Origin of the sequence: Enterobacter sp. PTB, assembly GCF_051130085.1 — a bacterium.
GTDB lineage: Bacteria > Pseudomonadota > Gammaproteobacteria > Enterobacterales > Enterobacteriaceae > Enterobacter > Enterobacter ludwigii.
The window spans coordinates 1-115,343 of record NZ_JBDKEE010000004.1 but is presented as its reverse complement, the minus strand read 5'-3'; the positions used below and the strand labels follow the sequence as shown (position 1 = coordinate 115,343).

Sequence of the window (115,343 nt, the reverse complement as noted above, 5' to 3'; positions counted from 1 at the left end):
AGCAGCGCGACGCCTGCCGTGTCCACCCGTGAAATGCCGCTCAGATCGATAACCGTCACGCCCTGCATCGCTTCAAAACGTTTGTCCCAGAGCGGGTTCAGCAGATCCTGGTCGAGTTCACCCGTCAGCTTCAACGTCTCACCCTCACGCGACCAGCTCAGTTGATCCGACATTACTTCTTCTCGTCCAGAGAGATTTTCTGACGCGAGATAGACTGCAGCTGTGCGGTCAGGCCATCAATGCCTTTGGTGCGCAGCAGGTCACTCCACTCGTTCTGTTTAGTGGTGATCATGCTCACCCCTTCCGCAATCATGTCATAGGCCTGCCAGTGACCGGTCTGGCTGTTTTTACGCCACTGGAAGTCCAGGCGTACTGGCGGACGGCCATTAGGATCGATAATCGTGACGCGGATAGGAATGATAGTCGCGTCGCCCAGCGGCTGCTCTGGCGCAATCTGATAGGTCTGACCGTGATACATCGCCAGTGCCTGACCGTAAGCCTGTTTCAGGTATTCACGGAACGCGGCAAAATAGGCGTCGCGCTGCGCCGGGGTCGCGTCTTTGTAATAACGGCCCAGAACCAGCGCACCCGCATATTTGATCTGCACGTACGGCAGCAGCTCTTGATCAACCACGTCGCGCAGATAATCAGGATTGGAACGAATTTTCGGCTGTTCGTTTTTAAGCCGGTCGAAGGTCTTCTTCGCAGCCTCATCCATCAGTTTGTACGGGTTACTCTGATCCGCAGCATGCGCCGCGGTGAGAGGGGCAATGACCAGCATGGCAACCATTAACAGTCGTTTAAACATGAATGACTTCTCCTGAAATTAATTCGTCGTGCCTGGTGTCGGTGCGACACTGGCAGGATCTTCGCTCTGCGCAGGGGCAGCGTCGGACTTCTTATCATCTCCTTTACTGTTATAAAGGAACTGACCAATCATATCCTCCAGTACCATCGCGGACTTCGTATCCTGGATTACGCTACCGTCTTTAAGGATAGTCGTTCCCAGCTCCGGGTCTTCAAAACCGACGTTAAGCGCCAGATATTGCTCACCCAGGAGGCCGGACGTGCGGATAGAAAGCGAGCTGGTGTCCGGGATATGGTTATAACGCTCTTCAATATCCATCGACACGCGCGGCAGATAGGTTTTCTCATCAAGCGTAATGTCAGAGACGCGCCCGATGACCACCCCGCCTATACGTACCGGCGAGCGCGCCTTCAGCCCGCCGATGTTATCAAAGGTCGCATAAATGCGATAAGTCGGCTCGGTGCGCACAGACGTGATATCCGCCGCTCTCAGGCAGATAAACAGCGCGGCCAGCAACGCCAGTAACAGGAACACACCGACCCAAATTTCATTTTTTCTCGTTTGCATGAACTCAATTCCCAAACATCAGTGCGGTGAGCACAAAATCCAGACCCAGTACGGCCAGCGACGAATGTACGACAGTACGTGTAGTTGCACGGCTGATGCCCGCCGAAGTCGGGATCGCATCATAGCCATTGAACAAGGCGATCCAGGTGACCGTAATGGCAAATACCACGCTTTTAATCAGACAGTTAACCAGATCCATTCGCAGATCGATGGCATCCTGCATGGCCGACCAGAAGAAGCCTGCATCGATGCCCTTCCAGTGAACGCCAACCAGCGAGCCGCCCCAGATACCCACGGCGACAAAGAGAATTGTCAGGAGCGGTAAGGAAATCACCCCCGCCCAGAAGCGTGGCGAGATCACACGACGCAGCGGGTCGACCGCCATCATCTCCATGCTGGAAAGCTGCTCGGTCGCACGCATCAGGCCAATTTCAGCGGTCAATGCTGACCCTGCACGCCCGGCGAACAACAGCGCCGCCACCACCGGCCCCAGTTCACGCAGCAGCGACAGCGCCACCAGCATGCCGAGGCTGGTTTCGGCGCTGTAGGTCGTCAGAACGAGGTAGCCCTGCAGCCCCAGCACCATGCCGATAAACAGACCGGAGACAATGATGATGAGCATCGACAGCACGCCGACATTATAGAGCTGCCGCACCAGTAGCGGTGCATGCTTACGAAATTCCGGCTTGCCGACCAGCGCGTTGAACAACATCAATCCGGCACGCCCGAACGTCCTGATGGTTTTTATGCCACGGTGTCCAAGAGCGGCCAATGCATTTAACAGCATCAGTGGCTTAACTCCCTATTCCCAGTAAATCGTCACGATAGTCGCCCGCCGGGTAGCGGAACGGCACAGGCCCATCCGCAATGCCGTCGAGGAACTGCCGTACACGCGGATCGCAGTTTTCCTGCAACGCCTGAGCGCTGCCATGCGCGACGATCCTTTTGTCTGCCACAATGTAGGCATAGTCGGCGATGCTCAACACTTCCGGTACATCGTGAGAAACCACAATGCAGGTTACGCCGAGCGCGCTGTTCAGTTCAGAGATGAGCTTCACCAGCACGCCCATCGTGATAGGGTCCTGCCCGACGAACGGTTCGTCGAACATGATTAAATCGGGTTCTAAGGCGATGGCGCGTGCCAGCGCGGCGCGGCGTGCCATACCGCCGGACAGCTCTGAGGGCATCAGTTTTGCAGCCCCTCGCAGCCCCACGGCTTCAAGCTTCATCATCACCGTACTTTTCAGCAGCTCTGGCGGCAGACTGGTGTGTTCGCGCAGCGGATAAGCCACGTTATCAAAGACGTTCATGTCAGTGAACAACGCTCCCGACTGGAAAAGCATACTCATGCGTTTACGAACAGTATACAGGCGCGATCGTGACATCTCGGGGATGTTTTCGCCGTCAAAGAGGATTTCACCGCTATCGGGTGGGATCTGGCCACCAATAAGGCGCAGCAGGGTCGTTTTACCGATCCCGGACGGCCCCATGATGGCAGTGATCTTGCCACGCGGTACGGTCAACGAAATATCATCGAATATCAATCTGTTGGCGCGAGAAAAACTCACACCCCGGACATCAACTAAATTCGCCATAGTTTGGCTCATTTATGGTTCCTTTCTTACCCTGCTCACGTTAAGCATGCAGACTGAATCAGCCCTAAACTCAGCATTTTTACAGAATATTAGCCGTTGAGGTTAGCGAAAGCTGGCATTTGTTTTACTTTTCCGGCGCATAAAGTCAAAATTAGGAATTCGTTACGCCTCAGACTGTATACAGTCCTGCCATTCCATTCCTGCGCGATGGACCGACGAGTATACCTGAAGAAAGGACTTTTGATGCTTTTAGCAACAGCACTGTTAATAATTGGTTTACTTTTGGTGGTCTACAGTGCTGACCGTTTGGTATTTGCTGCATCTATCCTGTGCCGCCTGACTGGCGTACCGCCTGTCGTCATCGGGATGACCGTGGTCAGCGTCGGAACCTCGCTTCCTGAAATCATCGTCTCTGTCACGGCATCACTGCATGGTCAGTTAGACCTTGCCGTCGGCACCGCGATTGGTTCCAACATCGTCAATATCTTGCTGATCCTTGGCCTGGCGGCCCTGCTCCATCCATTTCGCGTGCATTCTGATGTTCTGCGCCGTGAATTGCCGCTAATGTTAATCGTAAGCCTGCTGGCAGGGTGCGTATTTTATGATGGCGTACTGAGCTACGGTGACGGCATTTTCTTGCTGGCGCTGGCCGTTATCTGGCTATTGTATAGTGTTAAAATCGCCCGTCTGGCAGAAAAACAGGGCCAGGACAGCCTGACGCGAGAACAGGTCGCCGAACTCCCGCGTGAAGGCACGCTGCCTGTGGCGCTGCTGTGGCTCGGCGTCGCGCTGATCATCATGCCGATGGCCACGCGCATGGTCGTCGATAACGCCACGGTGCTGGCGAACTATTTCGCCATGAGTGAGCTCACCATTGGCCTGACGGTCATTGCCATTGGCACCAGTCTGCCAGAACTTGCCACCGCTATCGCAGGGGCACGTAAAGGTGAAGATGACATTGCCATAGGCAATATTATCGGTTCAAACATTTTTAATATCGCCATCGTGATGGGCCTGCCGGCCCTGATAACGCCCGGGCCTTTTAACCCCCTGGCATTCTCACGCGATTACGGGGTGATGTTGCTGGTCAGCGTCATTTTTGCCCTGCTCTGCTGGCGGCGGCAACGACAGATCGGCAAAGGCGCAGGGGCGCTGCTGACGGGTGGATTTATCGTATGGATGGCGATGCTGTACTGGCTTTCGCCTCTTCTCTCTGGGTAAACGGAAACGCATTATGTCGCAAATAGAATTGCAGCCGGGTTTTGACTTTCAGAAAGCAGGCAAAGAGGTTCTGGAGATTGAACGTGAAGGTCTGGCGCAGTTAGATCAGTACATTAATCAGGATTTTAGTCTGGCATGTGAGAAGATGTTCTACTGTGCCGGTAAAGTCGTGGTGATGGGCATGGGCAAGTCCGGTCACATTGGGCGCAAAATGGCGGCAACGTTTGCCAGCACCGGAACCTCTTCCTTCTTTGTACACCCGGGGGAAGCCGCGCACGGCGATCTGGGCATGGTAACGCCGCAGGATATCGTCATCGCGCTATCGAACTCCGGTGAGTCTAATGAGATCCTGGCGCTGATCCCCGTGCTGAAGCGGCTGCGGGTTCCGCTTATTTGCATGACCAGCCGCCCGGAAAGTAGCATGGCGCGCGCGGCGGATATTCACCTGTGCGTGAAAGTGCCTAAAGAAGCCTGCCCGCTGGGTCTTGCTCCAACGTCCAGCACGACCGCTGCGCTGGTCATGGGCGATGCGCTTGCCGTTGCGTTGCTGGAAGCCCGCGGTTTTACCCCGGAAGATTTCGCGCTTTCCCACCCAGGTGGCGCGCTCGGGCGTAAGCTTCTGCTTCGGGTTAACGATATTATGCACACTGGCGATGAGATCCCTCACGTCAGTAAAGAGGCCTCCCTGCGCGATGCGCTGCTGGAGATCACCCGCAAGAATCTGGGTATGACGGTTGTGTGCGACGACCTGATGAAGATCCAGGGGATCTTCACCGATGGCGACCTGCGCCGCGTGTTCGACATGGGTGTTGATGTTCGCACGCTGGGCATCGCTGATGTGATGACGTCCGGCGGTATCCGTGTTCGTCCGGGTACGCTGGCGGTGGATGTGCTGAACCTGATGCAGTCCCGTCATATCACCTCAGTGATGGTTGCCGATGGCGACCAGTTGCTGGGTGTGGTACATATGCATGATCTGCTGCGCGCAGGCGTAGTGTAATGAAGGATAAGACAATGAGTAATGCGGGTGCATCCCTTGCAACCTGTTATGGTCCGGTCAGTACCCATATGATGGCAAAGGCGGAAAACATTCGCCTGCTCATCCTGGATGTGGATGGGGTACTCTCTGATGGCCTGATTTACATGGGCAATAATGGTGAAGAGCTGAAAGCGTTTAACGTTCGCGATGGCTACGGTATTCGTTGTGCGCTCACATCAGGCATCGACGTTGCCATCATCACCGGTCGGAAAGCTAAACTGGTAGAAGACCGTTGTGAAACGTTAGGCATTACCCATCTGTATCAGGGTCAGTCCGATAAGATGGCGGCGTTCAACGATTTACTGGGTAAACTGGCTGTCGCGCCGGAAAACGTGGCCTATGTCGGGGACGATCTGATTGACTGGCCGGTGATGGCTGAAGTCGGTCTGAGTATCGCCGTGGCCGATGCGCATCCGCTGCTGATCCCGCGTGCTGACTATGTCACCCATATTAACGGTGGCCGTGGTGCCGTACGTGAAGTCTGCGATCTGCTTTTGCTGGCGCAGGGTAAGCTTGATGAGGCCAAAGGGCAATCGATATGAGTAAAACCAGACGTTGGGTTATCATTCTGCTTTCGCTTGTCGCACTGGTATTGATTGGCGTGAACCTTGCCGATCGCGACGATACGCAGACGGAAGTGGTCAATACGAGCGAGCCAACCTATAAAAGCGATCACAGTGACACCGTGGTCTACAGCCCGGAAGGTGCGCTGAACTATCGCCTGATTGCCCAGCATGTTGAATATTTTTCAGATGACGGTATTTCATGGTTTACCCAGCCTGTCATGACCACGTTTGATAAAGACAAAGTGCCGACGTGGTCGATTAAATCTGACCGGGCAAAACTGACGAATGACCGTATGCTTTATCTGTATGGCCACGTTGAAGTCAACGCCCTGACCGCTGACTCACAACTGCGCAAAATCACGACGGATAATGCACAGATCAATCTCGTGACCCAGGACGTGACGTCGCAGGATCTGGTCACACTGTATGGCACAACATTTAATTCCAGCGGTTTAAGAATGCGCGGGAACTTACGCAGCAAAAACGCCGAGCTGATTGAAAAGGTTAGAACCTCCTATGAAATTCAAAACAAACAAACTCAGCCTTAAAGTAATTATCGCCAGTGCGATGCTGGCGACCAGTCTTCCCGCGCTTGCTGTAACGGGCGATACTGACCAGCCTATCCATATCGAGTCCGACACGCAGTCGCTTGATATGCAAGGCAATGTCGTTACCTTTACCGGTAACGTCGTCATGACCCAGGGCACCATCAAAATCAACGCCGACAAAGTGGTCGTTACCCGTCCCGGTGGCGAGCAAGGCAAAGAGATCATTGATGGCTATGGCAACCCGGCAACCTTCTACCAGATGCAGGATAACGGCAAACCCGTGAAAGGTCGCGCCACGCATATGCACTATGAGCTGGCGAAGGACCTGGTCATCCTGACCGGTAACGCTTATCTGGAACAGCTGGACAGCAACATCACCGGCGACCAGATCACCTATCTGGTGAAAGAGCAAAAAATGCAGGCCTCCAGCGAGAAAGGCAAACGCGTAACCACCGTGCTGGTTCCGTCGCAGCTGCAGGACAAAGGTAAGGGTCAGGCCCCGGCACAGAAGAAGAGTAACTAATTCGTTATGGCAACATTAACTGCAAAAAATCTCGCGAAGGCCTATAAGGGCCGCCGTGTCGTAGAAGATGTCAGTCTGACCGTCAACTCCGGCGAAATTGTAGGCCTGCTTGGCCCTAACGGTGCGGGCAAAACCACAACTTTCTACATGGTCGTTGGCATTGTGTCGCGCGATGCGGGCAACATCGTCATTGATGATGAAGATATCAGTCTTCTGCCGCTGCATGCGCGTGCGCGTCGCGGTATCGGCTATCTGCCGCAGGAAGCCTCCATTTTCCGCCGCCTGAGCGTCTTTGATAACCTGATGGCCGTCCTGCAAATTCGTGACGATCTGACCAGTGAACAGCGTCAGGACCGGGCTAACGAGCTGATGGAAGAGTTCCATATCGAACATCTGCGCGACAGCCTCGGTCAGGCGCTGTCCGGCGGTGAACGCCGTCGCGTTGAGATTGCGCGTGCGCTGGCTGCAAACCCGAAATTTATCCTTCTGGATGAACCGTTTGCAGGCGTTGACCCCATCTCCGTTATCGACATTAAACGTATCATTGAGCATCTGCGCGACAGCGGGCTTGGCGTACTGATCACTGACCATAACGTCCGTGAAACGCTGGCCGTGTGCGAACGCGCATACATCGTGAGCCAGGGCAATCTGATCGCCCACGGTACGCCGCAGCAGATCCTCGAAGATGATCATGTTAAGCGTGTCTACCTTGGGGAAGACTTCAGACTCTGATAGGGTAGAGGTAATGTAACGCCGAACCGGAGAAAAATGCTCTGAACATGAAGCAAGGTTTGCAATTACGGCTCAGCCAACAACTGGCGATGACGCCGCAGCTACAGCAGGCGATTCGCCTGTTGCAACTGTCCACCTTAGAACTCCAGCAGGAGCTCCAGCAAGCGCTGGATAGCAATCCGTTGCTGGAGCAAGCCGATCTTCATGAAGAGGTAGATACCCAGCAGTCGCAGGATACTGAAGCACTCGACACCGCCGATGCGCTCGAACAAAAAGAGATGCCGGACGAGCTTCCGCTGGATGCCAGCTGGGATGAAATCTACACCGCCGGAACCCCTTCCGGTACGCGTGCAGACTACCAGGACGATGAGCTACCGGTTTATCAGGGTGAAACTACCCAGTCACTGCAGGATTACCTGATGTGGCAGGTGGAACTTACCCCCTTCTCCGATACCGACCGCGCGATCGCGACATCCATTGTCGATGCCGTGGATGACACCGGTTATCTGACCGTCACGCTGGACGAAATTCTGGAAAGCATGGGTGACGAAGAGATTGAACTCGAGGAGATAGAAGCCGTTCTGAAGCGCATTCAGCGTTTCGATCCGGTTGGGGTGGCCGCAAAAGATCTGCGCGACTGCCTGCTTATCCAACTTTCTCAGTTCAGCAAAGAGACGCCATGGCTTGATGAAGCCCGCTTGATCATCAGCGACCATCTGGATCTTCTGGCCAATCACGATTTCCGCAGCCTGATGCGCGTCACGCGCCTGAAAGAAGAGGTGCTGAAAGAGGCGGTCAATCTGATTCAGTCCCTCGATCCGCGCCCCGGTCAGTCCATTCAGACCAGCGAACCCGAGTACGTCATCCCGGATGTGCTGGTCAGAAAACACAATGACCGCTGGGTCGTTGAACTGAACTCAGATAGCATCCCTCGCCTGCAAATCAACCAGCAGTATGCCTCCATGTGCACCAGCGTGCGTAACGACTCCGATAATCAATACATTCGTAGCAATTTGCAGGAAGCGCGATGGTTGATCAAAAGTCTGGAGAGCCGAAATGATACGCTGCTCCGCGTAAGCCGCTGTATTGTCGAACAGCAGCAGGCGTTCTTTGAGCAGGGCGAAGAGTATATGAAACCGATGGTGCTGGCGGATATCGCCCAGGCCGTCGAGATGCATGAATCAACCATTTCCCGCGTGACCACGCAGAAGTATCTGCACAGCCCACGCGGTATTTTTGAGCTTAAGTATTTCTTCTCCAGCCATGTGAATACCGAGGGCGGCGGTGAAGCGTCGTCGACGGCCATTCGCGCCCTGGTGAAGAAGTTGATCGCCGCGGAGAACCCCGCGAAGCCACTGAGCGACAGTAAGTTAACCACCATACTGTCCGACCAGGGTATTATGGTGGCACGCCGAACTGTTGCGAAGTATCGAGAGTCTTTATCCATTCCGCCGTCTAACCAGCGTAAACAGCTGGTCTGACACAACCGATAAGGAAGACACTATGCAGCTCAATATCACAGGACATAACGTCGAGATTACTGAGGCTTTACGTGATTTTGTGAATGCTAAATTCGCGAAGCTCGAGCAGTATTTCGAAAGGATCAACCAGGTCTATGTTGTATTGAAAGTGGAGAAAGTGACTCATATCTCGGATGCGACCCTGCATGTCAACGGGGGTGAGCTCCATGCCAGTGCGGAAGGGCAAGACATGTACGCTGCTATCGACGGCTTGATTGATAAGCTTGCACGACAGCTCAATAAACATAAAGACAAACTGAAACAACACTAATTGTCCGGGCAGTTAACGGGTGCAGGAAGGCCTGTTGTGAAACACAACAGGCCGTTTGTACAGTTAGCGCTTAGGTGAAATTATGATGAACAACGATTCCGCTCTTCAACTGAGCAATGTCCTTAACCAGGAATGTACGCGCAGTGCTGTTCACTGCCAGAGCAAAAAACGTGCGCTGGAGATCATCAGTGAACTGGCCGCAAAACAGCTGGGCCTGCCGCCGCAGGTCGTGTTCGAAGCGATCCTGACCCGTGAAAAAATGGGCAGTACCGGCATCGGCAACGGCATCGCGATCCCGCACGGCAAACTGGAAGAGGACACCCTGCGTGCCGTCGGTGTGTTTGTGCAGCTGGAGACGCCTATCGCCTTCGATGCCATCGATAATCAGCCCGTCGATCTCCTCTTCGCGCTGCTGGTGCCTGCCGACCAGACGAAAACCCATTTGCATACGCTTTCGCTGGTCGCAAAACGCCTGGCCGATAAAACCATTTGCCGTCGACTGCGCGCAGCCCAAAGTGATGAAGAGCTATATCAAATTATCACTGAAGCAGAAGGCAATCAGGATGATGCATAACCAGGAGATGGCCTTCACATCTGTTGTCCTGAGGAGAAACGGAACATGGTGCTGATGATTGTCAGTGGCCGTTCAGGGTCCGGGAAATCCGTGGCCCTGCGCGCGCTGGAAGACATGGGGTTTTACTGCGTAGATAACCTGCCGGTCGTTCTGTTGCCCGACCTGGCACGCACGCTTGCGGAGAGGCAAATCTCTGCCGCCGTCAGTATCGACGTTCGTAACATGCCTGAATCGCCAGAAATTTTTGAACAGGCAATGAGCAACCTGCCTGATTCATTCTCGCCTCAGCTGCTGTTCCTCGATGCAGACCGCAATACTCTGATCCGTCGCTACAGCGATACCCGTCGTTTGCACCCGCTTTCCAGCAAGAACCTCTCGCTGGAAAGTGCTATCGACGAAGAGAGCGATCTGCTGGAACCGCTGCGTTCCCGTGCTGACCTGATTGTCGATACATCCGAAATGTCCGTGCATGAGCTGGCGGAAATGCTGCGTACCCGTTTACTGGGCAAACGCGAGCGTGAGCTGACGATGGTGTTCGAGTCATTCGGCTTTAAGCACGGTATTCCTATCGATGCGGATTATGTTTTCGACGTGCGCTTCCTGCCGAACCCGCACTGGGATCCGAAGCTGCGTCCAATGACCGGTCTCGATAAGCCCGTCGCGGCCTTCCTCGACAGACACACAGAAGTTCACAATTTTATCTACCAGACGCGAAGCTACCTTGAGCTATGGTTACCTATGCTGGAGACAAACAATCGTAGCTACCTGACCGTAGCGATTGGCTGTACCGGCGGTAAACATCGTTCGGTCTATATCGCCGAACAGCTGGCCGACTATTTCCGCTCACGTGGGAAGAACGTTCAGTCCCGTCATCGCACGCTGGAAAAACGTAAAACATGACCGTAAAACAAACCGTTGAGATCACCAATAAGCTGGGCATGCATGCACGTCCGGCGATGAAACTGTTTGAGCTGATGCAGGGTTTCGATGCAGAAGTTCTGCTGCGTAACGATGAAGGTACCGAGGCGGAAGCGAACAGCGTAATTGCGCTACTGATGCTGGACTCCGCCAAAGGCCGCCAGATTGAAGTAGAAGCTACCGGTCCACAGGAAGAGGAAGCGCTGGCGGCGGTGATTGCGCTGTTTAACGCCGGGTTTGACGAAGACTAACGCCTCTTTCATGGCGGGTAGCGCTACGCTTACCCGCCTTACATCAATTTATTTCTCGCCATAAACCCTTCTCCTCCCAGCTGCCGCATCTGGCGCATGATCCACGCCTGTCGGTTTCGCACATAGCCTGAGGGGGCATCAGCCTTAAAGCGAATTGGGTTAGGCAAGACCGCGGCCAACAGCGCAGCTTCAGAGAGGCTCAGCCGGCTGGCAGGTTTATTGAAATATCGCTTCGACGCGGCTTCGACACCAAACACGCCATCACCAAACTCGGCAATGTTCAGATAGACCGTCAGAATACGTTTCTTGCTCCAGACCGTTTCCATCCCCAGCGTCAATCCGGCTTCCAGCCCTTTTCGCACCCAGCTGCGGCCATCCCACAAAAACAGGTTTTTGGCCGTCTGTTGTGACAGCGTCGATGCGCCGCGCACGCGGTTTTCATGGCGTTCATTATGGGCGAGCGCTTTCTCGATTGCCGCCACGTCAAACCCCCAGTGCTCCGGGAATTTCTGATCCTCCGCCGCTATCACCGCCAGCCCCATCCACGGGGAGATTTCATCTGTGCTCACCCAGTCAGAGTGGGCAACATAGCTGAAGTCACCGGTGAACCACGCGCTCAGCTGACGCTCAACCATCACGGCAGAAAACGGAACCGGCAGAATGCTGAATAATGCCAGTCCGCCGCCCCAGAACACCGCCAGCACCAGCACGGCACGCCAAAGAATACGTTTTACCCAGGCGCCTGCGGCGAATTGACGCCTCATTCAGTCAGCACCAGCACTCTGGCCACCAGCTTTTCAATGCCTGAAGCGGCTTCCGCGATAGTCTGCGCCAGCATATACGCAGGTGTGGTGACGATTTTATTGTCTTCATCCACCACAATGTCATCCACCGGACAAGGGATGTGCTCGCCTCCCATCTCCTCGATGATTTCCGCTGTATCAATATCGGTCCCGATGGTCAGGCGCAGCGGGAAATCAAAAATTGTCGGAAGCATGGCCGGAGCGATACAGATAAAGCCCTGCGGTTTACCCGCCGCATGCATGGCCTGTGATAATGCTTTTAAATGCGGATCAACCTGACACCCGGCGCCTTGCGTGGCAAACGTGCTGAGGTTTTTAGCCGCCCCAAACCCGCCCGGCACAATTAACGCATCAAGCTCTGCCGCGTCCGCCTGAATCAGAGGATGAATTTCGCCACGCGCAATACGCGCGGCTTCAATCAGGACGTTACGGGTTTCCGCCATCGGCTCCCCGGTCAGATGATTAATGACATCAGCCTGATTTTTGTCTGGCGCGAAGCAAATGACTTCAGCCCCCTCTCTTGCCAGGGCCAGCAATGTGATGACGGCTTCGTGTATCTCAGAACCATCGTAAACGCCACATCCGCTCAGTACGACACCAATCTTTTTCATCATGACGATCCTTCTCTGCAACTCGCTGAAGCACATAATTAATTTTGATTAAAACGCTATGCTTCACACATTTCACTGATTCCTGTAACAAACCATTTAAGATTTGCTATCTTATTTGCGTGCGGCCTAAATTTTCAGGCGGCGTCCATACGAAAACAACACAAAAAACAGGCGCAGCCACAATTTCCCTGGTGTTGGCGCAGTATTCGCGCACCCCGGTTAAGCCGGGGTCATTTTTTTCTGGCGTCCACCCAGGCTTTAAGCACCGCCACATCGTTCTGCCACTCTTGTTTCATCTCTTCAACCCAATCACCTACGTTATCTTCCCAGGCAGGTAAATCAGGTGACTGAATCTGTTGTCCCAGCTGTTGCAGGTGACGTAAGCCGACCGAGCCGGCCGCACCTTTGATTTTATGCCCTTCTTCCACAATGCCTTTCTGATCCCGCGCTGTCAGATTTGACTCCAGCACGCTCAGATAGCCCGGCATCATTTTTTCAAATACCGCCAGACCGTCGGTAATCAGTTTTGGACCAACCAGATCGATGTACTGCTCCAGCATCGCGGTATCGAGTATCGTTTGGGCTTTCGCACTATCCACAGACGTCATGGTGTTCTCCTCTTCATCATGGGTATCCCAGAACTTCTTGATCATGGCGGTCAGGGCAGGCACCGCCAGCGGCTTGCTAAGTACATCATCCATACCGGCATCGAGGTACTCTTTTTTATCTTTCAGCACGTTCGCCGTCAACGCCACCAGCGGCGGCAGTTCGTCGGCAGCGTACTGGCTCGTCAGTTCACGGGAAATATCCAGCCCGGTCATGTCCGGCAACTGAATATCCAGCAGAACGAGATCATATTCACCCGGCTTAAACATCTCCAGCGCGGCTTTACCGGTCATCGCCACATCCACGCTGTTGCCCAGTTTTTCCAGGACAGAGCGTGCGACAATTACGTTAAGCTCAATATCTTCCACCAGCAGGACATGCAGCGCAGGCAGCGGCATATCGTCGTTTTCGAAGGTATCTTCCACCTCTTCCGCCACCGCCGGCGCGTGCACCGTCAGCGTGAAGGTTGAGCCTTTGCCCGGATGGCTGGCGACGGTAATATCACCGCCCATGCTCTTCGCAAGGCGTTTAGACACCGCCAGACCAATTCCTGTGCCGGTAGCGGGCTTGCCGCCGTTGCTGTCCTTCACCTGATAGTACATCGCAAAGATTTTGTCCTGCTCTTCCTGCGGAATCCCAATGCCGGAGTCTTCCACCTCAAAGTGCAGCATGTCGCCCTGGTCATAGCGAATACGTACCGAGACCTGCCCCTTCTGGGTAAATTTGACCGCATTGCTGATAAGGTTCCACAGGATCTGGCGCAGACGCGTGCCGTCGGTAACCACCTTGTGCGGCAGCGGCAGCGTGGGATCCATGACAAAGCTCAGCCCCTTCTGCTGCGCCTGCAAACCCGACAGGTTTTCCAGATCGGCAAGGAAACCGGTGAAATCAACCGGCTGGTTATCAAGCTGCACTTTGCGGCGTTCCATCTTATCCATATCGATAATATCGTTGAAGATATTCCCCAGCGTGACCGCTGAGACATGGATGGTTTTGAGGTATTTTTCCTGTTCTGCGGTGAGATCGGTGTCCAGCAGAATGCGGCTCAGGCCGACAATTCCGTTAAGCGGCGTACGCAGTTCATGGCTGATGGTGGAGATGAAGGTGGTTTTATCGCGGCTGGCACGTTCAAGGGCATCCTGATAGCGCTTACGTTCGGTGATATCACGGCCAAACCCCATCAGACCGTGGCGTTTCCCCACGCGGTCGTAGTACGGCACCTTACGGATCTCAAAGCAGGCTTTGCGCCCGTCGGGGTAATCCAGCCACTGTTCATAGGTCAGTGAGACGTTATGACGGAACACTTTTTCGTCCGTCTCCATCACTTTGGCGGCCGCCTCTTCGGAGTATACGTCCTGCGGCTTCAGGTGAATCAGCTGCTTCTCGCTCTTCCCGGTCAGCAGTTCCATCGCCCGGTTACAGCCGGAAAACTCTTTATCTTCATTACGGTAGAAAACCAGATCCGGCGATGCATCTAGGAACGAGCGCAGGAAAGAGGATTGCTGCTCAAGCTGGATCTGCGTCACCTCGCGCTCTTTCATTTCGATTTTCAGCTGCTCCAGCGTCGCCTGGCGCTCAGCCTCCGCCTTCTCACGATCCGAAATCTCCTGGTTCAGTTGGGCGATATTATCCTTTAGCTGAACGTTGAGCTTCAGATCGCGATCGCGCATCTCTTCCAGTTTATCGACCAGTTTTGACAGGCGCTGACGGGACTCCTCCAGTTGTTCAACCACCACGGAGAGGAAATAGACCGCCCAGGGTGTAATCAGCAAGCCAAAGAAGATAGAGCGGATCACGTCGATACTCTCGACCTGACCGTGCAGAACCATGGTTACGGCCATCTGCACGACAATGGCCAGAACGACCAGCGCCAGTGCCAGCAGCATGGAGAAACGCACCAGCCCAAGCTTCATCATCAGATCGACGTAGTACTGGGCCAGCATTCGAATTTGCTTCATAGAGGATCCCTTCACGACTTTATCGCTCAATAATACTCAAATTCGCGGCGGGGCGTTGAAGGTTGTGAGAAAAAGTGCGGGGTGAAACAGGAGATTAGCCTCGCTTCCGGTTCTCCGGAAGCGAGGAGAGGTCTGTCAGGAGCGTTTCAGCATCAGCCAGAGGCTGATCAGGAAGAAGCTGGCGCTCGGCAGCAGCGCGCCGATAACAGGCGGAATGCCATAAACCAGCGTCAGCGGGCCGAAGATCTGATCGAGAACGTAGAATACAAAGCCGAAGCTGATCCCGGTCACCACGCGCACGCCCATCGGCACGCTACGCAATGGGCCAAAGATAAACGACAGGGCCATCAGCATCATCACCGCCACGGACAACGGCTGGAAGATTTTGCTCCACATGTTGAGCTGATAACGTCCGGCGTCCTGTCCGCTCGACTTCAGGTATTTCACGTAGTTGTGCAAACCACTGATGGAGAGAGCGTCAGGATCCAGCGCCACCACGCCGAGTTTGTCCGGCGTGAGTTTGGTTTTCCACATGCCCGACACCGTCTGAGAGCCGGAGATCTGTTTTGGATCGGTCAGGTCTGACTCATCCACCTGCGACAACCGCCACTGCTTATGCTCGGCGTCAAACTTGGCCGAAGAGGCGTGACGCACGGAGAGCAAACGACGATCGTCATTGAAGGTGTAAATACTCACGCCTCCCAGTTCGTCATCGCCCTTCACACGTTCGATATAGACGAAGCTGTCACCATCTTTTGCCCACAACCCTTGCTGCGTTGAGAGCAATGAGCCACCGTACATCGCCTGCGCACGATAGTTACGCGCCATCTGCTCACCCTGCGGTGCCACCCACTCGCCAATTGCCATGGTCAACAGCACCAGCGGGATCGCGGTTTTCATCACCGACAGCGCAACCTGCATACGGGTGAAGCCCGAAGCCTGCATAACAACCAGTTCACTGCGCTGTGCCAGCATCCCTAAGCCCAACAGCGCACCCAGCAGGGCTGCCATCGGGAAGAAGATCTGCACATCTTTTGGCACGCTGAGCAGGGTATACATGCCCGCACCCAGCGCGTCATAGCTCCCCTGCCCGGCTTTTTTCAACTGATCGACAAATTTGATAATGCCGGAGAGCGACACCAGCATGAACAACGTCATCATGATGGTGGAAAAAATAGTTTTACCGATATAGCGGTCAAGAACGCCAAACGCCTGCATTAGAGGGCTCCTTTACGCGAGAAGCGGGCACGAATGCGGCGCACAGGCACCGTATCCCACAGGTTGAGTCCCACCGCCAGCAGCAGATACAGACCATTGACCACCCAGGTCCAGACGAACGGGTCAATTTTACCCTTACCACCGTTAGACTTAATTGAGGTCTGCAACAGGAAGAACACCAGGTACAGCAGCATGGCTGGCAACATTGACAGCACGCGTCCCTGACGTGGGTTAACCACACTCAGCGGAACGACCATCAGAGCCATCATAAATACGGCGAATACTAGCGTGATACGCCAGTGCAGTTCGGCACGCGCACGGTTGTTGTCCGTATTGAACAGGGTACGCATATCCATTTGCTCGGTATCACTTGGATCGAGCGCCACGGTCTGGTGACCAATAATGGCCTGGTAGTTCTGGAAATCGGTGATGCGGAAATCGCGCAGCATCGCAGTGCCTTCGAAGCGCGTGCCTTTATTCAGCGTCACTACCTGAGAGCCATCTTTACGCTGTGACAGTTGACCCGAATCGGCCACCACGACGGAAGGACGGGCATTCCCTTTGGTGCGGAGCTGCGCAAGGAACACATCGTTAAAGCGGCTGCCATCCACGCTTTCGATAAAGAGAACAGAATTCCCGTCAGTCGCCTGCTGGAACTGGCCCTGCGCCAGTGCGGCCATACCCGGGTTTGCTTTTGCTTCTGCCAGCACTTCATCCTGGTGACGGGAAGACGTTGGGCCCGCCCACATCACATTCACCGCCGCAACAATACCTGTGAAAAGCGCCAGAACCATAGCGGCTTTCACCAGTACGGCTTTACTCAAGCCGCAGGCGTGCATCACGGTGATTTCACTCTCGGTATAAAGCTTGCCGAGCGTCATGAGCAGACCGAGGAAAAGACTTAGCGGCAGGATAAGCTGCGCCATTTCCGGGATCCCTAAACCAAGCAGGGAAAGCACCAGATTCGTAGGAATTTCGCCGTCAACGGCCGCACCGAGGATCCTGACCAGCTTCTGACAGAAAAAAATCAGCAGCAGGATGAAGAGGATCGCCAGCTGGCTTTTGAGCGTCTCCCGCACCAGATATCTTATGATTATCACTTTAAATACGCCCGTAAAAACCCGTCTCTTTGCTGGAAAATCGCTTGTTTCATGGCTTAAACGTCATTTATTCTCTTGAGTCGTCGAAATCATCGCTAAGATTAAAACATCCGGCGGATTCACGCTTCAGGACTTTTTCTGACGTGTCGAAACCGTAGTAACGTAAGATTAACACGAAGTCACCACAACAGCGGACATGAGTTACGAAAGGTTTCAATTCTATCTGTAGCAGCCGCTGTTGTCTTTAAGATTCAGGAGCGTAGTGCATGGAGTTCAGTGTAAAAAGCGGTAGCCCGGAGAAACAGCGGAGTGCCTGCATCGTTGTGGGCGTCTTTGAACCACGCCGACTCTCCCCGATCGCCGAGCAACTCGATAAGATCAGTGATGGCTACATCAGCGCCCTGCTGCGCCGTGGCGAACTGGAAGGCAAACCTGGGCAGACGCTGTTACTGCACCATGTTCCAAACGTACTGTCTGAACGTATTCTGCTGATTGGCTGTGGTAAAGAGCGCGAGCTGGATGAACGTCAGTATAAGCAGGTTATTCAGAAAACGATTAATACGCTGAATGATACCGGCTCAATGGAAGCCGTTTGCTTCCTGACCGAGCTGCACGTCAAAGGCCGTAACACCTACTGGAAAGTGCGTCAGGCGGTCGAAACGGCAAAAGAGAGCCTGTACAGCTTCGACCAGCTGAAAACCAACAAAAGCGAGCCACGTCGTCCGCTGCGTAAAATGGTCTTTAACGTACCGACCCGTCGCGAGCTGACCAGCGGTGAACGTGCTATCCAGCACGGTCTGGCAATTGCTGCCGGGATTAAAGCCGCAAAAGATCTGGGCAATATGCCGCCTAACATCTGTAACGCAGCGTATCTGGCCTCTCAGGCACGTCAGCTGGCTGACGCCTACAGTAAGAATGTCATCACCCGCGTCATCGGCGAACAGCAGATGAAAGAGCTGGGAATGCACTCCTATCTGGCAGTCGGCAACGGCTCCCAGAATGAGTCGCTGATGTCGGTTATCGAGTACAAAGGTAACCCGTCTGAAGATGCGCGTCCGATTGTGCTGGTTGGTAAGGGTCTGACCTTCGATTCCGGCGGTATCTCCATCAAGCCTGCCGAAGGCATGGACGAGATGAAGTACGACATGTGTGGCGCAGCAGCAGTGTATGGCGTGATGCGTATGGTGGCGGAACTTCAGCTGCCGATTAACGTCATTGGCGTGCTGGCGGGCTGTGAAAACATGCCTGGCGGTCGTGCGTACCGTCCGGGTGACGTTCTGACGACCATGTCCGGCCAGACCGTTGAAGTGCTGAACACCGACGCCGAAGGCCGTCTGGTGCTGTGCGACGTGCTGACCTACGTTGAGCGCTTCGAGCCTGAAGCGGTCATTGACGTGGCCACGCTGACCGGTGCCTGTGTGATTGCGCTGGGCCATCACATCACCGGGCTGATGTCGAACCACAATCCTCTGGCGCACGAGCTGATTGGCGCGTCCGAACAGGCCGGCGACCGCGCATGGCGTCTGCCGCTGGGTGACGAGTACCAGGAACAGCTGGAGTCTAATTTCGCCGATATGGCGAACATCGGCGGTCGTCCTGGCGGGGCAATTACTGCGGGCTGCTTCCTGGCGCGCTTTACCCGTAAGTACAACTGGGCGCATCTGGACATCGCAGGTACCGCCTGGCGTTCCGGTAAGGCCAAAGGCGCAACCGGTCGTCCGGTCGCGTTACTGTCGCAGTTCCTGCTCAATCGTGCGGGTTTTAACGGCGAAGAGTAATTGCCGTCAGATGCCCGGTAGCGCTACGCTTACCGGGCCTACGGAAAGATGCCGTTTGTAGGCCGGGTCAGCCCGGCCTTGCATTTAAATCCATAACAAGAAGCCCCATATATGAAGAATGCAACGTTCTACCTTCTGGACAACGACACCCATCAGGACGGCCTCAGCGCAGTTGAACAGCTGGTGTGTGAAATTGCCGCAGAACGTTGGCGCGCAGGTAAACGCGTTCTGATTGCCTGCGAAGATGAGCAGCAGGCCATCCGCCTTGACGAAGCACTCTGGGCGCGCCCGCCGGAGAGTTTTGTTCCGCATAATCTGTCTGGCGAAGGCCCTCGTGGCGGCGCACCGGTAGAGATTGCCTGGCCGCAAAAGCGCAACAGCAGCGCGCGCGATATTCTGATTAGCCTGCGGATAGATTTTGCAGATTTTGCCACCGCTTTCACAGAAGTGGTAGACTTTGTCCCTTACGAAGAATCTTTGAAACAACTGGCGCGCGAACGCTATAAAGCGTACCGCCTGGCTGGTTTTAACCTGAATACGGCAACCTGGAAATAATGGAAAAGACATATAACCCACGCGATATCGAACAGCCGCTTTACGAGCACTGGGAACAGCAGGGCTATTTCAAGCCTAACGGCGATGAAAGCAAAGAGTCCTTCTGCATCATGATCCCACCGCCGAACGTCACCGGCAGTTTGCATATGGGTCATGCCTTCCAGCAGACCATCATGGATACCATGATCCGCTACCAGCGCATGCAGGGCAAAAACACCCTGTGGCAGGCGGGGACTGACCACGCGGGTATCGCGACCCAGATGGTGGTTGAGCGTAAAATTGCCGCTGAAGAAGGTAAAACCCGCCACGACTACGGTCGCGACGCGTTCATCGATAAAATCTGGCAGTGGAAAGCAGAATCCGGCGGTACCATCACCCGTCAGATGCGCCGTCTTGGCAACTCCGTGGACTGGGAGCGCGAGCGCTTCACCATGGACGAAGGCCTTTCCAACGCCGTTAAAGAAGTGTTTGTCCGTCTGTACAAAGAAGACCTGATTTACCGTGGCAAGCGCCTGGTAAACTGGGACCCTAAACTGCGCACCGCTATCTCCGACCTGGAAGTGGAAAACCGTGAGTCTAAAGGCTCCATGTGGCATATCCGCTATCCGCTGGCCGACGGCGCTAAAACGGCAGACGGTAAAGATTACCTGGTGGTAGCGACCACCCGTCCGGAAACCCTGCTGGGCGATACCGGCGTGGCCGTTAACCCGGAAGATCCGCGTTATAAAGATCTGATTGGCAAATTCGTGGTGCTGCCACTGGTTAACCGCCGCATTCCCGTTGTGGGCGATGAACACGCCGACATGGAAAAAGGCACCGGCTGTGTGAAAATCACCCCGGCACACGACTTCAACGACTACGAAGTGGGTCGTCGTCACGCCCTGCCAATGATCAATATTCTGACGTTCGACGGTGATATCCGTGAAAGCGCGGAAGTGTATGACACCAAAGGTAACGAATCCGACGTTTACTCCAGCGACATTCCGGCTGAATTCCAGAAAATGGAACGTTTTGCCGCGCGTAAAGCGATTGTCGCTGCAGTGGATGCACTCGGCCTGCTGGAAGAGATCAAACCTCACGATCTGACCGTGCCGTACGGTGACCGTGGGGGTGTTGTTATCGAGCCAATGCTGACCGACCAGTGGTACGTGCGCGCCGACGTGCTGGCGAAACCGGCTGTTGAAGCGGTTGAGAACGGCGACATCCAGTTCGTGCCGAAGCAGTATGAAAACATGTACTTCTCCTGGATGCGTGATATTCAGGACTGGTGTATCTCCCGTCAGCTGTGGTGGGGCCACCGTATCCCGGCCTGGTACGACAGCGAAGGCAACGTCTATGTTGGCCGCAGCGAAGATGAAGTTCGTCAGGAAAACAACCTGAGTGCCGATGTCGCCCTGCGTCAGGACGAAGACGTACTGGACACCTGGTTCTCCTCCGCACTGTGGACCTTCTCCACGCTGGGCTGGCCGGAGAACACCGACGCGCTGCGTCAGTTCCACCCAACCAGCGTGATGGTGTCCGGCTTCGACATCATCTTCTTCTGGATCGCCCGCATGATCATGATGACCATGCACTTCATCAAAGATGAAAACGGCAAGCCACAGGTTCCGTTCCATACCGTCTACATGACCGGTCTGATTCGTGACGACGAAGGCCAGAAGATGTCCAAGTCCAAGGGTAACGTTATCGACCCGCTGGACATGGTTGACGGTATCTCCCTCGAAGAGCTGCTGGAAAAACGTACCGGCAACATGATGCAACCGCAGCTGGCAGAGAAGATCCGCAAGCGTACTGAGAAACAGTTCCCGAATGGGATCGAACCTCACGGTACTGATGCCCTGCGTTTCACTCTGGCGGCACTGGCTTCAACCGGTCGTGACATCAACTGGGACATGAAGCGTCTGGAAGGTTACCGTAACTTCTGTAACAAGCTGTGGAACGCCAGCCGCTTCGTGCTGATGAACACCGAAGATCAGGATTGCGGCTTCAACGGCGGCGAGATGACCCTGTCTCTGGCCGATCGCTGGATCCTGGCAGAGTTCAACCAGACGGTGAAAGCCTTCCGCGAAGCGCTGGACAGCTACCGCTTCGATATCGCGGCGGGCATTCTGTATGAATTCACCTGGAACCAGTTCTGTGACTGGTACCTTGAGCTGGCAAAACCGGTAATGAACGGCGGTTCTGAAGCGGAACTGCGCGGTACGCGCAACACGCTGATTACCGTTCTGGAAGGTCTGCTGCGTCTGGCACACCCGATTATTCCATTCATCACCGAAACCATCTGGCAGCGTGTGAAAGTGATTGCCGGCATCAACGCCGACACCATCATGCTGCAGCCGTTCCCGGAATTCGATGCAGCGAAGGTCGATGAAGCGGCGTCAGCCGATACCGAATGGCTGAAACAGGCGATCGTGGCGGTACGTAATATCCGTGCCGAAATGAACATCGCCCCGGGTAAACCTCTGGAGCTGCTGCTGCGCGGTTGCAGTGAGGCTGCTGTTCGCCGTGTCACCGAGAACAACACCTTCCTGAAAACCATGGCGCGTCTGGAAAGCATCACCGTGCTGCCTGCGGATGACAAAGGTCCGGTATCCGTGACCAAAATCATCGACGGCGCCGAGCTGCTGATCCCGATGGCAGGTCTTATCGACAAAGACGCTGAGTTGGCTCGTCTGGCAAAAGAAGTGGCTAAGGTCGATGTGGAAATTGGCAAAATCGAAAGCAAACTGGCGAACGAAGGCTTTGTTGCCCGCGCGCCGGAAGCGGTTATCGCGAAAGAGCGTGAGCGTCTGGTTGCCTTCGCCGATGCTAAGACCAAACTGATCGAGCAGCAGGCGGTTATTGCAGCCCTGTAATGCTTTTACCCCTTACGCTTCAGGGCGTAAGGGGTATCCTTCCTGAAAACTCCTCGCTTGCGCTCCCTTTACTGCGGTGCTATTAACAGCAGTTGTGTGTCAATTTTTGTAATGAGTAAGACTATGAGCGTGATTACCCCCGTCGCGACGACGATGCGTCGGATCACTGAGCAGGACAACCCGGCTATTGCCGCCGTTATCCGAACGGTTTCCGCTGAGTATGGCCTGACCGCCGACAAAGGCTATACCGTTGCCGACCCGAATCTGGATGAGCTGTTTCAGCTGTACAGCCAGCCGGGCTACGCCTATTGGGTTATTGAGCAGAACGGCCAGGTGGTGGGCGGCGGTGGCGTGGCGCCTTTAAGCTGCAGCGAGCCGGATATCTGCGAACTGCAAAAAATGTATTTTCTGCCGTCGGTACGCGGGCAAGGGCTGGCGAAAAAGCTGGCGCTTATCGCCCTTGAACATGCGCGTACTCAGGGTTTTAAACGCTGTTACCTGGAAACAACCGCCTTCCTCAAAGAGGCCATTGGCCTGTATGAACATCTGGGCTTTACGCATATTGATGCGCCGCTGGGCTGTACCGGCCACGTCGATTGCGAAGTCAGGATGCTGAAAACTCTGTAAAGGGCATTCCTGCCCTCTTCTGTTAAGCGACTGTAAACTGAATGCTCTACACTCTCAGTTCACACCATAACGGGGGAAACACGATGTCGAAGATAAAAAGCTACGCCGCACCGCAGGCGGGTGCAGAACTTGAGCTGTACGAATACGATGCGGGCGACCTAAAAGCAGAAGACGTCGAAGTGCAGGTTGATTACTGCGGGATCTGCCACTCCGATCTCTCCATGATCGACAATGAATGGGGCTTCTCACAGTATCCACTGATTGCTGGCCACGAAGTCATTGGCCGCGTTGTGGCGCTCGGTAGCGCCGCACAGGACAAAGGGCTGAAGATCGGCCAGCGCGTGGGGATTGGCTGGACGGCGCGCAGCTGTGGTCACTGCGATGCCTGTATCAGCGGTAACCAAATCAACTGCCTCGAAGGCGCAGTCCCTACCATTCTGAACAAAGGCGGTTTCGCCGATAAACTGCGTGCCGACTGGCAATGGGTTATTCCCCTGCCGGACAGCATTGATATCGAATCTGCCGGTCCGCTGCTGTGCGGCGGTATCACCGTATTCAAACCGCTGCTGATGCATCATGTCACCGCCACCAGCCGTGTGGGTGTCATCGGGATTGGTGGTCTGGGCCATATCGCAATCAAACTGCTGCACGCGATGGGCTGTGAAGTCACGGCGTTTAGCTCGAACCCGGCCAAAGAGAAAGAAGTGCTGGCGATGGGGGCGGATAAGGTAGTCAACAGCCGCGATCCGCAAGCGCTCAAATCGCTGGCAGGTCAGTTTGATCTGATCATTAATACCGTTAACGTCGATCTCGACTGGCAACCGTACTTTGAAGCGCTGGCCCACGGCGGTAACTTCCACACCGTCGGTGCAGTGATGAAACCGCTGCCGGTGCCTGCGTTTACGCTGATCGGGGGGGATCGCAGCGTCTCCGGTTCAGCAACCGGTACGCCGTTCGAATTGCGCAAACTGATGAAGTTTGCCGGGCGCACTAAAGTGGCGCCCACCACCGAACTGTATCCGATGTCTAAGATCAACGAAGCTATCCAGCATGTGCGTGACGGTAAAGCCCGTTATCGCGTGGTGTTGAAAGCGGATTTTTGATGTGAACGCGCGGGGTGCGTGCGCCCTGATTGCACGCATCGCCACCCTCTCCCGTCGGGAGAGGGTGTAATACTCAAAACGCTACCTTTTTGCTGCGGTCATTGCCTTGAACACCTCTGCCACCGCCACGGCCCCCGGGTCGGTCACACCCTCCAGGTTCTCTTTGTTGACATACGACGAACGTCCGGCACCCGCTTTCACCATATTCGCTGTCGCCTCAGCGCCCGCGTTCGCAGCCTGCGCAGCAGCCTGAAGGTCGCCTTTCTGCAATGCCTCCAGCGCCGGTTGCAGGGCATCGATCAAGGTGCGATCGCCAAGATCTGCCCCACCATACTGCTTCATCTGCGCCAGCCCGCTGAAGAGCGCTTCCGGCAACGGCTGACCGTCGTGCAACGTCTGCCCGGCAGCGGTAAAGAAGATCGACATCAGCACACCGCTTGAGCCCCCCATAACCGTTGCCAGCCGCTCGCCAACCAGCAGCAACAACGTCGACACATCATTTAGCGGAAGCTGTTTCTTCTCCAGACGCTGCGCAATATCCCGCGCCCCTTGCGCAAAGGTAGAGCCCGTATCGCCATCACCCACTTTGGCATCCAGCGCATTGAGGCGGTTTTCCAGCTGGATCAGCGTCTGCGTGACCGTGGAGACGATCTCTGCGACCCGTGGATTGTCCGAGGCGGTATATTCCACGCGGTCATGGATCGCGCTATGTTCCTGCACGCGCAGCGGCGCAAACGCCACCGGCTTCTGCCAGCCCAACGTCTCCACCTCTTCATGGAGAGCTTTTTCGAACAGATCGTTAAGCTTCAGCAACGTCAGCGAAAAGCCTTTCATATCCAGGGCACTCACCAGCGGTGCCGGACCAATCAGATAAGCGATATTCTCTTTCAGCGCCGAGTGGGCCAGCTCTTTGGTGAGCAACGCCATCTCCAGCGCCGACACGCCGCCGAGGTTATTGATAAGCACCGCAAAACGCCCGTTACCGGCCTGCGCTTTGAGCGGCTCGACCAGCGTGTCGATGATGGCTTTGCTGTTTTGCGTATCGACAACCGAGGCACCAGGCTCGCCGTGGATCCCGAGCCCCAACTCCACGTGCCCCTGCTTGATCCGCCCCTCTTCATCATCACTGCCCGGCAGGTTACAGGTTTGCATTGCCACGCCCAGGCTCCAGAGATTATCGCAAGCCTGTTGCGCGATATGGCGCACCTCGGTCAGTGATTTGCCGTGCTCTGCCGCATAGCCCGCAATTTTATGAACCAGTGCCGTACCGGCGATACCGCGCGGCTGCTTGTTATCCGGCAGGGCAATATCATCGGCGACAATGACCATCTCGACCTTCAGGCCATAACGCTTGGCTTTTTCTGCCGCCAGGCCGAAATTAAGCCGGTCGCCGGTGTAATTTTTCACGATCAGCAGACAACCCCGATCGCCCGTTACCGCCACAATGGCGTTCAGCACCGCATCAACGCTCGGCGAAGCAAAAAGATCTCCGCACACCGCTGCCGTGAGCATCCCTTTGCCGACAAACCCGGCGTGTGCAGGTTCGTGACCAGAGCCACCGCCTGAAATAACCGCCACCCGGCTTTTATCCCAGTCGCTGCGCGCCACCACCCGAATGGCCGGATCGATATCAAGTTTGACGAGATTAGCGTGTGGTGCCGAAATCAGTATGCCTTCGATGGCGTCGTTGACCAGCTGTTTGCGATCGTTAAAGAAGAATCTGGACATAGTTTTCCAAAATTTTGTGAACCGTATGCAAAAGCATAGTCCGCGCTGGATAATGCGCCGCAAAGTCAGCAATTTACTCAGCCATTTTGCCGTCAGGTTGCCTATACTCGACCGAGGACTAAGAGAGGAAGCGCATTATGAGTACACCATTGTTAATTGCCCGCACGCTGGACAAAGAGCTGTTTTTACTGCCCGCGATGGCCAACCGCCACGGTCTCATCACCGGGGCCACCGGGACGGGGAAAACCGTGACCCTGCAGAAGCTGGCAGAGTCGCTTTCAGAGATTGGCGTACCGGTCTTTATGGCCGATGTAAAAGGCGATTTAACCGGTGTGGCTCAGGAAGGCACTCCCTCCGAAAAACTGCTCGATCGACTCAAAAATATCGGCATCACGGACTGGACACCGCACAACAATCCGGTCGTGTTATGGGATATCTTTGGTGAGAAAGGTCACCCGGTACGTGCAACCGTCTCCGATCTTGGTCCGCTGCTGCTGGCTCGTCTGCTCAACCTCAACGATGTGCAGTCCGGTGTGCTGAACATCATCTTCCGTATTGCCGACGACCAGGGTCTGCTGTTACTTGATTTCAAAGATCTGCGGGCCATTACCCAGTACATCGGTGATAACGCCAAATCGTTCCAAAACCAGTACGGTAATATCAGCAGCGCCTCAGTCGGGGCCATCCAGCGCGGGTTACTGACCCTGGAGCAACAGGGTGCCGAACATTTCTTTGGCGAGCCGATGCTGGATATCAAGGACTGGATGCGCACCGACAGCAACGGGAAAGGCATCATCAATATTCTGAGCTCAGAGAAGCTCTACCAGATGCCGAAGCTCTACGCCGCCAGCTTGCTGTGGCTGCTCTCTGAACTGTACGAGCAGTTACCCGAAGCCGGCGATCTCGACAAACCCAAGCTGGTCTTCTTCTTCGACGAAGCGCACCTGCTGTTTAACGATGCGCCTCAGGTTCTGCTGGATAAGATTGAACAGGTGATCCGCCTGATCCGCTCTAAAGGCGTCGGCGTCTGGTTTGTTTCGCAAAACCCGTCCGATATTCCTGACAACGTGCTGGGACAGCTTGGCAACCGCGTACAGCATGCCCTGCGCGCCTTTACGCCGAAAGATCAGAAGGCCGTCAAAGCCGCCGCGCAAACCATGCGAGCGAACCCGGCATTTGATACCGAAGCGGCCATCCAGGCGTTGGGCACCGGTGAAGCGCTTATCTCTTTCCTGGATGCAAAAGGCAGCCCGTCCGTTGTGGAACGCGCAATGGTGATTGCCCCTTGCTCCCGGATGGGGCCCGTGACGGACGATGAACGCAACGGCCTGATTAACCGCTCCCCGCTGTATGGTAAGTATGAGGACGACGTGGATCGCGAGTCGGCATTCGAGATGCTGCAAAAAGGGGTTCAGGCCACCACCGAATCCCAGGACGCACCTGCCTCCAAAGGCCAGTCTGTTGCCGTGGACGACGGCATCCTGGGCGGACTTAAGGATATCCTGTTTGGTACGACCGGACCACGCGGCGGCAAACGCGATGGCGTCGTGCAGACCATGGCGAAAAGTGCAGCGCGTCAGGTCACGAATCAGATTGTACGCGGCATGCTGGGGAGCCTGTTAGGCGGTCGTCGCCGGTAAGCGGGGAACCCAGGGGCGACCAAGCGCCGATCCCTGTACGCCGTGCTCTTGCAGATAACGGTCGATTTCCACCATCCCCGTCCAGCGGTTCTCACACCAGAGCGGTGCAAGAAGCGTTGGACGGCGGGCGCTGGCGGAGATGCGGTGGTAGACAATCTCCGGCGGGGTGTGCCGAATCATCTCCCCCGCCGTCATCGTATACGCATCAAGCTCAATACCGGTTAAGCGCCCGGCTTCCCAGGCTTTGGCCATGATACTGCCCTTCACGATGTGCAGTGGATGCAGCTTAATTCCGTCCACACCGGTCTCGACCACCTTTTCCAGTGTCTCAAGACCGTGCTGCTGCCCTTCGCCTGGCAGGCCGACAATCAGGTGTGAGCACACCTTCAGCCCACGCTCACGCGCGAGACGTGTGGTGCGCTGGTAACAGGCGAAATCATGTCCACGGTTGATGCGGTGCAGAGTTTTGTCGTGCGCACTTTGCAGGCCCAGCTCCAGCCAGATCTCATACCCTTGTTCCTTGTACTCGCTGAGCAGGTCCAGTACCGCTTCCGGCACGCAGTCCGGGCGGGTGCCCACACACAGCCCTACGATACTGGCCTGACTTACCGCCTGCTGATACATGGAGCGCAAGACCTGTACTTCCGCCCATGTGCTGGTGTAGGCCTGGAAATAGGCCAGATACTGTTTCGCACGGTTGACCAGACTCGCCTGATGGGACAGCTGTTCGACGATGGAATGATGCTGCTGCGCTTCGTCAGCAAAAGACGCCACATTACAGAAAGTACAGCCCCCGCGCCCGATCGTCCCGTCACGGTTCGGGCAGCTAAAACCGCCATGCAGCGTCAGCTTGTGAACCTTTTGCCCGTAACGCTGCAAAAGATCCCCACCAAACATATTGACTAATTTCTGTAACTGCATAATCTGGTAGACCGTCCCAAAGAAAGGGGACAAGCCTGCCATTTTTAGCCTCTGTCGGCGATGACCTGGATCAATCGCCCTGGACGGCCTTTATCTCTATGAATAAATACTCAGGATTACTGCAATTTCATTCACGCCAGTTGTGATTACTTTTCCTTATGTTCTGATTGTTTTTTTCACTTATAGCGTCAGCACTGAAAAACAGTGACTTTATGCGGGTTTGCATTTCATCGTAGAGAATTATTCTGCTAAAAAACGGCTATTCAGCACGCTACATCGATAATACCGCTTTCATATAGTGAGTCAGATCACACTCCGCTGCGTCTCACCACAGCTTACAAACGTTGTAAATAGAGTTGAATTTCTTTTATATACAAATAGTTAATAGCTCTTTAGCACATTTTTGTATAAATAAGATTGCCATTTGACCTGTGTACCAATTCCCGATAAGTTGGAAATCCGCTGGAAGCTTTCTGGATGAGCAGCCTGCTCATCATATTTATGCAGTAATTGAGATTCCCTCTGAAGCAAGTCCTCAAACTTGTTTACCTGCGCGAAAGGATGAAAAAGAGGGCGAATGCGAGGTACGCGTATGAAACGCAAACCCCGTCGCCATGCTCTTTCTGTGCCTGTGCGCCACGGTTCAGTGGGAAGCCCGACGAGCCTGGGGAGGTTCACTGATATGTTGTACGATAAATCCCTTGAGAAGGATAACTGTGGTTTCGGCCTGATCGCCCACATAGAAGGCGAACCTAGCCACAAGGTAGTGCGTACTGCTATTCACGCACTGGCCCGCATGCAGCACCGTGGTGCCATCCTTGCTGATGGTAAAACCGGCGACGGTTGCGGTCTGCTGCTGCAAAAACCGGATCGTTTCTTCCGTATCGTTGCGGAAGAGCGCGGCTGGCGTTTAGCCAAAAACTACGCTGTCGGTATGCTGTTCCTGAATCAGGATCCTGAAAAAGCTGCCGCCTCACGCCGCATCGTCGAAGAAGAACTTCAACGTGAAACCCTGTCTATTGTTGGCTGGCGCGATGTGCCAACCAACGAAGGGGTACTCGGTGAAATCGCCCTCTCCTCGCTGCCTCGAATTGAACAGATTTTTGTTAATGCCCCTGCGGGCTGGCGTCCGCGTGATATGGAACGCCGTCTGTTTATCGCCCGTCGTCGCATTGAAAAACGTCTCCAGGACGACAAAGAGTTCTACGTCTGTAGCCTCTCTAACCTGGTGAACATCTATAAAGGTCTGTGTATGCCGGCTGACCTGCCGCGCTTCTACCTGGACCTGGCGGACCTGCGTCTGGAATCGGCCATCTGCCTCTTCCACCAGCGCTTCTCCACCAACACCGTCCCTCGCTGGCCGCTGGCACAGCCGTTCCGCTACCTGGCGCACAACGGCGAGATCAATACCATTACCGGTAACCGCCAGTGGGCGCGTGCTCGTACCTATAAGTTCCAGACGCCACTGATCCCTGACCTGCACGATGCCGCGCCGTTCGTTAACGAAACCGGCTCTGACTCCAGCTCCATGGATAACATGCTGGAGCTGCTGCTGGCAGGCGGTATGGATATCGTGCGCGCCATGCGTCTGCTCGTGCCACCGGCATGGCAGAACAACCCTGATATGGATCCAGAGCTGCGCGCGTTCTTCGACTTTAACTCCATGCACATGGAGCCGTGGGATGGCCCGGCGGGCATCGTTATGTCCGACGGTCGCTTTGCTGCCTGTAACCTGGACCGTAACGGTCTGCGTCCGGCACGCTACGTCATCACCAAAGATAAGCTCATCACCTGCGCCTCTGAAGTCGGTATCTGGGATTACCAGCCTGACGAAGTGGTTGAGAAAGGCCGCGTTGGCCCGGGCGAGCTGATGGTTATCGACACCCGCGGTGGGCGCATTCTGCACTCTGCTGAAACCGATAACGATCTGAAGAGCCGCCATCCGTACAAAGAGTGGATGGAGAAAAACGTTCGTCGCCTGGTGCCATTCGAAGATCTGCCGGATGTAGAAGTGGGCAGTCGTGAGCTGGACGACGATACGCTCGCCAGCTTCCAGAAACAGTTTAACTACAGCGCCGAAGAGCTGGATTCCGTGATCCGCGTACTCGGTGAAAATGGCCAGGAAGCGGTCGGCTCCATGGGTGACGATACCCCGTTTGCCGTGCTCTCCAGCCAGCCACGCATCATTTATGATTACTTCCGTCAGCAGTTTGCGCAGGTGACCAACCCGCCAATCGATCCGCTGCGTGAAGCACACGTGATGTCACTGGCCACCAGCATCGGTCGCGAGATGAACGTCTTCTGCGAAGCTGAAGGCCAGGCGCACCGCCTGACCTTTAAATCGCCGATCCTGCTGTACTCTGATTTCAAACAGCTCACCACCCTGAAAGAGGATCACTACCGCGCCGACACGCTCGATATCACTTTCGACGTGACCGAAGCGACCCTCGAAGAGACGGTGAATGCGCTGTGTGACAAAGCGGAACAGATGGTGCGTAACGGTACCGTTCTGCTGGTGCTCTCTGACCGCAATATTGCGAAAAACCGTCTGCCGGTACCGGCCCCAATGGCGGTAGGTGCTATCCAGACGCGTCTGGTCGATAAGAGCCTGCGCTGCGACGCCAACATCATTGTTGAAACCGCCAGCGCCCGCGATCCGCACCACTTTGCCGTGCTGTTAGGCTTTGGTGCGACGGCTATTTACCCGTACCTGGCCTACGAAACGCTGGCGCGTCTCGTGGATACCCGTGCTATCGACAAAGATTACCGCACGGTGATGCTGAACTACCGTAACGGCATCAACAAAGGCCTGTACAAAATCATGTCCAAAATGGGCATCTCGACCATCGCCTCCTACCGCTGCTCGAAGCTGTTTGAAGCGGTCGGTCTGCATGACGACGTGGCGACACTTTGCTTCCAGGGTGTTATCAGCCGTATCGGCGGTGCCGGATTCGCTGACTTCCAGCAGGATCTGATGAACCTGTCGAAACGCGCCTGGCTGGCACGTAAGCCGCTGGATCAAGGTGGCCTGCTGAAGTATGTCCACGGCGGTGAATATCACGCTTATAACCCGGACGTGGTGCGTACGCTGCAACAGGCCGTTCAGAGCGGCGAGTACAGCGATTACCAGCAGTATGCTGAACTGGTGAACAGCCGTCCGGTGGCGACGCTGCGCGACCTGCTGGCGCTGAACCCGGGTGATGAAGCCGTCAGCATTGACGACGTTGAGCCTGCCACTGAACTGTTTAAACGCTTTGATACCGCGGCAATGTCAATCGGTGCGCTCAGCCCGGAAGCTCACGAAGCGCTGGCTGAAGCGATGAACAGCATCGGCGGCAATTCAAACTCCGGTGAAGGTGGTGAAGACCCTGCCCGGTATGGCACCAACAAAGTCTCACGTATCAAGCAGGTTGCATCCGGCCGCTTTGGCGTCACGCCAGCGTATCTGGTTAACGCCGACGTGATTCAGATTAAAGTCGCTCAGGGTGCAAAACCGGGCGAAGGCGGCCAGTTACCGGGTGATAAAGTCACGCCGTATATCGCCAAATTACGCTACTCCGTACCGGGTGTGACGCTGATTTCTCCGCCACCGCATCACGATATTTACTCTATCGAGGATCTGGCGCAGCTGATTTTCGACCTGAAACAGGTCAACCCGAAAGCGATGATCTCCGTTAAGCTGGTTTCCGAACCGGGCGTTGGCACCATCGCGACCGGTGTGGCAAAAGCCTATGCGGACCTGATCACCATCGCCGGTTATGACGGTGGTACCGGGGCAAGCCCACTCTCCTCCGTGAAATACGCGGGCTGTCCGTGGGAGCTTGGCCTGGTGGAAACCCAGCAGGCGCTGGTGGCTAACGGTCTGCGTCATAAGATCCGTCTGCAGGTGGATGGCGGCCTGAAAACCGGCCTCGACATTATCAAGGCGGCGATTCTGGGTGCGGAAAGCTTTGGTTTCGGCACGGGCCCTATGGTCGCGCTCGGCTGTAAATACCTGCGTATTTGCCACCTGAACAACTGTGCAACCGGTGTTGCAACCCAGGACGAGAAGCTGCGTAAGAACCATTACCACGGCCTACCGTTCAAAGTGACGAACTACTTTGATTTCATCGCCCGCGAAACCCGTGAGCTGATGGCACAGCTGGGCGTGAAACGCCTGGTGGATCTGATTGGCCGTACCGACCTGCTCAAAGAGCTGGAAGGTTTCACAGCCAAACAGCAGAAGCTGGAGCTGTCTAAGTTGCTGGAAACTGCCGAGCCACATCCTGGCAAAGCGGTCTACTGCACCGAGAACAACCCGCCGTTCGACAATGGCGTGCTGAACGCGCAGCTGCTGCAGCAAGCGAAGCCGTATGTGGATGACAAGCAGAGCAAAACGTTCTGGTTTGATATTCGCAACACTGACCGTTCTGTCGGTGCATCGCTTTCCGGTTACATCGCGCAAACGCACGGTGACCAGGGCCTGGCGGCCGACCCGATTACCGCGCACTTCAGCGGTACCGCGGGTCAGAGCTTCGGCGTGTGGAACGCCGGCGGCGTTGAACTGTATCTGACCGGTGATGCCAACGACTATGTCGGTAAAGGCATGGCGGGTGGTCTGCTGGCGGTGCGTCCGCCGGTCGGTTCAGCCTTCCGTAGCTGCGATGCCAGCATCATCGGTAACACCTGTCTGTACGGCGCGACCGGCGGTCGTCTGTTTGCAGCAGGTCGTGCAGGTGAACGTTTTGCCGTACGTAACTCCGGTGCCATCACCGTGGTTGAAGGTATCGGTGATAACGGTTGTGAATACATGACGGGCGGGATTGTGTGCGTCCTGGGTAAAACCGGCGTGAACTTTGGCGCAGGCATGACGGGCGGTTTTGCTTACGTCCTGGATGAAGACGGTGAGTTCCGCAAACGCGTGAACCCTGAACTGGTGGAAGTGCTGGACGTTGAAACGCTGGCTATCCACGAAGAACACCTGCGCGGTTTGATTACCGAACACGTGCAGCATACCGGTTCTTCGCGCGGCGAAGAGATCCTGGCCAACTGGCCGGCGTTCTCTGCGAAATTCGCGCTGGTTAAACCGAAGTCCAGCGATGTTAAAGCCCTGTTGGGTCACCGTAGTCGTAGCGCAGCAGAGCTGCGTGTGCAGGCGCAGTAAGGAATTCAGATGAGCCAGAACGTATACCAGTTTATCGACCTGCAGCGTGTTGATCCGCCAAAGAAACCGCTGAAGATCCGTAAAATTGAATTTGTAGAAATCTATGAGCCGTTTTCAGAAGGCCAGGCCAAAGCACAGGCAGACCGCTGCCTGTCCTGCGGTAACCCTTACTGCGAATGGAAATGTCCGGTCCATAACTACATCCCGAACTGGCTGAAACTGGCCAACGAAGGACGTATTTTTGAAGCTGCCGAGCTGTCTCACCAGACAAACACCCTGCCGGAAGTGTGCGGCCGCGTGTGTCCTCAGGACCGTCTGTGTGAAGGTTCCTGTACGCTGAACGACGAATTTGGCGCGGTGACCATCGGTAATATCGAACGCTATATCAACGATAAAGCCTTCGAAATGGGCTGGCGTCCGGATATGACCGGCGTGAAGCAAACCGACAAGCGTGTGGCGATCATCGGTGCGGGCCCGGCGGGCCTGGCCTGTGCGGACGTACTGACCCGTAACGGCGTGAAGGCCGTGGTCTTTGACCGCCATCCGGAAATCGGCGGTCTGCTGACCTTCGGTATTCCGGCCTTTAAGCTGGAAAAAGAGGTCATGACCCGCCGCCGTGAAATCTTCACCGGTATGGGCATTGAGTTCAAACTGAACGTGGAAGTCGGTCGCGACGTGCAGCTCGACGACCTGCTGAAGGATTACGACGCCGTCTTCCTGGGCGTGGGAACCTATCAGTCCATGCGCGGTGGTCTGGAAAACGAAGAGGCGCCGGGCGTATTCGACGCACTGCCGTTCCTGATTGCCAATACCAAACAGATCATGGGCTATGGCGAAACCGCCGATGAGCCGTATGTCAGCATGGAAGGCAAACGCGTGGTGGTGCTGGGCGGGGGTGATACCGCGATGGACTGCGTGCGTACCTCCATTCGCCAGAATGCGGCACACGTGATCTGCGCCTATCGCCGTGACGAAGAGAACATGCCGGGCTCTAAACGCGAAGTGAAAAACGCGCGTGAAGAGGGCGTGGAATTCCAGTTCAACATCCAGCCTCTGGGTATTGAAGTGAATGCCAACGGCAAAGTGAGCGGCGTGAAAATGGCGCGCACTGAGATGGGTGCGCCGGATGCGAAAGGTCGTCGTCGCGCAGAGATCGTGGCAGGTTCCGAGCATGTGATCCCGGCCGATGCCGTAGTAATGGCGTTCGGTTTCCGTCCTCACAGCATGGAGTGGCTGGCGAAGCACAGCGTAGAGCTGGACTCTCAGGGTCGTGTTATTGCGCCGGAAGGCAACGAAAACGCGTTCCAGACCAGCAACCCGAAAATCTTTGCTGGCGGTGATATCGTTCGCGGTTCCGATCTGGTCGTTACCGCGATTGCCGAAGGCCGTAAAGCCGCTGACGGTATTCTGAACTACCTGGAAGTGTAAGAAATAAGCCGGATGGCAAATACCATCCGGCTTTTTTTATGCGGTTAACCACCGTTGATTTTCCCCCTGCAGCTCCGCTTTTCTGTGGTGCCGCAAAAAGAAGGGTTACTTCGTCAATAAGCTCCAGGTCAAATCACTTTCCAGCGTGGTTTGATCTGTCAGATGGCTGAACGCGCTTTCATTGAGAACCGGTGAGAGCGTTACGTTGAAACTCATCTGCTGGCCGGAAGGGACCTGGTTATTCTCAAGCGCAATCACCGCCTCGTTATTACGCAGATAGAACGGCGTCGGTGTACCGTTTTCAGGCGTAAAATTCAGCTGATCGACCGTTTTACCCACGATGTAACTTTTGCCATCGACGGTCATGTTGTCAATTTTGACTGCGACACCGCCGGACTGCCCAAAAAGAAACCGCCCCTTATCTCCCGCTGTACCGCGCAGTATCACCGCCATCTGCTGAGACTGAGGGCAAAAAACGTTTACCGTGATGTCACGATCGGCCATTTTATGCCAGTCCTGCTGCGTCGTTTCGACCGTATCCCGGCGCATCTCATGATAATCCACCACCGGCTGTGAGAGGCTGAGCTGGCACTCCTCAGCATGGGTTATTCCTGTCACGCCGAGCATCAGCAAGGCCACTAAGCCCGATAAGTGTCGACTGTTCATCGGCAGACTCCGTTCACTTCTTCATAGAAGGCATTTTCGTCACGCTTATCAGCCAGGGTGTAATCAATCTTACACAGTCGGTTATTGTCACCGTCTAGCGCGTAGAGCGCGCTCAGCTGATCGGCATCGTTAATAAAGACGTGGCCATCATCAACCGTGGTCACGATATAGTTACCTTTCTCATCAACAATCGAGATCCCTTTACTCAGGGGCTGACCGTCAGCCTGCTTAACGCTTAGCATGACGCGGCGGCTGTTGAGTACTTTGAAATCAATCTCGCTGACCGAGGCATGGCCTGCGGCAATATATTTCGTGCCGTTAGCCAGCGTCATACTCTGCGGCAGCTTATTAGCATCAATTTCTATGCGGGAGTTATGCCATTCGTTGAGTGAAGGTACCACGGCCTGGCCCCATGGATCGGTCCAGACGGTACCTTGCGGAGTGGAGATTTCAACACCGCTCTTCTTCTCGCTCAGTCTGGCAATCGCGAAGGTGTCCTGAATCGTATACGGCGAGAAAGTCACACCCTCTTTATGCATGGCCACGCCACCCGACAATGTCGCATTGTAGTTCCGCTGATTATCCCCACTGGTTCCGCCCCCCACGCTCAGTTGCGTATAGCGCAGGTTAGTGTTGATGTTGCCGTTGAAGCTGTTGTCTTTCGAATCCTGATCGCGATCGGCTGAGATGTAATAGTTCGTGTTGTCTCCCAGCGAGCCGCTGTTAGACGCGCCATAGGAGGTGCTATCACCCTGTTTACGCATATAGGTACTGATGGACTGACTGCCGCCGAGCGGGATGCTCACGTTGACGTAGAACATCTCATTGTCCTGATCGTCATCGACATTACCGACCGCACTTTGCCAGTTCATGGATACTGACGCGTACGTAAAGGTCTTGCCCCATGACAGCAAGAGGTAACGTGAATCTTCACCGTCACCGCTGGTCTGGTTGTAGTTGAACCCTGCGCTAAACACCCCCGCCAGAGGGGAGGAGAAGCGAACGTTGCCGGAATAGGTGTTGTCATATCCCTGATAATCATCGTCCATCGCATCAGCCAGTTCGCGATACTCTCCGCTGTAATGCGTCGCACTGCCTGAAAAACCGACGTACTCGTTCAGGATGTAATCACTTTGCAGCTCGGTTTTTACCCCGCTGCTGCTGTCACCAAAGCTCGCATTGCTGACTGCCGCACCCGTTGAAAGGGTCCAGTCATCGCTTATCAGGAACTCTGTCCTGCCGCCTGCCGCCTGATAGTTTTCCGCAGCGGCACCTGAAGCCAGGAGATTCATCCACGGAGAGACACGCCAGCCGTCAGAGATGTTCATCACCAGCGGATCGTTATAGTCGCTGTCGATGCTGCGCACCTGACCTACAGAAAGGGTTAGACCCTGCGGGCGTGAAAGGTTGCGCGCCCTTACCTGAGACGCCGGGACGATGAAACGGTTAGTCGCGCCGTCGGATTCCACCACCGAGACGTCCAGATCTACATTGTTGCGAACCACGGGCACGTCATCCAGCGTGAAGGGGCCGGCTGGCACAAGGGTACTGAAGACCAGTTGACCGTTCTGGCGGATTTCGACACGTGCCTGGGAAGACTGGGCAATACCGGAAACGCTCACGCCAGAGCTTGCTCTCGCCAGACCGCTGGTCGGCATAAACTGAACGCCGGTAATCGGCACCCCGCTCAACACGTTGGACATGGCGTTGATTTCACCCACCTGCATCGTCATTTTTTGCGCGGTAAAGACATGCTCTGCATAGGTGTAAATGCTTTCGGCATTTCGGCTACCGTCGTCATCCGTCAGGATATAACGACTGCGCAGCGCCCAGTCCATCGTGTTGAATCCGGCTTCCAGGCTGGCCTGAGAGTAGCGGCTGCTGTCATTGTCACCATAGTCGTTATGGGTGCTGAACAATGAATAGTTCAGCAGCGCCGCCGTTCCGCCATGCTGAAAGTTTTTGATATCCGACGACAGACTGTTCACCGCTTCAGCTGGTAGATAGAGTTCAACGGCCTCCTGGTTAGGCAAGGCGTTGATGACGGCTTTAGGATAGTTATCCCGAATATCATGACACTCCTCACCGGACTTTATTGACACAGGCATCAGCCCAGCAAACTCCATAAGATCGTTATCAAAGCAAAGCATGCCGTCTTTGTTGAAACGAACTGCAGCCATTCCCCGCTCTTTCCCGTTAACCTTCACCGAAACGGAGTGGGTTCCGGGTAAAAAGCGCGGTGCTTCTGCGAAGTAATGGTTGAGATCTTTATTCAACCCCAGCGTTTGCATTATCCCCGTGTCGAAGGTGACCTCCCTCGCCAGAACGGATGTTGAATCAAGTAACACCAGAGGTAATGTGCCGCAAAGAATGGCGCGGACACAAAGTGCAAGGCGGCTTTGTTTACTCACCGTCATATCCCTATTTTATTTATTTAATTCCGACGTAAAGCTCGGGACCTCAACGCCATAGCGGCTGGCCGGGAAAAACTTAACGCTGCTGTCACCACTGACTTTCTTACTCATATCAGCCGTTAGCGTTTCGCCAGGAAGAATGTAGGTTTTGGACAGAGAGGCACTCACCCCTGAAGGCAGCAGCATCACGTTCTGCCCAAGACGGACCACATATTTGCTGGGATTGTTTACGGTGACGGATGTGCCGTTTGAGGACCACTTCAGGAACTTCCAGGCATCAGTGACCACACCCAGGGATGCCGGACGAATAAGCACGGGGATATCCTGGCGAATGTTAATGCCAATCTTTATTTTTTTATCATCGTTTTTAGGCGGAATACCGTCGAATGTGACGCGTTTATAATGCTCTACATCCAATGGCTGTTTGTTCTGAAGAATAAAGCGCAGCTGCTGCGTCTGACCTGGCTCAAGACGTACCACCGGCTGCGTTGCAATAAGCTTAAGACCGATATCGTCCGGCAGGTCAACGACATTTGTATATAAAAGTGAAGGATGCGAATCGGTATTCTTGACGTTAATCGTTCCACTGTGCGTCGCTTCATCAATGATTAATAGACTGGTTTCAGGCACCATGCCTTCTGCATGTACAGCAACACTGGCAGATAATAACGCGGCAGTAATCAGCGTGTTAAATAAAGTAGATTTTAAACAATGCATAATAATATCTCCTTGAAAGCAACAACAGAACAGTCCATGTTTATCGCGCCGTTAAAAAGAGAGTAAATGCAGCGCATTTACTCTCCGGTTAATTAAATTACGTTTACTCGATTAAAAGTCTTACAGATAACGCAGGCTGATAGTCACCTGACCATCAAGCTGGGTGTCATCAGTGATCGCCAGCGTGGTGGTATCCTGGATCGCCAGAGAGGTCACCAGTGGGAAGGTTGCGGTCTGGAACGCCAGTGGAGCCAGGGTGCCAACAGTTGCAACGGTGAAATCACGATAGTTATCGCCCTGAGTTGTACCGTTGGTGCTCTTCGACCAGTTACCCGTAGCATTCTGCTGGTAAATTGGGTCAACTTTAGCGCCGTCAGCCATTACGCTGTCAGTTTTAACGAACAGCGAGTAAGTTCCGATGTTCACTGGTGTGGCACCTGTTGTTTTACCTACACCGTAAGTCTGGCTTTCAGACGAATTAGAACCACCACCAAACATGCCATTCTCAACGGTGAGTTTCGCGTTAGAATCAGCGCGATCGTCAATCATATTCCAGGACACTTTTGTTGCTGCGGTGCAGGTAATAGTCAGATCGATGTCTTTCTGGCCCAGCTGGTTAACTGCCGTTGAGCTTAAACCACCCAAACTAACTGTGCCGTAGTCAACCGTTCCGCCGTTGCTTAACTGAGGCGTACAGGCTGAATTAGTCAGCGTACCTTTAACTTTCAGAACGGCAGTCGGGTTAGCCGCAAAAGCGGATGTCACACACAGAGAGAGCGCAGTAGCGAGTAAAACCTTTTTCACTTGTTATTCCTTAACATATGAGTAATTGCAATATTAAATACAGCAGGGATAAATAAATTTACCCCATACTGTTTATCGTCATGCTTGAGAGCATGCGTAGATAATATAATCTTTATAAATACAAGCAATTTAGAAAAATTAATTTATGGATTTAGAATAACGTTATCAATAAGTGATATTTATTTATAAGAGTGCATATAGCTTTAAAACGACATATTATATTCAGCGGAGATATAGCTTGAAATTATCCGAACGGTGGGGGCAGGCAAAAAAGAAGGGATGTATATAATTTACTTTATTAAACGTTTTGACATAAAAAGACATAAAAAAATCCAGCTAGTCTGAATAACTAACTGGATAGTCGATAAAAATGCTTTTACTACTTCACAACGCGCAGTGCCGGACGGCCTCCGCGCGGCGGCGGATCGTCATCAGGATCGTCATTGTGATCGGGCTTGTCCCCCTCAATGACCGACATCAGCGTTTCGCTTTCGTTTTCCGAAGCGCCGTTTTCGTCATTCAGGCCGACAACATCCTCGTCATAAGCCGCTTCCGGCTCAAACATGGTGCCTGCACCGTTTTCACGCGCATAAATCGCCAGCACCGCAGCCAGCGGTACAGAAACCTGACGCGGCACACCGCCGAAACGCGCGTTAAAGCGCACTTCGTCGTTGGCCAGTTCAAGGTTACCCACCGCGCGCGGCGCGATGTTCAGTACGATCTGCCCGTCACGTGCATATTCCATAGGAACCTGCACGCCCGGCAACGTCACATCCACAACCAGGTGCGGCGTGAGCTGGTTATCCAGCAGCCATTCATAGAAGGCGCGCAGCAGATACGGACGGCGTGGGGTAAGTTGTGACATTTCCACAGTCATTAGCCTCGGCCGAGACGCATTTCACGTTCCGGTTCAGTTAAAGATGCCAGGAAAGAATCGCGTTCAAATACGCGAGTCATGTAGCCCTTCAGCTCTTTCGCGCCCGGACCGCTGAACTCTACGCCCAGGGTTGGCAGACGCCACAGCAACGGCGCCAGGTAGCAATCTACCAGGCTGAACTCATCGCTCAGGAAGAATGGTTTCTGACCAAACACAGGGGCGATCGCCAGCAGCTCTTCACGCAGTTGCTTACGTGCAGCGTCTGCTTCAGCAGAGGAACCGTTGACGATAACGTTCATCAGCGTGTACCAGTCTTTTTCGATACGCTGCATGTACAGGCGGCTTTCACCACGTGCAACAGGGTAAACAGGCATCAGTGGTGGATGCGGGAAACGCTCATCCAGATATTCCATAATGATACGGGATTCCCACAGGGTCAGCTCGCGATCCACCAGCGTCGGTACGCTTTGGCTCGGGTTGAGATCGATCAGATCCTGAGGCGGGTTATCCTTTTCCACATGCTCGATCTCAAAACTGACACCCTTCTCGGCCAGCACGATACGAACCTGATGGCTATAAATGTCAGTAGGACCAGAAAACAGCGTCATTACCGAACGTTTGTTGGCAGCGACAGCCATGAAAACCTCCAGGTATATTCAGAATTTTTACTGCTACCAGCCCAAACAGGGCCAGCCAGATGTTGTATCGCCCATCCCAGAGAAAACACATTGTTCAAGAATCGAACAAAAAACGAGTATTCACCGATATTTGGGCAGAAAATTGGATGATAGTTTACCAGATTTTGATGGCTTTGTGGTGAGGGGATTCTGGAAATGTGGAAAAAGAGAAGATATATGCAGTGATGCTGTGGATAACCTGCACATTATCCATAAAAAAAAACCCGCCGAAGCGGGTTTTTCGCCAATCGTTTCTGCGTAAACAGAAAAGGATTAACGTTTGGAGAACTGTGGACGACGACGTGCTTTACGCAGACCCACTTTCTTACGTTCAACCTGACGAGCGTCACGAGTAACGAAGCCAGCTTTACGCAGTTCAGAACGCAGGGATTCGTCGTACTCCATCAGAGCGCGGGTGATACCGTGACGGATCGCACCTGCCTGACCGGAGATACCACCACCTTTAACGGTGATGTACAGATCCAGTTTTTCTACCATATCAACCAGTTCCAGCGGCTGGCGAACTACCATGCGGGCAGTTTCACGACCGAAGTACTGTTCCAGAGAACGTTGGTTGATTACGATTTTACCACTGCCCGGTTTGATGAACACGCGAGCTGCGGAACTTTTGCGGCGACCAGTGCCGTAGTATTGATTTTCAGCCATTGCCTATAATCCCGATTAGATGTCAAGAACTTGCGGTTGCTGTGCCGCGTGGTTGTGCTCGTTACCTGCGTAAACTTTCAGTTTACGGAACATAGCACGACCCAGCGGGCCTTTTGGCAGCATGCCTTTAACCGCGATTTCAATCACACGCTCAGGACGGCGAGCAATCATCTCTTCAAAGGTCGCTTCTTTGATACCACCGATGTGGCCAGTGTGATGGTAGTACATTTTGTCTGTACGCTTGTTGCCGGTTACAGCAACTTTATCTGCGTTCAGAACGATGATGTAATCACCCGTATCAACGTGCGGAGTGTATTCCGCTTTATGCTTACCGCGCAGGCGACGAGCCAGTTCAGTAGCCAGACGGCCCAGAGTTTTACCGGTCGCGTCAACAACATACCAGTCGCGCTGTACGGTTTCTGGTTTAGCTGTAAAAGTTTTCATTAAAAGCTTACCCAAATAATAAGTTACACGTTGGTGAACACCCAAACGTTTAGTCAGTTGAGGTTCACACGACAAAGTCCGGCAAACCTACCCCTTCGAATAGCTAATGCCGACACATAGAAAGTTTCGGGAAAAAAACCTTCTCGTAACGTGGGGTCGCAAGATTATAGAGAAGTTGAGGTCAAAGATCGACCCTTAAATGTGATTCGAGGCGGGTTTTTCGGGGGTAAGGTTTTTGCGGTCTGCCGCCCTCACCCCCAGCCCCTCTCCCACAGGGAGAAGGTCGCATTTATGGCATATGCTGAAGCTTAAGATACTCCTCGCTTTGCATCTCCTGCAGGCGCGACAGACAGCGCTGGAACTCAAACTTCAGCCGCTCGCCTTTATACACCTCATATAAAGGTACCTCGGCGCTGACCACAAGCTTCACGTGACGCTCATAGAACTCATCGACCAGCGCAATGAAGCGGCGCGCTTCGCTTTCCATCAGCGGCGTCATGACCGGCACGTTGAGCAGCATCACGGTATGGAACAAACGCGAGAGCGCGATGTAGTCATGCTGACTGCGGGCATCCACACAGAGCGTTGCAAATGAGACGGCCAGGGTTTGATTTTCGACACCCAGGGTTTGCAGCGGGCGATGGTTAATCTCGAGCTCAGGGGCATGAGCCCGTTTTGCCCCCGCCAGCGCCAGCCACAGTTTATCCATCTGCTGCGTGGTCTCATCGTTTAAGGGAGAGAGCCACAGATGCGCCTGAGTTAAGGTACGCAGGCGGTAATCCACCCCGGCATCAACATTCATGATGTCGCAGTGCTGTTTGATGGCATCAATAGCGGGCAGGAAACGCGCGCGCTGCAGGCCATTGCGGTATAGCTCATCCGGCGGGATATTCGAGGTCGCCACCAGCGTTATCCCACGTGCGAACAGCGCTTTCATCAGACCACCCAGCAGCATGGCGTCGGTAATATCGGAGACAAAAAACTCGTCAAAACAGAGTATGTCCGTTTCCGCCTTGAACCTGTCGGCCACAATCTCCAGCGGATCGCTTTTGCCCTGCAGTGCCGTCAGCTCTTCGTGAACCCGCAGCATAAAGCGGTGGAAATGCAGACGCTGCTTACGGGTACCCGGCAGGCTCAGATAAAAGAGGTCCATCAACCAGGTTTTCCCGCGCCCGACGCCGCCCCACATATACAAACCGCGCACCGGCGCATGAGTCTGTGGCTCTTTTTTTCCGAGCAACCGCCCCAGAGCCGCCTTCAGCCCACCGCTCTGTTCACTCTCTGCAGGTTTTGCCGTGAGCTCCTGATAAATCGTATCCAGACGATTCACCGCTTCACGCTGAACGTCATCCGGCTGATGTGTACCCTCATTAAGGGCAAGTTGGTATCGCGATGCAGGGGACAGGTTTTGCATAAACGTATTGTTATTCCTTCAAATAATACTCACCAGCAGACGTGACTGATGAAAAAAAGGCCGTTCTACACTACGCGATGATACGTCAGGATTCCACTTCTGCGGAAATAGCGGTTATAGTGGCAATATCAGGCACAGGCAGGAGCCGAGCCAACACCCTACGGAACAACAAGACAACGGGAGAAGTTCATGACCTGGGAATATGCGCTAATCGGTTTAGTCGTCGGCATCGTCATTGGTGCTGTGGCCATGCGTTTCGGTAATCGCAAATTGCGTCAGCAGCAGTCACTGCAGTACGAACTGGAAAAGAACAAAGCCGAACTGGAAGAGTATCGTGAAGAGCTGGTCAGCCACTTTGCCCGTAGCGCCGAGCTGCTGGACAACATGGCGACCGACTATCGTCAGCTCTATCAACATATGGCAAAAAGCTCCAGCAGCCTGCTGCCAGAAATGACCGCGGAATCCAATCCATTCCGTAACCGTCTGGCCGACTCTGAAGCCGGTAACGATCAGGCCCCTGTTCAGATGCCACGCGACTATTCAGATGGCGCGTCCGGCCTGCTGCGCGGCGGTGCAAAACGCGATTAATCGCACAACCTGAATTTATTTTACGGGCGCTGCTATTGCGCCCGTCCTTTCTTCATGACCCCAGCTATTATTGAGTAAGCACTTCATTGTTCAGCGGTTTAAAATTCAATAACATCAACGTGTTTTAGGGCCGTTTTTCCTTTATTCCAGGTTACGAGAGTCAGCATCGATGAAGAAAAAAAACCAGCTGTTGAGCGCTATAGCGTTAAGTGTCGGGTTATCTCTCTCGGCGTCCTTCCCTGCATCTGCCGCCCTGCCTTCACAGGTACCCGGCCAGGCGGCAATTCCAAGTCTTGCGCCAATGCTGGAAAAAGTTCTGCCTGCGGTAGTGAGCGTGCAGGTAGAAGGCACGGCATTACAAAATCAACGCGTACCTGAAGAACTGAAAAAATATTTTGGCGATGAGTCGCCCGACCAGCAGGCGCAGCCTTTTGAAGGTCTGGGTTCTGGCGTCATTATTGATGCGGCCAAAGGTTATATTCTGACCAACAATCATGTTATCAGTCAGGCCGATAAAATCAGCGTACAGCTCAACGATGGGCGTGAGTTTGAGGCCAAACTGATTGGCGGCGATGACCAGAGTGACATCGCGCTGCTGCAGGTGCAAAACCCGAGCAATCTGACTCAGATTGCCATTGCGGACTCCGATAAACTGCGTGTTGGTGATTTTGCTGTCGCCGTGGGAAATCCGTTTGGTTTAGGGCAAACCGCCACCTCCGGGATAATCTCGGCGCTGGGTCGCAGCGGTCTGAATCTGGAAGGTCTGGAAAACTTTATCCAGACCGATGCCTCAATCAACCGCGGGAACTCCGGCGGGGCCTTACTCAACCTCAACGGCGAGCTGATTGGGATTAACACCGCTATCCTGGCGCCGGGCGGCGGCAGTATCGGCATCGGTTTTGCTATCCCCAGCAATATGGCCAAAACGCTGGCGCAGCAGCTCATTCAGTTCGGTGAGGTCAAACGCGGGCTGTTGGGCATCAAAGGGATGGAGATGAGCGCTGACATCGCGAAAGCGTTCAACATCAATGTGCAGCGCGGTGCGTTTGTCAGTGAAGTGCTGCCAAACTCCGGCTCGGCAAAAGCTGGCGTGAAGTCGGGCGATGTGATTGTCAGCCTGAACGATAAACCGCTGAGCAGCTTTGCGGAACTGCGCTCGCGTATTGCCACCACCGAACCGGGTGCCAAAGTGAAGTTAGGCCTGATTCGTGATGGTAAGCCGCTGGATGTCGAAGTGACGCTTGATAAGAGCACCTCATCCTCTGCCAGCGCGGAGCTTATCGCCCCGGCGCTGCAAGGGGCAACGCTGAGCGATGGGCAGCTGAAAGACGGGACGAAAGGGATTAGCGTCGATACCGTCGAGAAGAGCAGCCCTGCCGCGCAGGCCGGATTGCATCAGGATGATGTGATCATCGGCGTGAACCGCAATCGCGTGCAATCCATCGCAGAACTGCGCAAGGTGCTGGAAAGCAAACCGGCGGTTATTGCCCTGCAGGTTATGCGCGGCAACGAGTCTATCTATATTCTGTTGCGCTAAGCATTTGCGATTCCGGACATCACCGCTGCGTGTGATGTCCGGATAACTCATGTTATGCTGCAAATCGTTCCTTTATTAACGACACGCGCATCATGCTTTTAAAGCTCTTTCGTTCAATTGTCATCGGTTTGATTGTTGCCGGCCTGCTGCTGGTCGTCATGCCGTCTTTACGCCAGTTCAATAAGCTGTCGGCGCCTCAGTTCGACAGTGCGGATGAAACGCCTGCGACCTACAACCAGGCCGTTCGCCGTGCCGCGCCTGCCGTGGTTAACGTTTATAACCGTGGCCTCAATAGCTCAGCCCATAACCAGCTGGAGATCCGCACTCTCGGCTCTGGGGTAATTATGGACGAGCGCGGCTACATCATTACCAACAAACACGTGATTAACGATGCCGACCAGATCATCGTTGCCCTGCAGGATGGCCGCGTGTTTGAGGCCCTGCTGGTGGGCTCGGATAGCCTGACTGACCTGGCTGTTTTGAAGATCAACGCCACGGGCGGTTTACCGGTTATTCCTATTAACCGTAAACGAACCCCTCATATTGGCGACGTCGTGCTGGCTATCGGTAACCCTTATAACCTGGGTCAGACGATCACGCAGGGGATTATCAGCGCCACTGGTCGCATTGGCCTCAACCCGTCGGGACGGCAGAACTTCCTGCAAACCGATGCGTCCATCAACCACGGTAACTCCGGCGGTGCGCTGGTCAACTCGCTGGGCGAACTGATGGGTATCAATACCCTCTCGTTCGATAAGAGCAATGACGGTGAGACGCCGGAAGGGATTGGGTTCGCCATTCCATTCCAGCTGGCGACCAAGATCATGGATAAGCTGATCCGCGATGGCCGTGTGATCCGCGGTTATATTGGTATTGGCGGTCGTGAAATTGCGCCTATGCATTCGCAGGGCGGTGGCATCGATCAGATTCAGGGCATCGTGGTCAACGAAGTGTCGCCTGGCGGCCCGGCGGCTAACGCGGGAATTCAGGTTAATGATGTCATCGTGTCGGTCAACGGCACACCAGCGGTATCGGCGCTGGAGACCATGGATCAGGTTGCGGAGATCCGTCCTGGCTCTATCATCCCGGTTGAAGTCATGCGTAACGATAAGAAGCTGACGCTGCAGGTGACGATTCAGGAATACCCGGCCACCAACTGACAGGCATAAAAAAACGGAGCGCATTGCTCCGTTTTTTTTTGCCGGGCGGCATGACGGCTTACCCGGCCTGTGGGGACATCCGTTTTACTTGTTAACGAACTCTTCGCCCAGAGTGATATCTTTCTTCAGCGTATCCAGCATGCCTTCCATCGCGTTCTGTTCAAACGCGCTCAGCTTGCCAATCGGCTGATGTTCTTCGATACCGTTTTTACCCAGCAGCAGCGGCTGAGAGAAGAAACGAGCGTGTTCGCCGTCGCCTTCAACATACGCGCATTCAACAACGCCTTTCTCGCCCTGCAGTGCACGAACCAGTGACAGTCCAAAACGTGCCGCCGCCTGGCCCATAGACAGGGTTGCAGAACCGCCACCCGCCTTCGCTTCCACCACTTCGGTGCCCGCGTTCTGGATGCGTTTGGTCAGGTCAGCCACTTCCTGCTCGGTGAAGCTAACACCATGGATCTGCGACAGCAGAGGCAGAATGGTGACACCAGAGTGACCGCCGATAACCGGCACTTCAACTTCTGAAGGCTGTTTGCCTTTCAGTTCAGCCACAAAGGTGTTGGAACGGATGATGTCCAGCGTGGTTACGCCGAACAGTTTGTTCTTATCGTAAACACCGGCTTTTTTCAGCACTTCTGCCGCGATAGCGACCGTGGTGTTCACCGGGTTAGTGATGATACCAATGCACGCTTTCGGGCAGGTTTCAGCAATCTGCTGCACCAGGTTTTTCACAATACCCGCGTTGACGTTGAACAGGTCTGAACGATCCATGCCTGGCTTACGCGCCACGCCAGCGGAGATCAGCACCACGTCCGCGCCCTGCAGGGCAGGACGAGCATCTTCACCGGAGAAGCCTTTGATTTTCACAGCTGTCGGGATGTGGCTCAGGTCAACCGCCACACCTGGGGTTACCGGAGCAATATCGTACAGGGAGAGTTCTGAGCCTGAAGGCAGTTGGGTTTTCAGTAGTAGGGCAAGCGCCTGGCCGATACCACCAGCAGCGCCGAGGACTGCGACTTTCATCCTAAACTCCTTATTATGGTTAACTTAAGTATCTGTAACTCCGTTGCGGCGACCATAATTCAGCAGGTAATTAATTACAATTTTCGTCACTAAATAATTTGAGGTCGCGCGACTTTATCTCTCACCAGAAGACTATCTGACGACAGACGACAACGAATTAAGAGGGGGTTACAATACACCCTGCCACGCCACCAAAACAACATCATTTTGATAACATTTAATTTACTTTTAAGCTTATTTGCTTGCCGTGACCCAGGCATGTTTTCTGATAACGAAATCTGATAAAATCACTCCCTTTCATAACATTATTTCAGCCTAACCGCTGGCAGATAATTTGCATAAAAATTCATCCACATGCATAATAATGTTGTTTCTTTCGTCATATTCCGGGTGACTTATGCGAAGCTCGTCTAAGCAAGAAGATTTAGTGAAGGCGTTTAAAGCGCTACTCAAAGAAGAGATATTCAGTTCTCAGGGAGAAATTGTTCAGGCTTTACAGGAACAAGGCTTCGATAACATCAACCAGTCGAAAGTCTCCCGCATGTTAACCAAATTTGGTGCGGTACGTACGCGTAACGCCAAAATGGAGATGGTCTACTGCCTGCCTGCAGAACTTGGCGTGCCAACCACCTCCAGCCCGTTGAAGAATCTGGTTCTCGATATCGATTACAACGATGCCGTTGTTGTGATCCATACCAGCCCGGGTGCTGCACAGTTGATTGCACGTATGCTGGACTCGCTGGGTAAGCCTAAAGGCATCCTTGGGACGATTGCGGGTGACGATACCATCTTCACTACCCCCGCCAATGGCTTCTCAGTGAAAGATCTCTACGAAGCGATTCTGGATCTGTTCGAGCAGGAACTCTGATTACCCTCCCCGTGGCGTCCTGCTACGGGGATCATTCTGCTTCTGCCGCATTTCCCCCTGTTTTATCCCGCCCTTTACTTTAACAAATAGTGCTTTTACCGCTCATTAACATTCACTTGGTGAATGATAAATCAAAAAATCGCACAAAAAATCAAAAGCTGATATCCATATGATTTTCTTAGATATACAGCCACACATTGAACAGTAAATGTACAATTTTATGCCATTAGGTTATAAAAAACAGGCTAGTTAATACGTAATAACAACAGAAACAATTAGTCTGGTATTAATTTTTACCGTTATTAGTGTATACTTGATTTTGTGATGAGGGTCACGAAACAAAGACCCCACTAAAAATTCGACGAGGTAAAGAATCATGAAAATCAAAACTACTGTAGCGGCGCTCAGCGTCCTGTCTGTCCTGTCATTCGGTGCTTTCGCCGCTGACGCTATCAATGCCGAGCAGGCACAATCCCGCCAGGCAATCGGTACGGTTTCCGTCGGCGCAATCGGCACGTCTCCAATGGACATGCATGAGATGCTGAACAAAAAAGCGGAAGAACAAGGTGCGTCATCTTATCGCATCATTGAAGCGCGTTCAGGTGACCACTGGCACGCAACCGCTGAGCTGTACAAATAAGTTTTAGTAATAACTGAAGACCAAAATCTCTACTCAACGGCACCAGGCATAAAAATAGCAGTTCAACCCTTCTCGCCGTTGAGCAAAAACCCTATTCAGGAGCAAAAACTATGAAAACCAAATTCATCATCGCAACCCTCGGTCTGGCATCCGTTCTCTCTTTCGGCGCAAGTGCCGCCGTACAGCAAGTGAACGCTGACCAGGCGCAGAATCTGCAGTCTATGGGGAGTGTGTCTGTGACGTCCGTTACCGGCTCTCCAATGGATATCCGTCAGGCACTGGCCGCTAAAGCTGAAAAAGCAGGCGCCAGCAGCTATCGCGTCACCGAGCTGAACCAGGGTGACCACTGGCATGCAACGGCTCAACTGTATAAATAAACCCTCGTCGTATCTCATCATACGACTTGCCCCTGGCCTTCTGGTCAGGGGCTTTTTTATGGCTTGATCAATGGCGCGCGTTGAAACGTAGCTGCCCTTCCAGCTCTTCTTCCGCTTCATCAAACAGCAAAATGAGTGCGCCAAACCGTCTGCGCAACTTTTCAGGCAGATGGATAAACTCAATTTCCAGCGGTAACGGCAGCAGGCTGCCGGTCACCACGTCCCACAGCGTGTCCAGATTGGTGACGCTTTCCCGTTCAAGATCAAACACCCGGATAAATTCACGATAGAAGTCATCCTGACTGTCGATCTCGTCAAAATCAAAGGTATAGGTTTTCATTGCCAGTCACCCAGTCCAGGCGAGCGGCCTGCGCCGCCCTGATTATTATAATCCCCCAATATGCAGGGTTTTGACTTCCAGATACTCTTCCAGCCCCAGCACGGACCCTTCACGCCCAAGGCCAGACTCTTTTACCCCACCAAACGGCCCCAGCTCTGTGGAGACGGCACATTCGTTAATTCCTATCATCCCGCTTTCGATGGCCTGCGACACGCGGAAGACACGTGCCAGATTTTGGGTATAGAAGTAAGCCGCCAGGCCATATGGCGTGTTGTTGGCACGCTGGATAACCTCATCTTCCGAGGTAAAACGGAAGCAGGCCGCAACCGGCCCAAACGTCTCTTCTTCAGCCAGTTTCATGCCTTCATGGCAATCGCCCAGGACAGTTGGCATCCAGAAATTGCCGCCAAGCGAATGGGGTTTACCGCCCGCCAGAACGGTCGCACCCCGGGCCACGGCATCTTCAACGTGTTCACGCACCTTATCGACGGCGGAGGATTCGATCAGCGGCCCCACGATGACGCCCTCTTCCAGACCATTCCCGACCTTCAGGGCATTCACCGCATCGGCAAGCTTATTCACAAATTTGTCGTAGACGGTTTCCTGAATATAGAAACGGTTAACGCTGACGCAGACCTGGCCGGCATTGCGGAATTTATTGGCGATAGCCCCTTTAACGGCAGCCTCGATATCCGCATCTTCAAAGACGATATACGGCGCATTGCCCCCCAGCTCCATCGACACTTTCTTCATGGTTTCTGCGGCGTTACGCACCAGCGTTTTGCCGACGGAAGTCGAGCCGGTAAAGGAGATTTTCCGCACCTCATGGCTCGCCATAATCGCGTCACTGATTTCATGCGTATTCCCGGCTACGGCGTTGAGTACCCCATCCGGTACGCCGGCCTGTTTTGCCAGCGTAAGCAGCGCGAAGGCGCTGAGAGGTGTGTTATTTGCCGGTTTGATTACCCCGGTACACCCTGCCGCCAGCGCCGGACCCAATTTACGGGTGAGCATGGCCATCGGGAAGTTCCACGGCGTAATCGCCGCAACCACGCCGATGGGCTCGCGGGTCGCCAGGATGCGGGAGCCCGGTTTGATCGGTGGAATAATTTCGCCGTTCGCGCGCTTGGCCTCTTCGGCGAACCACTGGATAAAACTCGCGGCGTATTCCACCTCGCCTTCCGCTTCTTTCAGGGGCTTGCCCTGTTCGGTGGTCATTAAACGCCCGAGCCAGCTTTTGTTCTCAATGATCAGTTCGTACCAGCGGTAGAGAATTGCCGAACGCGCTTTCGCGGTTTTGGCGCGCCATGCCGGGAAAGCTTTGGCCGCCGCGGCAATGGCGTCTTCGGTTTCTGCTTTGCCGGCTTTGGCTACTCTGGCGATGACCTCACCGGTAGCCGGGTTCAGCACATCAAACGTCGTGTCCAGCGTTTTCCATATGCCGTTGACCAGATAACCGGTCTGAAAAAGGTGATTATCCTGAAGCGCCTGGGTTGTCATGTGTCCTCCCTTCCTGAATGTAAGAGCATGCTGGAATAAGTATAGCCACAAAAAAACCGACGCTTTTGGCGTCGGCTTTTTTACTTCAGTCAGTTATCCGTAAGGGCGTTCTGATAGCGATGCAGCATAAACACCAGCCGTCCTACCGGCTCTGTCACCTGAGGCGGTGCTTCCCAGACTTTCAGCTTCTCCTGGTAGATATCCAGCTCTTCAAGCAGTTGCTTAAAGTAACGACGTCGTTTGTCATCGCTGGAGGCGGAAAGCACGTGGTCGGCCGTCCGACGCAGCTGGCGGTGGAAAGCCGACAGATCGTCATTGATGGGCACGGGGGCATTACGCAAACGCTGGTGCGCGATAATCATGGTCAACGCCAGACGGAATTTGGCGATGTCACCCGGGAACTTGTTCAGCAGTAAAAACAGCTGCTGATAGAGCGCCGGCAGGTGGTTCTCTTTGCGACGCGCGGTATTGGTGGTCATGGACGACACGGCAGCCGAGACAAACTGATTCAACAGCACGCGGCCCGTCCGTGCCTGAGAGTTATCCCGCACCAGCAGAATGACCATCATCGCCAGGAAACAACCCACCAGCTGACCTAAGGCGCTGTCTAAGAACTGGCTGAAATGGAAGGTCATCGGGTTATCCAGCACAATGATGTTAATCGTACTGGCCAGGGCACCCAATGAACCCAGCCGGCGCTTTTGCACTTCGATTCCGATAAAGAATGCCATCACCGCGAGGCTAATACAGAGCAGTAACATGCTCTGCTGGGTTGAGGGAATGATCACCAGAAAATAGAACGCGCCAATCGGCAGTGCAGCAATTGTGCCGAACAGGAAATCAATGGCCACCATGCGCGGATTCGGAAGACGCATCGCCAACGCGGTAACGACGGCGATCATCACCATCGCGCCGCTGCCGGAGGTCCAGCCGGTCCACAGCCAGAACAGCGTGCCGAGCATACAGGCAAGCGTTGTACGCCAGAAGTTAACCATTGCGTGATGGCGTTCGGCGGATTCTGCCTTGATCACCACTTCACCCTGCAGCACCTCTTCTTCTACCGCGCTGATTTTGGTGTTACTGATCACACCGCGTTTCAGCAACAGGTAGCGCGTCGCGGCCCCGACCCAGGTATAGATCGTCACTGGCGTATCACGATCCCCGGTCCAGGCAATGACCCGGCGCATGCGTTTAAGCTGTTTGTGTACGTCCTGCACGGTTTCCACCGGCTCAGCAAACAGCTCGCGGAAGGTATCGGTTACCGCGTCCGGGCGGGTGTTTTGGATCAGATAGGTTTCACACGCCTGGGTAATCAGCGTTAAGGAGACGGTGTTGATGGCTTTAAGGCGGCGGTTGGCACGGGCCCAGCGCGAAGACTCCATGTTCAGGTTGCTGCGCATCCCTTCCAGCGCCGTGGTGCGGCGCACCAGCGCGCTCCAGGCTTTATCCACCTCTTCGCTGTCACCATGCTTAATACAGAGCTGCATCAACTGATACTGGGCAACAATCAGCGCATCCAGTTCACGATCCACTTCCTGCTTAATGGAGCGAGGAGAGAAAAGCAGGTCAGCGACAATGGCACTGACAATACCGATGACAATCTCACTGCAGCGCTCTACGGCAAACTGTGGGGCAAGCAGCGGTTCGCTCTGAATGGTGATGATAATAATCAGCGCGGTATAACCGGCCAGCCCCCAGGCGTAGGAGTTCTCCACCTTCACCAGTGACGAGAGCCAGGTGCAGAAGCCCGCCCAGATACAGCACACCATCAGCATCAGCAGCGGCGTGCGGATCATCAATATGATGATGGTCAGTGCGGCGAAACAACCGATAAATGTCCCAATGATGCGCAGCATCCCACGGTAGCGGATCGCCCCGGAGTAAGGTTCCCCGCCCGCAGCAAAGGCAGGCCCTGCTGCGACAATCGCTGCCGTCAGTACGGCCCAGCGGGGGGTTTCCAGCTGAAAGTGGAAGCCGACAAACAGCGCCAGCACAATGGCACACGCCAGCTTAACGGCGAAGCGAATGTGCTGGCTGGCGATGGAAAAGATACCCATAACGATTAACCAAACTCGCGCAGGCGATGGGCAATTTTACGGAAGATGGAGTCCTGGCTGGCGTCACGGTCTTTTTCACCGGTGATCACCACCGTCGCCGTGGTCCCGGCAGGCCACAGATTGCCCTGCTGTTCATCCAGATGGATACGCACCGGCACACGCTGGGCCAGACGTACCCATTCCAGGTTGGAATCCACCGTCGCCATCCCTTTAGTATCGTTAGAGCTGCTGGAGTTAGTGACCCCCGCTGCTACGCTGTCGACGGTGCCTTTCAGCACTCGGTTGCTGCCAAGCGGCGTAATTTCAGCCCGGAACCCCGGACGCACGCCTTCCAGTTTGGTTTCTTCCATATAGGCGAGCACGTAGAAGGAGTTCTGTTTAACCAGCGCCACGGCGGTTGAGCCGCGGGTGATAAACTCCCCGGCATAAACATTCAGGTTGGTGATCCAGCCATCGGCTGGTGCGCGGATCACGGTGCGCTCAAGATCGAGCCGGGCAAGATCGCGCGTCGCTTGCGCTTTGGCCAGCTGATGCAGCACGGTTTGCAGGACGTTATTGGACTGGTCAATCTCTTCGCGGGACATCGCCTGAACACCCAGTTGGTTACGGCGACCTGCCTCACGGCGTTTCTCGGAAGCCAGCGCCTGATAATAGGCCACATCCGCTTCGGCTTCTTCTAACGCTTTCTGATAACGAGGCTGGTCGATGGTGAACAGTACCTGATCTTTTTTCACCAGCTGGTTATCGTGGACATTGACCGCAGTGATGAGACCCGCCACGTCGGGGGCGATTGCCACGACATCGGCGCTAAAGCGTGCATCACGCGTCCACGGTGATTCAGTGTAATAGACCCAGGCGCGGAAAATAGCGATGAACGCGAGGATAACGAGCGCCATGGTGATGGCAGTGCGGGAGATTTTTCTTGTTAGCGTTTTCACATCAACCTCAGACAAACATGCGCGATATCAGGTAAAACAGGCAGCAATACAGCGCGGTATTGAACAATGCAGGATGCCAGACAAAATCGTAGATCCCGGTGGGGACCAGCACCTTGCGCACCAGCCAGAAAATCGCCAGTGATAAAAGAAGCTCGAAAAATATCGGTGGGAACGACAAACCGAACACCACGATAACGGGAAACAGACTCATGTTGACCTTGATTAGAGAGAGTGCAGGCTTCAGACTTTTTTAGCGCACGCCACCGCAGGAGAGCAAGAAACGCCGGGCGAGAATGGCGCAGCCGTTATGTAATTAATAATATATTAACGTAACTGTTATGCTGTTATCTATAATATGTGATCTAAATCACTTTTAAGTCAGAGTTAACAATGGAACGTCTAAAACGGATGTCGGTCTTTGCCAAAGTGGTTGAACTTGGCTCTTTTACCGCCGCTGCACGTCAGCTTCAGATGAGCGTCTCTTCCATCAGCCAGACCGTGTCCAAACTGGAAGATGAGCTGCAGGTCAAGCTACTCAACCGCAGCACCCGCAGCATTGGTCTGACGGAAGCGGGTAAGATTTACTATCAGGGTTGTCGCCGCATGCTGCTCGAAGTGCAGGATGTGCACGAACAACTTTACGCCTTCAACAACACGCCTATCGGTACGCTGCGCATCGGTTGTTCTTCAACTATGGCACAAAATGTTCTCGCCGCCATGACCGCTGACATGCTGAAAGAGTACCCGGGATTAACCGTCAATCTGGTCACGGGCATTCCCGCCCCGGACCTGATTGCCGACGGGCTGGACGTGGTGATCCGCGTGGGGGCATTGCAGGACTCCAGCCTCTTCTCCCGGCGGCTGGGCAGTATGCCAATGGTGGTCTGCGCCTCGAAAAGCTATCTGGCTCAGTACGGGGTACCGGAGAAACCCGCTGATCTCACCAACCACTCCTGGCTGGAGTACAGCGTTCGCCCCGACAATGAATTTGAGCTGATTGCCCCGGAAGGGATTTCCACCAGACTGCTGCCGGAAGGACGGTTCGTCACCAACGATCCGATGACCATCTCGCGCTGGCTGGTGGCCGGCGCCGGGATCGCGTATGTGCCGTTAATGTGGGTAATCAACGAGATCAACAGCGGTGTACTGGAGATCCTCTTCCCGCGCTATCAGTCCGATCCGCGTCCGGTGTACGCGTTGTACACCGAGAAAGACAAACTGCCGCTCAAGGTTCAGGTGTGCATAAACTATCTGACCGAGTATTTTGTGGACGTGGCGGAGCTGTTTCAGGGAATGCGCGAAAGACGAAAGGAATAACCTTTAATTTCCCAAAAGTATATTTGCAATGAATATTCCAGGATGATACAGACCGTCATTCAGGAATATTCCTTCACCCCTGTCAGGAATAGCGAATTGACACTGCCGCCATCTGCGCCTTACCTTATAAACAGTCTGACAGTCAGGCTGTTATTAATTTGTTACTGATATGAATAATAAAATGTATTTCTCAGGATGACCTTAAACAAGGAAAAGAAATGAATATATTTGAACAAACACCGCCTTCACGCAGGCGCTATGGACTCGCCGCGTTCATTGGTTTGATTGCAGGGATTGTCTCCGCCTTCGTAAAATGGGGAGCAGAGGTGCCGCTTCCGCCACGAAGCCCTACCGATTTATTCACCAGCGCATGCGGACCGGAACAATTAATAAGAGCCGCAGGTCAGATTGATTGTTCCCGCAATTTTTTAAATCCTCCTTATGTATTTTTACGCGACTGGCTGGGCATTGCTGACCCTAACGCCGCGGTTTATACCTTTGCCGGCCATATATTTAACGCGGTCGGCGTAACACATATTATTTTCTCTATCGTCTTTGCTGTAGGGTATTGTGTAGTTGCTGAAGTCTTCCCGAAAATTAAACTCTGGCAAGGTTTACTGGCGGGTGCGTTAGCGCAGCTTTTTGTTCACATGATCTCCTTCCCGCTGATGGGGCTGACACCCCCGCTGTTCGAACTGCCCTGGTACGAACACGTCTCAGAGATCGTGGGGCATTTGATCTGGTTCTGGTCGATTGAAATCATTCGTCGTGACCTTCGCAACCGCATCACGCACGAGCCCGACCCGGAGATCCCGCTGGGTAACGCACGTTAAAAAAAATGGCGCGACTTTTACAGTCGCGCCATTTTTTAAGATTGGTTCAGGTCAGGCGGTGCCGCCCACCGTCAGGTTATCCACTTTCAGCGTTGGCTGACCGACGCCAACCGGCAGGCTCTGGCCCTCTTTACCGCAAACACCAACGCCGTTATCCAGTTTCAGATCGTTACCGACCATGGAGATCTGCTGCATGGCTTCAATACCGGAGCCAATCAGGGTCGCCCCCTTCACCGCTTTGGTCACTTTGCCTTTCTCAATCAGATACGCTTCTGAAGTGGAGAAGACGAACTTACCGGAGGTGATATCTACCTGACCGCCACCAAAGTTTGGCGCGAAGATGCCGTAATCAACGGACTCGATGATCTCCTGCGGTGTGGATTTACCCGGCAACATGTAGGTGTTCGTCATACGCGGCATCGGCAGATGCGCGTAGGATTCACGACGGCCGTTACCCGTTGGCGCAACGCCCATCAGACGCGCGTTGAGTTTGTCCTGCATGTAGCCTTTCAGTACGCCATTTTCGATCAGCACGTTGTACTGCCCGGGCGTACCTTCATCGTCGATTGAAATCGAGCCACGGCGATCCTGCATCGTGCCGTCATCAACCACGGTACAGAGTTCAGAAGAGACGCGTTGTCCCATCTGGCCGCTGAATACGGAGGTGCCGCGACGGTTAAAATCGCCTTCCAGACCGTGGCCCACCGCTTCGTGCAGCAGCACGCCAGGCCAGCCTGCGCCAAGTACCACCGGCAATGTTCCGGCGGGTGCCGCCACGGCAGACAGGTTCACCAGCGCCATGCGCACGGCTTCTTTTGCCCACGCGTCAGCGCGTGCTTCACCGTCAACATCGCCCAGGAACCAGTCATAACCAAAACGACCGCCGCCACCGCTTGAACCGCGCTCACGCTTACCGTCGTCTTCAACCTGCACGCTGACAGAAAGACGTACCAGCGGACGCACATCCGCTGCCAGCGTGCCGTCTGTCGCCGCGACCAGGATCAGTTCGTAGACACCGCTCAGGCTGGCAGAGACTTCCTGCACGCGTTTATCCGCAGCGCGCGCGACTTTATCCACGCGGCGCAGGATATCCAGTTTCTCTTCACGGCTCATGCTCTGCAGGGGATCGATACTGGTATAGAGTGCAGAGTGCTGCACTTCACCCAGCGTCTTCACGCGACCGTCACCGGTTTCGCGCACGATAGTCCGCGCGGCCAGCGCGCTCTGCTCCAGTGCGGCCAGGCTAATCTGGTCGGCATAAGCAAAACCGGTTTTCTCGCCGCTGACGGCACGTACACCGACACCCTGGTCAATGTTATAAGAGCCATCTTTAATGATGCTGTCTTCTAAAACCCAGGATTCGTGATAGCTCGACTGGAAATAGAGATCGCCGTAGTCGAGACGGCGTTCGGTCAGTTGACCAAGAATGGAGAACAGGTCCTGATGGCTCAGGCCGTTCGCTGCGAGCAAATGTTCACTTACCAGGTTCAGACTCATCGTATTGCTACTCGTTCGTTGCCGCCCGTGGCGGTATATAAATCGTATTTATTGAGAGTGAGGCAATTACCTGCCCACGTCAAATCATTGCTGTGCATCTTTGCGCGGCTGGCGCAGCACTTCATTAATCTGCGGTTTATCCACCGGCCCGGTGATGCGATAACGCAGAATAGAAACTTTGCTCCACAGCGGCCCCAGCACTTTACTGGCGGCAAACACCGCCGCACCGACAATCGGGTTCACCACAAAAGCCGCCGCCACGCCGACGGTGGCTGAAATTTCAGGTGCCACCACCGCTTCCATATCCAGTTCGCGGCGCACGAGGTTGACCGAGCCTTTCATCGCAATATCCGCTTCCAGGCCGTCCACCAGCGTATCGTCGGTATGCAGCACCCCGTCTTTGATCCATGCCGTACTGCGGATAGAGTCGTAATAGAAACCTTCGCTGAAGGTATCGCTAAAGTCGAAACGCAGCTTACGCAGCAGGGCATCAAAGCTCAACAGACGCAGTATCTGGCCCGCATGCCCGGTACTCACATCGGCAATCTCACCCTTGCCAAAGCGGGTTTTCAGAATGCCGTTCAGCGAGGCTTCATCCGGCGTCCACGGTGCCGCACGCCAGTGGAGATCGTAATTCACGTCAAATGATGACCCCCGCAGCGGCGTGCTGATGCCAAAGAAGTTAGCCACGGAATCCAGTTTATTGCCCTTGATGTCGCCCTTCAAAGAGGTTCGCTGCTCGCCCGGGTTATTAACCCACTCCCCGGCGGCCCTCAGACGGCCAAAGCCGGTGTCGATAAGCCCGCCCGAAAGGCTCAGCGTATTCCCCTTAATGGCGAAATCGCCGTCAATACGGCCATACTTTTGACCCCAAAGCCAGCACTCAGCACAGCGTAGCTGGAGATCGGGCCAGCCGCTGAAGTCGATACGGGTTGGGTTATTCAACGGCGCCGTATTTGACGGATGATCTTTTCCGCTCGCGGTGGCCGGGTTGTAGTAGAGATAGCGAATCGCCGCCTGCCACGGCGCGTTGTCGCGCATGGTCAGCGTGCCATTTATCTCGCGGCCCTGGGCTTCGACTTTTGACCCGTTCGCCGTTGGCTGCGAAACAATGCTCAGGTTATTCCACTGCTGTCCACCCAGCATCAGCGACGGCGTACGAACAGTAATGCTCTGCGGGAACTGGGCAGCCTCATCAACGTTTTGGCCCACGCCCTTCTGGAACAGGGCCAGCCACTCGGCCCCGTCCATTGGCGGCAGATTAAGCTCAATGCCGGTGTGATCGGGCAGCGGCGGCGTGGTACGGCTGTCCGTCGTCCAGATGGCTCTGTCGAGCGTGAGCTTACGGTTAAGCAGCCAGCGGCTGTTGAAATGGTTTTTCTCACCCGCACTGCCGGTCAGCGCGAAGCTGTTAAGATTGCCATCGACGTTAACCTTTATTGGCAGCGGTTGACCGGACGATTTATCCAGCGGTGCAGGCAACTGGCTCTGAATGTTTTTCAGATCGCCGGTGATATCAACTTTATAGCGCGCACCGGCGTGATAAGGCAGTTCAATTGCCACCTTGCCATTCCAGGAGACTGCACCGTTAACGGACGCCTCAATCGGCTTCGGCAGAACATCCATGCGTGATGGCTGCCAGTTGCCGTCCAGGTTGACGGCTACCTGATAAGCTTTCTCGCCCTCGGTGGTCGAGAAATCAATATTCACAGGCTGATTAAACCAGCTGGCCTTGAGCGGCTCGCTCTTCAGGTTACCGTTCTCAAAGCTAAACTGCCCGCTGAGGTTCTTCAGGGTGCTTTCAAGCGGCTTAATATACAGGCTGTTGTTATTGAGACGGACATCGCCTTTGGCGGTGGTCATTTCACCGTCTAGCGGGATATCAAGATGTAAGCGAGCACTCACATCGCCATCCAGCTGCAGCTGCTGAAGGGTGGCTGCCAGTGACTCTTTCAGCGGCGTGTCTTCAAAATAGGGGCCGACCGCTTTCCCGGGGCCGTTAATGTCGGCATCGATCAAAAGCTTCTCTTTTGAGTAATCCGGAATGTTTGCCGTCAGGTTACTGGCCGTTACGCCGCCCAGCGCCACATTGTCTGCCTTCATCCATAATCCGTCATTGATAAAATTAAGTTCAATGTCGAGATTTTTCAGCGCAGGCCAGCCCGGCTGGAAGGCAAAGGTGGCATTGTGCAGCGGCACCAGCACCTGGAATTGACCTTCATTGTGCTTGTACGGGAAAAGATGCGGATTACCGCCATAGACCAGGGTGGCATTATCCGCCTGACCGCCCTGGATCGCGCCGCTCAGATAGTCCACCAGCGCTTTGCCCATCAGGTTCTCGGGGAAGTAGCGCCAGGCCTGAGAACCGTCGTTAGTGCTGATCCCGGCCAGAATACCCAGCCACGGCTCTTCACCTTCAGGCTGCAGATAGCGGAAATCGCCACGCGCATGCACCGCTTTGGCTTTCACATCGATATGGCGCCCATCCAGCTGGAAGCCTTTATCGTTACGCAGCCAGTTGAGCACCGCATTGCCTTGTTCAATTTCCAGCGGCGCACGGAAGACCGTTTCGTAAGGCATTCTGGCGTCATGCATATCGACCGTTAACCTGCCGTTCTCAACGCTCCCTTCCAGCTTACCGCTGAAGTTTTCCGCCCCCGGTAACATCTTCCACTGCTTCCAGGCCAGACCTTTCCATGCGGCCTGAAAACGGGTCTTTTCCGTAGCCTGAAGCGGGATATCCAGCGCCAGTGAATCTATCTTTCCGCTTGGCTGCGTTGCCAGCCAGATCTCCCCCAGGTCCGGAGAGAGCTTGGCGGCCATCGAGCGCAGACCTTCTATTGCGGCCAGGTCAAGGTTGCTGGCGCGAATACGCAGCTCGTCACTGCGTTTGCTGGTCGCCCCACCGACATCCTGCTCCGGCATCCAGGCCAGCGTCAGAGCACCGCGCGGCCAGGGTTTGTTATCCATGGTGATGCGTGTGTCCGGAATGGCAAACTGCCAGCCCTCTTTCTCTTTCGTCACGTGCGCGGTGAGGTTATCGACAGAAAGTTGATGCTGCTGTTTTTCGCCCTTCCAGCTTGCGCCCCCCTGCTTAAGCCAGATATCGCCGCTGGCAAATTCCCCTTTCGTCAGGGTCATCCAGCCTTCAAGGCTAAAACGGGCGGTTTCCAGCTGCATATTTTGCTGTAACCAGTCGCCGAGCCACGGCTTAACATCCACGTCGTCGGCCTGCAGCCATACCTTGCCGTTATTTAACAAACCGTCGTCGTCGCGCAGATCCATACGAACCTGCATCACGCCGTGCTGGCCGTTCAGACTGGAGAGATTCACCTGTCCTTCCGCACGATGGCGTTCTTTGCCGTTAAGCCAGGTCAGCTGTGGGATAGCCAGTTCAGCGCGCTGCCCGGAGAGGGTAATAAAGCTCACTTCGCTGTCGCGCAGATCGAAATGATCAAACTGACGCAGGAAGAGATCGCTGAAGCGGTTGGTTTCAAGGCTCTGATTGCTATCACCGCCGGACAGCGGGGTATTGGTCAGAAACTGAAGCTGATAAAAGGTGAGATCGCGGAACTGCCAGCGAAAATGGAGCAGGCTTTGCCAGACATCCAGCGCCAGGGTGACGCGTTTGATTTTCAGATAGCCGCCATCTTTCAGGCTGGCATTGATATCCCGGACATCAAGCGTCGGGCCAAAATTCTGCCAGCTGGCGCTTATCTGGCTCACGTCCACCGGGACACCGGTGGTGGATTCGATTTTTGCCAGCAGCTGCGGACGCCAGCTGTCCAGATGCGGTAAAACGAGGCGCAGCCCGCTCACGAGCAACGCGACAATCACGACCAGCGTTGCCCCTGTAAGCAATAAAATCCCCGGCAATCGCCTCACTCATCTCTCCTTGTCAGCTTTGGTCACGCGGCGTACCGCGTCTTACATCATCACGACGTCAAACTGCTCCTGGTTATAGAGCGGTTCGATTTGAACTTTTACCTGTTTGCCGACAAAGATTTCCACTTCCGCCAGCGCGTGCGACTCTTCGCCTTTCAGCGCTTCAGCCACCGCAGGGGAAGCATAGACCAGAAAACGATCGGAGTCGTAGGCATGATGAACGCGAACGATTTCACGCATGATCTCGTAGCAGACGGTCTCAACCGTCTTTACTGTGCCACGTCCGTGGCAGGTTGGGCATTCATTGCACAGCACATGCTCCACGCTTTCGCGGGTACGCTTACGCGTCATTTCCACCAGCCCCAGCTGTGAGAAGCCGTTGATGCTGGTTTTCACGCGATCTTTACTCAGCGCCTGCTCCAGCGAATGCAGCACACGACGGCGATGGTCTTCATTACTCATATCGATAAAGTCGATGATGATAATGCCACCCAGATTGCGCAGGCGAAGCTGGCGGGCGATGGCCTGCGTGGCTTCGATGTTGGTATTAAAGATGGTGTCATCCAGGTTGCGATGGCCGACAAACGCGCCGGTGTTGATATCCACCGTCGTCATCGCTTCGGTCTGATCGATGATCAGATAGCCGCCGGACTTCAGTTCAACCTTGCGTTCCAGCGCTCGCTGGATCTCATTTTCGACGTCATAGAGATCGAAGATAGGCTGACGCCCCGTGTAATGCTCCAGCAGGCCAGGCATTTCGGGAATGTATTCGGCGGTAAATTCCAGCAGTGCTTCATAGGTCAGGCGGGAATCCACGCGAATTCTGTCGAGCTGTGCATCAGCAAAATCACGCAGGACGCGCTGAGCAAGCGCCAGTTCGCCGTAAAGCTGGTAGCGGGTCTGGTTGCGTTTTTTACGCTCCATGACTTTGGTCCAGACGCGCTTGAGGTAGGCCGCATCAGACGCCAGATCGTCTTCACTGATGCCTTCTGCGGCGGTACGGATGATAAACCCGCCCTGTTCATCGCAGTAAGCGCTGACCACTTTTTTAAGACGCTCGCGCTCGCTTTCGCTCTCAATGCGCTGCGAAACGCCCACGTGCGACGCGCCAGGCATAAAGACCAGATAACGGGAAGGCAATGTAATGTCGGTAGTCAGACGGGCGCCTTTCGTGCCCAGCGGATCTTTGACGACCTGCACCATCAGATCCTGGCCCTGACGCACCAGTTCGGAGATATCGCGCACGGCAAACTGCTTTTGCTCTTCGCCCGCTACGCATTCGGTATGCGGCATAATGTCGGAGGCATGTAAAAATGCCGCCTTATCCAGTCCAATATCTACAAAAGCCGCCTGCATACCCGGTAGTACACGACTGACACGACCTTTGTAGATATTGCCTACTATTCCGCGCCGCGCTTCACGCTCAATATGAATTTCCTGAAGAATGCCACCATCAATATAGGCCACACGGGTTTCCGATGGCGTTACGTTTACCAACAATTCAGCCGTCATAATTATCCCTTCCCTCACGCAGTGAGTTAAAATTGCTCAGCAACTCATACGTTTCCACCAGCGGTAAGCCGACTACGGCGTGATAGCTGCCATTAATCTTCCTGACAAAACAGCCACCCAGCCCCTGAATACCGTATGCACCTGCCTTATCCATCGGTTCACCGCTGGTGATATAAGCGGCGATCTCGTCGTCGGTAAGCACTCTGAATGTCACGTCCGTCACCACCAGGCAATCCAGCACGTGCTGGCTGTCCGCCAGCGCGACGGCGGTCATTACCTGATGTGTTTGTCCGGACATTTTGCGCAGCATACGCGCCGCATGTTCAGCGTCGTGCGGTTTCTCGAGCACTTCACCGTTAAGAATAACGATGGTATCTGCCCCCAGCACCGGCAAGTCACGCGGCGTTTGCGCCACGCCTGCCTGCGCTTTCTCACGCGCCAGTCGAGAAACGTACTGCTGGGCACTTTCGCCTTCAGCGCGTTTCTCTTCGATGCCCGTAACAATGCGTTCAAAGGAGACACCCAGCTGAGTGAGCAACTCCTGACGACGCGGAGAACCAGAAGCAAGATATAGAGACGTCATAGAAACCTTTTATTGCACAGCAAACTGCTGGCGAACCTTACGCATCAGCAGGAACAGCCACGGCCAGAGCACACCGTTTACTACACTACTCCAGAACACTTCCGGTCGGAAAGAGACGTTGATCACTAAAAACTCTGCCCAGAAAACAACGATATCCGCAGCAAGCGACAACAACATCACCACCAGCGCCTGTTGCCAGAGCGCGAGGTTACGAAAGAGCTGGAATTTAAGTGCGACGAGGTACGCAATAATACTCATGGACAAGGCGCGCACGCCAAGCGTAGAGCCACTAATGAGATCCAGTATGGCACCCATCACAAAACCTGTGCCGACATTTACGCGGTGCGGCAGGGCAAGGATCCAGTAGAGCAAAATGAGCAATACCCAGTTTGGCCGGAAAACGAGAATGTCGTCCGGCCAGGGCATGATTTGCAGTAACAGCGCAATGAGAAATGAGAGCCAGATAACCCAGCGTCCCTGGCTACGATAACTTGCCACTACTGCCCTCCCGAGGAGAGTTTAGGCGGTGGCGGTGCATCCGGCAGCGGCTGCGTTAGCCCCGTAGCAGGGGCCGGTACTGGCGCAGGGGGTCCCATGGCATCCGGTGCCGGCAGAACCTGCGGCATCATTTGCATCAGGCGTTCATTCGCGACGCGATGAACATCTTCAGGCGTCATGGGGTTAGCACCATTGCGGTCGGCGCCCCACAGCAGCAGCAGGTAGCGAAGACGCTGTAAACCCGCGGTTGGACGCGCCTGAATCACGGTATAGGCACGCTGCGTATCAAGCTTCACCGAAGAGACAACCGCAACCGGATACCCTTCAGGGAAACGTCCACCCAGACCCGACGTCACCAGAACGTCGCCCACACGAATGTCCGTGTTAGCCGGCAGATGTTCCAGCTGGAGATCGTCGGTACACCCGTTACCGGCCGCGATGACGCGAATGTCATTACGCAGTACCTGAATCGGCAACGCATGCGTGGCATCGCAGATCAGCAGAACGCGGCTGGTCAGTTTGGCCACAGCAACAACCTGGCCTACAACGCCTTTATCACTGATAACAGGCTGACCTTCATACACACCGTTCACGCTTCCTTTGTCGATCACAACCTGATCGCTGTAGGGATCGTTGACGGTGGAGATCACCTGCGTCACCATCTTCTGCTCATCCTGACGCAGCGGCGAGCCAAGCAGCTCACGCAGACGCGCGTTTTCCTGCTTATATTGTCCCAGCATCAGCAGCTCGCTGTTTTTCAACAGCAGTTCCTGACGTAATGCCCGGTTTTCGAGTTCGAGTTGGTCACGTGAAGACAACGTTTGAGAAACGGAGTCGAGCAACTCACGGGGACCATTTGAAATAAAGTAGAAAGGACTGACGGCGGTATCCATGTACGTTCTGATCTGACTGAACGTACCGAGGCGGCTATCGGCAATAATGACCCCAAGCGCAACCAGGACCGCCAGAATGAGGCGAAACTGTAGCGATGGGCCACGGCTAAAAATTGGCTTCATAGGCTATGCGTATTCTCGTGTCAGAGAGAAAGGGTAGCGATACGCTACCCTTTCACAATGACTACTCTTCGCTGAACAAGTCGCCGCCGTGCATGTCGATCATTTCCAGCGCCTTGCCACCACCACGGGCGACGCAAGTCAGTGGATCTTCTGCAACTACGACAGGAATACCTGTCTCTTCCATTAACAGGCGGTCGAGGTTACGCAGCAGCGCACCACCACCGGTCAGAACCATACCGCGCTCGGAGATGTCAGACGCCAGTTCTGGTGGGCACTGTTCCAGGGCAACCATCACTGCGCTCACGATACCGGTCAGAGGTTCCTGCAGCGCTTCCAGAATTTCGTTGGAGTTCAGGGTAAAGCCGCGTGGAACACCTTCAGCCAGGTTACGGCCGCGAACTTCGATTTCACGCACTTCATCGCCCGGGTAAGCGGAACCGATTTCATGCTTGATACGCTCAGCGGTCGCTTCGCCGATCAGGGAACCGTAGTTACGACGCACATAATTAATGATGGCTTCGTCGAAACGATCGCCACCGATACGTACGGAAGAGGAGTACACCACGCCATTCAGGGAGATAACGGCCACTTCAGTGGTACCACCACCGATATCCACCACCATAGAACCGGTCGCTTCAGAAACAGGCAGACCCGCACCGATTGCCGCCGCCATTGGCTCTTCAATCAGGAACACTTCACGCGCGCCTGCACCCTGGGCTGATTCACGGATTGCGCGACGTTCAACCTGGGTGGCGCCAACCGGCACACACACCAGAACACGCGGGCTTGGGCGCATGAAGCTGTTGCTGTGAACCTGCTTGATGAAGTGCTGAAGCATTTTTTCAGTCACGAAGAAGTCAGCGATAACGCCGTCTTTCATTGGGCGGATTGCGGCGATGTTGCCAGGGGTACGTCCCAGCATCTGCTTCGCGTCATGACCCACAGCGGCTACGCTTTTCGGCGAGCCGGCACGATCCTGACGAATGGCCACAACGGAAGGCTCATTCAATACGATGCCTTGTCCTTTAACGTAAATAAGGGTATTCGCGGTACCCAGGTCAATGGACAGGTCATTGGAAAACATGCCACGAAATTTTTTCAACATACTAAGGGATAATCCTGAAAGCTGGGGCGGAAAACAAAATCCGCTTACTTTACCAACCACACGCAGCAGCGACAAGGCGCAAAAATCATCTGCAGCGGTGAAAATTTGTGCAGTACGTATCCTGATGTTACAAATCTTTCCCTGATTCCCTCAGGGCTGAGTACACAGTAGCGTCCCTCACTGACATTTGTAACCCGCTAAAGGTCGTTCACTGGCTTTTTGCTCGTCATACTCAAAGCTACAGGCGCGATATTCTACGTGAAAACGGATTAAACGGCAGGTCAAACAGAGTATCTTTGCAAATATTTTTTCACATTGGTGTCAAGCGGCTGAGAGGAGGCAAAAAAATCCCCTTGACCGCCCGTCACACCGCGCTCTGTCAACATCTGCCATTCGCTTCTGGAGCGCACGCCCGTGGCAAAGACTTGTGTTCGCGTTCCCTTGCACGCTTCTACCAGACTCTGTACCAGCAGCTGGTTTTCTGTGCGCTTTTCAATGTTCCTTACCAGCCCCGGATGCAGCTTTAATAACTCCACATCCAGTTCCTTAATCCAGTTAGTACTGACCAGCGTTAAACCCGCCTGCGTGACCGCGACACGGGCACCTAGCGCATTAATCAACCGTACTACCGGACGTAACCGGCTGATGTGTTGACCCACATCCGCCTCAGCAAGTTCAAAAATAATGTGTTTGCGTTGCGATTTTTCGCATTGCATTAATGTATCACGCAACCAGCGCTGAAAACGCGGGCGAATTAACGACTCCACGGTAACCTGTAGCGCCAGGTTTTCTTCGGGCCAGAAGGACAAAAACGGCATGAGTCGGGTGATCTGCTGGCGGTCATACTCTTCAGAAAGCCCAAACTGCAGCACCATCGGTAAATATTCCGCGGAGATGACCTCTTCCGTACCGTCAAAAATACGGCACATCAGCTCACGGTGATGAACGTTCCCGTTTTTCATCACCGCCGGTTTTTGATAAATGCGCGGCCCGCCGCGGCTGAGCATTTGCTCTATCAACGTTCGCCAGCGCACATTGCCGCGCCCTTTTTCTGGTAACGAATCGTCGTACACTGCCCAGCCGTTAGCGCCCTGCAATACGGCGTTGCGGGTTGCCGCTTCAGCATGTTCCATCACCTGTTCCGTCGACTGGCCGCCGCGCCAGGCACAGATGCCCATATGAACCATATCGTCCCTGTCGAGCATTTTGCTCTGCGGCAGCGCATCCACCGCTTTCAGCAGCTGGCTGGCGATGCTTTCTGACTCTTTCAGCGTACGGTGAGGCAGCAGCACGGCAAAGTCGCTGCGGTGATAACGGGCCAGCAGCGCACCCGGATAACGCATAATAAAGGTGGAGAGCAGGTTGATCAGCGTAAAGAGATTCTCTTCCGCCACGCGCTGTCCCCAGGTGTCGCGCAGCAGATCGAAATCGGGCAGGCGAATCATCATGACAACACCGTGCGTCCCGACTTTTTCCGGATCGTCCAGCAACGTGGCCAGTTGATTATCAAAGAAAAGACGGTTGTTCAGCCCGGTTTTATTATCCTGCGCAGCGTAAGAGCGGATCAGCGTGTCCATACGGCTGCGCTGGTCGCTGGCGAACTGAATTTCTGAGAGCAGCGTATCCAGCGCACTGCTGGCACGCGCAGGCCATTCATGGATCGAGCCACGCACCTGCGGGCCACGTTCACCGTTCAGTATTCGCACGGAACGCATCTCCAGCAGTTCCTGACCAGAGAGCTGACGGCGCAGCCAGCGAACCGCGAGAAAAATCAGCAGGACAATAAACGCGACGGCGACGGTGAGCGGCGCGGTGGTCATCATCGAGCGGAAGTAGCTGGCCATTGGATCGAGGTAGACCATGTTTATGGTCATGCCCGGGTTTTTAAGGGAGTGCACCGTCACTTCCCGGTACTGGCTTACCACGCCCGCAGGCCGATAGCTGTCCTGCCGGGCATGGCTTAAAACATTATGCTTTCCCTGCAGAATGTCGATTTGGACAATATCGACAGGCACCATCAACTCATCCAGCTCGCGGGACAGCGCCGGCAGCGGGGTGGTGAGGAGACGATTATCAATCACCGACGCGACAGACTGCACCCGATTAACCAGCTTGTCCTGAATGGCGTTATAAAAGCTCAGAGAACAGCCAAGGAGCGTGACAAAAATGGTCAGCCCCGTCAGTAAGGTGATAAAAGCCGAGAACTTCGTCGTTAATCGCATCCTTGAGATAACTCCGTGGGTTGAGGGGGTAGCGAGTAAGCGCTAACTTGCATTTCAAATGCGGCATACTATCAAACCTGGCGTATCTGGCAATTTATTGCGTTAAATCGGCATTGCTTTTCCCTGAGGGAGTATAGTCTTCAGGAGCTATTTTCCAATCAACTGAGTCGTGAGGACCCTGTATGCAGGCTTTGATCTTAGAACAGCAGGACGGCAAAACGCTTGCCTCGGTGCAGGCCGTTGAAGAGAGCCGCCTGCCGGCAGGCGAAGTGACCGTCGACATCGACTGGTCCAGTTTAAATTATAAAGATGCGCTGGCTATTACCGGGAAGGGTAAAATCATCCGAAATTTCCCTATGGTGCCAGGTATCGATTTTGCGGGCCGGGTTCATGCGAGCGAAGATCCGCGCTTCCATGCCGGCCAGCAGGTGCTGCTCACGGGCTGGGGCGTGGGTGAAAATCACTGGGGTGGGCTGGCGACACAGGCGCGCGTGAAAGGCGACTGGCTGGTGCCTATGCCACAAGGCCTGGATGGTCGTAAAGCGATGATCATCGGTACCGCAGGCTTTACCGCCATGCTGTGCGTGATGGCGCTGGAAGATGCCGGTATTCGCCCTGAATCGGGTGAGATCGTCGTGACCGGTGCCAGCGGTGGTGTGGGCAGCACGGCGGTGACATTGCTGCACAAATTGGGTTACCAGGTTGCGGCAGTTTCCGGGCGCGAGAGCACCCACGCGTACCTGCGTCAGCTCGGCGCTAATCGCATCCTGAGCCGCGACGAGTTTGCCGAAACCCGTCCACTGGAAAAACAGCTCTGGGCAGGTGCGGTAGATACCGTCGGTGACAAAGTGCTGGCAAAAGTGCTGGCGCAGATGAACTACGGCGGCTGCGTGGCAGCCTGTGGTCTGGCGGGCGGTTTTGCCCTGCCCACCACCGTGATGCCCTTTATTCTGCGTAACGTTCGCCTGCAGGGTGTTGATTCCGTAATGACCCCGGCGGCGCGCCGCATTGCGGCCTGGGAACGTCTGCAGCGCGATTTGCCGGACACGTTCTTTACTCAGAGCGCAACCGAAATCACGCTTAGCCAGGCGCCTGAATATGCCAGCAAGATCATGGACAACCAGTTCCACGGCCGCGCGCTGGTGAAAATTGCCTAATCTTCAAATTTTCGTGACATATTCGCGCTAATCCCTCTCCTCCGTCATGCTTAGAAAAACGCATGACGGAGGATGCCATGAAAACCCGAAAACTGACGGAAGCCGACGTAACGTCTGAATCTGTCTTTATGTTACAGCGCCGCCAGATCCTGAAAATGCTTGGCATCAGCGCCACCGCACTGACGCTTTCCCCTGCGGCTCATGCCGACCTGCTCGACTGGTTTAAAGGTAACGATCGCCCGAAAGCCCCTTCTGGCGCCCCGCTCACCTTTACGAAGCCCGCTCAGTGGCAAAACACACTGACGCTGACGCCGGAAGACAAAGTGACCGGCTATAACAATTTCTACGAATTTGGTCTCGATAAGGCCGATCCTGCGGCCAACGCGGGGAGTATGAAAACCGATCCGTGGACGCTGAAAATCGACGGTGAAGTGGCAAAACCGCTGACGCTGGACCATCACGATCTCACCACCCGTTTTCCACTGGAAGAGCGTATCTACCGCATGCGCTGCGTGGAAGCCTGGTCGATGGTCGTGCCCTGGGTAGGCTTCCCGCTGCATAAACTGCTGGCGATGGTTGAACCCACCAGCAACGCAAAATATGTCTCTTTCCAGACGCGCTACGCCCCGGACGAGATGCCGGGCCAGAAAGATCGGTTTATCGGCGGTGGGCTTGCGTATCCGTATGTCGAAGGGTTACGGCTCGACGAAGCGATGCATCCTCTTACGCTGCTGACCGTCGGTGTTTACGGCAAAGCACTCCCGCCGCAGAACGGCGCGCCTGTTCGCTTAACGGTGCCGTGGAAGTACGGTTTTAAAGGGATTAAATCTATCGTCAGCATTAAGCTCACCCGCGAACGTCCCCCCACGACCTGGAACCTGGCGGCGCCCGACGAATATGGCTTTTTTGCCAATGTGAACCCGCACGTCGATCATCCCCGCTGGTCGCAGGCCACCGAGCGATTTATCGGTTCCGGCGGCGCGCTGGATGTGAAGCGTCAGCCAACACTGCTGTTTAACGGCTACGCTGATGAAGTGGCGTCGCTTTACCGTGGCCTTAATTTACGGGAGAACTTCTGAGTGCGTTTAACGGCAAAACAGATAACCTGGCTGAAAGTGCTGTTGCACTTAGCCGGGTTGCTTCCTTTTATCTGGTTATTCTGGGCCGCCAGCCAGGGGCTTTTTAGCGCTGATCCGGCAAAGGATATCCAGCACTTTACCGGTCGGATGGCTCTGAAATTTTTACTGGCGACCTTGCTGGTGTCACCGTTAGCGCGCTACGCTAAACAGCCATTATTGATACGCACCCGCCGGCTTTTGGGGCTATGGTGTTTTGCCTGGGCGACGCTCCATTTGACCAGCTACGCCTTGCTGGAACTGGGCATTAACAACCTGGCACTGCTGGGCCGCGAACTGGTCACCCGTCCGTACCTGACGTTAGGTATCGTGAGCTGGCTGGTGTTACTGGCATTAGCACTGACATCAACGCAATATGCACAACGTACATTGGGCAGGCGCTGGCAACTGCTGCACAACTTCGTCTATCTTGTCGCGATCCTCGCACCCATCCATTATCTGTGGTCGGTGAAGATCCTCTCCCCGCAGCCCATACTCTACGCGCTGCTGGCTGTGGCGCTTTTAGCATGGCGTTACAAGAAGTTCCGTCAGTGGTTGCGATAATTCGCGAAACTGTGCGTTTTCCCGCAGAATCCCTGTCAACCGCGAATCTTTTTCGGATAGCGGTTGATAATCTTCCCTGATAAGACCAGTATTTAGCTGCCAAATGCTACGAAATCGTTATAATGTGCGACTTTGGTTTACCCGACAGCGGTTTTAGGCCTCTGAAAAGGTGACAATCGTGCTTCGAAGGTATATTTTGTTTTTTACCGGAGAATCGCAGGAGATAGCGGCACAATGGCTGATAAGTTCCATATCTTAGTTTTAAACGGACCGAACCTGAACATGCTCGGCACCCGCGAGCCAGAGAAGTACGGCTCGCTAACATTGAGTGAAATTGTTAACCGTCTGAGCACGGAAGCAACGTCGCTGAATGTGGATTTGGATCATTTTCAGTCGAACGCGGAGTACGCAATCATCGACCGTATTCATCAGGCTAAAGACACTGTGGACTATATCCTGATCAATCCGGCCGCGTTTACGCACACCAGTGTTGCTATTCGCGACGCACTGCTCGCAGTGAGTATCCCGTTTATCGAGATCCACCTGAGCAATGTGCACGCCCGAGAGCCGTTCCGCCACCATTCCTATCTATCAGATATCGCCGCTGGCGTTATTTGCGGACTGGGCGCTGACGGCTATTCATACGCTTTACAGACAGCGGTAAAACGCTTGTCACAATCACACTAAACAAGAGTACGGAACCCACTCATGGATATTCGTAAGATTAAAAAACTGATCGAGCTGGTTGAAGAATCAGGCATCTCCGAACTGGAAATTTCTGAAGGCGAAGAGTCTGTACGCATCAGCCGTGCAGCCCCAGCCGCTAGCTTCCCGGTAATGCAGCAGGCTTATGCTGCGCCAGTGCAGCAGCCTGCGCTTTCCGCAGCCGTTGCACCAGCAGCTGAAGCCGCACCTGCCGCTGCAGCAGAAATCAGTGGTCACATCGTACGTTCCCCAATGGTTGGTACTTTCTACCGCACCCCGAGCCCGGACGCGAAAGCGTTCATCGAAGTGGGTCAGAAAGTCAACGCAGGCGATACCCTGTGCATCGTTGAAGCGATGAAAATGATGAACCAGATCGAAGCAGACAAATCAGGCACTGTGAAAGCGATTCTGGTCGAAAGTGGTCAGCCGGTTGAATTTGACGAGCCGCTGGTCGTCATCGAGTAACGAGGCGAACATGCTGGATAAAATTGTTATCGCCAACCGCGGCGAGATTGCACTGCGTATTCTTCGTGCCTGTAAAGAACTGGGCATCAAGACCGTCGCTGTGCACTCAAGCGCGGATCGCGATTTAAAACACGTATTGCTGGCGGATGAGACGGTCTGTATTGGCCCGGCTCCGTCCGTAAAAAGCTATCTGAACATCCCGGCTATCATCAGCGCCGCTGAAATCACCGGCGCGGTGGCAATTCATCCGGGTTATGGCTTCCTCTCTGAGAACGCCAACTTTGCTGAGCAGGTTGAGCGCTCTGGCTTTATCTTCATCGGCCCGAAAGCTGACACTATCCGCCTGATGGGCGACAAAGTGTCCGCAATCACCGCGATGAAAAAAGCCGGTGTTCCAACCGTACCGGGCTCTGACGGTCCTCTGACCGACGACATGGATGCTAACCGTGCTCATGCGAAACGCATTGGCTATCCGGTTATCATCAAGGCGTCCGGCGGCGGCGGCGGTCGCGGTATGCGCGTTGTGCGTAGCGATGCTGAACTGGCTCAGTCCATCTCCATGACCAAAGCGGAAGCGAAAGCAGCTTTCAGCAATGACATGGTGTACATGGAAAAATACCTGGAAAACCCACGCCACATCGAAATTCAGGTGCTGGCTGACGGTCAGGGTAACGCTATCTATCTGGCAGAACGTGACTGCTCCATGCAGCGTCGTCACCAGAAAGTGGTTGAAGAAGCGCCAGCACCGGGCATTACGCCGGAACTGCGTCGCTACATCGGCGAGCGTTGTGCTAAAGCCTGTGTCGATATCGGCTATCGCGGTGCGGGTACTTTCGAGTTCCTGTTCGAAAACGGCGAGTTCTACTTCATTGAGATGAACACCCGTATTCAGGTAGAACACCCGGTTACCGAAATGATTACCGGCGTTGACCTGATCAAAGAACAGCTGCGTATCGCTGCGGGTCAGCCTCTGTCCATCAAACAGGAAGAAGTTGTGGTCAAAGGCCATGCGGTGGAATGCCGTATCAACGCCGAAGACCCGAATACCTTCCTGCCAAGCCCGGGTAAAATCACGCGTTTCCACGCGCCGGGTGGCTTTGGTGTGCGTTGGGAGTCTCATATCTACGCGGGTTACACCGTACCGCCGTACTATGACTCCATGATCGGTAAGCTTATCTGCTACGGCGAAAACCGTGACGTGGCAATTGCCCGCATGAAGAACGCCCTGCAGGAGCTGATCATCGACGGTATCAAAACCAACGTTGAACTGCAGATGCGTATCATGAGCGACGAGCACTTCCAGAATGGTGGGACTAACATCCACTATCTGGAGAAAAAACTCGGTCTGCAAGAGAAGTAAGCGCGCAGTCACGCCAAAAAGGCCGGATAATCCGGCCTTTTTTTATTTCTGGGGATCGGAAAGCCCCATCATGTACAATCCCCGCTTTATTCATCCACAAGGGACAAAAAATGGACAAGCGTTTTGTTCAGGCCCATAAAGAAGCGCGATGGGCGCTGTGGCTGACCCTTCTCTATCTTGCCGCATGGTTGGTGACCGCTTACTTACCTGACTCGGCTATCGGCATTACCGGCCTGCCTCACTGGTTCGAAATGGCCTGCCTGCTGGTGCCGCTGGTCTTTATCCTGCTGTGCTGGGCAATGGTGAAATTTATCTACCGGGATATCCCGCTGGAGGATGATGATGCAGCTTGAAGTCATTCTGCCGCTGGTCGCGTATCTGGTGGTCGTGTTTGGTTTGTCCGTTTATGCAATGCGTAAGAGAACCACCGGCACTTTCCTGAATGAGTATTTCCTCGGCAGTCGCTCGATGGGCGGTGTCGTGCTGGCCATGACGCTTACCGCCACCTATATCAGCGCCAGCTCGTTTATCGGTGGCCCCGGTGCAGCCTATAAATACGGGTTAGGTTGGGTGCTGCTGGCAATGATTCAACTGCCTGCCGTCTGGCTCTCGCTGGGTATACTGGGTAAAAAGTTTGCCATTCTGGCACGCCGTTATAACGCCGTGACGCTCAACGATATGCTGTTTGCGCGCTACCAGAGCCGTCTGCTGGTGTGGCTGGCAAGCTTAAGCCTGCTGGTCGCGTTTATTGGTGCAATGACGGTGCAGTTCATCGGCGGGGCACGTCTGCTGGAAACCGCTGCTGGGATCCCCTATGAGACGGGCCTTATCATCTTTGGGGTGAGCATTGCGCTGTATACCGCGTTTGGCGGATTTCGCGCCAGCGTGCTGAACGATACGCTGCAGGGGATGGTGATGCTCGTTGGCACAATCGTTCTGCTGGTGGGAATTGTTCACGCCGCAGGTGGTCTGAGCCATGCCGTGGAAACTCTGGAAGCGATTGACCCGAAACTGATTTCCCCGCAGGGTGCGGATGATATCCTTTCGCCAACATTTATGACGTCGTTCTGGGTGCTGGTGTGCTTTGGTGTTATTGGCCTGCCGCATACCGCCGTGCGTTGTATTTCATATAAAGACAGCAAAGCCGTTCACCGGGGTATTATTATCGGGACGATCGTTGTTGCAATCCTGATGTTCGGCATGCATCTGGCGGGTGCGTTAGGACGTGCGGTGCTCCCCGACCTTACGGTTCCCGATTTGGTGATCCCAACCCTGATGGTCAAAGTGCTTCCGCCTTTTGCCGCGGGGATATTCCTCGCCGCGCCAATGGCCGCCATAATGTCGACCATTAACGCCCAGCTACTGCAGAGTTCCGCTACGATCATTAAAGATCTCTATCTGAACCTGCGTCCTGAGCAGGTTCAAAATGAACGACGCCTGAAGCGTATGTCGGCGGTGATTACGCTCGTTTTAGGCGCGCTGCTGCTGTTAGCCGCATGGCGTCCGCCGGAGATGATCATCTGGCTGAACCTGCTGGCGTTTGGCGGCCTTGAAGCCGTCTTCCTGTGGCCGCTGGTATTGGGCCTCTACTGGGAGCGCGCCAACGCTGCCGGCGCCCTGAGCGGCATGATTGTCGGCGGTGTGCTGTATGCCGTGCTAGCTACATTTAAAATTCAGTACCTGGGCTTCCATCCTATTGTGCCTTCGTTACTGTTAAGTTTACTGGCGTTTGTGGTCGGGAACCGTTTCGGTCAGCCTGTCCCACAGCCCGCTACGATTTCTACTGATAAATAAAGAGTTTTGCCATGCCGTGGATCCAACTAAAACTGAATACAACCGGCGCTAACGCCGAAGAGCTAAGCGATGCGCTGATGGAAGCCGGTTCGGTCTCCATCACCTTCCAGGACACGCATGACACGCCGGTGTTTGAGCCACTGCCGGGCGAAACTCGCCTGTGGGGTGATACCGACGTTATTGGCCTGTTTGATGCAGAAACTGACATGAAAGAGGTTGTCGCGATCCTGGAAAATCATCCGCTGCTGGGTGCGGGTTTTGCACACAAAATCGAACAGCTGGAAGACAAAGACTGGGAACGCGAGTGGATGGATAACTTCCACCCGATGCAGTTCGGTAAACGTCTGTGGATCTGCCCGAGCTGGCGTGACGTTCCGGATGAAAACGCGGTAAACGTGATGCTGGATCCGGGCCTGGCATTTGGGACCGGTACTCACCCGACGACTTCTCTGTGCCTGCAGTGGCTGGACAGTCTGGATCTGGACGGCAAGACGGTGATCGACTTCGGATGCGGCTCCGGGATCCTCGCTATCGCGGCGCTGAAACTGGGGGCGGCCAAAGCTATTGGGATCGATATCGATCCACAGGCTATTCAGGCCAGCCGTGATAACGCTGAACGCAACGGCGTTTCTGACCGCCTTGAACTGTATCTGCCGGATGCGCAGCCAGAAGCCATGAAAGCCGATGTGGTGGTGGCGAACATTCTGGCCGGCCCATTACGCGAACTGGCCCCGTTAATCAGCGTGCTGCCCGTTGACGGCGGTCTGCTGGGGCTTTCCGGGATCCTGGCAAGCCAGGCTGACAGCGTTTGCGAAGCCTACGCCGATCTTTTCGCCCTCGACCCGGTGGTCGAAAAAGAAGAGTGGTGTCGTATTACGGGCCGTAAAAAGTAAGCCATTGGCGTGGTCATCTGACCACGCCTCTCTTCCTCCGATAATCCTCTCTTCCCGTGCCCTTCTCCGGTAAAATACCCACACAAATCATATTGATAACAATGGTTTGAACCACAATAATTCACCGGAAGAATACTATGACCCACTTTACTGGCAAGGCAGCGCTCTTTGCGCTGAGCATTATCTCGGCTTCAGCCTGCGCATCACACTGGAGCTACGAAGGCGAAGGCGCACCGGAACACTGGGGCGAACTGGACGAGGCTTACAAAACCTGTCAAAGCGGGATGAACCAGTCCCCCATCAACATTGAATCCACCGCGAACGCGCACCTCTCCCCGCTGCAAACGCATTACATTGATGGCCCTGTGACGCTGACGAACAACGGCCACACCATTCAGGCAAGTGAAAAGCCGGAAACCCGCGATACCCTTACCCTCGATAAGCAAACCTGGACCCTGCAACAGTTCCATTTCCACGCCCCGAGCGAAAACACCGTACATGGCAAGAAATTTGCGATGGAAATGCATCTGGTGCACAAAAACGCGGCCGGAGAGCTGGCGGTGGTGGCGGTCATGTTCGATAAAGGGGCCGCGAACCCGGAGCTGGATAAGCTGTGGAGCGTCATGCCTGAGCAGGCCGAACAGAACGTCTCGATTAAGCAAGATCTCAATCTGAACAAGCTGATTCCAAAAGATAAAACGTACTGGCGCTTTAGCGGCTCGCTGACCACACCGCCGTGCTCAGAGGGGGTAACCTGGATTGTACTGAAGCACCCGCTGACCGTCTCTGCAGAGCAGCTTGAGAAATTCTCCCATACGATGCACCACGAAAATAACCGCCCGGTACAACCCCTTCATGGTCGCGTAGTCGTCGAATAATGCGCATTTTTCGCATGCAGATCATGTTCTAAAATGCGACTCAGATCGCAAACAAGCGGGATAATCTGCTGCTAAAAACAGCAGATTATCCCGCTCAAGTGATGCATTTATTCAGAAATGATGAGAAGTTACGGGAAATTGTAAGCGGCTATAAAATAATCATTCCATCATAACTTTATGATTTAACAGGTTTATAATTTTCACCTGAAGGACAGAGCGGCGATTCCTTGATCTACAACAGTGGATTGTTCAAAGTTTGGCCTTTCATCTCGTGCAAAAAATGCGTAATATACGCCGCCTTGCAGTCACAGTATGGTCATTTCTTAACTCATGCGCATCGGACACTACCAGCTCAGAAATCGCCTGATCGCAGCCCCAATGGCAGGTATTACCGACCGGCCGTTCAGGACGCTGTGCTATGAGATGGGGGCAGGTTTAACCGTTTCCGAGATGATGTCGTCTAACCCACAGGTGTGGGAAAGCGATAAGTCCCGCCTTCGGATGGTGCACGTTGATGAACCAGGTATTCGCACCGTGCAAATTGCCGGAAGCGTGCCTGAAGAGATGGCAGATGCCGCGCGGATTAACGTGGAAAGTGGCGCCCAGATTATTGATATCAATATGGGTTGCCCGGCCAAGAAAGTGAATCGCAAGCTTGCAGGTTCAGCCCTTCTGCAATACCCCGACCAGGTGAAGTCTATCCTGACCGCGGTTGTCAGCGCAGTGGACGTTCCTGTTACGTTGAAGATTCGCACGGGTTGGTCGCCGGAACACCGTAACTGTGTAGAGATTGCCCAACTGGCCGAAGACTGTGGCATTCAGGCCCTGACCATCCATGGACGCACTCGCGCCTGTTTGTTCAATGGTGAAGCTGAATACGACAGCATTCGGGCAGTTAAGCAGAAAGTTTCCATTCCGGTTATCGCGAATGGTGACATTACTGACCCGCTTAAAGCCAGAGCTGTGCTCGACTATACGGGAGCTGATGCTCTGATGATAGGACGTGCCGCTCAGGGAAGACCCTGGATCTTTCGGGAAATCCAGCATTATCTGGACACTGGGGAGTTGCTTGCCCCACTGCCACTGGCAGAGGTAAAGCGCTTGCTTTGTTCGCATGTTCGGGAATTGCATGACTTTTATGGTCAGGCAAAAGGGTACCGAATTGCGCGTAAACACGTATCCTGGTATCTCCAGGAGCACGCTCCAAATGACCAGTTTCGGCGCACATTCAACGCCATAGAGGATGCCAGCGTACAGCTGGAGGCGTTGGAGGCATACTTCGAAAATCTTGCGTAATGAAATAAAGAGCTGACAGAACTATGTTCGAACAACGCGTAAATTCTGACGTACTGACCGTTTCTACCGTTAACTCTCAGGATCAGGTGACTCAAAAGCCCCTGCGTGACTCGGTTAAACAGGCACTGAAGAACTATTTTGCTCAACTGAACGGTCAGGATGTTAATGACCTGTATGAGCTGGTACTGGCTGAAGTTGAACAGCCACTGTTGGACATGGTGATGCAATACACCCGCGGTAACCAAACCCGCGCTGCCCTGATGATGGGTATCAACCGTGGTACACTGCGTAAGAAACTGAAAAAATACGGCATGAACTGATACTAATCAGTTAAATGTTTGTTTAAAAAGGCGCTCTTCGGCATGGGGAAGCGCCTTTTTTATCAAACTGACTACACCGTTGACTACACATCACGACGCACCTTACTGAACACCCACAAACACCAACGGGCTGTGTGGTATTGATTTGGCGTAATTTGATGGCTATTTTCGGCGGTTGCGATTAAGCCCTAGAGGATGAACCCATCCGCAAAAAAACTTTTCATTTCGCGACTGCGCACAAAAAGGACGAGCGGCGATCATTCCGCAAGAAGGTTTTGAAGTTTTCCCCTCTCCCGTCGACCAGTACCGCATCCGTTATCAATCTGCCGTTATCCGTTATGAAGCTGGTGGACGAACACCGAACCGACGACGATCAATCATGCTCATGGGACATGCTTAGAGCATGGGGCATTTGATGGGGCATGCCGTGGGACATATCTGCCAATGTCCCATGCAAATGTCCCACGCGTTTAAGGCGAACAATCCAGTAACGGCAGGGGCTACATAAGATTATGCATAAGTATGCGCGTGGGACATGGGACACAAACTCAAAAATTTATAGCTGGAAAAAACCCACGGCGCGCAATGCCCGTGTAATAAAAAACCGTCAGGAAGGACCCATTTTTTATTGCCAGCCCCACAGCGAACCAAAGTCTGCAGATCGCCGAGTTTGAGCAAATGCCCACCAGCGGTAAAAGCTGGCGTGATGCTCAGGCCAGCATCCCTTTTCTGGCAGGCTGCAGTTATCGTGTTGTCTGTGTCGCTCTGTGCGGCGTGCTGTCTATTTCAGGTGTCGTTGCTCACCAGGATGGGAGAAATCAGCGCAGTGGCTCGCTGGTAGACGATGTGCCGGAGAGATGGCACAGGTGATCGGGCTTCGAGATAAAAACTCGCTCTGTTTGGTCGAAATTGCAGGTTTTGGCACACTTGCTTTTGTGATGGTTGTCACGAAATTTAGGGGGTGTGCTCCCCGCTAAGCCGCATTCCACCGTTAAATTCCGTATTTTTTCGTTCACTCTCTCAAAGAAAATCGTCGTTTTTGCTGTGCCACCTGTACCACTTCGCGCAAAGCCAGTAATGGCGCGGCTTACAGCGGGTACAGGTACTATGCAAACCTACACCACCACCTAAGCCACTGTGCCAGATGACCAGTGCCGTATTGCAGAACCCCGCCCGGCAGTTGGTGGGCTATCGCTGCACTTTGCCGCACAGACGATCCACCAGTGGCGAAAATGCCCGCCAGTAAACATTCTCGCTGAATATCAGCGCCGCCAGCTTCCGGTTATAGGTTTCCCAGCGCATGCCTTTTGGCTTCGGGAAAGTGTTCGGGTAATTCGTCAGATTGCGCGTCACTACCGTATTGCCCCATATGGCGTAACGCTGGCGGCGGATATCCCGGCGCATTCTGGCAAGTTCGTCCTCGCTCTGGCTCTTGTAGTGCAACCCCCAGCAATGGCGGCAGGCGATATCTTTTACCCCGATATACAGCTTTGCTATCCGCCTGTTGCAGCTCGGGCAGCAATACCAGTACCGGTTACCATAACCCGCCTGCGTCATGGCGTAGCCGTCGTCCTGCCGGGAGATGTAGAGCGTGCCGGAATCCGTATGACTGTAAATCCGTGCGCCCTGTTCAGCATCGTGCAACTGCTGGCGCATCTCAGCCATGAACTTCAGGCCGATGCATGGCAATCTGTCGGTATAACGCCGCGTTCTTTCTCTCATGGCTCCCCTTGTGCGCCTCACTGAAAATCTAATCCGAAATAATATGAGTATTTTAGCGAAAAATGGCGAATCAGCCCCCGGATTTTGCAGCGCAAAGCCAGCAATGACGCGGATTGCAGCGGAGTTTTCGGCGGAAGAAATCGTAATATTCCTGACGCACAGCCCGAAAAAGTGAGCAAGGCCAGTTCTGGCGCGGGGTGTGATGGTTTTCTGCGTACCGGGTATGCATTCAGTTTAACGTGCTGGCTTTAATGCATCGGTCAGAGGTAATCGTCGACTTTCTGCCGTTGTTGTCGCAGTGCTTGTTTCCTCCTTATCCCTGCCTCAACCGTAGGGGAAATCTCTACGGTTGCCGTTCCGCTGTGCCGGCTGCATGGTCATTTCCACCATTGAGATCGGGAGTAGAATTTGAAATGCGACCCTTAGCCCGGATTTGAAATCCGCTCTCCGCTCCATTCTGGCTGATTATTATTGTAGGATAGATGTACCCTACAATAAGGAATTCCCACACCATGAGACTGACCAGCCGCAAAAAGACCATACTCAGCTACTTCGAACCCGAGAACCGCGAGTGGGTGACAGGTGAAATTGGCGCGCCGCCGTTCGATGTGTCCGGCGTGACCTACCTGCTGCACGGTATGGATTCGCTCAAAAAAGAGTATCAGCTTGAGTCTACCAGGCGAACGCTGGAAGCAATGGTCAAGGATGGGCTGCTGGAGCGGGTGAACGTGTACGAGCGCCGGCAAAACCGAATGCAGTACAGCTGCGATGCTTCCGGTGTGCGATGCGTGGTGGCGCGTTATGGCCTGCCGGGTCGATGTGTCATTGTGCGTGATGATGAAGGCGCAGAGGACGCGATTGAGGGCGAATGTGAGCGGGTGGAGTAACTTCCCGGCTTATCGTCCCGGATAAAGCTGGTGGTCCGGGTCAAGCCAGACGATATGGAACACATTCCCAATGAAAAAGCCGTGCACCCGACCATGCTCATTGCGCGATACTGCAAACTGATAAGGCGTGTAGCTCTGGAATTGCTCGTTCAGCGTCTGAAAACCTTCCGGCTCAGACGTATGTCGCCAGTCGATGGGATGAGATTTGAGTGAGCCGCCGCGATCGGCAGTAAATTCGCGTTCGGTCATGGTGGAGAGGTCTTTGAGTCTGTCGAGCACCTTGCAGAAATAAGCTGTGTTTTGGGCGTTGAAGCTGAATTTATCATGCCCGGCATCAATATAACGAAACGAGAAGTTAATAGTCGCCACGCCAGCACCTGCAACGCCCGGCACAATCCTTGTCTGCGCCGGGGTAATCTTCGAAGCTTTAATACCTTTCGCCATGCTCAGGAAGCCATTGCGCGATAGAACTCAGCGGACACACCTTTATCAATGACGTTCTGACATGGCGCGTCTGACGGTATACCGCCGCGAGCCACCAGCCACGGTTTTTCCTGATGCGTCATCTGCTCAAGTTCGTAAGCCGTATAACCGCCAAACACCTGATAGATTTCGTCCAGGTGCTGAACCACATCTTCCGGCAGGTCAGGGCTGGTGATCTCTTCGGTGATGGGACGCCATTTATAATCAGCAAAGCGGATAAACAGACTCCGGGCCACAGGCCCATGTATCCACGCTTCAAACTGGTCAGCAACCAGCTCTTCACCGTCATTCAACGCCATATACCAGGCGTCAGCGTAGAACACCATTTTTTGCAGCTTAAGCGGTGTCATTACATCCCCGTGCTTTTGAGCAAAGCACAGCAGATAATCCGCCACACTGTTCAGGGTTGTAACTGCCATCGTAAAATCTCCATTGGTCTATGAGCGTCTATTGGGGTCTGCCGGGGTCAACTGTCGTTAACTATCGCACATAACCATAAACAAAGATGGCAAAAAATGCGTTCTGGTGATGTTTCGTGATAGCTGGTGCGTTTTCGATTCGACTGACCAGGCTAATCAGCGGGTCCTCCCGGTGGGGGCCCCTTCCACGGGGCGGCTGCGCTCGCGGAAAACGGCTGGTTTTTCGTTTTCATGGTCATCATCATCATGTGGATAACCATTTGATTTATTTAATGGTGAATTTGCAAAGATGTCGAATCGTTCAAAAAGCGTTCACCATCATTGCCCCGGATGCAGTCTGTCTTTGCGCACGGGTCCTTTCCGGCATTTTGACCCTATACGGGGCGGCAGCGGCGCAGACTGGCGCGATTTATGAAAATTTTCGCGGAAAATGCAGATCCGTTCTTCTTTCGAATAAGTTACTGTTTTTATGTGACTACACTGGAAAAAGAAAGGATCTGATATTGGGGTATTGAGCAGTAAAGTAGTCGCCTCAGATCCTTTCTGGTTTTGCGGACATTTTGCAGCGAATGGCCAGGCAATTCAGCGTCGCGGCGTTGCGGGGCGCTTCCACTCGAACGGCCCGGCGGTCATGCGGTCGTTGTGACGCTTTCTCGCTGCGGCGCTCTGCGCTATCTGAGTACGCATCACCAGCTTATCCTGTCCGTTCAACTCAATGCCTTCCTTGCGGGCGATCTGCAGCATGGCGGCTTCAATGGTCTGGCTTTTCGTCATGGGTAACTCCGTAGGCTGGTTGGCGTTACAGTTTATCATTCTGGTCGCCTGCTGGTAGTGGCTGGCCTGTTAACATGTTTATAGGCTGTTAACATGCTCACTCCTTAATCACTGTGATGGGTATAAACAATCTGGTGACAGGGTATAAACATCAAAAAACCAATAAACATATACATTTCATGCAATTGCAACGATACGTTTACCGATGACCTATAAACATGTTTATACCCCAAAAACGGGATTTTTTCTGTGCGTGAGAGGAAGCGCGGTGTCCAGGGCGAAAGGGGTTTGCCCCGGCTAATACCCCCCCCATGCCTGCCAGAGGAGAATATCTGTTCTGGCTGGCGCTGTTCCCGGTCATCGCTGACGAGCTCACCGATGATGACGGCGTGACTATCCTGCAAAACTGCAGGATACCGCTCCTGCTCATAAAGCAGATTTGCGCTATGGGAATATCGAGAGCTCACCGCCGACCTACGAAAATTTTGCAGGTCACTTTTTGCACTACGAAAATTTTGTAGTTCATCAACAGCATCTCTTTAAGCGATGCTGTTAACTGACCCTCTTAAAGAGGGTTAGTTGGCGTAACACAGCTAACTGACCCGATAATATCGGGCCTGTCCTGCATGCCGACAATATCGACGAGGGTTACGAAAATTTTGTAACCCCTGCGCGGGTAAGTTTGCGCAGGTCTTTTAGTCCCGCACAAGCGCCCGGAGGTTTTACGAAACTTTTGTAAAATCCCGTGCAGCAAGGCCAGCGCCGGATCTGCGCACCTCATAAAGAGTTGTGCAAGTGACGCTCAGTTAATCACGGCACAGCATCCACCAGCAGCGGGCTTTGGCTTTATCAATGGTCTGGCCCGAGGTGCGGCAATGGCGTTCTTCGGAGGATTCAGCGATTTAGGCAATTCTAACGAATCGCTAACAATCAGCGGGATACTGTCACCCAAACTCTGGGTAATGGTGAGAAATTCGCATAGCAGGATGTTTTCTGAGCAAGCTGCAAATATGCAGCTTGCAACAAAATCAGCGGGTTAACCGTAACTACCGACTTCCCGGTAGTTTGTGCGCTGTTCGCATCAGCTTTCAGTGAGTAAGTCTTGAGCAGACTGCAAATATGCAGTCTGGAACATAATCAACAGCTTAAGTTGAGCGAGCCGGGGATTCCCGTATCGGTGTTTGCCGCCTGAAGCGAAAATTGTCGCATCGCTCAAACTACGGGAAATCTCCGGAGTTAATGCGCTGGCATGCTGACCCGCCACATTCAGCGGGTAAGTTTTGAGCAGACCGGAGATTCCCGGTCTGGAACATTATCAGTGGGTTAAACACGTAGCAGGAAGGATGGCGTTATTCTGGACAGCAGCGCAACCGTAATCGTCGCTCAGGCCAGACAGTGAAAGGCGTTGCGGGAAAATCATCGGAGCGTTCCGTCCTACTCAGTCCAAAATTCCCCGCGTTAAGGCTGCCGCAGATCTCCTGCAAATTCTTGACGACCACATAGCCGCATAAAGGCTCAGGCCTTTCCATACGTGGCTTTGCTGATTATTCGCCTCTGCAATCCGTCAAGAACAGTCAAGAATTTCACGCTGCTGCAACCTTTACACGCCTCTGCTGGATATTCAGGCCAAAGCCTCACCCGGCGCGGTGTTGGCGATAATGCGCCGGGAAAATCTGTAAAGGTGAATAAAGGTAATCGGGCCGAACGATGACATGCCTTCCTCCAGTTGCAACCCCAGGCGATGGCGGTAAATGACCTCCCTCAAAGGTGAAAATTAGTAAGCTGTACATATTTTGTTCAAAAGCCAAAAAGTCCGAATTCCGCTCGGACGAAACCTCGGAAGTTCCGAGGGGCTAAGCCAGTGCTGGCAAGCTCCGAAGACACTTTGAAAAAAACTCGGAATTTCGACGTTTTCGCCAAAACTGCGATTTAATGCCCGTAGACCGCATGAAACGGGGAGATAGTGGATCGCTATACCATTTCCACTATGCAGTAAATTCACTACCGACGGGGAGCGGGCTTTTTCCATTCGAACGTTGGTGATCGGACCTTCTGAATAAACCGTTCCCGGTTCGCTGCGCGGCTGGTAATTATTCGCTCCAGTTCCCGGCTCTGGTATGGCGACACGGTGCCACCCTCCGCCCTTATGCACGCTGCGGCAATTTCTGCCAGGTATTCCGGTTTCATACTCACTCTCTCCGTCGTGGGGTTATTTGCTCTGGCTGGCGTAGTGCAGCCCGGCGCACTGACGGCATATCAGCGCCGTGCCGGAAACGTACAGCGCCGCTTTGCGCTTTTCGCAGACCGGGCATACATACCACCAGCGAACGCCGCCATATTTCGGGCTGGTGGTCGTCAGTGCCACGGTGACGCTGTGAGCGTCCGTCAGCGCTGCTGTGAGGCTTTCACCTGTGAAGTGTAGCGCGATACCACTGACAGCGGATAAAACGCTCTCCGCTTCGCTGGCGCTGATTTCTGCCAGTGTTGCGCCACCAATCCCGGTAACGTCGCGCGTGTAGGCTCTGGTGCGCTTCCTGCCCGCCCTGCTGGCCCGCTGTTTCTCCAGCCATGCGCGATAGCCGTCACGCTGGCGCTTGCGTCCGGCTTTTGTCCTGGCTCCGGTACTCTTGCCGCCGTGCAGCTTGCAGCGCCCGTTTCTGTATATGTATGTCATTTTACAGGGCGTACCCGCGCGGGTGGTGGCACCGCACTGAAAACCGCTGATATCAGGATAGGGCTCATACTCCGGCTCTGGCGGTAGTGTCAGGCTGGCGCGCTGCCCCGAAAACAGACGGGCAAATAACGCGGCCCTGTCCGCCTCACGACGCCGTTGCTCGTATTCATGCCATGCCTGAAAATTGCGTCGACATACCTCGTGATGCAGCCGCAGCAATCTTACTTTCTCTCTGTTGTCCATCGTCCAGGCCTCGCGGATGTTATCAATTGTTATCAGTTCATGGGGTAAGGGAGCAGCGCAGACCTGTATAAATCGTGATGTCTCATGGGGTAAGGGTTGCCAGTCATCACCCTGCGCACAGCCGTATGGTTTGAAGTTTTTTAAAGTGCTCACGGGGTAAGTTCATCGCTACGCAACTCGCCACTCCTGCCGCTCCAGAGTTACTATTTGTCACCGTCTCATGGAGTAGGGGCGGGGCTTCATGATACGGCAATGGCTATTGTAGCGGCTGGGGTGAGAGTGTGAAACACAGTGACCAATATCCGAAATGATAAAGCGAGAAAGTCCGAGATTCGCACTTATTCGCGATTTTGCGAAAAAGCGAAAACCAGCAATGGCGCGGCCTGTCGCGGTGAAAGTGCGAATTTGCGCAGAGGAAATGCGAATTCGCGAATTTGTCGCACCAGAATTCGCAGTTTGCCGCAGTGGCCTGTGTGGGGTTCTGCTCCACCCGCTGCGCATAATGGAACTTAGGAAATCTTAGGGAGTAGCCCGAAAAACCTTAACAAACCTTAGCATCTCATGGGGTAGGGCTAACCTGTGACTTTCGCAGTTCGCCACATCCGAAAATGTGGGGTTTTATGGCATGTTCATGGGGTATGAGTGTGAACGAGTATCCAGCACCTGCAACCGATTCAGGGGCAAAATCTGTCAGAAGATTTACGAAATCATTAAGCGAAAACTGCGCATTTTGCCCCATATTTTGCGCAGTGGTGAAAATGGACGAACTCAGATACCGCAAGGGCTGTAGAGGTTTCGTTGGGGCAAAAAACAGGGGCAAAATCAGGGCATTTTGCGCAGTTCACGAATTTGCGCAGTTTTTTGCCCCTGAAATGCGCAGTGCAGAGAGGTGAAAATACAGACTGTCAGTCTCTCGCGAACTCGCGCAGACTGCCCCGGCAATTTTCCCGGTTCAGGACTCGCGGCGGGGTTTAATCGGCGACAGCATAACGACGGTGATCCGCTATGCTCTACCGAGGCAGTGTATCGGTTATGTAATACAGAAGGTAAGGTGGGGCGAGGGCGAACGGGTTGACACTTAAGCATCTTCCGATTCCTGGTGAACAGGATCGTTGTCAGCGCTGACAAACCCAAGAGCATCGCCAAATCTGGTCCTGGGGAATCCTGATTTCGGAACCCCCATTGAATCATATGAACACCCTGGCATGTTGGGCTTTTTATCGAAGTGATCAGCAATCTGCCTGAGCCAGGTCGAGGACGGACCAATCTTTTTGACCAGATACCAGATGATGCATATAGCACTGTACAGGCGCTCGCTCTCGTTATCCTCTATTTTTAACTTACTGAAAAAATCAGATTGAGGGATTGGTACTGACGCATGTTTACGATTCCAGATCCGCGAGTGATGGGCGCAACGATTGCGCAACAGGTTAAGACACTGGAGCCACTTGGTCAGAGTCTGCTGATTGTCGAGCTGCAATCGTTTGATAATTTTCGACTGCATACCACCATTTAGCATCGCATAGTATTTTGACATCTGACCAAAATCCCAGGACTCAACCACAACCCAAAAAGGAATTTCCTTCTGCTGGTTCCTGTGCCACGTAATGCAATCATCCCTGCTCTCTTTGATTTTATTGTCCAGCTTATTGAGCCATTTTTCGAAGGTGCTTAACTCCCCCTTCTTTCCATCATTCAGGAACCGCTGATTTATGTAAGATTTTTTCCGGTAGGCTAAAGGGTCGTGCCGTCCCACTTCATGAGCAATAATCGACCTGATATGGATTTCAATACGCTCAAGCGCATCCATCATTAGGAGACGCAGCTTTTTATCAAAAAGATAGAGATCGTAAGCCTGCTCAAACGATGTACCCGGAAGAAAATTCTCGCTTCGGAACGATAACCCTGCATCATTCGCTTGCAAGATGCGTGACGTGTACCAGAAGCCAGACAGGCGATAGTAACCAACCTGGGAAAGTTTTCTCATCGCACGGTCACGGTCACGGTCATGAATCAGCATACCCCGGCTCAACAAAAGCTCGAGTTGCTGGGGGTATTCCTTGTGAGGCTTTGCTGCAATCATACGGATACGGAGCGCCAGAAAATAAAAGGCCCGACCATGAGACTCACAAACCATAATGGTTACGGAGAAACAGGGGATCGGGCTCGGTTGTCGCTAAATCTACAAAAGGGTGCTTTTTCTGTCAACGTGACCAGTCACGTTCGTTTTACGGAAATAGTGTTAAATATGATAACTAAACACTAAATGTAGATGTTTTTATGAAGAAATATTCATAACTGTAGTAATAATCGTTTATACCTATCGTTAAAAGAAAAAATTAGCCTTTTTTTCACGGGGCTGTTCTCCTGGCTGTTATGGCATTGCCGGGGACTCGGCTGCATACCCGGTATTCACTCATGCGCACCGATAAGGTTCAGATAAACGCCGTCACTGTCAGCGCCCATGTCCTGAAAACGGTCAAAATCCAGATACCACTTTAACACCTCAAGCGCTTCCTGCTGGTGGCGTGGCCTGATAGTTTCCAGCAGCGTATCAAGATAATCCTCGCGGTCGCTTATCTCCGGATGGTCATCACCATAGCCGTCCGGGTCGGTTTCCTTTCTGGCGGCACTGCGCATGTCGATTAGCCATGCCCAGTAAAGATACTCACGCACCACGTCCGACAGTGTGTAAGGCTCCGGCAGCACATCCCGAAAACCCTTTGATGCCGCTTTTCTGGCATCCCACGTCTCAAAAATGCGCTCACCACCGATGCGGCCCCGCGCTTTCTCTTCCTCCGTCCAGCCGTACAGAGCTTCTTCGTACACCCCGCCATATGCTGCCATCATTAATCGTTCCGGCGCAGTGGCCTCCATTGCCGCTTCATAGCTCCCGAACGTCGAGCGTACCGCTGTAGCGGCTTCCCGCTGCGCCTTTGCGCTGTTGATATGGTGCTGCGGGTTATCCATCAGGAATGTGGAAAAAACCGCCGTCCATCCCGCCCCCTGCGCCTGCAGATATTGGGTGTAGCGCTCCTGCGCCTCTTTCGGCGTGATGGTCAGCTTTTGCAGGGCTTCTTCTGCGGCGGCAATATGTGCAGGCTCTCCGGTCTTTATCACTTCCAGCACCCACAGATAAGCGTCGGTCTGTCGGTGCCCGGTGATTTTCTGCTGTGGCGGTAATGGCTTCGGTATCGCGGGGAGATTGCTGAACTGAGTACCCGGTATGCAGAATAACGCCGCATGCGCCGGATTGTCCCGGAACAGGCCCGAGCGCTGGCAGATACTCTTAACCGTGCTGAGATTGATACCCGTCTGGGTGGTTATGCGCTTATAGCCCACGCCGTCCCGTTTCAGGCGGATAATCTCCGCCCGCTGTTCTGTGGTCAGTTTCACTGTATTGCATCCCCGGTATGCATGTTCATGGAGTTAGCCCGCATCCGCTGCGGGCATTGTCGTCTTCTGGCTTTTCGGCTTAGCGAATCAGAAAGGCACTTCATCATTCGGCGGCGTCTGGTCGTACTCGTTGTCCGGCGCTGCGCCTGCAGGTGGTTGCTGACCCTGTCCGCCGGCTCCCGATTTACGGCTGCCGCCCGGTCTCACCGTTCTGGCACTTATCACACTGTCAGCCACCAGCGCGTAACCGCTTTGTGTACCGCCGTCCTGTCCCGTCCACTGGTTGACCTGCAACTGACCGGAGACGCTCACAAGGTCGCCTTTCTGGTGGCGGGCCAGCGCGTCGGCCTGTTTACCAAACGCCGTGACCCCGAGCCACATGGTCGCCTCGCCGCTCTCTGCTGCCCGGCAGGGAAGCGAAATCGCAATACGGGTAAACGCCATATTGCCACCACTGCTGGTGGGCTTCGTCTGAATATCGGCGGCAATCCTGCCGTGTGCTGCCAGTTGTGCCGTCATGCTTCCACCTCGTCTGCAAACATCACGTTTTTCTCCGTCATGACCTTAAGCGTTTCAGCGGCCCGCTGCTGCTGTTCGGCAGTAACTTCACCTTCCGGCTCGCCGTGGAGGTTGTAACGCGGACCACCTGCCGCCAGCGCACGAATGTAGCGGATATTGCTGGTATAGCCCTTCAGCGCATAGCGTGCAGCACCATTACCACCCGCACCCAGGGCGCTCAGTTCTGCCGTGATGGCATCGATGATACCGACCGCCAGCGGGCGGGGTGCTTTCGGGTTGAATGCATGAGGCCACGTCTCTGTAAGGCGTTCCAGCCAGCGGCGGCGATTCTTTTTGCTTTTGCGCTGGCATTTGGTCAGTGGCTGGCGTGCAGCCTGATTATCCGTCTCGTGGTTTGATACTGTCTGTTTCATCGAAAATTCCTGTTATTTACGGCGATATCGCTGTATTTATCAGCAAAATGATACCGCCGCGCATTCATAATAAATTCACCGCATGGGCATACCGCCCGGCAGACTACAGGTCGTACATCTCGTGCTTCGAGTGTTTGCGGGAGAGGTTGAACACCGCGTTCATTTTCCCGGCCTGAGCGATACGGTAGCCACTCGCCACCATCGCCGCGATAAACGCCCCATTCGGGATGTAATGCGGTTGTTCTGCACGCGGATAGTGCTTCTGGTTGTATTTCTCGACGGCGTGCTTGAAGCCGTAAGATGTCATACCCGAGTCCGGAAACGTCTTAATCTTGCTGTTGCTCATACCCTGCAACCTGATCCAGTTCAGGCAGCTTTTCGCCGCTTCCATGAATAAGGGGTAATCGAGCGGGCTTTGCCAGATGGTTTCCCGGCTGTAGAGCGACAGCCCGCTGTGATTGAAGTTTGGGTACTCCGCGAGGATAACGGTCACGGCGTGGCGGATTTCGGTTTCGTCGTCCACTGGTGCCCTGTCACAGCCCTGAGGATAATAATACGAGTACGCCGGGCTGATGCAGCGCTTGCCGCTGAAAGGCCACTGCTCCTGCATCGCGGGCGTGGAGTGGTTACCATCGTCACGTTCCCTCTGCGCCTCCGTCCACTGGCTGGCGTATTCGGTGAAAGACACACGCTGCCCCTGCCGCATCCAGTGAGCAATCATCACCAGCGTGCGGGTCAGGCTCTGAACGTCTCCGGCAATATCACAGCTGATGGCAAATCCTTTCAGGTCTTCGCGCTCTGCGCTGGTCATACCCTGCGGTATACAGTGGTTCGGGTTCATCGTGTTACCTCTCTGATTTCGGTTGCTAAGTCGGTGGGCTCAATACAGCCGTCGTGGGTTGCGACGCAGGGCAGAATAATTTCCACCACGTCCCCGCCAATATCCATCTCAACGCTGGCCCATGCTGCAACGGGGAGCCAGCTGGTTTCTTCTTCAAGTCTCAGTTGCCAGCCAACAGAGGACGTTAACAGGCGGACCTTATAGAACGGTGTGCTCATCATTTTTTGCTGCCTCCCTGCTCGCCGGGAAATTCGCTATTACTGGTACAGGTTGGTACAGGTCTGGTATAGATAAATAAAGAACCTGTACCAGAGTATCCGTATGTTTTGAATGAGGTTTTCTCTGGCTGGCACAGGTGGCACAGGTCGAGGCCAGTTCTTTCGCGGAGAATAAGATTAAAAGACATCATGACCTCCCATACCGATAAGACGGGCAAACGCCTGCTGTAGCGTCTCTGCGTCCGGCAGTTCGTAGTAAATCCCCGTCGAGCGTCCCGGTCGTCCGAATTTCTTTAGCCCGAGTTGTGCCAGCGCTTTCCCCACCAGCGAACGGGCGGCGGTGTCTTTGACCTTCTCCCCGCGTTCAAGCGACCAGGCCATAAAGCGATTCACCATATCCCCGGCAAACAGGCGCACCTCACCGCTAAAGGGCGGCTCTTTCACCAGCTCGCTGTAAAGAAACAGCTCAACGCCGGACAGCCCCTGCAATATTTCTTCGCGCAGTGCGTCGGTCTGCGGCGCACGCTGGGGGTCAAACGTCGAGATATCGACGGTCTGCAGGTAACCCAGCAGCTTTCCCGCGCCGTTGTCTGACAGCCAGCCGTGCAGGTTGTTGAAATACTCCCGGCTCTGCGCCTTCTCCGGCGTGGGCTCAAGCACCAGATAGCGACGCTCACGAATGCCTGCCTGTAATACCTGCGTGCTGTTGCTGGCAAATATCAGCCGGGCAAAGTTCGGCATCGGTTCGGCGTCTATCCCTTTTCGCTCAAGGTTGAATGTCGCTTCGCTGATAATGGCTTTCAGCTTGTCCGCCTCTGACGGCGTGCGAATGGTCACCTCGTCAGCGAACACCAGCAGCTTATTTGCCAGCATGGCGTTAAACCGCCCTGCGATATGCGCGGCACCGTTGATGTGCGCGGCATACTGCCCGAAGATACTCAGCAGCGGCTTAACCGTGGTCCCTTTGCCCGCGCCGGGAATGGACTTCATGACAATCGCCACGGCGGGCTTTTCGTCCGGCTTCTGGATGATGTGCGCCATCCACTGCACCAGATAATGATAAGCCTCAGCATTCCCGGCGCAGATAACCAGTCTCAGATGCTCAAGATAAGGCGTACAGTCGCCCGCGACTGGCTCCAGCGCCAGCCCCTCAAACATATTGAACACATCCGCCGGGCATTTGTCCGGTATCGGGTAAAAGCCCACGCCGCCCGGTTTGTAGTTCTTCCCGGCCCATGCCTGCCACGCGGTTCCTGCCAGCTTTCGCGCCACGCGCGGCTTATGGTGGAAATAGTGCTGAAACTGCGATAAATCTTCGAATACATGGCTCACGCCGCCCGCCTGCGAGGGTTTCAGTGAAACCACCTTATGCTTGCCGCCAATCGTAATGTGGGTGAACACGCGATTGATGTTCTCCAGTATTTGGATCTCGTCCGGGCTGAGAATTTCCCCTGTACTCAGTTCGTCCAGGCCTCCCGTTGGTGTGCGGGTGGGGAGCAGGTGTTTTTTGGTACGTTTCCCCTCAGCCTGATACATGGCCCGGTTAAATGCAGTCGTGGCGGCTTCCAGCCCGTGCTGCTGGTGGTAGTCGTTCCAGTCGGCCTTGTGGTCTGTCGGCGGCAGCGAGAGCCAGCCAGAGACAGCGGCAGCGGCTTTCTCTGCGGCAACCCTGCCCGTATTCGGCTCGCCCGGCTTTATGTCGTTGTCAGCAGCGATGACGATCTGCGCGTCCGGGTGCTGCTGGCGCATCACCAGGGCGACGGGGTGCAGGTTCCCGGCATCGACCGATGCAACAATCATTGCATCAGGGCGCATAGCGTGGACGGATAAGACTGTTGCCAGCCCTTCACCGATAATCACCGTTTCCGTCGATTCAACGGAATTAACCACGCAGAAGGAGCCCTTCTTCACCGTGCCCGACACCAGTCGTTTACTGCCGTCTGGCTTAATCACCTGTACGCCTGTCGTTGCACCGTCGCCGTTCGTCAACGCCATCAACAGCGAGCCGTCAGACAGCAGCGGGAAGGGCCACTGAAGCCCCTTCGATGTGAGGTAGGCAGACTGGCCCGGTACGGCCTGCGCAGAGAGCGCCGCCACTTTTGCCGCGATATTGATTTGCGGCTTCTCTCTGGCTGGCGCGGGTTCCGGTGTCCGGGTATCAACACCCAGCACTGAGGCCACCTTCTGCGCTGCTTCGGTGATGGTTATGCCGTGCGCTCTGGCGATGAGATCCAGACCGTCACCGTGACCGGGTTCGTCGCACTGGCGGCAGTGCCAATCGCCGCCGTCGTGGTCGTCAATGAAATGGAAGCGGTCAGAGCCACCACAGATGGCACAGGGGCCGTGACGACCTTTTGCCGGGATGGTCACCCCGCACTGCGGCAGTACGCTTTCCCAGCTTCCGGCGGTCCGGCGCTTCACGTCACGGATTAAATCGATACTTTTCATGTTGCTACCCTCAGCGTTCAACCGGAGCAGGACGCTCGTCAGCGGACACAAAAGTAAATTCCCGCGCCAGTCGCCAGAGTGGACACATGAGCGTTGCGCCGGGTAACGCGCAAAGCGGACGCAGAATATCTGCCGGAAGCTGTATGGCATTAATAACCTGTTCGAAATTAATTCCCCGACACGTAAACACGATTTCAGGGTGAGCGCGACCACCAGCAAAAAGCCGGAAAACGTTTTTCAGCATGGTTCTATTCCTCGTCGTCTGGTGCTTTTAAAGGCGATGCGACCTGATACCCGGCTTTAATCATTAATTCCACCAGTGAATCAAAGGAGCCGAAAATATAATCCTGCGGTATGTCGGTTTGCTGTTTCAGCTCTCCGTTTTCAATATTCAGCATCATGCGACCGGAAAAGCCCTGAGGCACCTGGACTGTAATATTTTCACCGTCGCTGTTTCTGGTGTGCTTTGCCTTACTACCGATTAGACCGTGATACTCACCAGCCTGGCGCAGCACCATAACAAACTCTTCTGGCGTAGCGGCCATTTCAGCCGGCTTAACACGGCGCTCTCTCACAACACCGTTTTTGATCGTGAGCAGTACGCGGATTTCGTGGTTATCCGGCAAATCTGACTTATCCATGATGTAACCCCGCGATTTCTTTTGCACACGTCGCATCAGTACCCTGAAGCGTCCACAGCATGCAGTTATGCTTATCCCACCAGGAATCAAAAACTGTCCTGTCTGTGCGGATTTTGGCAACGAATTCCAGCGTAAACCCACCAGCCAGATTTGCGCGGGCGTCGTCTTTCGGTATGCCCAGGAAAAGCCAGGTGAACGCCGGACGTGTGAAATTATTCAGGTCGTGCGAGTCCCGCCCTTGCGGGTGTGTGGTAGTATTTTTCATAGCTGCCTCGTTATCGTTGGTAACGCTGGTGGTTAGAGGCCCGGCAGGTGTTGCAATCACTTGCTGGGCTTTGTTGTTTTTATCTGTACCAACTGTATGAGATACAGGATAAAAACAATGTGAGATATACTTTATTGAGTGGTGAGATACATTGCAAGTTTTTTTATATCTCACATTCATGTATAGTGAGATACACATTGCAAAAAGGTGATTCACTATGTCGGTATACAAAAACGCAAAATCGCAAATGACGACGGTACGCATCCCCCACGACGTGATCGATGGAATGGAAGCAGTTAAGCGGGACGGAGAAAGCAACGCCGGATTCATCGTTACAGCGATGCGTGGAGAAATCGCCCGCCGCCATGCTGAAGGCAGTGAGGAAAATCCCCTGCTGTCCTCTCTCGATGCGCTGGCACGCGTGGAAGAGATCGGCACAAAAGCAGGTGAGGAGATCCAGCAGCTTGTCAGCGTTGTGCGTGACGAGCTACAGCGTCGCAAAGCCAAATCTGAACATGAGGGCTGAAGCATGGCGAAAAAGCCCGGCAAACAGCCACCAGCGGCACCAACGAATCGACCTGCGGGATTCCTGCCGGAGAGGGTGTTACGCGAGCTACGGGAACGGCAGCGGGACAAAAAGTCGGAGACGCACTCAGCCGAAATTTTGGCTGAGTGAACAACAGCTAAATTTTTAGCCGATGATAACCAAAGGGTCAGCGCCGAATGCTGGCCCTTTTCTTTTGCCCGGTACGGCAGCAAATCCCCCTTTGACTTTTTATTTAATGTAACTACAATAATTGTATGAAAATTGAATATGACCAGAGCAAACGAGAAAAAACACTGCTGGAGCGTGGTATTGATTTCGCCAGAGCCGGAGAGGTTTTCGCAGGAATTCACTTTACCGCCGAAGATACCCGGCAGGACTACGGAGAGGTAAGGCATATCACCGTAGGCAAACTGGATTCCAGGCTTGTTGTTATGGTCTGGACGCAGCGCAACCAGACGCGCCGCATTATCTCGATGAGGAAAGCCAATGAACGCGAAATTAAACGATTTGAAAAGCACCTGGGTTGACCCGGATGACGCGCCAGAACTTGACGATGCATTTTTTGAAAATGCCAGCCTGCACGATGGTAAGAAAACCATACGGCGCGGCAGACCAGCGTCAGCGTTACCCACGAAGAAATCAGCAACCATCAGGTACTCACCCGAAGTAATTGATGCCTTTAAGGCTACAGGGAAAGGCTGGCAAACCCGCATGGATGCCGCAATGAAAGACTGGCTCAAAAACCACTCCCCGGCAGACATTAAAATTTGATTCCACACCCGAAGGGCTGGAGAAATCCGGCCCTTTTTCTTTGCCTGTGTTGCACCTGTGCCGATCTCCACCAGCGAACAGCCACAAAATCCCGCCGTTTTATCAGTGGCGGAATTTCCCGCTTTGCCGGCGATGCGGCCAACCTCATTTTTCAGCGAATTATTCTGCTGTGTCGGCGTGCAACAGCTGTTGTGATCAACAGCACCAAACGCCGCCGGGATGTCTATATTTGTCGCTATTTGGGCCGCCTGAACCTTAAGATTCCCTAAGATTTGCGAGGCTACAGGCCGTGCCATGCCTGAGTTTCTGGCTACCTTATCAAAACTTATCATTGCCGATGTGAAGAGAGTCGTTTTGACGCATACATTTGCATACATTCGTGAGGCTGCACCTCGCGCTGTATCTGGATTTCCGGCGCTCCCTACCAACCCGGCACAGTGAACCTCTGTGACGTTACTATTTGTTCCTATTTGGCGGCCTACAGCCCGCGCTGTGACTGCATTACTCGCAACCTTACTAAATCGCACTATTTGCGAGGTGCTGGTGGTCGTCTGGACGTTATCAAATGTTATCATTCGCGAGGCTATAGCCCACGCCCCGCCTGCATTTTTAACGTTCCCTGCCATGTCGCAATTTGTCGCAATCTGCACACGTCCAAACAGGCGCAGTGGCATATGCTCCGCCGTCCTGGTATCATCGCCAACGACGATATAATTAATATCGGCGCGGCAGTGATAAGCAGTACGTTCAGATAAGCGCTCCGGGCATGGGGCGCTTTTTATTTGGGTGTTATTCATCGTCGTCACTCTCCAGTAAATCAGGCTGATACTTGCGCCATAACTCCCGCTCTTCGCTCTCCAGTTCCTGCTTTGTCTCTTTGCACTGCTGCAATTTGTAGCCTCGCTTGCTGGCCTCATGTTGGTAAGCAGCCATGCGTTTACTGAAATCGTTCAGGAATGCGAACGGCACGCCATAGGAGCCAGTTTTACGGATAGAGGGGATCACCTCGCGGAATATCCAGTTACTGAAACGATGTGCGAAAGTTTCCGGCATGCTAGCTTTGCGGCTGCGGGTGATCAGCTTGTAGAAACCTGACTCACATACGGTACGCATCAACTGCTTTCCGCCAAGGGTGGGTATTAAACACTCCCCCTTTTCATCTGAGTCCAGGCGGCGTAATGCCACCTTATGATCGATAATCTCCAATGCGGCACATACATCAGCCGAAACAAACCACGGCTCGCCATTGGTTTTCACAATGCGGATTTTCACGCCTTCGAATTTGATAACTGAAATATCGTCCGGGCTGATTTTTGGTTGAGTCTGGCCCTGACCAGGCAGGTCATTAATTTTCTTCTTCATCGGTTTACTCTCCGCTGGTGCTCGGTGCGCCGGAATGCTTCGCCAGTTCCGCAAGCTCTTTATCGTGGGTGAATTCCCCGCTCCAGTCCGTTTTCATCGGTAGCTCACCTTTCAGATAGCGCCTGTAAATCCATACAGCGCCCTTTTTCAGCAATACCGGGCGGAATGCCTCAAAGCTGGCTTTCTCCTTCGGTGTGACGGTGGTAGAGGTTTCCGTAAGATACTGGTCGCGTGCATAGGCCAGCACGCGCCACGTTGCGCGGTGACCGTTGGGCGTATCGTCATAAAGCCAGTTTTTCACCACCAGCCAGGCATTAACCTTGCTGGTATTCACGCCGTTGAGACGCTTGCAGAACTGAACCGGGGTTAATCCCTCAGAGAACAGGCTTTCAAGGTGGGTAATATATTTCGCCTGTCGATGTACGTAGCCCGTGATTTTCTGTTGCGCCTCGTAAGCATCCGCCCATGCTCGCGCAGCCGCTGCCGGGTCTGAAAAATTTGGCACTGCTGGCGATGATCCGCGCTGGTGGGAAAAATAACTATCCTCCATCTTTTCGAAGAAAGACCACGCCTGATCGCTGTCGATAATTTTCGACATACGGGCCGCTCCGCGCTCCGTCCACAGCATAAGTGAGGATGTATGTTTATTAACCGAGTGACTTTCAGTTACTTGGTTCATGAATGCCTTAAGCGATACACCGCTGAGGCTGAAAATATGCACATCCTCAATAAAGCGATCCCGGTTTCTAGCGAGGTTGTTACGAATGTTTGCTTCCGGCACGCCATAGCCCTTCGCCAGCGTGTCGGTTGTTACGACGCGAACGCCGCACCATTCGATGACAGGCAGGGCCACGGAAAGCGGCATTGCTTCGCTGGAGGTCATGCAGGCGCTCTGGTCGCCAGAAGAGATCTGACCTACCAGACATGAGGGTATTTTGCTTTTAACCATGTTAAGCGCCCTCTTTCTTTGCCTTACTGCCAAGGGTCGCTTTAGGTTGTCTGTTTACCCATTCCATAACTTCGGACAGAACCCATCCCACAGAGCGCCCTCCAAGTTGACGACGTGCGGGAAATTTTCCGTCCCTCTCCATCATGTAACGAGTTGTGCGGCAAACCCCTGTTAATTTTCTGCACTCCCCTTCTCTGATAACGCGATTGAGTGAATGAGATTGCTCTGACTGGTTCATAGATAAATGCTCCCGTTCATTGTTGTTCGGGAGCATTTATAACGCGGGATGCAATGTATTATAGCGATATCGCTAAAACAGTAGTCGATAACGCTAACTTCCTACTTTCCTCTGCCAAGGTATTTTATCCATGCATCTTTTCCAATATCTGGGAACGGCAATTTTTTAGTTCTTGCAATCACTTCCAACATGTTTTTTATCGTTGCCGCTGGTGCAGTATCGATATCCACCTCAGCTAGCTCCGGAATCATTTTCAGAAGAACTGGAATGATTTCACCTTTTTTATTAGCAGTCTTAGATGATTCACTATCAATATCACCGTGCAATAAAACATTAAGAAAATGAGAGTCAATGAATAAATCAGCACGTTTAATTGAAACTGGCAATGAAAGTTTGTCAATGTCACCGTCAACAAAACTAATAATCACAGAACAACTTTTACATTCCGGGTCGCTACTATCTAGTTTAAACAAACTCATGACATATCCAGAAAAATCAACATCCTCATCAAACTCTAATTTTGGATTATAATCAAACCCAAGATAAAACCAACCATCAAAAATACCAACTTTGTATGCGTGCATTGGCAAAATACCTGGATTTTCAAAAGGACCTGAAATATGTTGCATAGAAGCTTTATCAACATCAACATAGCCATAAGACATCTCTTTCATAACATCATCATTCACAAAAAGAGAAGGCTTATGTCCTTCATCAAACCTCTGTCTTTCTATAAATACAGAGAAATAAATTTTATCGTTATTTGCATGATGAATTAAATCGCCGACCTCGCAATCAAGTATTCTGGCGACCTCATTCAATGAATAATAGTCTTTCTTTAAGCGAACATTATTTGATTTCATTTCGACACCTTTATAAGGATAATATTTTCATGATTATTGGCTATCACATCGAGGCGCTCTGTCCATTTGTTCAAAGCATCCAGTTTTTCCGGTAAATATTGGCTACGGTTATACACTGCCATAACACCACCTAACGTATGCCCTAGCAATTGCTCTACAACATGCGGAGCAATTCCCATATTGTTTAGCGTCGTGGCAAACGTGCGGCGTAAATCGTGAAGCGTCCATGGTTCAGAGTGACCCAGGCGCTTATGTAACCCCCTACCCCACTGACTGACGGCTTCCGGTTTCTTTATCTCACCCAGCAAAAGGCCTGTATTTTGATTCTTCTCTAAAAGCTGTTTGATGAATGGGCGGATATATAGGGGAATAGGACGTAATATTTTTTCACCACCTTTGCTGTGCTCTTTGGGTACAGTCCAAATCCAATCACGCAGGTCCCATTCGTTTACGCGAGACAATCTCAACTCTTGCGTTCGGCAACCAAACACCACCAGCAGATGCAGCAGCGCTGCGTAGTAAGGTTTAAACTTCAGCCCTGAACTCTCACGCCATATATCACCTAATTCCTGCCTGGTGTGCTCTCTATCTCGCTTATTTTGTTTACGGCCTACATCGTCTATCGTCAAATCATCCAGTGCATTACTCACGGCGTAGCGATGCACGCGACAGAACTTCAGTGCTTGCTTACACATCTGGAGCATATAGCCAGCCGCAACAGGAGCTTCTTTCCTTACTCTGGCAAAACACTCCAGCCAGTGACGGGTTTCACACATAGAAAGAGGGTAATCCCCAATATAGGGGTAAATATGTTTTTTCAGCTGCTCTATGTGCTTTTCAACGTTAGCGCGTTTATGGGTTGCGTATTCCCGAACCCAATATTCAAGGGCTTCTTTAACTGTAACGGGCTTTAACGTCTCCTGAGTAGTTACACTCAGTTGGTGCTTTGGGTTTTTACCTTCGGCAAGCCATGCGCGACACTGTTCACGCTTTTCTCTGGCGCACTTGATGGAGAGATCGGGATAGTTACCCAGCTTGATTCGAATTGGCGGTGTACTGCGCCCACCGATACGGTAAGTGAAATACCAGGTCATAACGCCAACCTTCGACACCTTGACGCTTAAACCGTCGCCGTCAGCGTAAAAGTTATCGCTCGGGCTTTCCCTGCCATTCATCTTGCGCAGAGATGCATCGCTTAATTTGTTCGTACCACCAGCCATAAAAAACCTCAGTTCATATCCCGCACTGACTACACCACTGACTACACATCACAATGTTACTCTATGAACGAGCACGAACAAAGATAAACAGAATAACCAACTTAACCAATAATTATCAATGCATTAGGCGAACACCCACAGACAACAACAAACCATAAAAAACGTAGGTTCTGAAAATACGGCATGAACTAATTTCGGTTAGCGAAATGCTTGTTTAAAAAGGCGCTACCTGGCATGGGGATGCGCCTTTTTTATTGTCCGCGCCTGTCACCGTCAAGGCTGTGTAAACCTTCGTTTATCCCCCTTTTAAACCGCAACTTTTCGTGTATATTTCCACCACCTCACTGAACCTCTTTACCCGGAATGACACGTATGATTCGTAAATACTGGTGGCTGGTTGTATTTGCTGTCTCGGTTTTCCTCTTCGACGCGCTCCTGATGCAGTGGATTGAACTGATGAGCACTGAAGCCGATAAGTGTCGCAATATGAATTCCGTAAATCCGCTAAAATTAGTGAACTGCTCAGAACTCGACTAACCGCCTGACGCCGCTAAACTCACTGTTATGCCCCACTAAAAACGGGGATTTAAATCCCTTTGAGCCATTACCTTACGATGATAATGTCTCGCCCTTCTCAACCGCGCCTGCGTAACCTCACACTCGAGTAGAACCGATCATGCTGGTTAGCCAATACAACCATATCCTCGTCGTCCTCTCCTTTGTTGTTGCTATCCTTGCTGCCTATACCGCGCTGAATATGGCTGCTCGTGTTGCCGGGAGTCAGGGCGTGGCTGCGCGCGTCTGGCTGGCCGGCGGCGGTATTGCCATGGGGATTGGCGTGTGGGCCATGCATTTTATCGGCATGCTGGCGATGGACCTCTCCATGAGCATGCGCTACAACGCGACCCTGACGGTGCTATCCATGGTTATCGCCGTGGGCTCGTCACTGTTTGCGCTGTGGCTCGTAAGCTGTGAGCAGTTACGTTTGCGCCGTCTGCTGCCCGGTGCGTTAGTGATGGGCTGCGGCATTGTGGCGATGCATTACACTGGCATGGCGGCGCTGGAAGTCTCTCCCGGTATTATCTGGGACAAAACATGGGTGGCCATTTCGGTTGTCATTGCGCTTGCGGCTTCGCTCGCTGCATTATGGCTGACGTTCCGCTTGCGGCATGAAGCGTCTCAGGTGTCGCTGATGCGTTTTGCCGCCGCCGTTACGATGGGGATCGCCATTGCCGGTATGCACTATGCCGGGATGAAAGCTGCTCAGTTTCCAATGTCGACCATGACACACCATGAAGGTATTAACGGCAGCTGGCTGGCAGTACTGGTCAGCGTCGTCGCACTCTCCATACTGGGGATCACGCTGCTGGTCTCGATGCTGGATGCCCGCCTTCAGGCACGAACCTCCCTTCTGGCCTCATCCCTTGCAGAAGCGAACCGCGAACTCGCTCAACTGGCTTTGCAGGATACGCTGACGCGTCTGCCAAACCGTGTTTTGCTGGAGGACCGACTCGATCAGGCCATCAGCAAAGCTGACCGTGAAGGCACCCATTTTGCACTGATGTTCATGGATCTCGACGGGTTTAAAACCATCAACGATGCGTACGGCCATGATGTCGGTGACAGACTGCTTGTCGCCGTGACGCAGCGCCTGCTCACGCCCCTGAAGGGTCAGTTCACCCTTGCCCGTATCGGTGGTGATGAGTTTGTTCTGCTGGCAGAAGGAGAAGGTCCGGATGATGCGGCCTCGCTGGCCAACTCGCTGGTTCGCGCTATCGATAGCCCGTTCAATCTGGATCCCTATGAACTGGTGGTAACCCTTAGCATTGGTATCGCGCTCTATCCCCACGACGGTAAAACCGAGCGCGAGCTGATGTTTAACGCCGATGCGGCGATGTACCACACGAAGCACATGGGCCGAAACGGTTATCACTTTTTCCAGCCCTCCATGAACACCCTGGCGCAGACCCATCTCCAGTTGATGAACGATCTGTGGCTGGCTATCGATCGTAATGAACTGCGCCTGCTTTATCAGCCAAAATTCCACGCACCGGCGGGTCCTGTCCTTGGGTTCGAGGCGCTATTGCGCTGGCAACACCCGAAGCAGGGATTGCTGACGCCAGACCTGTTCCTGCCGCTGGCGGAAAAAACGGGGCTGATCATCCCGATTGGTAACTGGGTGCTTAATGAGGCCTGCCGTCAGTTGCGGGAGTGGCACCTTCAGGGGCATCAAAACTGGTCGATGGCGGTGAACCTGTCGACACTGCAGTTTGAGCAACCTTCACTGGTTAAAACGGTGCTCGACTGCCTGACACGTCACAACGTACCGCCGGAGATGCTGATCCTTGAAGTGACGGAAACCACGGCGATGAGCAACCCGGATGAGAGTGTGCGCGTGCTGACAGAGCTGACGGACGCGGGCGTGAAAGCGTCCATTGATGATTTTGGTACCGGTTATTCCAGCCTGCTTTATCTCAAGCGCCTGCCGGCCTGTGAGTTGAAAATCGACAGAGCGTTCGTGAAAGAGTTAAGCGGTGAAAGCGAAGACGCCACCATTGTCTCAGCGATCGTGGCCCTGGCAAAAACGCTAAATCTGAAAGTCGTGGCGGAAGGAGTGGAAACCGAAGCACAGCAAACCTTTTTGACGGCGCTGGGCTGCAACACGCTTCAGGGCTATCTGTTGGGCAAACCGGTCAGTGCACAGACCATCGAAACGCTCTGCGCGCAAGGGGAAATGTTACCTGGCGCTGAGCTAAAATCATCCTCATGAGGCGACACCCGCACGACAGGGAGTGTCGCCAGAATGCTATCGACCAGCGCAGGAGCCTGCTGATAAAGATTAAAGCTGCTGTTATTCATTAACCAGTTTTTAATGATTCCGCTGAAAAAACCGTGGAAAACAATCAGGGTCAGATCAACATTTACCTGTGACGAAATGAGGTTCCGCGAAATACAGTCCTGCAACGTGGCACGTAAAGACTCATAATTAAAACCAATACGTTTTCTGATTTCACACTCTGAAATCATATCGCTATTAAATTCACACTTATGATACAAAATTTGCAAAAGAGCGCATTGCCGAGGCTCATGTGCAATATATTGCAACGCAGCAATAAATTGCTCACGAAGCATTAACAACGGATCGCTGCCCGCAGAAAGAGAAAGTCTGTCACGAATGATGTCACGAAACGGTAATTGCTGTTCCCAGATGGCATTAAATATTTCTGATTTACTGGTAAAATGCCAATAGATGGCACCCCGTGTAACATTTGCTGCATCCGCGATATCCGTCAGCGTCGTGTTCGCCACGCCCCGCGTCGCAAACTGCCCGATAGCCGCTTCAATCAGCTGCTGACGGGTTTGTTGAGCCTCTTCTTTCTTTTTACGCGCCATAGACGACTACTCGTTACTCACAAGGTTTATATTTACACGGGTCAGATACACGAAAGTATTCACTACTTTGCGTTTTAATTTTGCACAAAAAAAGTCAAATCGCTTAATTAATAATTTAGACAAATGCATAGATATAATTAAATTCATGAGATGAATAATTGAGCCACGTTAAATGCCATTTATCTGATTAACCAGCCAGAACTATATCCTCGCTAACACCAGGTTTGATTCTGATTTTTGCCTTAAGGCCTGTTCATTCGCACTTATAAATTAAAAAACATTAATTACCCTCATTATTATACGCCCTACATTTTATTTTTATCCCTCTGCCCTGCTACCGATTCACGGCAAATATCGGTTCATGGGTATTTAAAGGAACAGTAATGACGAATTATTTCAGACGTTTGCCCTTATCCGGTTTTATTGTCTGCGCGGTACTGCTCACTGGATGCGATGGTCAGGAAAACCAACCACCACATCCGCAGGCGCCTCAGGTCAGCGTGCATATAGTGAAAAGCGCCCCTCTGGCTATCACCACCGAACTCCCGGGCAGAACAGATGCCTTTCGCGTTGCGGAGGTTCGTCCTCAGGTGAGCGGCATCATATTGCGTCGTAACTTCACAGAGGGAAGTGATGTAAAAGCCGGCGAGTCACTTTATCAGATCGATCCTGCCACCTATCAGGCCGCGTATGACAACGCGAAAGGTGAACTCGCGAAGGCCCAGGCGGCGGCTAACATTGCGCACCTGACGGTAAAACGTTATCTCACGCTGGTTGGCACGCAGTATGTCAGCAAGCAGGAATACGACCAGGCCGTGGCGACAGCGCAGCAAGCAGATGCCAGCGTCGTTGCCGCACAGGCAGGCGTTGAAAGCGCGCGCATTAATCTTGCCTATACCAAAGTGACGTCTCCCGTCGAGGGTCGCATCGGTAAATCCAGCGTCACCGAAGGCGCGCTGGTGACCAACGGGCAAGCCGCAGCCCTGGCAACGGTTCAGCAGCTTGATCTGATGTATGTCGACGTCACCCAGTCCAGCAGTGATTTTATGCGTCTGAAGCAGACGAGCCTGCAAAAAGGAGAGGCCACCAGCACCGTTGAGCTGGTGATGGAGAATGGTCAGCCCTACCCGTTGAAAGGTACGCTGCAGTTCTCGGATGTCACGGTCGACGAAAGTACCGGCTCTATCACCTTGCGCGCGATTTTCCCAAACCCACAGCACCTGCTGTTGCCTGGCATGTTTGTCCGGGCCCGCATTGATGAAGGCACACAGCCTGATGCGATTCTGGTCCCACAACAAGGCGTGACCCGCACGCCGCGCGGTGATGCATCCGTTCTGGTGGTTAACGATAAAAACCAGGTTGAGTCACGTACCGTCGTTGCCCCTCAGGCGATTGGCGATCGCTGGCTGGTGACGGAAGGGCTGAAAAATGGCGACCGCGTCATTGTCAGCGGCTTACAAAAAGTCAGACCGGGCGCTACCGTCGTCGCGACGCCTGATACCACCACGACTCCAGCCGGTTAAGGGACGACGACATGGCTAATTTCTTTATCCAACGGCCGGTTTTCGCCTGGGTACTTGCCATCATTTTGATGATTGCAGGCGGGCTGGCTATTCTCAAACTGCCCATCGCGCAGTATCCGACCATTGCCCCTCCCGCCGTGGCTATCACCGCAACGTATCCGGGTGCTGATGCGCAAACTGTGCAGGATACCGTAACGCAGGTTATCGAACAGAACATGAACGGTATCGATAACCTGATGTATATGTCATCCACCAGCGATTCCGCAGGTAATGTCACCATCACGCTGACCTTCCAGTCTGGAACAGACCCGGACATTGCGCAGGTACAGGTCCAGAACAAACTGCAGCTCGCCATGCCGCTGCTCCCCCAAGAGGTCCAGCAGCAAGGGATCGGTGTTGAGAAGTCCAGCAGCAGCTTCCTGCTGGTCGCAGGCTTTGTTTCCGATAACAAAGACCTCACGCAGGATGACATCTCTGACTATGTCGCGTCTAACGTGAAAGATGCCATTAGCCGCACCACGGGAGTTGGTGATGTGCAGCTGTTTGGTGCCCAGTATGCGATGCGCATCTGGCTCGACAGCAACGCGATGAACAAATACCAGCTGACGCCACTGGATGTGATTAATCAGCTGAAAACGCAGAACGATCAGATAGCGGCCGGCCAGTTAGGCGGAACGCCGTCAGTACCGGGGCAGCAGTTGAACGCCTCGATCATTGCACAAACGCGTCTGAAATCTCCGGAAGAGTTTGGCCGCGTGACGCTAAAGGTGAACCAGGACGGCTCCATGGTTCATCTGAAAGATGTGGCCCGCATTGAGCTGGGTGGCGAAAACTACAATATGGTCACCAAAATCAACGGGCAAGCGGCAACCGGCCTGGGGATTAAGCTGGCTACCGGTGCAAACGCACTGGACACGGCCGCCGCCATCAAGAGCAAACTGGCCCAGCTCCAGCAGTTCTTCCCGCAGGGGCTGAAGGTTGTCTACCCCTATGACACCACGCCTTTTGTGAAGATCTCTATCCACGAAGTGGTGAAAACGCTGTTCGAAGCGATCATTCTCGTCTTCCTGGTGATGTATCTTTTCCTGCAAAACCTGCGGGCGACGCTTATCCCGACAATTGCGGTGCCGGTCGTGCTGTTGGGTACGTTTGCGATCCTGGCGGCGTTCGGTTTCTCCATCAACACCCTGACCATGTTCGGTATGGTGCTGGCGATTGGCCTGCTGGTTGATGACGCCATCGTGGTGGTTGAGAACGTCGAACGCGTCATGGTTGAGGACAAGCTGCCGCCAAAAGAGGCGACGCAGAAGTCGATGGGGCAGATACAGGGCGCACTGGTGGGTATCGCCATGGTGCTCTCGGCGGTCTTTATCCCCATGGCCTTTTTTGGCGGTTCAACGGGAGCCATCTATCGTCAGTTCTCGCTGACCATTGTCTCGGCTATGGCGCTGTCAGTGCTGGTCGCTCTGATTCTGACACCGGCACTGTGCGCCACCTTGCTTAAGCCCGTTTCCAGCGATCACCACGAAAAGAAAGGTGGCTTCTTCGGCTGGTTTAATGCGCTCTTTGATCGGAGCGTGGAGCATTACAGCAACAGCGTAAGCGGCATTTTGCGTAAGACCGGGCGCTATCTGGTGGTATACGTCATCATCGTCGGTGGTATGGCTGTACTGTTCCTGCGCTTACCCACCTCCTTCCTGCCCGAAGAGGATCAGGGGGTATTTATGACTATGGTCCAGCTCCCCGCCGGAGCCACCCAGATGCGTACCCAGCAGGTGCTTGACCAGGTTCAAAATTATTATCTCAACAACGAGAAGGCTAACGTCGAATCGGTGTTTACCGTGAACGGCTTTAGCTTTAGTGGTCAGGGTCAGAACGCCGGTATTGCGTTCGTTAGCCTAAAGCCCTGGGAAGCGCGTCCCGGAGCAGAAAATAGCGTTGAGGCGATCGTAAGGCGTGCGACAAAGGCCTTCGGTCAGATTAAAGATGGCCTCGTGTTCCCGTTTAACCTGCCTGCGATTATCGAGCTGGGTACCGCAACGGGCTTTGACTTTGAGTTGATTGATCAAGCTAACCTGGGGCATACCCAACTGACTCAGGCGCGTAATCAGCTGCTCGGCATGGTGAAAGCGCACCCCGATCTGCTGGTTCGCGTTCGTCCTAACGGTCTGGAAGATACCCCACAGTTCAAACTGGATGTCGACCAGGAGAAGGCACAGGCGCTGGGCGTCAGCCTCTCTGACGTCAACCAGACGATCTCGACGGCATTGGGGGGAACCTATGTGAACGACTTTATCGATCATGGACGCGTGAAAAAAGTGTACGTCCAGGCCGACGCGCACTTCCGTATGTTGCCAGGGGACATCAACAACCTCTACGTGCGCAGCGCGAATGGTGAAATGGTGCCGTTCTCCTCCTTTAGCAGCTCGCACTGGGTGTATGGCTCGCCTCGCCTGGAGCGCTACAACGGAATGTCTTCGATGGAGATCCTCGGTGAGTCCGCGCCGGGTAAAAGTACCGGTGAGGCGATGGCCTTGATGGAGAACCTCGCCGCAAAACTGCCTTCCGGTATCGGCCATGACTGGACGGGAATGTCTTATCAGGAACGACTGTCTGGTAACCAGGCACCTGCCCTGTACGCCATTTCACTGATTGTGGTGTTCCTGTGCCTGGCTGCGCTTTATGAAAGCTGGTCTATTCCCTTCTCGGTCATGCTGGTTGTGCCGCTGGGTGTCACGGGCGCGCTTCTCGCCGCATCGATTCGCGGGTTAAATAATGATGTCTATTTCCAGGTCGGCCTGCTGACAACGATTGGTCTGTCGGCGAAAAACGCCATTCTGATCGTCGAGTTTGCTAAGGATCTGATGGATAAAGAAGGTAAAGGGATCATTGAAGCCACACTGGAAGCATCCAGAATGCGTCTTCGACCGATCCTGATGACGTCGCTGGCCTTTATCCTTGGCGTGATGCCACTGGTCATCAGCAGAGGAGCCGGGAGCGGCGCGCAAAATGCTGTCGGGACAGGTGTTATGGGAGGGATGCTTTCCGCAACGCTTCTGGCCATTTTCTTCGTGCCCGTCTTCTTTGTGGTTGTCCGGCGCCGGTTTACGAAACACAAAGAGTAATGTTTCTCAAAAAAGGCACCTCAGGTGCCTTTTTTATTTTTAGCATAAACAATGAATTAGATATGTCATACTCACAGCATTAATAGTTAACCATTTGCATTAAGTAAAAACGCCGCGTTACGTCTTCATATTTTCTCCATTAATTCATCCTGACAGCGACTTTTCTCCACGATTTTTACAAACAACATAATTTGAGATTATTCCCCGTGCAACGTTGCCTTATCCCGGTGGTAAAATAGTCTCCAGTTCGTTAATAGCCCTCCTGGCTGTATAGCGAATGAGAAATAATACTGAGGTAACATCATGAAAAGATTCATTTCCGTTGCACTACTCGCTGCGCTGCTTGCTGGATGCGCGCACGACTCTCCATGTGTACCGGTATACGACGATCAAGGCCGACTGGTTCATACCAATACCTGTATGAAAGGCACCACTCAGGACAACTGGGAAACAGCAGGTGCTATCGCCGGTGGTGCTGCCGCAGTGGCAGGTTTGACGCTGGGTATCGTTGCTCTGACGAAGTAACATCAGAACGTATCATGTGTGTAGAAAGCGCGGCTCTGTCCGCGCTTTTGCTTTTAAAGAGTGCAGCGTTTTCAGATAAGTAAAAAAATAGCCCCGTCTTTACCCAGACTGTTTATTTCATTCTGCGGACAGTCACATATTTTTAATGCACAGCGTTAAATTACATATTCTATCGTGATGATTTTCACATATTAATTACATTTAATACCCTGCCAATATTCACCCCAGAAACTATCTCTTCTTTTTAAGGTATAGCCGCTGAAAGTTTTGCTCCGATTTGTGGCACAGGTTGTAATTTCGCACCGTTTCGGGGCGCTCTCTTTATTTAACCCTGTCTACACTCAGCATTATGCGTTCATTGGTCACCTATTTTGTTGAGCGCAAAACCTGGCATTACGTTTGCTTTATAAACGTTGGCCAAAGCCACAGACAGGTAAAGCGTTTAAAACGCCTCTATAACGATAAATTTCGCCACACAGGATGCATTATGAAAAAGACGATGATAGCCAGCCTGGCCGCCGCGGGCATGTTGTTTGCTGTAGCCGGTCAGGCCCATGCGGGTACGACACTGGATGCCGTTAAAAAGAAAGGGTTTGTTCAATGTGGGATCAGTGACGGTTTACCTGGCTTCTCTTATGCCGATGCAAACGGCAAATTTACCGGTATTGATGTTGATGTCTGCCGCGGTGTCGCCGCCGCCGTTTTCGGTGACAACAGTAAAGTAAAATATACCCCGCTGACGGCGAAAGAACGTTTTACTGCATTACAGTCTGGCGAAGTTGACATGCTTTCCCGTAATACCACCTGGACCTCCTCCCGTGATGCAGGCATGGGAATGGCATTTACTGGCGTGACCTATTATGACGGTATCGGTTTCCTGACCCACAATAAAGCGGGCCTGAAAAGCGCCAAAGAGCTGGATGGCGCGACCGTTTGTATCCAGGCCGGTACCGATACCGAGCTGAACGTCGCGGATTATTTCAAAGCAAATAACATGAAATATACCCCTGTGACATTCGATCGCTCCGATGAATCGGCCAAAGCGCTGGAATCCGGTCGTTGCGACACGCTGGCTTCTGACCAGTCACAGCTGTACGCCTTGCGTATTAAGCTGAGCAACCCGGCGGAGTGGATTGTCCTGCCTGAAGTGATCTCCAAGGAGCCTCTTGGACCGGTTGTGCGTCGTGGCGATGAAGACTGGTTCTCCATTGTTCGCTGGACGCTGTTTGCCATGCTGAATGCCGAAGAGATGGGCATCAACTCGAAAAACGTCGACGAGAAAGCCGCTAAACCGTCCACGCCGGATATGGCTCATCTGCTGGGAACAGAGGGCGATTTCGGGAAGGATCTGAAGCTGGATAACAAGTGGGCTTACAACATCATCAAACAGGTGGGTAACTACGCTGAGATCTTTGAGCGCAACGTGGGATCGGAAAGCCCTCTGAAGATCAAACGCGGCCAGAACAATCTCTGGAACAACGGCGGTATTCAGTACGCGCCACCAGTACGTTAAGTCATTGCTGTAACGGGCACTGTTAAGGCAGTGCCCGCCCCAGAGTCATGGTCACCGAGGTTTCTTTATGTCCCATCGCCGCTCAGCCGTAAAAGGATCGCTATCCTTTTCTCATCCCGCGGTCCGCGCCTGGCTATTCCAGGTTATTGCGATTATTGCGGTTGTTCTTATCGCCGTGTATCTCATCCATAACACTATAACCAACCTGAATAATCGCGGTATTACCTCCGGCTTTGCTTTTCTGGATCGCAGCGCGGGGTTTGGCATTGTTCAACACCTTATTGATTATCAGGAAGGCGACACGTATGGACGCGTGTTCGTGGTCGGTTTACTGAATACGCTGCTGGTCTCTGCACTTTGTATTGTCTTTGCCTCCATACTGGGCTTCTTTATTGGTCTGGCACGTCTGTCCGAAAACTGGCTGCTGCGCAAACTGTCTACTTTTTATATTGAGACGTTCCGTAATATCCCGCCGCTGCTGCAGATCTTTTTCTGGTATTTTGCCGTGCTGCGCAACCTGCCGGGGCCACGTCAGGCTATTGACGCTCTTGATCTGTTTTTCCTGAGTAATCGCGGGTTGTATATTCCTTCTCCGCAGCCGGGTGAAGGGTTGTATGCCTTCATTGCCGCCCTTGTAATAGCGCTTGCTCTCTCAGCCGCCATGTTCCGCTATAACCGCAAGCATCAGTTCAAAACCGGGCAGCTTCGTAAAACCTGGCCAACCGCCGCCATCCTTATCATTGGTCTGCCACTTCTGACACACTGGCTGTTTGGGGCCGCCCTTCACTGGGATATTCCGCAGCTGCGTGGCTTTAACTTCCAGGGCGGAATGGTTTTAATTCCTGAGCTGGCAGCCCTGACGCTGGCGCTTTCGATTTATACCTCTGCATTTATCGCCGAGATTATTCGTGCGGGGATCCAGGCCGTTCCTTACGGGCAACACGAGGCGGCGCGCTCGCTGGGATTACCCCATACGGTGACGCTTCGTCAGGTCATTATTCCGCAAGCGTTACGGGTCATCATTCCGCCGCTGACCAGTCAATACCTCAATATTGTCAAAAACTCATCGCTGGCGGCCGCCATTGGCTACCCCGATATGGTGTCGCTGTTTGCCGGAACCGTGCTTAACCAGACTGGACAAGCCATTGAAACTATTGCCATCACAATGTCTGTCTATCTGATCATCAGCCTGGTGATTTCGTTGCTGATGAACCTCTATAACCGTCGTATAGCACTGGTCGAGCGCTAAGGATCTATGATGACAAAAGCGATACTGTCGCACTCCTCGCGCCCTGCCGGTTCGACAGGCGGACGTTTTATTCTCTGGGCGCGTAAGAATCTGTTCTCCAGCTGGAGTAACAGCCTGCTGACAATTGTATGTTTGTGGCTTATGTGGGAATTAATTCCACCGCTGCTGAACTGGGCTTTTTTACAGGCTAACTGGTCGGGATCCACTCGCGCAGACTGCACAAAAGCAGGGGCCTGCTGGGTGTTTATCCATGAGCGTTTTGGCCAGTTCATGTATGGATTGTATCCGCATGAACAGCGCTGGCGGATTAATCTGGCACTGGCCATCGGGCTGCTCTCCATCGCCGTAATGTTCTGGAAAAAACTGCCTCATCTGGGCCGTTATATTGCCTGTTGGGCAGTGGTGTATCCCATTATTGTTTGGGTGCTGTTGTATGGCGGCTTCCTGGGGCTGGAACGTGTTGAAACACGTCAGTGGGGTGGGTTAACGCTGACGCTGATTATCGCGTCCGTTGGGATAGCCGGCGCACTGCCATGGGGTATTTTGCTCGCGCTTGGGCGGCGCTCAAAAATGCCTGTCGTACGTGTGCTTTCCGTTATTTTCATTGAATTCTGGCGTGGCGTACCGCTTATCACCGTTCTGTTTATGTCTTCGGTCATGTTGCCGCTGTTTATGGCAGAAGGGACAACGATAGACAAACTGATCCGTGCCCTGGTCGGGGTCATCCTTTTCCAGTCCGCTTACGTTGCGGAAGTGGTGCGTGGGGGCCTGCAGGCTCTGCCTAAAGGTCAGTATGAAGCGGCGGAATCACTGGCACTTGGCTACTGGAAAACGCAGGGACTGGTGATATTGCCACAAGCACTCAAGCTGGTTATCCCGGGCCTGGTCAATACCATCATTGCCCTCTTCAAAGATACCAGCCTGGTGATCATCATCGGGCTGTTCGATCTCTTTAGCAGCGTGCAACAGGCGACCGTTGACCCTGCCTGGCTGGGTATGTCCACCGAGGGATATGTCTTCGCTGCTCTGATCTACTGGATCTTTTGTTTTAGCATGTCGCGCTATAGCCAGCATCTGGAAAAGCGCTTTAACACCGGGCGTACACCGCACTGAGGAAATTATGAGCCAGATTACTATGACACCTGCCGACGCGATGATTACGCTGGAAAACGTGAATAAATGGTACGGGCAGTTTCATGTTTTGAAAGACATTAACCTCAAGGTTAAGCAGGGAGAACGGATCGTTCTTTGTGGCCCTTCCGGGTCCGGAAAATCCACGACCATTCGCTGTATTAACCACCTTGAAGAACATCAGCAGGGGCGCATTGTTGTTGATGGCATCGAGCTGAATGAAGATATTCGTAACATCGAACGGGTGCGCCAGGAAGTGGGAATGGTGTTTCAGCACTTTAACTTGTTTCCCCATCTGACCGTTCTGCAGAACTGTACGCTTGCGCCAATTTGGGTACGAAAGATGCCTAAAAAGGAGGCTGAAGCACTGGCGATGCACTACCTGGAACGGGTACGAATCGCAGAGCACGCCAATAAATTTCCCGGCCAGATATCAGGCGGTCAGCAGCAGCGCGTGGCTATCGCCCGTTCGCTCTGTATGAAACCGAAAATTATGCTTTTTGATGAACCGACATCCGCCCTGGATCCGGAAATGGTGAAAGAGGTACTGGATACCATGATTGGACTGGCGCAGTCCGGGATGACCATGCTGTGTGTGACGCACGAAATGGGGTTTGCCAGAACCGTGGCCGATCGGGTGATCTTTATGGATCGTGGGGAAATCGTTGAGCAGGCACCGCCGGATGAGTTCTTCGCACATCCTAAATCTGAACGTACGCGGGCTTTCCTGTCACAAGTGATCCATTAAGCGTGTCTTAGCCCGGTGGCGCTTCGCTTACCGGGTCTGACTTTTTCCGGGAAACATAACGCAAAAAGGCCATCCTTTCGGATGGCCTCTTCACTTGTTTGATGCCTGGCAGTTCCCTACTCTCACATGGGGAGACCCCACACTACCATCGGCGCTACGGCGTTTCACTTCTGAGTTCGGCATGGGGTCAGGTGGGACCACCGCGCTAAAGCCGCCAGGCAAATTCTTTTACTTCTTGCCGAACTTTAACCTAAGTATAAAGTGGTGCTGATACCCAGAGTCGAACTGGGGACCTCACCCTTACCAAGGGTGCG

109 protein-coding genes and 1 rRNA gene (1 of these 110 running past the window's edge) are annotated in these 115,343 nt (G+C 53.6%); 53 read left to right on the top strand and 57 right to left on the bottom strand.

Annotated features, from left to right (window positions below; all coding sequences use genetic code 11):
* The 5 genes in view from mlaB to mlaF are tightly spaced (at most 18 nt apart) and all read right to left on the bottom strand, a layout consistent with a single transcriptional unit that may run on beyond the window.
* Positions 1-173: the 5' portion of a lipid asymmetry maintenance protein MlaB gene (mlaB, locus tag AAIR21_RS06495; protein WP_014171806.1), read on the bottom strand. Its footprint begins 121 nt before the window's first position; 173 of the gene's 294 nt are visible here — the first part of the coding sequence; it begins with the start codon at positions 171-173; its stop codon lies off the left edge, out of view.
* Complete coding sequence (gene mlaC / locus AAIR21_RS06490) at positions 173-808, bottom strand: phospholipid-binding protein MlaC (RefSeq protein WP_014171807.1); 636 nt, start codon at positions 806-808, stop codon at positions 173-175. The genes mlaB and mlaC overlap by 1 nt, the downstream gene beginning before the upstream one ends.
* 18 nt (positions 809-826) lie before the next feature.
* Positions 827-1,375, bottom strand: a complete 549-nt coding sequence (mlaD, locus tag AAIR21_RS06485) for an outer membrane lipid asymmetry maintenance protein MlaD (protein ID WP_025202923.1) — start codon at positions 1,373-1,375, stop codon at positions 827-829.
* Between the two features lie 4 nt (positions 1,376-1,379).
* Positions 1,380-2,162: a lipid asymmetry maintenance ABC transporter permease subunit MlaE gene (gene mlaE / locus AAIR21_RS06480; protein WP_010436044.1), complete on the bottom strand. Its 783-nt coding sequence runs from the start codon at positions 2,160-2,162 to the stop codon at positions 1,380-1,382.
* Between the two features lie 7 nt (positions 2,163-2,169).
* Positions 2,170-2,982 (bottom strand): phospholipid ABC transporter ATP-binding protein MlaF, encoded by an 813-nt coding sequence (gene mlaF / locus AAIR21_RS06475; RefSeq protein WP_020883529.1) that lies wholly within the window; start codon positions 2,980-2,982, stop codon positions 2,170-2,172.
* A 231-nt stretch (positions 2,983-3,213) separates the two neighbouring features.
* Here mlaF and AAIR21_RS06470 point away from each other — a divergent pair, with 231 nt between their 5' ends.
* The 11 genes from AAIR21_RS06470 to npr all read left to right on the top strand — a co-directional run bounded on the left by AAIR21_RS06470 (position 3,214) and on the right by npr (position 11,133).
* The gene (locus tag AAIR21_RS06470) at positions 3,214-4,191 is read left to right on the top strand and encodes a calcium/sodium antiporter (RefSeq protein ID WP_020883528.1); all 978 of its coding nucleotides are present in this window, start codon (positions 3,214-3,216) and stop codon (positions 4,189-4,191) included.
* A 13-nt stretch (positions 4,192-4,204) separates the two neighbouring features.
* Positions 4,205-5,191 (top strand): arabinose-5-phosphate isomerase KdsD, encoded by a 987-nt coding sequence (gene kdsD / locus AAIR21_RS06465; RefSeq protein WP_020883527.1) that lies wholly within the window; start codon positions 4,205-4,207, stop codon positions 5,189-5,191.
* A gap of 14 nt (positions 5,192-5,205) precedes the next feature.
* Complete coding sequence (gene kdsC / locus AAIR21_RS06460; protein ID WP_014171813.1) at positions 5,206-5,772, top strand: 3-deoxy-manno-octulosonate-8-phosphatase KdsC; 567 nt, start codon at positions 5,206-5,208, stop codon at positions 5,770-5,772.
* On the top strand, positions 5,769-6,344 hold the full coding sequence (gene lptC / locus AAIR21_RS06455; RefSeq protein ID WP_014171814.1) for an LPS export ABC transporter periplasmic protein LptC: 576 nt from the start codon (positions 5,769-5,771) through the stop codon (positions 6,342-6,344). Before kdsC ends, lptC begins: the two co-directional genes overlap by 4 nt.
* Positions 6,313-6,867, top strand: coding sequence for a lipopolysaccharide ABC transporter substrate-binding protein LptA (gene lptA / locus AAIR21_RS06450; RefSeq protein ID WP_020883526.1), 555 nt, complete (start codon positions 6,313-6,315; stop codon positions 6,865-6,867). Before lptC ends, lptA begins: the two co-directional genes overlap by 32 nt.
* Positions 6,868-6,873: 6 nt before the next feature.
* Positions 6,874-7,599: an LPS export ABC transporter ATP-binding protein gene (lptB, locus tag AAIR21_RS06445; RefSeq protein WP_014171816.1), complete on the top strand. Its 726-nt coding sequence runs from the start codon at positions 6,874-6,876 to the stop codon at positions 7,597-7,599.
* A gap of 47 nt (positions 7,600-7,646) precedes the next feature.
* Positions 7,647-9,080, top strand: a complete 1,434-nt coding sequence (gene rpoN / locus AAIR21_RS06440) for an RNA polymerase factor sigma-54 (protein ID WP_014171817.1) — start codon at positions 7,647-7,649, stop codon at positions 9,078-9,080.
* Between the two features lie 22 nt (positions 9,081-9,102).
* The gene (hpf, locus tag AAIR21_RS06435; RefSeq protein WP_014171818.1) at positions 9,103-9,390 is read left to right on the top strand and encodes a ribosome hibernation promoting factor; all 288 of its coding nucleotides are present in this window, start codon (positions 9,103-9,105) and stop codon (positions 9,388-9,390) included.
* Between the two features lie 82 nt (positions 9,391-9,472).
* The gene (ptsN, locus tag AAIR21_RS06430) at positions 9,473-9,964 is read left to right on the top strand and encodes a PTS IIA-like nitrogen regulatory protein PtsN (RefSeq protein WP_014171819.1); all 492 of its coding nucleotides are present in this window, start codon (positions 9,473-9,475) and stop codon (positions 9,962-9,964) included.
* A gap of 45 nt (positions 9,965-10,009) precedes the next feature.
* Positions 10,010-10,864 (top strand): RNase adapter RapZ, encoded by an 855-nt coding sequence (gene rapZ / locus AAIR21_RS06425; RefSeq protein WP_014171820.1) that lies wholly within the window; start codon positions 10,010-10,012, stop codon positions 10,862-10,864.
* Positions 10,861-11,133 carry a PTS phosphocarrier protein NPr gene (npr, locus tag AAIR21_RS06420; RefSeq protein ID WP_003861872.1) on the top strand — a complete coding sequence of 91 codons (273 nt, stop codon included), beginning with the start codon at positions 10,861-10,863 and terminating at the stop codon, positions 11,131-11,133. The genes rapZ and npr overlap by 4 nt, the downstream gene beginning before the upstream one ends.
* Before the next feature lie 38 nt (positions 11,134-11,171).
* On the opposite strand, the gene mtgA is transcribed toward npr, so the two are convergent.
* The 5 genes from mtgA to lptF form a co-directional block, all read right to left on the bottom strand.
* Positions 11,172-11,897, bottom strand: coding sequence for a monofunctional biosynthetic peptidoglycan transglycosylase (gene mtgA, locus AAIR21_RS06415; protein WP_044857272.1), 726 nt, complete (start codon positions 11,895-11,897; stop codon positions 11,172-11,174).
* A complete protein-coding gene (elbB, locus tag AAIR21_RS06410) occupies positions 11,894-12,547 on the bottom strand; it encodes an isoprenoid biosynthesis glyoxalase ElbB (protein WP_032670144.1) in 654 nt (217 codons plus the stop codon). The genes mtgA and elbB overlap by 4 nt, the downstream gene beginning before the upstream one ends.
* Positions 12,548-12,777: 230 nt before the next feature.
* Positions 12,778-15,111: an aerobic respiration two-component sensor histidine kinase ArcB gene (arcB, locus tag AAIR21_RS06405; protein WP_032679053.1), complete on the bottom strand. Its 2,334-nt coding sequence runs from the start codon at positions 15,109-15,111 to the stop codon at positions 12,778-12,780.
* 135 nt (positions 15,112-15,246) lie between these two features.
* Complete coding sequence (gene lptG / locus AAIR21_RS06400; protein ID WP_020883523.1) at positions 15,247-16,329, bottom strand: LPS export ABC transporter permease LptG; 1,083 nt, start codon at positions 16,327-16,329, stop codon at positions 15,247-15,249.
* Complete coding sequence (lptF, locus tag AAIR21_RS06395; protein ID WP_014171825.1) at positions 16,329-17,429, bottom strand: LPS export ABC transporter permease LptF; 1,101 nt, start codon at positions 17,427-17,429, stop codon at positions 16,329-16,331. Before lptF ends, lptG begins: the two co-directional genes overlap by 1 nt.
* Before the next feature lie 266 nt (positions 17,430-17,695).
* Between lptF and pepA the strand changes: the two genes are divergently transcribed.
* The 5 genes from pepA to ahr all read left to right on the top strand — a co-directional run bounded on the left by pepA (position 17,696) and on the right by ahr (position 24,347).
* On the top strand, positions 17,696-19,207 hold the full coding sequence (pepA, locus tag AAIR21_RS06390) for a leucyl aminopeptidase (RefSeq protein ID WP_014171826.1): 1,512 nt from the start codon (positions 17,696-17,698) through the stop codon (positions 19,205-19,207).
* A gap of 111 nt (positions 19,208-19,318) precedes the next feature.
* Positions 19,319-19,762 (top strand): DNA polymerase III subunit chi, encoded by a 444-nt coding sequence (gene holC / locus AAIR21_RS06385; protein WP_008502815.1) that lies wholly within the window; start codon positions 19,319-19,321, stop codon positions 19,760-19,762.
* Positions 19,762-22,617: a valine--tRNA ligase gene (locus AAIR21_RS06380; RefSeq protein ID WP_020883522.1), complete on the top strand. Its 2,856-nt coding sequence runs from the start codon at positions 19,762-19,764 to the stop codon at positions 22,615-22,617. The genes holC and AAIR21_RS06380 overlap by 1 nt, the downstream gene beginning before the upstream one ends.
* A 123-nt stretch (positions 22,618-22,740) precedes the next feature.
* Positions 22,741-23,244, top strand: a complete 504-nt coding sequence (locus AAIR21_RS06375) for a GNAT family N-acetyltransferase (RefSeq protein ID WP_020883521.1) — start codon at positions 22,741-22,743, stop codon at positions 23,242-23,244.
* Positions 23,245-23,327: 83 nt separating this feature from the next.
* Complete coding sequence (ahr, locus tag AAIR21_RS06370) at positions 23,328-24,347, top strand: NADPH-dependent aldehyde reductase Ahr (RefSeq protein WP_032680192.1); 1,020 nt, start codon at positions 23,328-23,330, stop codon at positions 24,345-24,347.
* A gap of 81 nt (positions 24,348-24,428) precedes the next feature.
* On the opposite strand, the gene AAIR21_RS06365 is transcribed toward ahr, so the two are convergent.
* Positions 24,429-26,075, bottom strand: coding sequence for a glycerone kinase (locus tag AAIR21_RS06365; protein WP_183516741.1), 1,647 nt, complete (start codon positions 26,073-26,075; stop codon positions 24,429-24,431).
* A 137-nt stretch (positions 26,076-26,212) separates the two neighbouring features.
* On the opposite strand from AAIR21_RS06365, the gene AAIR21_RS06360 reads away from it, so the two are divergent.
* A complete protein-coding gene (locus AAIR21_RS06360) occupies positions 26,213-27,715 on the top strand; it encodes a helicase HerA-like C-terminal domain-containing protein (protein WP_079231641.1) in 1,503 nt (500 codons plus the stop codon).
* Here AAIR21_RS06360 and AAIR21_RS06355 read toward each other — a convergent pair.
* The gene (locus AAIR21_RS06355) at positions 27,695-28,636 is read right to left on the bottom strand and encodes a TIGR01212 family radical SAM protein (RefSeq protein ID WP_121339897.1); all 942 of its coding nucleotides are present in this window, start codon (positions 28,634-28,636) and stop codon (positions 27,695-27,697) included. The two genes, AAIR21_RS06360 and AAIR21_RS06355, sit on opposite strands and share 21 nt — an antisense overlap.
* A 682-nt stretch (positions 28,637-29,318) precedes the next feature.
* On the opposite strand from AAIR21_RS06355, the gene gltB reads away from it, so the two are divergent.
* A complete protein-coding gene (gltB, locus tag AAIR21_RS06350) occupies positions 29,319-33,779 on the top strand; it encodes a glutamate synthase large subunit (RefSeq protein WP_183516748.1) in 4,461 nt (1,486 codons plus the stop codon).
* Positions 33,780-33,788: 9 nt separating this feature from the next.
* Positions 33,789-35,207 (top strand): glutamate synthase small subunit, encoded by a 1,419-nt coding sequence (locus AAIR21_RS06345; RefSeq protein ID WP_020883515.1) that lies wholly within the window; start codon positions 33,789-33,791, stop codon positions 35,205-35,207.
* Positions 35,208-35,312: 105 nt separating this feature from the next.
* On the opposite strand, the gene AAIR21_RS06340 is transcribed toward AAIR21_RS06345, so the two are convergent.
* The 6 genes from AAIR21_RS06340 to sspA all read right to left on the bottom strand — a co-directional run bounded on the left by AAIR21_RS06340 (position 35,313) and on the right by sspA (position 41,323).
* On the bottom strand, positions 35,313-35,873 hold the full coding sequence (locus tag AAIR21_RS06340) for a hypothetical protein (protein WP_079231638.1): 561 nt from the start codon (positions 35,871-35,873) through the stop codon (positions 35,313-35,315).
* Positions 35,870-38,290, bottom strand: a complete 2,421-nt coding sequence (locus AAIR21_RS06335) for a fimbrial biogenesis usher protein (RefSeq protein WP_079231637.1) — start codon at positions 38,288-38,290, stop codon at positions 35,870-35,872. The genes AAIR21_RS06340 and AAIR21_RS06335 overlap by 4 nt, the downstream gene beginning before the upstream one ends.
* A gap of 9 nt (positions 38,291-38,299) precedes the next feature.
* On the bottom strand, positions 38,300-39,004 hold the full coding sequence (locus AAIR21_RS06330) for a fimbria/pilus chaperone family protein (RefSeq protein WP_079231636.1): 705 nt from the start codon (positions 39,002-39,004) through the stop codon (positions 38,300-38,302).
* 120 nt (positions 39,005-39,124) lie between these two features.
* Complete coding sequence (locus tag AAIR21_RS06325) at positions 39,125-39,808, bottom strand: DUF1120 domain-containing protein (protein ID WP_032679063.1); 684 nt, start codon at positions 39,806-39,808, stop codon at positions 39,125-39,127.
* A gap of 379 nt (positions 39,809-40,187) precedes the next feature.
* Complete coding sequence (sspB, locus tag AAIR21_RS06320) at positions 40,188-40,679, bottom strand: ClpXP protease specificity-enhancing factor (protein WP_025202910.1); 492 nt, start codon at positions 40,677-40,679, stop codon at positions 40,188-40,190.
* Between the two features lie 5 nt (positions 40,680-40,684).
* The gene (gene sspA / locus AAIR21_RS06315) at positions 40,685-41,323 is read right to left on the bottom strand and encodes a stringent starvation protein SspA (protein ID WP_025202909.1); all 639 of its coding nucleotides are present in this window, start codon (positions 41,321-41,323) and stop codon (positions 40,685-40,687) included.
* Between sspA and AAIR21_RS06310 the strand changes: the two genes are divergently transcribed.
* Complete coding sequence (locus tag AAIR21_RS06310) at positions 41,322-41,624, top strand: hypothetical protein (RefSeq protein ID WP_136342246.1); 303 nt, start codon at positions 41,322-41,324, stop codon at positions 41,622-41,624. The two genes, sspA and AAIR21_RS06310, sit on opposite strands and share 2 nt — an antisense overlap.
* Before the next feature lie 11 nt (positions 41,625-41,635).
* Here AAIR21_RS06310 and rpsI read toward each other — a convergent pair whose 3' ends face one another.
* From rpsI to zapE, 3 genes are all read right to left on the bottom strand, one after another.
* Complete coding sequence (rpsI, locus tag AAIR21_RS06305; RefSeq protein ID WP_003860436.1) at positions 41,636-42,028, bottom strand: 30S ribosomal protein S9; 393 nt, start codon at positions 42,026-42,028, stop codon at positions 41,636-41,638.
* A gap of 15 nt (positions 42,029-42,043) precedes the next feature.
* Complete coding sequence (rplM, locus tag AAIR21_RS06300) at positions 42,044-42,472, bottom strand: 50S ribosomal protein L13 (RefSeq protein ID WP_003860434.1); 429 nt, start codon at positions 42,470-42,472, stop codon at positions 42,044-42,046.
* A gap of 289 nt (positions 42,473-42,761) precedes the next feature.
* A complete protein-coding gene (zapE, locus tag AAIR21_RS06295; RefSeq protein WP_020883512.1) occupies positions 42,762-43,886 on the bottom strand; it encodes a cell division protein ZapE in 1,125 nt (374 codons plus the stop codon).
* Positions 43,887-44,075: 189 nt separating this feature from the next.
* Here zapE and zapG point away from each other — a divergent pair, with 189 nt between their 5' ends.
* The 3 genes from zapG to degS all read left to right on the top strand — a co-directional run bounded on the left by zapG (position 44,076) and on the right by degS (position 47,171).
* On the top strand, positions 44,076-44,474 hold the full coding sequence (zapG, locus tag AAIR21_RS06290; RefSeq protein WP_014171843.1) for a Z-ring associated protein ZapG: 399 nt from the start codon (positions 44,076-44,078) through the stop codon (positions 44,472-44,474).
* 169 nt (positions 44,475-44,643) lie between these two features.
* Entirely contained in the window at positions 44,644-46,011 is a 1,368-nt protein-coding gene (gene degQ, locus AAIR21_RS06285; protein ID WP_014171844.1) for a serine endoprotease DegQ, read from the top strand.
* 92 nt (positions 46,012-46,103) lie between these two features.
* A complete protein-coding gene (gene degS, locus AAIR21_RS06280) occupies positions 46,104-47,171 on the top strand; it encodes an outer membrane-stress sensor serine endopeptidase DegS (protein ID WP_020883511.1) in 1,068 nt (355 codons plus the stop codon).
* Positions 47,172-47,255: 84 nt separating this feature from the next.
* On the opposite strand, the gene mdh is transcribed toward degS, so the two are convergent.
* A complete protein-coding gene (mdh, locus tag AAIR21_RS06275; protein WP_183516742.1) occupies positions 47,256-48,194 on the bottom strand; it encodes a malate dehydrogenase in 939 nt (312 codons plus the stop codon).
* 397 nt (positions 48,195-48,591) lie between these two features.
* On the opposite strand from mdh, the gene argR reads away from it, so the two are divergent.
* The 3 genes from argR to yhcN (AAIR21_RS06260) all read left to right on the top strand — a co-directional run bounded on the left by argR (position 48,592) and on the right by yhcN (AAIR21_RS06260) (position 50,079).
* Complete coding sequence (argR, locus tag AAIR21_RS06270; protein ID WP_014171847.1) at positions 48,592-49,062, top strand: transcriptional regulator ArgR; 471 nt, start codon at positions 48,592-48,594, stop codon at positions 49,060-49,062.
* Between the two features lie 376 nt (positions 49,063-49,438).
* Positions 49,439-49,702, top strand: a complete 264-nt coding sequence (gene yhcN, locus AAIR21_RS06265) for a peroxide/acid stress response protein YhcN (protein ID WP_014171848.1) — start codon at positions 49,439-49,441, stop codon at positions 49,700-49,702.
* A gap of 110 nt (positions 49,703-49,812) precedes the next feature.
* On the top strand, positions 49,813-50,079 hold the full coding sequence (gene yhcN / locus AAIR21_RS06260) for a peroxide/acid stress response protein YhcN (protein ID WP_014171849.1): 267 nt from the start codon (positions 49,813-49,815) through the stop codon (positions 50,077-50,079).
* A gap of 67 nt (positions 50,080-50,146) precedes the next feature.
* Here the strand turns inward: yhcN (AAIR21_RS06260) and AAIR21_RS06255 are convergent, their stop codons facing one another.
* The 5 genes from AAIR21_RS06255 to aaeX form a co-directional block, all read right to left on the bottom strand.
* A complete protein-coding gene (locus AAIR21_RS06255; protein WP_014171850.1) occupies positions 50,147-50,419 on the bottom strand; it encodes a barstar family protein in 273 nt (90 codons plus the stop codon).
* Between the two features lie 45 nt (positions 50,420-50,464).
* The gene (locus tag AAIR21_RS06250) at positions 50,465-51,919 is read right to left on the bottom strand and encodes an NAD-dependent succinate-semialdehyde dehydrogenase (protein WP_020883510.1); all 1,455 of its coding nucleotides are present in this window, start codon (positions 51,917-51,919) and stop codon (positions 50,465-50,467) included.
* A gap of 89 nt (positions 51,920-52,008) precedes the next feature.
* Complete coding sequence (gene aaeB, locus AAIR21_RS06245; RefSeq protein ID WP_014171852.1) at positions 52,009-53,976, bottom strand: p-hydroxybenzoic acid efflux pump subunit AaeB; 1,968 nt, start codon at positions 53,974-53,976, stop codon at positions 52,009-52,011.
* A gap of 5 nt (positions 53,977-53,981) precedes the next feature.
* A complete protein-coding gene (aaeA, locus tag AAIR21_RS06240; RefSeq protein ID WP_020883509.1) occupies positions 53,982-54,914 on the bottom strand; it encodes a p-hydroxybenzoic acid efflux pump subunit AaeA in 933 nt (310 codons plus the stop codon).
* A gap of 7 nt (positions 54,915-54,921) precedes the next feature.
* A complete protein-coding gene (aaeX, locus tag AAIR21_RS06235; RefSeq protein ID WP_003860416.1) occupies positions 54,922-55,125 on the bottom strand; it encodes a p-hydroxybenzoic acid efflux pump operon protein AaeX in 204 nt (67 codons plus the stop codon).
* A 179-nt stretch (positions 55,126-55,304) separates the two neighbouring features.
* On the opposite strand from aaeX, the gene aaeR reads away from it, so the two are divergent.
* Together aaeR and AAIR21_RS06225 are read left to right on the top strand one after the other, a co-directional pair.
* A complete protein-coding gene (gene aaeR, locus AAIR21_RS06230; protein ID WP_014171854.1) occupies positions 55,305-56,231 on the top strand; it encodes an HTH-type transcriptional activator AaeR in 927 nt (308 codons plus the stop codon).
* Positions 56,232-56,449: 218 nt separating this feature from the next.
* Complete coding sequence (locus AAIR21_RS06225; RefSeq protein WP_020883508.1) at positions 56,450-57,064, top strand: YagU family protein; 615 nt, start codon at positions 56,450-56,452, stop codon at positions 57,062-57,064.
* Positions 57,065-57,115: 51 nt separating this feature from the next.
* On the opposite strand, the gene tldD is transcribed toward AAIR21_RS06225, so the two are convergent.
* From tldD to csrD, 8 genes are all read right to left on the bottom strand, one after another.
* Positions 57,116-58,561 (bottom strand): metalloprotease TldD, encoded by a 1,446-nt coding sequence (gene tldD, locus AAIR21_RS06220; protein ID WP_014171856.1) that lies wholly within the window; start codon positions 58,559-58,561, stop codon positions 57,116-57,118.
* 84 nt (positions 58,562-58,645) lie between these two features.
* Positions 58,646-62,446: an AsmA2 domain-containing protein YhdP gene (yhdP, locus tag AAIR21_RS06215; RefSeq protein ID WP_183516743.1), complete on the bottom strand. Its 3,801-nt coding sequence runs from the start codon at positions 62,444-62,446 to the stop codon at positions 58,646-58,648.
* A gap of 42 nt (positions 62,447-62,488) precedes the next feature.
* Positions 62,489-63,958, bottom strand: a complete 1,470-nt coding sequence (rng, locus tag AAIR21_RS06210; protein ID WP_014885432.1) for a ribonuclease G — start codon at positions 63,956-63,958, stop codon at positions 62,489-62,491.
* Positions 63,948-64,541 (bottom strand): Maf family protein, encoded by a 594-nt coding sequence (locus AAIR21_RS06205; RefSeq protein ID WP_014171859.1) that lies wholly within the window; start codon positions 64,539-64,541, stop codon positions 63,948-63,950. The genes rng and AAIR21_RS06205 overlap by 11 nt, the downstream gene beginning before the upstream one ends.
* 9 nt (positions 64,542-64,550) lie before the next feature.
* Complete coding sequence (mreD, locus tag AAIR21_RS06200; RefSeq protein WP_014071997.1) at positions 64,551-65,039, bottom strand: rod shape-determining protein MreD; 489 nt, start codon at positions 65,037-65,039, stop codon at positions 64,551-64,553.
* Entirely contained in the window at positions 65,039-66,055 is a 1,017-nt protein-coding gene (gene mreC, locus AAIR21_RS06195; protein ID WP_014171860.1) for a rod shape-determining protein MreC, read from the bottom strand. The genes mreD and mreC overlap by 1 nt, the downstream gene beginning before the upstream one ends.
* A 61-nt stretch (positions 66,056-66,116) precedes the next feature.
* On the bottom strand, positions 66,117-67,160 hold the full coding sequence (mreB, locus tag AAIR21_RS06190; RefSeq protein WP_000913396.1) for a rod shape-determining protein MreB: 1,044 nt from the start codon (positions 67,158-67,160) through the stop codon (positions 66,117-66,119).
* Positions 67,161-67,441: 281 nt separating this feature from the next.
* The gene (gene csrD, locus AAIR21_RS06185) at positions 67,442-69,382 is read right to left on the bottom strand and encodes an RNase E specificity factor CsrD (protein ID WP_014171861.1); all 1,941 of its coding nucleotides are present in this window, start codon (positions 69,380-69,382) and stop codon (positions 67,442-67,444) included.
* 182 nt (positions 69,383-69,564) lie between these two features.
* Between csrD and acuI the strand changes: the two genes are divergently transcribed.
* The 12 genes from acuI (at position 69,565) to fis (ending at position 79,929) form a co-directional block, all read left to right on the top strand.
* Complete coding sequence (gene acuI, locus AAIR21_RS06180; RefSeq protein WP_020883505.1) at positions 69,565-70,539, top strand: acrylyl-CoA reductase (NADPH); 975 nt, start codon at positions 69,565-69,567, stop codon at positions 70,537-70,539.
* Positions 70,540-70,616: 77 nt separating this feature from the next.
* Positions 70,617-71,618, top strand: a complete 1,002-nt coding sequence (gene msrP, locus AAIR21_RS06175; RefSeq protein ID WP_020883504.1) for a protein-methionine-sulfoxide reductase catalytic subunit MsrP — start codon at positions 70,617-70,619, stop codon at positions 71,616-71,618.
* Positions 71,619-72,218: a protein-methionine-sulfoxide reductase heme-binding subunit MsrQ gene (gene msrQ, locus AAIR21_RS06170; RefSeq protein WP_014171864.1), complete on the top strand. Its 600-nt coding sequence runs from the start codon at positions 71,619-71,621 to the stop codon at positions 72,216-72,218.
* A gap of 234 nt (positions 72,219-72,452) precedes the next feature.
* Positions 72,453-72,905, top strand: a complete 453-nt coding sequence (gene aroQ / locus AAIR21_RS06165; protein WP_014171865.1) for a type II 3-dehydroquinate dehydratase — start codon at positions 72,453-72,455, stop codon at positions 72,903-72,905.
* A gap of 21 nt (positions 72,906-72,926) precedes the next feature.
* Positions 72,927-73,388, top strand: coding sequence for an acetyl-CoA carboxylase biotin carboxyl carrier protein (accB, locus tag AAIR21_RS06160; RefSeq protein ID WP_014171866.1), 462 nt, complete (start codon positions 72,927-72,929; stop codon positions 73,386-73,388).
* 10 nt (positions 73,389-73,398) lie between these two features.
* The gene (gene accC, locus AAIR21_RS06155) at positions 73,399-74,748 is read left to right on the top strand and encodes an acetyl-CoA carboxylase biotin carboxylase subunit (protein ID WP_020883502.1); all 1,350 of its coding nucleotides are present in this window, start codon (positions 73,399-73,401) and stop codon (positions 74,746-74,748) included.
* A gap of 110 nt (positions 74,749-74,858) precedes the next feature.
* Positions 74,859-75,101 (top strand): YhdT family protein, encoded by a 243-nt coding sequence (locus AAIR21_RS06150; RefSeq protein WP_006178860.1) that lies wholly within the window; start codon positions 74,859-74,861, stop codon positions 75,099-75,101.
* Positions 75,091-76,542, top strand: coding sequence for a sodium/pantothenate symporter (gene panF, locus AAIR21_RS06145; protein ID WP_183516749.1), 1,452 nt, complete (start codon positions 75,091-75,093; stop codon positions 76,540-76,542). The genes AAIR21_RS06150 and panF overlap by 11 nt, the downstream gene beginning before the upstream one ends.
* Before the next feature lie 11 nt (positions 76,543-76,553).
* Positions 76,554-77,435 (top strand): 50S ribosomal protein L11 methyltransferase, encoded by an 882-nt coding sequence (gene prmA, locus AAIR21_RS06140; RefSeq protein WP_014171869.1) that lies wholly within the window; start codon positions 76,554-76,556, stop codon positions 77,433-77,435.
* Positions 77,436-77,572: 137 nt separating this feature from the next.
* Positions 77,573-78,313, top strand: coding sequence for a carbonic anhydrase (locus AAIR21_RS06135; RefSeq protein WP_040018719.1), 741 nt, complete (start codon positions 77,573-77,575; stop codon positions 78,311-78,313).
* Between the two features lie 330 nt (positions 78,314-78,643).
* Complete coding sequence (gene dusB / locus AAIR21_RS06130) at positions 78,644-79,609, top strand: tRNA dihydrouridine synthase DusB (protein WP_014171871.1); 966 nt, start codon at positions 78,644-78,646, stop codon at positions 79,607-79,609.
* A 23-nt stretch (positions 79,610-79,632) separates the two neighbouring features.
* Entirely contained in the window at positions 79,633-79,929 is a 297-nt protein-coding gene (gene fis, locus AAIR21_RS06125; protein ID WP_000462905.1) for a DNA-binding transcriptional regulator Fis, read from the top strand.
* Positions 79,930-81,117: 1,188 nt separating this feature from the next.
* Here fis and AAIR21_RS06120 read toward each other — a convergent pair.
* Positions 81,118-81,651, bottom strand: a complete 534-nt coding sequence (locus tag AAIR21_RS06120; protein WP_422701843.1) for a hypothetical protein — start codon at positions 81,649-81,651, stop codon at positions 81,118-81,120.
* Positions 81,652-82,163: 512 nt separating this feature from the next.
* Between AAIR21_RS06120 and AAIR21_RS06115 the strand changes: the two genes are divergently transcribed.
* A complete protein-coding gene (locus AAIR21_RS06115) occupies positions 82,164-82,538 on the top strand; it encodes a hypothetical protein (RefSeq protein WP_434680341.1) in 375 nt (124 codons plus the stop codon).
* Positions 82,539-82,547: 9 nt separating this feature from the next.
* Here the strand turns inward: AAIR21_RS06115 and AAIR21_RS06110 are convergent, their stop codons facing one another.
* From AAIR21_RS06110 to AAIR21_RS06045, 14 genes are all read right to left on the bottom strand, one after another.
* Positions 82,548-82,982 carry a hypothetical protein gene (locus AAIR21_RS06110; RefSeq protein ID WP_434680338.1) on the bottom strand — a complete coding sequence of 145 codons (435 nt, stop codon included), beginning with the start codon at positions 82,980-82,982 and terminating at the stop codon, positions 82,548-82,550.
* A gap of 2 nt (positions 82,983-82,984) precedes the next feature.
* The gene (locus AAIR21_RS06105; RefSeq protein ID WP_434680335.1) at positions 82,985-83,440 is read right to left on the bottom strand and encodes a Panacea domain-containing protein; all 456 of its coding nucleotides are present in this window, start codon (positions 83,438-83,440) and stop codon (positions 82,985-82,987) included.
* Between the two features lie 582 nt (positions 83,441-84,022).
* A complete protein-coding gene (locus AAIR21_RS06100) occupies positions 84,023-84,214 on the bottom strand; it encodes a hypothetical protein (protein WP_422701839.1) in 192 nt (63 codons plus the stop codon).
* A 2,209-nt stretch (positions 84,215-86,423) separates the two neighbouring features.
* Positions 86,424-87,284, bottom strand: coding sequence for an HGGxSTG domain-containing protein (locus tag AAIR21_RS06095; protein WP_434680333.1), 861 nt, complete (start codon positions 87,282-87,284; stop codon positions 86,424-86,426).
* Between the two features lie 925 nt (positions 87,285-88,209).
* Positions 88,210-89,214, bottom strand: coding sequence for an Abi family protein (locus AAIR21_RS06090; protein WP_434680331.1), 1,005 nt, complete (start codon positions 89,212-89,214; stop codon positions 88,210-88,212).
* Between the two features lie 329 nt (positions 89,215-89,543).
* On the bottom strand, positions 89,544-90,527 hold the full coding sequence (locus AAIR21_RS06085) for a hypothetical protein (RefSeq protein ID WP_422701837.1): 984 nt from the start codon (positions 90,525-90,527) through the stop codon (positions 89,544-89,546).
* An 87-nt stretch (positions 90,528-90,614) separates the two neighbouring features.
* Complete coding sequence (locus AAIR21_RS06080) at positions 90,615-91,046, bottom strand: single-stranded DNA-binding protein (RefSeq protein ID WP_434680328.1); 432 nt, start codon at positions 91,044-91,046, stop codon at positions 90,615-90,617.
* A complete protein-coding gene (locus tag AAIR21_RS06075) occupies positions 91,043-91,459 on the bottom strand; it encodes a ProQ/FINO family protein (RefSeq protein WP_434680325.1) in 417 nt (138 codons plus the stop codon). The genes AAIR21_RS06080 and AAIR21_RS06075 overlap by 4 nt, the downstream gene beginning before the upstream one ends.
* Before the next feature lie 103 nt (positions 91,460-91,562).
* Positions 91,563-92,300: a hypothetical protein gene (locus tag AAIR21_RS06070; RefSeq protein WP_434680323.1), complete on the bottom strand. Its 738-nt coding sequence runs from the start codon at positions 92,298-92,300 to the stop codon at positions 91,563-91,565.
* Entirely contained in the window at positions 92,297-92,521 is a 225-nt protein-coding gene (locus tag AAIR21_RS06065) for a hypothetical protein (protein WP_434680321.1), read from the bottom strand. Before AAIR21_RS06065 ends, AAIR21_RS06070 begins: the two co-directional genes overlap by 4 nt.
* A gap of 174 nt (positions 92,522-92,695) precedes the next feature.
* On the bottom strand, positions 92,696-94,966 hold the full coding sequence (locus AAIR21_RS06060) for a DUF5906 domain-containing protein (protein ID WP_434680318.1): 2,271 nt from the start codon (positions 94,964-94,966) through the stop codon (positions 92,696-92,698).
* Between the two features lie 10 nt (positions 94,967-94,976).
* Positions 94,977-95,210, bottom strand: coding sequence for a hypothetical protein (locus AAIR21_RS06055; protein ID WP_434680316.1), 234 nt, complete (start codon positions 95,208-95,210; stop codon positions 94,977-94,979).
* Between the two features lie 4 nt (positions 95,211-95,214).
* Positions 95,215-95,607: a hypothetical protein gene (locus AAIR21_RS06050; protein ID WP_434680314.1), complete on the bottom strand. Its 393-nt coding sequence runs from the start codon at positions 95,605-95,607 to the stop codon at positions 95,215-95,217.
* On the bottom strand, positions 95,600-95,872 hold the full coding sequence (locus AAIR21_RS06045) for a hypothetical protein (RefSeq protein ID WP_434680312.1): 273 nt from the start codon (positions 95,870-95,872) through the stop codon (positions 95,600-95,602). Before AAIR21_RS06045 ends, AAIR21_RS06050 begins: the two co-directional genes overlap by 8 nt.
* 217 nt (positions 95,873-96,089) lie before the next feature.
* Between AAIR21_RS06045 and AAIR21_RS06040 the strand changes: the two genes are divergently transcribed.
* From AAIR21_RS06040 to AAIR21_RS06030, 3 genes are all read left to right on the top strand, one after another.
* The gene (locus tag AAIR21_RS06040; RefSeq protein ID WP_434680310.1) at positions 96,090-96,398 is read left to right on the top strand and encodes a YlcI/YnfO family protein; all 309 of its coding nucleotides are present in this window, start codon (positions 96,090-96,092) and stop codon (positions 96,396-96,398) included.
* Positions 96,399-96,673: 275 nt separating this feature from the next.
* The gene (locus tag AAIR21_RS06035; RefSeq protein WP_422701825.1) at positions 96,674-96,946 is read left to right on the top strand and encodes a BrnT family toxin; all 273 of its coding nucleotides are present in this window, start codon (positions 96,674-96,676) and stop codon (positions 96,944-96,946) included.
* Positions 96,906-97,190, top strand: coding sequence for a BrnA antitoxin family protein (locus tag AAIR21_RS06030; RefSeq protein WP_047356259.1), 285 nt, complete (start codon positions 96,906-96,908; stop codon positions 97,188-97,190). Before AAIR21_RS06035 ends, AAIR21_RS06030 begins: the two co-directional genes overlap by 41 nt.
* Before the next feature lie 789 nt (positions 97,191-97,979).
* On the opposite strand, the gene AAIR21_RS06025 is transcribed toward AAIR21_RS06030, so the two are convergent.
* The 5 genes from AAIR21_RS06025 to AAIR21_RS06005 form a co-directional block, all read right to left on the bottom strand.
* Positions 97,980-98,552 carry a BRO-N domain-containing protein gene (locus AAIR21_RS06025; RefSeq protein WP_422701821.1) on the bottom strand — a complete coding sequence of 191 codons (573 nt, stop codon included), beginning with the start codon at positions 98,550-98,552 and terminating at the stop codon, positions 97,980-97,982.
* Between the two features lie 4 nt (positions 98,553-98,556).
* A complete protein-coding gene (locus AAIR21_RS06020) occupies positions 98,557-99,501 on the bottom strand; it encodes an ORF6N domain-containing protein (protein WP_434680306.1) in 945 nt (314 codons plus the stop codon).
* Position 99,502: 1 nt separating this feature from the next.
* Positions 99,503-99,739 (bottom strand): helix-turn-helix transcriptional regulator, encoded by a 237-nt coding sequence (locus AAIR21_RS06015; RefSeq protein ID WP_422711657.1) that lies wholly within the window; start codon positions 99,737-99,739, stop codon positions 99,503-99,505.
* Between the two features lie 101 nt (positions 99,740-99,840).
* Positions 99,841-100,602: a hypothetical protein gene (locus tag AAIR21_RS06010; RefSeq protein ID WP_434680303.1), complete on the bottom strand. Its 762-nt coding sequence runs from the start codon at positions 100,600-100,602 to the stop codon at positions 99,841-99,843.
* Positions 100,599-101,822, bottom strand: coding sequence for a tyrosine-type recombinase/integrase (locus tag AAIR21_RS06005; protein ID WP_434680300.1), 1,224 nt, complete (start codon positions 101,820-101,822; stop codon positions 100,599-100,601). The genes AAIR21_RS06010 and AAIR21_RS06005 overlap by 4 nt, the downstream gene beginning before the upstream one ends.
* 372 nt (positions 101,823-102,194) lie before the next feature.
* Between AAIR21_RS06005 and AAIR21_RS06000 the strand changes: the two genes are divergently transcribed.
* Positions 102,195-102,359 carry a DUF2556 family protein gene (locus AAIR21_RS06000; protein ID WP_020883498.1) on the top strand — a complete coding sequence of 55 codons (165 nt, stop codon included), beginning with the start codon at positions 102,195-102,197 and terminating at the stop codon, positions 102,357-102,359.
* A 139-nt stretch (positions 102,360-102,498) separates the two neighbouring features.
* Entirely contained in the window at positions 102,499-104,592 is a 2,094-nt protein-coding gene (locus AAIR21_RS05995) for a putative bifunctional diguanylate cyclase/phosphodiesterase (RefSeq protein ID WP_014171873.1), read from the top strand.
* Here the strand turns inward: AAIR21_RS05995 and envR are convergent.
* Positions 104,496-105,215: an acrEF/envCD operon transcriptional regulator gene (gene envR / locus AAIR21_RS05990; protein WP_020883496.1), complete on the bottom strand. Its 720-nt coding sequence runs from the start codon at positions 105,213-105,215 to the stop codon at positions 104,496-104,498. The genes AAIR21_RS05995 and envR overlap by 97 nt on opposite strands.
* Before the next feature lie 383 nt (positions 105,216-105,598).
* On the opposite strand from envR, the gene AAIR21_RS05985 reads away from it, so the two are divergent.
* The 7 genes from AAIR21_RS05985 (at position 105,599) to AAIR21_RS05955 (ending at position 115,029) form a co-directional block, all read left to right on the top strand.
* On the top strand, positions 105,599-106,738 hold the full coding sequence (locus AAIR21_RS05985; protein WP_183516744.1) for an efflux RND transporter periplasmic adaptor subunit: 1,140 nt from the start codon (positions 105,599-105,601) through the stop codon (positions 106,736-106,738).
* An 11-nt stretch (positions 106,739-106,749) separates the two neighbouring features.
* Entirely contained in the window at positions 106,750-109,863 is a 3,114-nt protein-coding gene (locus AAIR21_RS05980; RefSeq protein ID WP_183516745.1) for an efflux RND transporter permease subunit, read from the top strand.
* Between the two features lie 303 nt (positions 109,864-110,166).
* The gene (locus AAIR21_RS05975; RefSeq protein ID WP_008502867.1) at positions 110,167-110,388 is read left to right on the top strand and encodes a lipoprotein; all 222 of its coding nucleotides are present in this window, start codon (positions 110,167-110,169) and stop codon (positions 110,386-110,388) included.
* 487 nt (positions 110,389-110,875) lie between these two features.
* A complete protein-coding gene (locus AAIR21_RS05970) occupies positions 110,876-111,901 on the top strand; it encodes an amino acid ABC transporter substrate-binding protein (RefSeq protein ID WP_020883493.1) in 1,026 nt (341 codons plus the stop codon).
* 67 nt (positions 111,902-111,968) lie between these two features.
* Positions 111,969-113,150: an amino acid ABC transporter permease gene (locus AAIR21_RS05965; RefSeq protein WP_014171878.1), complete on the top strand. Its 1,182-nt coding sequence runs from the start codon at positions 111,969-111,971 to the stop codon at positions 113,148-113,150.
* 9 nt (positions 113,151-113,159) lie between these two features.
* Positions 113,160-114,263: an amino acid ABC transporter permease gene (locus AAIR21_RS05960; protein WP_020883491.1), complete on the top strand. Its 1,104-nt coding sequence runs from the start codon at positions 113,160-113,162 to the stop codon at positions 114,261-114,263.
* Between the two features lie 7 nt (positions 114,264-114,270).
* On the top strand, positions 114,271-115,029 hold the full coding sequence (locus AAIR21_RS05955; RefSeq protein WP_014171880.1) for an amino acid ABC transporter ATP-binding protein: 759 nt from the start codon (positions 114,271-114,273) through the stop codon (positions 115,027-115,029).
* 103 nt (positions 115,030-115,132) lie between these two features.
* On the opposite strand, the gene rrf is transcribed toward AAIR21_RS05955, so the two are convergent.
* Positions 115,133-115,248: ribosomal RNA gene (rrf, locus tag AAIR21_RS05950) — 5S ribosomal RNA — on the bottom strand.
* Between the last annotated feature and the right edge of the window lie 95 nt (positions 115,249-115,343).

What these genes read in the sequence shown, in the direction of transcription:
- mtgA (WP_044857272.1), bottom strand. Translation starts at nt 11,897, where the DNA reads ATGAGGCGTCAATTCGCCGCAGGCGCCTGGGTAAAACGTATTCTTTGG.
- yhcN (WP_014171849.1), top strand. Translation starts at nt 49,813, where the DNA reads ATGAAAACCAAATTCATCATCGCAACCCTCGGTCTGGCATCCGTTCTC.
- mlaC (WP_014171807.1), bottom strand. Translation starts at nt 808, where the DNA reads ATGTTTAAACGACTGTTAATGGTTGCCATGCTGGTCATTGCCCCTCTC.
- AAIR21_RS06100 (WP_422701839.1), bottom strand. Translation starts at nt 84,214, where the DNA reads ATGACGAAAAGCCAGACCATTGAAGCCGCCATGCTGCAGATCGCCCGC.
- hpf (WP_014171818.1), top strand. Translation starts at nt 9,103, where the DNA reads ATGCAGCTCAATATCACAGGACATAACGTCGAGATTACTGAGGCTTTA.
- AAIR21_RS06205 (WP_014171859.1), bottom strand. Translation starts at nt 64,541, where the DNA reads ATGACGTCTCTATATCTTGCTTCTGGTTCTCCGCGTCGTCAGGAGTTG.
- AAIR21_RS06000 (WP_020883498.1), top strand. Translation starts at nt 102,195, where the DNA reads ATGATTCGTAAATACTGGTGGCTGGTTGTATTTGCTGTCTCGGTTTTC.
- mreB (WP_000913396.1), bottom strand. Translation starts at nt 67,160, where the DNA reads ATGTTGAAAAAATTTCGTGGCATGTTTTCCAATGACCTGTCCATTGAC.
- acuI (WP_020883505.1), top strand. Translation starts at nt 69,565, where the DNA reads ATGCAGGCTTTGATCTTAGAACAGCAGGACGGCAAAACGCTTGCCTCG.
- pepA (WP_014171826.1), top strand. Translation starts at nt 17,696, where the DNA reads ATGGAGTTCAGTGTAAAAAGCGGTAGCCCGGAGAAACAGCGGAGTGCC.
- AAIR21_RS06080 (WP_434680328.1), bottom strand. Translation starts at nt 91,046, where the DNA reads ATGACGGCACAACTGGCAGCACACGGCAGGATTGCCGCCGATATTCAG.
- AAIR21_RS06135 (WP_040018719.1), top strand. Translation starts at nt 77,573, where the DNA reads ATGACCCACTTTACTGGCAAGGCAGCGCTCTTTGCGCTGAGCATTATC.
- mreC (WP_014171860.1), bottom strand. Translation starts at nt 66,055, where the DNA reads ATGAAGCCAATTTTTAGCCGTGGCCCATCGCTACAGTTTCGCCTCATT.
- lptB (WP_014171816.1), top strand. Translation starts at nt 6,874, where the DNA reads ATGGCAACATTAACTGCAAAAAATCTCGCGAAGGCCTATAAGGGCCGC.
- holC (WP_008502815.1), top strand. Translation starts at nt 19,319, where the DNA reads ATGAAGAATGCAACGTTCTACCTTCTGGACAACGACACCCATCAGGAC.
- kdsD (WP_020883527.1), top strand. Translation starts at nt 4,205, where the DNA reads ATGTCGCAAATAGAATTGCAGCCGGGTTTTGACTTTCAGAAAGCAGGC.
- AAIR21_RS06310 (WP_136342246.1), top strand. Translation starts at nt 41,322, where the DNA reads ATGAAAACCTCCAGGTATATTCAGAATTTTTACTGCTACCAGCCCAAA.
- AAIR21_RS06075 (WP_434680325.1), bottom strand. Translation starts at nt 91,459, where the DNA reads ATGAAACAGACAGTATCAAACCACGAGACGGATAATCAGGCTGCACGC.
- AAIR21_RS06040 (WP_434680310.1), top strand. Translation starts at nt 96,090, where the DNA reads ATGTCGGTATACAAAAACGCAAAATCGCAAATGACGACGGTACGCATC.
- lptA (WP_020883526.1), top strand. Translation starts at nt 6,313, where the DNA reads ATGAAATTCAAAACAAACAAACTCAGCCTTAAAGTAATTATCGCCAGT.
- npr (WP_003861872.1), top strand. Translation starts at nt 10,861, where the DNA reads ATGACCGTAAAACAAACCGTTGAGATCACCAATAAGCTGGGCATGCAT.
- AAIR21_RS06045 (WP_434680312.1), bottom strand. Translation starts at nt 95,872, where the DNA reads ATGAAAAATACTACCACACACCCGCAAGGGCGGGACTCGCACGACCTG.
- AAIR21_RS06340 (WP_079231638.1), bottom strand. Translation starts at nt 35,873, where the DNA reads ATGAACAGTCGACACTTATCGGGCTTAGTGGCCTTGCTGATGCTCGGC.
- AAIR21_RS06120 (WP_422701843.1), bottom strand. Translation starts at nt 81,651, where the DNA reads ATGAGAGAAAGAACGCGGCGTTATACCGACAGATTGCCATGCATCGGC.
- AAIR21_RS06470 (WP_020883528.1), top strand. Translation starts at nt 3,214, where the DNA reads ATGCTTTTAGCAACAGCACTGTTAATAATTGGTTTACTTTTGGTGGTC.
- AAIR21_RS06015 (WP_422711657.1), bottom strand. Translation starts at nt 99,739, where the DNA reads ATGAACCAGTCAGAGCAATCTCATTCACTCAATCGCGTTATCAGAGAA.
- AAIR21_RS06355 (WP_121339897.1), bottom strand. Translation starts at nt 28,636, where the DNA reads ATGCAGTTACAGAAATTAGTCAATATGTTTGGTGGGGATCTTTTGCAG.
- rpsI (WP_003860436.1), bottom strand. Translation starts at nt 42,028, where the DNA reads ATGGCTGAAAATCAATACTACGGCACTGGTCGCCGCAAAAGTTCCGCA.
- AAIR21_RS06380 (WP_020883522.1), top strand. Translation starts at nt 19,762, where the DNA reads ATGGAAAAGACATATAACCCACGCGATATCGAACAGCCGCTTTACGAG.
- AAIR21_RS06330 (WP_079231636.1), bottom strand. Translation starts at nt 39,004, where the DNA reads ATGCATTGTTTAAAATCTACTTTATTTAACACGCTGATTACTGCCGCG.
- AAIR21_RS06255 (WP_014171850.1), bottom strand. Translation starts at nt 50,419, where the DNA reads ATGAAAACCTATACCTTTGATTTTGACGAGATCGACAGTCAGGATGAC.
- aaeR (WP_014171854.1), top strand. Translation starts at nt 55,305, where the DNA reads ATGGAACGTCTAAAACGGATGTCGGTCTTTGCCAAAGTGGTTGAACTT.
- ptsN (WP_014171819.1), top strand. Translation starts at nt 9,473, where the DNA reads ATGATGAACAACGATTCCGCTCTTCAACTGAGCAATGTCCTTAACCAG.
- AAIR21_RS05960 (WP_020883491.1), top strand. Translation starts at nt 113,160, where the DNA reads ATGACAAAAGCGATACTGTCGCACTCCTCGCGCCCTGCCGGTTCGACA.
- AAIR21_RS06360 (WP_079231641.1), top strand. Translation starts at nt 26,213, where the DNA reads ATGAGTACACCATTGTTAATTGCCCGCACGCTGGACAAAGAGCTGTTT.
- AAIR21_RS05965 (WP_014171878.1), top strand. Translation starts at nt 111,969, where the DNA reads ATGTCCCATCGCCGCTCAGCCGTAAAAGGATCGCTATCCTTTTCTCAT.
- AAIR21_RS05995 (WP_014171873.1), top strand. Translation starts at nt 102,499, where the DNA reads ATGCTGGTTAGCCAATACAACCATATCCTCGTCGTCCTCTCCTTTGTT.
- aaeX (WP_003860416.1), bottom strand. Translation starts at nt 55,125, where the DNA reads ATGAGTCTGTTTCCCGTTATCGTGGTGTTCGGTTTGTCGTTCCCACCG.
- argR (WP_014171847.1), top strand. Translation starts at nt 48,592, where the DNA reads ATGCGAAGCTCGTCTAAGCAAGAAGATTTAGTGAAGGCGTTTAAAGCG.
- degQ (WP_014171844.1), top strand. Translation starts at nt 44,644, where the DNA reads ATGAAGAAAAAAAACCAGCTGTTGAGCGCTATAGCGTTAAGTGTCGGG.
- AAIR21_RS06050 (WP_434680314.1), bottom strand. Translation starts at nt 95,607, where the DNA reads ATGGATAAGTCAGATTTGCCGGATAACCACGAAATCCGCGTACTGCTC.
- AAIR21_RS06115 (WP_434680341.1), top strand. Translation starts at nt 82,164, where the DNA reads ATGAGACTGACCAGCCGCAAAAAGACCATACTCAGCTACTTCGAACCC.
- AAIR21_RS06090 (WP_434680331.1), bottom strand. Translation starts at nt 89,214, where the DNA reads ATGATTGCAGCAAAGCCTCACAAGGAATACCCCCAGCAACTCGAGCTT.
- zapG (WP_014171843.1), top strand. Translation starts at nt 44,076, where the DNA reads ATGACCTGGGAATATGCGCTAATCGGTTTAGTCGTCGGCATCGTCATT.
- AAIR21_RS06225 (WP_020883508.1), top strand. Translation starts at nt 56,450, where the DNA reads ATGAATATATTTGAACAAACACCGCCTTCACGCAGGCGCTATGGACTC.
- AAIR21_RS06065 (WP_434680321.1), bottom strand. Translation starts at nt 92,521, where the DNA reads ATGATGAGCACACCGTTCTATAAGGTCCGCCTGTTAACGTCCTCTGTT.
- AAIR21_RS06110 (WP_434680338.1), bottom strand. Translation starts at nt 82,982, where the DNA reads ATGGCGAAAGGTATTAAAGCTTCGAAGATTACCCCGGCGCAGACAAGG.
- AAIR21_RS06005 (WP_434680300.1), bottom strand. Translation starts at nt 101,822, where the DNA reads ATGGCTGGTGGTACGAACAAATTAAGCGATGCATCTCTGCGCAAGATG.
- mdh (WP_183516742.1), bottom strand. Translation starts at nt 48,194, where the DNA reads ATGAAAGTCGCAGTCCTCGGCGCTGCTGGTGGTATCGGCCAGGCGCTT.
- accB (WP_014171866.1), top strand. Translation starts at nt 72,927, where the DNA reads ATGGATATTCGTAAGATTAAAAAACTGATCGAGCTGGTTGAAGAATCA.
- csrD (WP_014171861.1), bottom strand. Translation starts at nt 69,382, where the DNA reads ATGCGATTAACGACGAAGTTCTCGGCTTTTATCACCTTACTGACGGGG.
- lptG (WP_020883523.1), bottom strand. Translation starts at nt 16,329, where the DNA reads ATGCAGGCGTTTGGCGTTCTTGACCGCTATATCGGTAAAACTATTTTT.
- AAIR21_RS06055 (WP_434680316.1), bottom strand. Translation starts at nt 95,210, where the DNA reads ATGCTGAAAAACGTTTTCCGGCTTTTTGCTGGTGGTCGCGCTCACCCT.
- AAIR21_RS06250 (WP_020883510.1), bottom strand. Translation starts at nt 51,919, where the DNA reads ATGACAACCCAGGCGCTTCAGGATAATCACCTTTTTCAGACCGGTTAT.
- AAIR21_RS06035 (WP_422701825.1), top strand. Translation starts at nt 96,674, where the DNA reads ATGAAAATTGAATATGACCAGAGCAAACGAGAAAAAACACTGCTGGAG.
- mlaF (WP_020883529.1), bottom strand. Translation starts at nt 2,982, where the DNA reads ATGAGCCAAACTATGGCGAATTTAGTTGATGTCCGGGGTGTGAGTTTT.
- AAIR21_RS06365 (WP_183516741.1), bottom strand. Translation starts at nt 26,075, where the DNA reads ATGTCCAGATTCTTCTTTAACGATCGCAAACAGCTGGTCAACGACGCC.
- AAIR21_RS06025 (WP_422701821.1), bottom strand. Translation starts at nt 98,552, where the DNA reads ATGAAGAAGAAAATTAATGACCTGCCTGGTCAGGGCCAGACTCAACCA.
- AAIR21_RS06060 (WP_434680318.1), bottom strand. Translation starts at nt 94,966, where the DNA reads ATGAAAAGTATCGATTTAATCCGTGACGTGAAGCGCCGGACCGCCGGA.
- yhcN (WP_014171848.1), top strand. Translation starts at nt 49,439, where the DNA reads ATGAAAATCAAAACTACTGTAGCGGCGCTCAGCGTCCTGTCTGTCCTG.
- AAIR21_RS06345 (WP_020883515.1), top strand. Translation starts at nt 33,789, where the DNA reads ATGAGCCAGAACGTATACCAGTTTATCGACCTGCAGCGTGTTGATCCG.
- rpoN (WP_014171817.1), top strand. Translation starts at nt 7,647, where the DNA reads ATGAAGCAAGGTTTGCAATTACGGCTCAGCCAACAACTGGCGATGACG.
- arcB (WP_032679053.1), bottom strand. Translation starts at nt 15,111, where the DNA reads ATGAAGCAAATTCGAATGCTGGCCCAGTACTACGTCGATCTGATGATG.
- AAIR21_RS05955 (WP_014171880.1), top strand. Translation starts at nt 114,271, where the DNA reads ATGAGCCAGATTACTATGACACCTGCCGACGCGATGATTACGCTGGAA.
- aaeB (WP_014171852.1), bottom strand. Translation starts at nt 53,976, where the DNA reads ATGGGTATCTTTTCCATCGCCAGCCAGCACATTCGCTTCGCCGTTAAG.
- AAIR21_RS06375 (WP_020883521.1), top strand. Translation starts at nt 22,741, where the DNA reads ATGAGCGTGATTACCCCCGTCGCGACGACGATGCGTCGGATCACTGAG.
- ahr (WP_032680192.1), top strand. Translation starts at nt 23,328, where the DNA reads ATGTCGAAGATAAAAAGCTACGCCGCACCGCAGGCGGGTGCAGAACTT.
- msrP (WP_020883504.1), top strand. Translation starts at nt 70,617, where the DNA reads ATGAAAACCCGAAAACTGACGGAAGCCGACGTAACGTCTGAATCTGTC.
- AAIR21_RS06335 (WP_079231637.1), bottom strand. Translation starts at nt 38,290, where the DNA reads ATGACGGTGAGTAAACAAAGCCGCCTTGCACTTTGTGTCCGCGCCATT.
- AAIR21_RS06150 (WP_006178860.1), top strand. Translation starts at nt 74,859, where the DNA reads ATGGACAAGCGTTTTGTTCAGGCCCATAAAGAAGCGCGATGGGCGCTG.
- aroQ (WP_014171865.1), top strand. Translation starts at nt 72,453, where the DNA reads ATGGCTGATAAGTTCCATATCTTAGTTTTAAACGGACCGAACCTGAAC.
- rapZ (WP_014171820.1), top strand. Translation starts at nt 10,010, where the DNA reads ATGGTGCTGATGATTGTCAGTGGCCGTTCAGGGTCCGGGAAATCCGTG.
- degS (WP_020883511.1), top strand. Translation starts at nt 46,104, where the DNA reads ATGCTTTTAAAGCTCTTTCGTTCAATTGTCATCGGTTTGATTGTTGCC.
- tldD (WP_014171856.1), bottom strand. Translation starts at nt 58,561, where the DNA reads ATGAGTCTGAACCTGGTAAGTGAACATTTGCTCGCAGCGAACGGCCTG.
- AAIR21_RS06105 (WP_434680335.1), bottom strand. Translation starts at nt 83,440, where the DNA reads ATGGCAGTTACAACCCTGAACAGTGTGGCGGATTATCTGCTGTGCTTT.
- envR (WP_020883496.1), bottom strand. Translation starts at nt 105,215, where the DNA reads ATGGCGCGTAAAAAGAAAGAAGAGGCTCAACAAACCCGTCAGCAGCTG.
- rng (WP_014885432.1), bottom strand. Translation starts at nt 63,958, where the DNA reads ATGACGGCTGAATTGTTGGTAAACGTAACGCCATCGGAAACCCGTGTG.
- panF (WP_183516749.1), top strand. Translation starts at nt 75,091, where the DNA reads ATGCAGCTTGAAGTCATTCTGCCGCTGGTCGCGTATCTGGTGGTCGTG.
- fis (WP_000462905.1), top strand. Translation starts at nt 79,633, where the DNA reads ATGTTCGAACAACGCGTAAATTCTGACGTACTGACCGTTTCTACCGTT.
- mlaE (WP_010436044.1), bottom strand. Translation starts at nt 2,162, where the DNA reads ATGCTGTTAAATGCATTGGCCGCTCTTGGACACCGTGGCATAAAAACC.
- kdsC (WP_014171813.1), top strand. Translation starts at nt 5,206, where the DNA reads ATGAGTAATGCGGGTGCATCCCTTGCAACCTGTTATGGTCCGGTCAGT.
- AAIR21_RS05985 (WP_183516744.1), top strand. Translation starts at nt 105,599, where the DNA reads ATGACGAATTATTTCAGACGTTTGCCCTTATCCGGTTTTATTGTCTGC.
- gltB (WP_183516748.1), top strand. Translation starts at nt 29,319, where the DNA reads ATGTTGTACGATAAATCCCTTGAGAAGGATAACTGTGGTTTCGGCCTG.
- sspA (WP_025202909.1), bottom strand. Translation starts at nt 41,323, where the DNA reads ATGGCTGTCGCTGCCAACAAACGTTCGGTAATGACGCTGTTTTCTGGT.
- elbB (WP_032670144.1), bottom strand. Translation starts at nt 12,547, where the DNA reads ATGAAAAAGATTGGTGTCGTACTGAGCGGATGTGGCGTTTACGATGGT.
- AAIR21_RS06020 (WP_434680306.1), bottom strand. Translation starts at nt 99,501, where the DNA reads ATGGTTAAAAGCAAAATACCCTCATGTCTGGTAGGTCAGATCTCTTCT.
- dusB (WP_014171871.1), top strand. Translation starts at nt 78,644, where the DNA reads ATGCGCATCGGACACTACCAGCTCAGAAATCGCCTGATCGCAGCCCCA.
- AAIR21_RS06030 (WP_047356259.1), top strand. Translation starts at nt 96,906, where the DNA reads ATGAACGCGAAATTAAACGATTTGAAAAGCACCTGGGTTGACCCGGAT.
- AAIR21_RS05980 (WP_183516745.1), top strand. Translation starts at nt 106,750, where the DNA reads ATGGCTAATTTCTTTATCCAACGGCCGGTTTTCGCCTGGGTACTTGCC.
- accC (WP_020883502.1), top strand. Translation starts at nt 73,399, where the DNA reads ATGCTGGATAAAATTGTTATCGCCAACCGCGGCGAGATTGCACTGCGT.
- AAIR21_RS05975 (WP_008502867.1), top strand. Translation starts at nt 110,167, where the DNA reads ATGAAAAGATTCATTTCCGTTGCACTACTCGCTGCGCTGCTTGCTGGA.
- AAIR21_RS06070 (WP_434680323.1), bottom strand. Translation starts at nt 92,300, where the DNA reads ATGAACCCGAACCACTGTATACCGCAGGGTATGACCAGCGCAGAGCGC.
- AAIR21_RS05970 (WP_020883493.1), top strand. Translation starts at nt 110,876, where the DNA reads ATGAAAAAGACGATGATAGCCAGCCTGGCCGCCGCGGGCATGTTGTTT.
- prmA (WP_014171869.1), top strand. Translation starts at nt 76,554, where the DNA reads ATGCCGTGGATCCAACTAAAACTGAATACAACCGGCGCTAACGCCGAA.
- zapE (WP_020883512.1), bottom strand. Translation starts at nt 43,886, where the DNA reads ATGCAAAACCTGTCCCCTGCATCGCGATACCAACTTGCCCTTAATGAG.
- rplM (WP_003860434.1), bottom strand. Translation starts at nt 42,472, where the DNA reads ATGAAAACTTTTACAGCTAAACCAGAAACCGTACAGCGCGACTGGTAT.
- lptC (WP_014171814.1), top strand. Translation starts at nt 5,769, where the DNA reads ATGAGTAAAACCAGACGTTGGGTTATCATTCTGCTTTCGCTTGTCGCA.
- mlaD (WP_025202923.1), bottom strand. Translation starts at nt 1,375, where the DNA reads ATGCAAACGAGAAAAAATGAAATTTGGGTCGGTGTGTTCCTGTTACTG.
- AAIR21_RS06010 (WP_434680303.1), bottom strand. Translation starts at nt 100,602, where the DNA reads ATGAAATCAAATAATGTTCGCTTAAAGAAAGACTATTATTCATTGAAT.